Source organism: Actinoplanes sichuanensis (assembly GCF_033097365.1).
Classification (GTDB): domain Bacteria; phylum Actinomycetota; class Actinomycetes; order Mycobacteriales; family Micromonosporaceae; genus Actinoplanes; species Actinoplanes sichuanensis.
Genome location: NZ_AP028461.1, coordinates 7,633,339 through 7,748,681, shown reverse-complemented (window position 1 = coordinate 7,748,681; position 115,343 = coordinate 7,633,339). Strand labels below are relative to the sequence as shown.

91 protein-coding genes and 1 tRNA gene (1 of these 92 running past the window's edge) are annotated in these 115,343 nt (G+C 70.5%); 61 read left to right on the top strand and 31 right to left on the bottom strand.

Annotated elements, in window-relative coordinates; genetic code table 11:
• Positions 1-224, top strand: partial view of a MocR-like transcription factor YczR gene (yczR, locus tag Q0Z83_RS35470; protein ID WP_317787603.1) — the 3' end only. The gene continues 1,231 nt to the left of window position 1, outside the view; the window shows 224 of its 1,455 coding nt (coding positions 1,232-1,455); the start codon falls outside the window, past its left edge; it ends in the stop codon at positions 222-224.
• Between the two features lie 47 nt (positions 225-271).
• Here the strand turns inward: yczR and Q0Z83_RS35465 are convergent, their stop codons facing one another.
• Entirely contained in the window at positions 272-613 is a 342-nt protein-coding gene (locus tag Q0Z83_RS35465) for a VOC family protein (protein WP_317787602.1), read from the bottom strand.
• A 245-nt stretch (positions 614-858) separates the two neighbouring features.
• Positions 859-2,682 (bottom strand): AMP-dependent synthetase/ligase, encoded by a 1,824-nt coding sequence (locus Q0Z83_RS35460; RefSeq protein ID WP_317787601.1) that lies wholly within the window; start codon positions 2,680-2,682, stop codon positions 859-861.
• 136 nt (positions 2,683-2,818) lie between these two features.
• Here Q0Z83_RS35460 and Q0Z83_RS35455 point away from each other — a divergent pair, with 136 nt between their 5' ends.
• Positions 2,819-3,712: a carbohydrate kinase family protein gene (locus Q0Z83_RS35455; protein WP_317787600.1), complete on the top strand. Its 894-nt coding sequence runs from the start codon at positions 2,819-2,821 to the stop codon at positions 3,710-3,712.
• On the opposite strand, the gene Q0Z83_RS35450 is transcribed toward Q0Z83_RS35455, so the two are convergent.
• Together Q0Z83_RS35450 and Q0Z83_RS35445 are read right to left on the bottom strand one after the other, a co-directional pair.
• On the bottom strand, positions 3,651-4,874 hold the full coding sequence (locus Q0Z83_RS35450; RefSeq protein ID WP_317787599.1) for an APC family permease: 1,224 nt from the start codon (positions 4,872-4,874) through the stop codon (positions 3,651-3,653). The two genes, Q0Z83_RS35455 and Q0Z83_RS35450, sit on opposite strands and share 62 nt — an antisense overlap.
• A gap of 42 nt (positions 4,875-4,916) precedes the next feature.
• Entirely contained in the window at positions 4,917-5,543 is a 627-nt protein-coding gene (locus Q0Z83_RS35445) for a TIGR03085 family metal-binding protein (RefSeq protein WP_317787598.1), read from the bottom strand.
• 116 nt (positions 5,544-5,659) lie between these two features.
• On the opposite strand from Q0Z83_RS35445, the gene Q0Z83_RS35440 reads away from it, so the two are divergent.
• Complete coding sequence (locus Q0Z83_RS35440; RefSeq protein WP_317787597.1) at positions 5,660-7,423, top strand: ABC transporter ATP-binding protein; 1,764 nt, start codon at positions 5,660-5,662, stop codon at positions 7,421-7,423.
• Positions 7,420-9,180 carry an ABC transporter ATP-binding protein gene (locus tag Q0Z83_RS35435; protein WP_317787596.1) on the top strand — a complete coding sequence of 587 codons (1,761 nt, stop codon included), beginning with the start codon at positions 7,420-7,422 and terminating at the stop codon, positions 9,178-9,180. The genes Q0Z83_RS35440 and Q0Z83_RS35435 overlap by 4 nt, the downstream gene beginning before the upstream one ends.
• 117 nt (positions 9,181-9,297) lie before the next feature.
• Here Q0Z83_RS35435 and rpsD read toward each other — a convergent pair whose 3' ends face one another.
• The gene (gene rpsD / locus Q0Z83_RS35430; protein ID WP_317787595.1) at positions 9,298-9,906 is read right to left on the bottom strand and encodes a 30S ribosomal protein S4; all 609 of its coding nucleotides are present in this window, start codon (positions 9,904-9,906) and stop codon (positions 9,298-9,300) included.
• Between the two features lie 70 nt (positions 9,907-9,976).
• Here rpsD and Q0Z83_RS35425 point away from each other — a divergent pair, with 70 nt between their 5' ends.
• Positions 9,977-10,714 carry a DUF2470 domain-containing protein gene (locus Q0Z83_RS35425; RefSeq protein WP_317787594.1) on the top strand — a complete coding sequence of 246 codons (738 nt, stop codon included), beginning with the start codon at positions 9,977-9,979 and terminating at the stop codon, positions 10,712-10,714.
• A 191-nt stretch (positions 10,715-10,905) separates the two neighbouring features.
• Here Q0Z83_RS35425 and Q0Z83_RS35420 read toward each other — a convergent pair whose 3' ends face one another.
• A complete protein-coding gene (locus tag Q0Z83_RS35420; RefSeq protein WP_317787593.1) occupies positions 10,906-12,564 on the bottom strand; it encodes a hypothetical protein in 1,659 nt (552 codons plus the stop codon).
• Positions 12,565-12,790: 226 nt separating this feature from the next.
• On the opposite strand from Q0Z83_RS35420, the gene hisI reads away from it, so the two are divergent.
• The 3 genes from hisI (at position 12,791) to Q0Z83_RS35405 (ending at position 15,266) form a co-directional block, all read left to right on the top strand.
• The gene (hisI, locus tag Q0Z83_RS35415) at positions 12,791-13,156 is read left to right on the top strand and encodes a phosphoribosyl-AMP cyclohydrolase (protein WP_317787592.1); all 366 of its coding nucleotides are present in this window, start codon (positions 12,791-12,793) and stop codon (positions 13,154-13,156) included.
• The gene (locus Q0Z83_RS35410; protein WP_317787591.1) at positions 13,153-14,655 is read left to right on the top strand and encodes an anthranilate synthase component I; all 1,503 of its coding nucleotides are present in this window, start codon (positions 13,153-13,155) and stop codon (positions 14,653-14,655) included. Before hisI ends, Q0Z83_RS35410 begins: the two co-directional genes overlap by 4 nt.
• 86 nt (positions 14,656-14,741) lie before the next feature.
• Positions 14,742-15,266: a Trp biosynthesis-associated membrane protein gene (locus tag Q0Z83_RS35405; protein WP_317787590.1), complete on the top strand. Its 525-nt coding sequence runs from the start codon at positions 14,742-14,744 to the stop codon at positions 15,264-15,266.
• Positions 15,267-15,273: 7 nt separating this feature from the next.
• Here Q0Z83_RS35405 and Q0Z83_RS35400 read toward each other — a convergent pair whose 3' ends face one another.
• The gene (locus tag Q0Z83_RS35400; RefSeq protein ID WP_317787589.1) at positions 15,274-15,504 is read right to left on the bottom strand and encodes a hypothetical protein; all 231 of its coding nucleotides are present in this window, start codon (positions 15,502-15,504) and stop codon (positions 15,274-15,276) included.
• A gap of 439 nt (positions 15,505-15,943) precedes the next feature.
• Here Q0Z83_RS35400 and trpC point away from each other — a divergent pair, with 439 nt between their 5' ends.
• From trpC to Q0Z83_RS35375, 5 genes are all read left to right on the top strand, one after another.
• Positions 15,944-16,735, top strand: a complete 792-nt coding sequence (trpC, locus tag Q0Z83_RS35395) for an indole-3-glycerol phosphate synthase TrpC (protein WP_317797202.1) — start codon at positions 15,944-15,946, stop codon at positions 16,733-16,735.
• Positions 16,732-17,973, top strand: a complete 1,242-nt coding sequence (trpB, locus tag Q0Z83_RS35390; RefSeq protein ID WP_317787588.1) for a tryptophan synthase subunit beta — start codon at positions 16,732-16,734, stop codon at positions 17,971-17,973. The genes trpC and trpB overlap by 4 nt, the downstream gene beginning before the upstream one ends.
• On the top strand, positions 17,970-18,767 hold the full coding sequence (gene trpA / locus Q0Z83_RS35385) for a tryptophan synthase subunit alpha (protein ID WP_317787587.1): 798 nt from the start codon (positions 17,970-17,972) through the stop codon (positions 18,765-18,767). Before trpB ends, trpA begins: the two co-directional genes overlap by 4 nt.
• An 85-nt stretch (positions 18,768-18,852) precedes the next feature.
• Positions 18,853-19,941, top strand: a complete 1,089-nt coding sequence (gene lgt / locus Q0Z83_RS35380) for a prolipoprotein diacylglyceryl transferase (protein WP_317787586.1) — start codon at positions 18,853-18,855, stop codon at positions 19,939-19,941.
• 5 nt (positions 19,942-19,946) lie between these two features.
• On the top strand, positions 19,947-21,134 hold the full coding sequence (locus Q0Z83_RS35375; protein ID WP_317787585.1) for an FAD-dependent oxidoreductase: 1,188 nt from the start codon (positions 19,947-19,949) through the stop codon (positions 21,132-21,134).
• Positions 21,135-21,607: 473 nt separating this feature from the next.
• Here Q0Z83_RS35375 and Q0Z83_RS35370 read toward each other — a convergent pair whose 3' ends face one another.
• Positions 21,608-22,480 (bottom strand): GNAT family N-acetyltransferase, encoded by an 873-nt coding sequence (locus Q0Z83_RS35370; RefSeq protein ID WP_317787584.1) that lies wholly within the window; start codon positions 22,478-22,480, stop codon positions 21,608-21,610.
• A gap of 172 nt (positions 22,481-22,652) precedes the next feature.
• Here Q0Z83_RS35370 and gltB point away from each other — a divergent pair, with 172 nt between their 5' ends.
• The 4 genes from gltB (at position 22,653) to Q0Z83_RS35350 (ending at position 31,508) form a co-directional block, all read left to right on the top strand.
• On the top strand, positions 22,653-27,224 hold the full coding sequence (gene gltB / locus Q0Z83_RS35365) for a glutamate synthase large subunit (protein ID WP_317787583.1): 4,572 nt from the start codon (positions 22,653-22,655) through the stop codon (positions 27,222-27,224).
• Positions 27,217-28,686 (top strand): glutamate synthase subunit beta, encoded by a 1,470-nt coding sequence (locus Q0Z83_RS35360; RefSeq protein WP_317787582.1) that lies wholly within the window; start codon positions 27,217-27,219, stop codon positions 28,684-28,686. Before gltB ends, Q0Z83_RS35360 begins: the two co-directional genes overlap by 8 nt.
• A gap of 457 nt (positions 28,687-29,143) precedes the next feature.
• The gene (gene pyk, locus Q0Z83_RS35355) at positions 29,144-30,580 is read left to right on the top strand and encodes a pyruvate kinase (protein WP_317787581.1); all 1,437 of its coding nucleotides are present in this window, start codon (positions 29,144-29,146) and stop codon (positions 30,578-30,580) included.
• A 58-nt stretch (positions 30,581-30,638) separates the two neighbouring features.
• Positions 30,639-31,508, top strand: coding sequence for an acyl-CoA thioesterase (locus tag Q0Z83_RS35350; RefSeq protein ID WP_317797201.1), 870 nt, complete (start codon positions 30,639-30,641; stop codon positions 31,506-31,508).
• A gap of 465 nt (positions 31,509-31,973) precedes the next feature.
• Here the strand turns inward: Q0Z83_RS35350 and Q0Z83_RS35345 are convergent, their stop codons facing one another.
• Both Q0Z83_RS35345 and Q0Z83_RS35340 read right to left on the bottom strand, forming a co-directional pair.
• Complete coding sequence (locus Q0Z83_RS35345) at positions 31,974-32,858, bottom strand: hypothetical protein (protein WP_317787580.1); 885 nt, start codon at positions 32,856-32,858, stop codon at positions 31,974-31,976.
• A 271-nt stretch (positions 32,859-33,129) separates the two neighbouring features.
• A tRNA-Leu gene (locus Q0Z83_RS35340) sits at positions 33,130-33,203 on the bottom strand.
• 146 nt (positions 33,204-33,349) lie between these two features.
• Between Q0Z83_RS35340 and Q0Z83_RS35335 the strand changes: the two genes are divergently transcribed.
• From Q0Z83_RS35335 to Q0Z83_RS35315, 5 genes are all read left to right on the top strand, one after another.
• Positions 33,350-33,961 carry an ANTAR domain-containing response regulator gene (locus Q0Z83_RS35335; protein WP_317787579.1) on the top strand — a complete coding sequence of 204 codons (612 nt, stop codon included), beginning with the start codon at positions 33,350-33,352 and terminating at the stop codon, positions 33,959-33,961.
• Between the two features lie 196 nt (positions 33,962-34,157).
• Positions 34,158-35,450 (top strand): branched-chain amino acid ABC transporter permease, encoded by a 1,293-nt coding sequence (locus Q0Z83_RS35330; protein WP_317787578.1) that lies wholly within the window; start codon positions 34,158-34,160, stop codon positions 35,448-35,450.
• Positions 35,451-35,460: 10 nt separating this feature from the next.
• Positions 35,461-36,453, top strand: coding sequence for a branched-chain amino acid ABC transporter permease (locus Q0Z83_RS35325; RefSeq protein ID WP_317787577.1), 993 nt, complete (start codon positions 35,461-35,463; stop codon positions 36,451-36,453).
• On the top strand, positions 36,443-37,366 hold the full coding sequence (locus Q0Z83_RS35320) for an ABC transporter ATP-binding protein (protein ID WP_317787576.1): 924 nt from the start codon (positions 36,443-36,445) through the stop codon (positions 37,364-37,366). Before Q0Z83_RS35325 ends, Q0Z83_RS35320 begins: the two co-directional genes overlap by 11 nt.
• Positions 37,359-38,138: an ABC transporter ATP-binding protein gene (locus Q0Z83_RS35315; RefSeq protein ID WP_317787575.1), complete on the top strand. Its 780-nt coding sequence runs from the start codon at positions 37,359-37,361 to the stop codon at positions 38,136-38,138. Before Q0Z83_RS35320 ends, Q0Z83_RS35315 begins: the two co-directional genes overlap by 8 nt.
• A gap of 127 nt (positions 38,139-38,265) precedes the next feature.
• Here Q0Z83_RS35315 and Q0Z83_RS35310 read toward each other — a convergent pair whose 3' ends face one another.
• Positions 38,266-39,528, bottom strand: coding sequence for an ABC transporter substrate-binding protein (locus Q0Z83_RS35310; RefSeq protein WP_317787574.1), 1,263 nt, complete (start codon positions 39,526-39,528; stop codon positions 38,266-38,268).
• A 231-nt stretch (positions 39,529-39,759) separates the two neighbouring features.
• Here Q0Z83_RS35310 and polA point away from each other — a divergent pair, with 231 nt between their 5' ends.
• Positions 39,760-42,462 carry a DNA polymerase I gene (polA, locus tag Q0Z83_RS35305; RefSeq protein ID WP_317787573.1) on the top strand — a complete coding sequence of 901 codons (2,703 nt, stop codon included), beginning with the start codon at positions 39,760-39,762 and terminating at the stop codon, positions 42,460-42,462.
• Between the two features lie 650 nt (positions 42,463-43,112).
• On the top strand, positions 43,113-43,424 hold the full coding sequence (locus tag Q0Z83_RS35300) for an ArsR/SmtB family transcription factor (RefSeq protein WP_317797200.1): 312 nt from the start codon (positions 43,113-43,115) through the stop codon (positions 43,422-43,424).
• Between the two features lie 61 nt (positions 43,425-43,485).
• On the opposite strand, the gene Q0Z83_RS35295 is transcribed toward Q0Z83_RS35300, so the two are convergent.
• The 3 genes from Q0Z83_RS35295 to Q0Z83_RS35285 form a co-directional block, all read right to left on the bottom strand.
• On the bottom strand, positions 43,486-43,806 hold the full coding sequence (locus Q0Z83_RS35295; protein WP_317787572.1) for a DUF3140 domain-containing protein: 321 nt from the start codon (positions 43,804-43,806) through the stop codon (positions 43,486-43,488).
• On the bottom strand, positions 43,799-44,017 hold the full coding sequence (locus Q0Z83_RS35290) for a hypervirulence associated TUDOR domain-containing protein (RefSeq protein ID WP_317787571.1): 219 nt from the start codon (positions 44,015-44,017) through the stop codon (positions 43,799-43,801). Before Q0Z83_RS35290 ends, Q0Z83_RS35295 begins: the two co-directional genes overlap by 8 nt.
• A gap of 590 nt (positions 44,018-44,607) precedes the next feature.
• Positions 44,608-45,408, bottom strand: a complete 801-nt coding sequence (locus Q0Z83_RS35285) for a class I SAM-dependent methyltransferase (protein WP_317787570.1) — start codon at positions 45,406-45,408, stop codon at positions 44,608-44,610.
• 322 nt (positions 45,409-45,730) lie between these two features.
• Between Q0Z83_RS35285 and rpsA the strand changes: the two genes are divergently transcribed.
• From rpsA to Q0Z83_RS35265, 4 genes are all read left to right on the top strand, one after another.
• Positions 45,731-47,239 carry a 30S ribosomal protein S1 gene (rpsA, locus tag Q0Z83_RS35280; protein WP_317787569.1) on the top strand — a complete coding sequence of 503 codons (1,509 nt, stop codon included), beginning with the start codon at positions 45,731-45,733 and terminating at the stop codon, positions 47,237-47,239.
• 130 nt (positions 47,240-47,369) lie between these two features.
• Positions 47,370-48,470 (top strand): dephospho-CoA kinase, encoded by a 1,101-nt coding sequence (gene coaE, locus Q0Z83_RS35275; RefSeq protein ID WP_317787568.1) that lies wholly within the window; start codon positions 47,370-47,372, stop codon positions 48,468-48,470.
• Between the two features lie 361 nt (positions 48,471-48,831).
• Complete coding sequence (gene uvrB, locus Q0Z83_RS35270) at positions 48,832-50,934, top strand: excinuclease ABC subunit UvrB (protein ID WP_317787567.1); 2,103 nt, start codon at positions 48,832-48,834, stop codon at positions 50,932-50,934.
• 40 nt (positions 50,935-50,974) lie between these two features.
• Positions 50,975-52,351 carry a GNAT family N-acetyltransferase gene (locus Q0Z83_RS35265; RefSeq protein ID WP_317787566.1) on the top strand — a complete coding sequence of 459 codons (1,377 nt, stop codon included), beginning with the start codon at positions 50,975-50,977 and terminating at the stop codon, positions 52,349-52,351.
• A 306-nt stretch (positions 52,352-52,657) separates the two neighbouring features.
• Here Q0Z83_RS35265 and Q0Z83_RS35260 read toward each other — a convergent pair whose 3' ends face one another.
• Positions 52,658-52,987 (bottom strand): antibiotic biosynthesis monooxygenase family protein, encoded by a 330-nt coding sequence (locus Q0Z83_RS35260; RefSeq protein ID WP_317787565.1) that lies wholly within the window; start codon positions 52,985-52,987, stop codon positions 52,658-52,660.
• Between the two features lie 436 nt (positions 52,988-53,423).
• Here Q0Z83_RS35260 and Q0Z83_RS35255 point away from each other — a divergent pair, with 436 nt between their 5' ends.
• On the top strand, positions 53,424-54,410 hold the full coding sequence (locus Q0Z83_RS35255; RefSeq protein ID WP_317797199.1) for a TerC family protein: 987 nt from the start codon (positions 53,424-53,426) through the stop codon (positions 54,408-54,410).
• A 511-nt stretch (positions 54,411-54,921) separates the two neighbouring features.
• On the opposite strand, the gene typA is transcribed toward Q0Z83_RS35255, so the two are convergent.
• Positions 54,922-56,784: a translational GTPase TypA gene (gene typA, locus Q0Z83_RS35250; protein ID WP_317787564.1), complete on the bottom strand. Its 1,863-nt coding sequence runs from the start codon at positions 56,782-56,784 to the stop codon at positions 54,922-54,924.
• Positions 56,785-56,934: 150 nt separating this feature from the next.
• Here typA and Q0Z83_RS35245 point away from each other — a divergent pair, with 150 nt between their 5' ends.
• Together Q0Z83_RS35245 and Q0Z83_RS35240 are read left to right on the top strand one after the other, a co-directional pair.
• Positions 56,935-57,717 carry a transglycosylase SLT domain-containing protein gene (locus Q0Z83_RS35245; RefSeq protein ID WP_317787563.1) on the top strand — a complete coding sequence of 261 codons (783 nt, stop codon included), beginning with the start codon at positions 56,935-56,937 and terminating at the stop codon, positions 57,715-57,717.
• Positions 57,718-57,902: 185 nt separating this feature from the next.
• On the top strand, positions 57,903-58,328 hold the full coding sequence (locus tag Q0Z83_RS35240) for an uL11 family ribosomal protein (protein WP_317787562.1): 426 nt from the start codon (positions 57,903-57,905) through the stop codon (positions 58,326-58,328).
• Between the two features lie 33 nt (positions 58,329-58,361).
• Here Q0Z83_RS35240 and Q0Z83_RS35235 read toward each other — a convergent pair whose 3' ends face one another.
• Positions 58,362-58,982, bottom strand: a complete 621-nt coding sequence (locus tag Q0Z83_RS35235; protein ID WP_317787561.1) for an ATP-dependent Clp protease proteolytic subunit — start codon at positions 58,980-58,982, stop codon at positions 58,362-58,364.
• 213 nt (positions 58,983-59,195) lie between these two features.
• Here Q0Z83_RS35235 and Q0Z83_RS35230 point away from each other — a divergent pair, with 213 nt between their 5' ends.
• Positions 59,196-63,956 (top strand): sensor histidine kinase, encoded by a 4,761-nt coding sequence (locus tag Q0Z83_RS35230; protein WP_317787560.1) that lies wholly within the window; start codon positions 59,196-59,198, stop codon positions 63,954-63,956.
• A 35-nt stretch (positions 63,957-63,991) separates the two neighbouring features.
• Here Q0Z83_RS35230 and Q0Z83_RS35225 read toward each other — a convergent pair whose 3' ends face one another.
• The gene (locus Q0Z83_RS35225; protein WP_317787559.1) at positions 63,992-65,308 is read right to left on the bottom strand and encodes an acyltransferase family protein; all 1,317 of its coding nucleotides are present in this window, start codon (positions 65,306-65,308) and stop codon (positions 63,992-63,994) included.
• 182 nt (positions 65,309-65,490) lie between these two features.
• Between Q0Z83_RS35225 and Q0Z83_RS35220 the strand changes: the two genes are divergently transcribed.
• The 3 genes from Q0Z83_RS35220 (at position 65,491) to Q0Z83_RS35210 (ending at position 67,578) form a co-directional block, all read left to right on the top strand.
• On the top strand, positions 65,491-66,000 hold the full coding sequence (locus Q0Z83_RS35220; RefSeq protein ID WP_317787558.1) for a SigE family RNA polymerase sigma factor: 510 nt from the start codon (positions 65,491-65,493) through the stop codon (positions 65,998-66,000).
• 15 nt (positions 66,001-66,015) lie between these two features.
• Positions 66,016-66,678, top strand: coding sequence for a hypothetical protein (locus Q0Z83_RS35215; protein WP_317787557.1), 663 nt, complete (start codon positions 66,016-66,018; stop codon positions 66,676-66,678).
• 150 nt (positions 66,679-66,828) lie between these two features.
• Entirely contained in the window at positions 66,829-67,578 is a 750-nt protein-coding gene (locus tag Q0Z83_RS35210) for a MerR family transcriptional regulator (protein ID WP_317787556.1), read from the top strand.
• On the opposite strand, the gene Q0Z83_RS35205 is transcribed toward Q0Z83_RS35210, so the two are convergent.
• The 6 genes from Q0Z83_RS35205 to Q0Z83_RS35180 all read right to left on the bottom strand — a co-directional run bounded on the left by Q0Z83_RS35205 (position 67,579) and on the right by Q0Z83_RS35180 (position 78,293).
• Entirely contained in the window at positions 67,579-70,398 is a 2,820-nt protein-coding gene (locus Q0Z83_RS35205; protein ID WP_317787555.1) for an ATP-binding cassette domain-containing protein, read from the bottom strand. It abuts the gene before it with no gap.
• Positions 70,399-70,411: 13 nt separating this feature from the next.
• The gene (locus tag Q0Z83_RS35200; protein WP_317787554.1) at positions 70,412-72,589 is read right to left on the bottom strand and encodes an NHLP family bacteriocin export ABC transporter peptidase/permease/ATPase subunit; all 2,178 of its coding nucleotides are present in this window, start codon (positions 72,587-72,589) and stop codon (positions 70,412-70,414) included.
• Entirely contained in the window at positions 72,586-73,395 is an 810-nt protein-coding gene (locus tag Q0Z83_RS35195; protein ID WP_317787553.1) for an HlyD family efflux transporter periplasmic adaptor subunit, read from the bottom strand. The genes Q0Z83_RS35200 and Q0Z83_RS35195 overlap by 4 nt, the downstream gene beginning before the upstream one ends.
• Positions 73,392-74,858: a SagB family peptide dehydrogenase gene (locus Q0Z83_RS35190; RefSeq protein WP_317787552.1), complete on the bottom strand. Its 1,467-nt coding sequence runs from the start codon at positions 74,856-74,858 to the stop codon at positions 73,392-73,394. The genes Q0Z83_RS35195 and Q0Z83_RS35190 overlap by 4 nt, the downstream gene beginning before the upstream one ends.
• 16 nt (positions 74,859-74,874) lie before the next feature.
• Positions 74,875-77,205: a TOMM precursor leader peptide-binding protein gene (locus Q0Z83_RS35185; RefSeq protein ID WP_317787551.1), complete on the bottom strand. Its 2,331-nt coding sequence runs from the start codon at positions 77,203-77,205 to the stop codon at positions 74,875-74,877.
• A 101-nt stretch (positions 77,206-77,306) separates the two neighbouring features.
• Positions 77,307-78,293 carry a hypothetical protein gene (locus Q0Z83_RS35180; protein WP_317787550.1) on the bottom strand — a complete coding sequence of 329 codons (987 nt, stop codon included), beginning with the start codon at positions 78,291-78,293 and terminating at the stop codon, positions 77,307-77,309.
• A gap of 213 nt (positions 78,294-78,506) precedes the next feature.
• Between Q0Z83_RS35180 and Q0Z83_RS35175 the strand changes: the two genes are divergently transcribed.
• The 9 genes from Q0Z83_RS35175 to Q0Z83_RS35135 all read left to right on the top strand — a co-directional run bounded on the left by Q0Z83_RS35175 (position 78,507) and on the right by Q0Z83_RS35135 (position 88,018).
• Positions 78,507-78,872: a hypothetical protein gene (locus tag Q0Z83_RS35175; protein WP_317787549.1), complete on the top strand. Its 366-nt coding sequence runs from the start codon at positions 78,507-78,509 to the stop codon at positions 78,870-78,872.
• Between the two features lie 200 nt (positions 78,873-79,072).
• Positions 79,073-79,426 (top strand): hypothetical protein, encoded by a 354-nt coding sequence (locus tag Q0Z83_RS35170; RefSeq protein ID WP_317787548.1) that lies wholly within the window; start codon positions 79,073-79,075, stop codon positions 79,424-79,426.
• 60 nt (positions 79,427-79,486) lie between these two features.
• Entirely contained in the window at positions 79,487-80,671 is a 1,185-nt protein-coding gene (locus Q0Z83_RS35165) for a YcaO-like family protein (RefSeq protein WP_317787547.1), read from the top strand.
• On the top strand, positions 80,664-81,989 hold the full coding sequence (locus Q0Z83_RS35160) for a TfuA-like protein (protein WP_317787546.1): 1,326 nt from the start codon (positions 80,664-80,666) through the stop codon (positions 81,987-81,989). Before Q0Z83_RS35165 ends, Q0Z83_RS35160 begins: the two co-directional genes overlap by 8 nt.
• On the top strand, positions 81,986-84,121 hold the full coding sequence (locus Q0Z83_RS35155) for a B12-binding domain-containing radical SAM protein (RefSeq protein WP_317787545.1): 2,136 nt from the start codon (positions 81,986-81,988) through the stop codon (positions 84,119-84,121). Before Q0Z83_RS35160 ends, Q0Z83_RS35155 begins: the two co-directional genes overlap by 4 nt.
• 58 nt (positions 84,122-84,179) lie before the next feature.
• Complete coding sequence (locus Q0Z83_RS35150) at positions 84,180-84,338, top strand: hypothetical protein (RefSeq protein ID WP_317787544.1); 159 nt, start codon at positions 84,180-84,182, stop codon at positions 84,336-84,338.
• Positions 84,339-84,425: 87 nt separating this feature from the next.
• Positions 84,426-87,311 (top strand): ATP-binding protein, encoded by a 2,886-nt coding sequence (locus Q0Z83_RS35145; protein ID WP_317787543.1) that lies wholly within the window; start codon positions 84,426-84,428, stop codon positions 87,309-87,311.
• Between the two features lie 36 nt (positions 87,312-87,347).
• Entirely contained in the window at positions 87,348-87,605 is a 258-nt protein-coding gene (locus tag Q0Z83_RS35140) for a type II toxin-antitoxin system Phd/YefM family antitoxin (protein WP_317787542.1), read from the top strand.
• A 2-nt stretch (positions 87,606-87,607) separates the two neighbouring features.
• Entirely contained in the window at positions 87,608-88,018 is a 411-nt protein-coding gene (locus Q0Z83_RS35135; RefSeq protein ID WP_317787541.1) for a type II toxin-antitoxin system VapC family toxin, read from the top strand.
• Positions 88,019-88,024: 6 nt separating this feature from the next.
• On the opposite strand, the gene Q0Z83_RS35130 is transcribed toward Q0Z83_RS35135, so the two are convergent.
• The gene (locus Q0Z83_RS35130; RefSeq protein WP_317787540.1) at positions 88,025-88,669 is read right to left on the bottom strand and encodes an MBL fold metallo-hydrolase; all 645 of its coding nucleotides are present in this window, start codon (positions 88,667-88,669) and stop codon (positions 88,025-88,027) included.
• 175 nt (positions 88,670-88,844) lie between these two features.
• Between Q0Z83_RS35130 and rsgA the strand changes: the two genes are divergently transcribed.
• The 13 genes from rsgA (at position 88,845) to Q0Z83_RS35065 (ending at position 105,052) form a co-directional block, all read left to right on the top strand.
• Positions 88,845-89,894 carry a ribosome small subunit-dependent GTPase A gene (gene rsgA / locus Q0Z83_RS35125; protein WP_317787539.1) on the top strand — a complete coding sequence of 350 codons (1,050 nt, stop codon included), beginning with the start codon at positions 88,845-88,847 and terminating at the stop codon, positions 89,892-89,894.
• A gap of 182 nt (positions 89,895-90,076) precedes the next feature.
• Positions 90,077-91,882 carry a glycosyltransferase family 87 protein gene (locus Q0Z83_RS35120; protein ID WP_317787538.1) on the top strand — a complete coding sequence of 602 codons (1,806 nt, stop codon included), beginning with the start codon at positions 90,077-90,079 and terminating at the stop codon, positions 91,880-91,882.
• 103 nt (positions 91,883-91,985) lie between these two features.
• Entirely contained in the window at positions 91,986-94,922 is a 2,937-nt protein-coding gene (gene uvrA / locus Q0Z83_RS35115; protein ID WP_317787537.1) for an excinuclease ABC subunit UvrA, read from the top strand.
• A 227-nt stretch (positions 94,923-95,149) separates the two neighbouring features.
• Positions 95,150-95,674 carry a Rieske (2Fe-2S) protein gene (locus tag Q0Z83_RS35110; RefSeq protein ID WP_317787536.1) on the top strand — a complete coding sequence of 175 codons (525 nt, stop codon included), beginning with the start codon at positions 95,150-95,152 and terminating at the stop codon, positions 95,672-95,674.
• Between the two features lie 84 nt (positions 95,675-95,758).
• Entirely contained in the window at positions 95,759-97,738 is a 1,980-nt protein-coding gene (uvrC, locus tag Q0Z83_RS35105; protein ID WP_317787535.1) for an excinuclease ABC subunit UvrC, read from the top strand.
• Positions 97,739-97,814: 76 nt separating this feature from the next.
• On the top strand, positions 97,815-98,717 hold the full coding sequence (gene rapZ / locus Q0Z83_RS35100; RefSeq protein ID WP_317797198.1) for an RNase adapter RapZ: 903 nt from the start codon (positions 97,815-97,817) through the stop codon (positions 98,715-98,717).
• The gene (locus Q0Z83_RS35095) at positions 98,714-99,733 is read left to right on the top strand and encodes a gluconeogenesis factor YvcK family protein (RefSeq protein WP_317787534.1); all 1,020 of its coding nucleotides are present in this window, start codon (positions 98,714-98,716) and stop codon (positions 99,731-99,733) included. The genes rapZ and Q0Z83_RS35095 overlap by 4 nt, the downstream gene beginning before the upstream one ends.
• A 93-nt stretch (positions 99,734-99,826) precedes the next feature.
• Complete coding sequence (gene whiA / locus Q0Z83_RS35090) at positions 99,827-100,807, top strand: DNA-binding protein WhiA (RefSeq protein ID WP_093610439.1); 981 nt, start codon at positions 99,827-99,829, stop codon at positions 100,805-100,807.
• Between the two features lie 319 nt (positions 100,808-101,126).
• Positions 101,127-102,128, top strand: coding sequence for a type I glyceraldehyde-3-phosphate dehydrogenase (gap, locus tag Q0Z83_RS35085; protein ID WP_093610437.1), 1,002 nt, complete (start codon positions 101,127-101,129; stop codon positions 102,126-102,128).
• An 8-nt stretch (positions 102,129-102,136) separates the two neighbouring features.
• Positions 102,137-103,333 carry a phosphoglycerate kinase gene (locus Q0Z83_RS35080; RefSeq protein ID WP_317787533.1) on the top strand — a complete coding sequence of 399 codons (1,197 nt, stop codon included), beginning with the start codon at positions 102,137-102,139 and terminating at the stop codon, positions 103,331-103,333.
• Positions 103,333-104,124, top strand: a complete 792-nt coding sequence (gene tpiA, locus Q0Z83_RS35075; protein WP_317787532.1) for a triose-phosphate isomerase — start codon at positions 103,333-103,335, stop codon at positions 104,122-104,124. The genes Q0Z83_RS35080 and tpiA overlap by 1 nt, the downstream gene beginning before the upstream one ends.
• Positions 104,125-104,304: 180 nt before the next feature.
• Positions 104,305-104,559, top strand: coding sequence for a preprotein translocase subunit SecG (gene secG, locus Q0Z83_RS35070; RefSeq protein WP_317787531.1), 255 nt, complete (start codon positions 104,305-104,307; stop codon positions 104,557-104,559).
• Between the two features lie 151 nt (positions 104,560-104,710).
• On the top strand, positions 104,711-105,052 hold the full coding sequence (locus Q0Z83_RS35065) for an RNA polymerase-binding protein RbpA (RefSeq protein ID WP_317787530.1): 342 nt from the start codon (positions 104,711-104,713) through the stop codon (positions 105,050-105,052).
• A 48-nt stretch (positions 105,053-105,100) separates the two neighbouring features.
• Here the strand turns inward: Q0Z83_RS35065 and Q0Z83_RS35060 are convergent, their stop codons facing one another.
• Positions 105,101-105,706 carry a GNAT family N-acetyltransferase gene (locus tag Q0Z83_RS35060; RefSeq protein ID WP_317787529.1) on the bottom strand — a complete coding sequence of 202 codons (606 nt, stop codon included), beginning with the start codon at positions 105,704-105,706 and terminating at the stop codon, positions 105,101-105,103.
• A 104-nt stretch (positions 105,707-105,810) separates the two neighbouring features.
• On the opposite strand from Q0Z83_RS35060, the gene Q0Z83_RS35055 reads away from it, so the two are divergent.
• From Q0Z83_RS35055 to Q0Z83_RS35045, 3 genes are read left to right on the top strand one after another with little or no spacing between them, the layout of a single operon-like run.
• The gene (locus Q0Z83_RS35055) at positions 105,811-106,233 is read left to right on the top strand and encodes a hypothetical protein (RefSeq protein WP_317787528.1); all 423 of its coding nucleotides are present in this window, start codon (positions 105,811-105,813) and stop codon (positions 106,231-106,233) included.
• Positions 106,234-106,278: 45 nt separating this feature from the next.
• On the top strand, positions 106,279-106,854 hold the full coding sequence (locus Q0Z83_RS35050; RefSeq protein ID WP_317787527.1) for an RNA polymerase sigma factor: 576 nt from the start codon (positions 106,279-106,281) through the stop codon (positions 106,852-106,854).
• The gene (locus Q0Z83_RS35045) at positions 106,851-107,297 is read left to right on the top strand and encodes a hypothetical protein (protein ID WP_317787526.1); all 447 of its coding nucleotides are present in this window, start codon (positions 106,851-106,853) and stop codon (positions 107,295-107,297) included. Before Q0Z83_RS35050 ends, Q0Z83_RS35045 begins: the two co-directional genes overlap by 4 nt.
• A 73-nt stretch (positions 107,298-107,370) precedes the next feature.
• On the opposite strand, the gene pgl is transcribed toward Q0Z83_RS35045, so the two are convergent.
• The 5 genes from pgl to tkt all read right to left on the bottom strand — a co-directional run bounded on the left by pgl (position 107,371) and on the right by tkt (position 114,011).
• A complete protein-coding gene (pgl, locus tag Q0Z83_RS35040; RefSeq protein WP_317787525.1) occupies positions 107,371-108,117 on the bottom strand; it encodes a 6-phosphogluconolactonase in 747 nt (248 codons plus the stop codon).
• Between the two features lie 67 nt (positions 108,118-108,184).
• Entirely contained in the window at positions 108,185-109,168 is a 984-nt protein-coding gene (locus Q0Z83_RS35035; protein WP_317787524.1) for a glucose-6-phosphate dehydrogenase assembly protein OpcA, read from the bottom strand.
• Positions 109,165-110,682 carry a glucose-6-phosphate dehydrogenase gene (gene zwf, locus Q0Z83_RS35030; protein ID WP_317797197.1) on the bottom strand — a complete coding sequence of 506 codons (1,518 nt, stop codon included), beginning with the start codon at positions 110,680-110,682 and terminating at the stop codon, positions 109,165-109,167. Before zwf ends, Q0Z83_RS35035 begins: the two co-directional genes overlap by 4 nt.
• 72 nt (positions 110,683-110,754) lie before the next feature.
• A complete protein-coding gene (gene tal / locus Q0Z83_RS35025; RefSeq protein ID WP_317787523.1) occupies positions 110,755-111,858 on the bottom strand; it encodes a transaldolase in 1,104 nt (367 codons plus the stop codon).
• 38 nt (positions 111,859-111,896) lie between these two features.
• Positions 111,897-114,011: a transketolase gene (gene tkt, locus Q0Z83_RS35020; RefSeq protein ID WP_317787522.1), complete on the bottom strand. Its 2,115-nt coding sequence runs from the start codon at positions 114,009-114,011 to the stop codon at positions 111,897-111,899.
• Positions 114,012-114,276: 265 nt separating this feature from the next.
• On the opposite strand from tkt, the gene Q0Z83_RS35015 reads away from it, so the two are divergent.
• On the top strand, positions 114,277-115,230 hold the full coding sequence (locus Q0Z83_RS35015; protein ID WP_317797196.1) for a heme o synthase: 954 nt from the start codon (positions 114,277-114,279) through the stop codon (positions 115,228-115,230).
• The last annotated feature ends 113 nt before the right edge of the window (positions 115,231-115,343 follow it).

The window sequence follows — 115,343 nt, the reverse complement described above, 5'->3', positions numbered from 1 at the left end:
GCCCGATCTCCAGCGCTCTGTCCCGTGCCGCCGAGGACGTCGGGGTGCGGCTGGCGCCGGGCCCGCGCTTCGGCCTCGACGGCACCCTGGAACGTTTTCTCCGCCTGCCGTTCACCCTCCCGGCCGACGACCTGGCCGAGGCCGTCCGCCGTATCGCCTCGGTCCGCCACGACCTCGATCACGCCGCCCGCCCGGCCTGGCGAACCCCGGTGGTGATCACCTGACGGGTGAGTGGTCAGTCCGGGTGCGGCGCGTCGGTCATGGGCGCGGCCTAGACGGGTGGGCCCTCGAAGAGGCCGATCAGGTGGCCGTCGGTGTCGCGGACCGTGGCCCGGCGGGCGCCGTCGCCGACCTCGTGCGGGGAACGCTCCTCGGTGGCGCCGGCCGTGATCAGGGCGGCGAGGGTGGCGTCCAGGTCGTCGGTGTGCCAGTAGGTGACCGGGCCGGCCGCCACGTCGCCGTGCGGGTCCAGGCCCACCTCGGGAGCATCCGGCGGGCGGAACCCGGCGTAGTAGGGCTGATCCACGTACGGATCTATGCCGAGCAGCGTCGAGTACAGGCTCTTGGCGGCCTCCAGGTCCGTGACCGGGACCGTGATCGTGCGGATGGCCATGGCGTCTCCTCCCGGGATCAGCCTCCCGGAGTCAACGGTAGGCCCGGACCGGGCCCGGCCGAGCCCGATCTCTCCAGCCGGGCGGATGAGGGGCCGCCACGCCCGTGAGGCGCCTTGCGGCCGGGAGGGGAGGCCTGCGTCGCGGTGTGGGTGGGGAGGTGTGGTTCGGCGAGGGAGGGCGCACGGCGTACCAGAGGAAAAGCCGGCGGACCATGAGCGGTCCGCCGGCCTGGAGCCGATCGGGGTCAGATCTGGGCGAGGCTGCCCGCGTACATCGTGTCGATCTGCTCGGCGAAGTTCGTCTCGACGCTGCGGCGCTTGATCTTCATGGACGGGGTGACCTCGCCCGCCTCGATGCTCAGGTCACGCGGGAGGATCGCGAACTTCTTGATCGTCTCCCAGCGGTTCAGCTTGGCGTTGAGCTCGGCGATGTAGCCCTCGACCAGGGCGTGCGTCTCGGGCGCGGCGACGATCTCGGCGTAGCTCTTGCCGGCCAGCGGGCCCGACGCCGCCCACGTCTTGATCGCGTCCTCGTCGAGGGCGATCAGCATGGTGACGAAGTTGCGGTTCTGGCCGATGACCACCGCCTGCGAGGTGTACGGGCAGACCGCCTTGAACGAGCCCTCGATCGCCGACGGGGCGATGAACTTGCCGCCGGACGTCTTGACCAGGTCCTTCTTGCGGTCGGTGATCTTCAGGTAGCCGTCGGCGTCGAGCTCGCCGATGTCGCCGGTGCGCAGGAAGCCGTCCTCGGTGAACGCCTCGGCGGTGGCCTCCGGCAGGTTGTGGTAGCCGCGCATCACTGGGGCGCCGCGCATCAGCACCTCGCCGTCGGTGTCGATGCGGACCTCGAGGTCGCCGAGCGGCTGGCCGACCGTGCCGATCCGCAGCTTGCCGTTGCGGTTGACGAAGTTGGCCGCGCAGGCCTCGGTCATGCCGTAGCCCTCGAGGATCGGCAGGTTCGCCGCGGCGAAGAACTCGGAGATGTCCCGGCTGAGGGCCGCCGAGCCGCTGACCAGCACCTTGATGTTGCCGCCCAGGCGGGCCTGGAGCTTGGAGAAGACCAGTTTCTCGGCCAGCGAGTACTGGAACGCGAGGCCGGCCGGGACCGGCTTGCCGGCCTGCTGGAACGCGACCCGCTTCTTGCCCGTCGCGACCGCCCAGCTGAAGATCTTCGGCTTCAGGCCGGAACCGGAGAGGCCGCTGGTCACGGTCTTGTTGTAGACCTTCTCGTAGATGCGCGGCGGGGCGCACATCAGGGTCGGCCGGATCACCGCGAGCAGGTCGATCAGCTTGTCCACCCGGCCGTCGACATAGGTCGGCACGCCCACGTGCAGGATGCCGCAGAGCAGCGTCTTGCCGAACGCGTGCGACATCGGCAGCCACAGGTAGTGCAGGTCGGTCGGCGAGAACAGGCCGAGGTCCTCCTGCGCGACACCCTCCCAGGTCCAGCCGCGGTGCAGCAGCTCGACGCCCTTGGGGCGGCCGGTGGTGCCGGAGGTGTAGATCAGGGTGGCGACGTTGTCCGGGCCGAGCTGGGCCACCACGTCGTCGATCAGGCCCGGCTCGCGGGTGAGTGCCTGGTTGCCGAGCTGCTCCAGCTCGGCCAGGGTGATCTGCGGCGGCGTGGCGCCCGCGTCGGCCGGGCCGTCGATCAGCACCACCTTCGTCACCGCGGTGGCGGCGCCGGAGATCTTCAGGGCCTGCTTCGCGTTCTCCGCGACCAGGATCTTCGACCCGGAGTCGGACACGATGAACGAGGTGTCCTCCGGCTCGGTCGTCGGGTAGACGGTGGTGGCGGCCGCGCCGGCCACGTTGATGCCCAGGTCGACCAGGATCCACTCGAGGCGGGTGTTGGACAGGATCGCGACCCGGTCCTCCAGGCCGATGCCCAGCTCACGAAGCCCGGCGCCGATCGCCCGGGTGCGCTCGCCGACCTGCCGCCAGGTCAGCCAGGCCGGGCCGCTGTCGTCGGCGTTGGGGCCGGCCAGGGCTTTTGCATCCGGAGTCTTGGCCACGCGCTGGAAGAGCATGTCCGGGATGGACCGGTAGGGAACCTCGAGAGCCATTCGAGCGCCGCCTTCAACCATTCACGGGGGGTGTGTACGTAACGTCAGTGTTACCGCAGAGTAATGCGCGGGCGGCACCACGGCTAGAGTCGGATCAAGCCTCTATCCTAGTCAGCCCGGTACTACGTTGTCCGGCATGACTTTTCTGGTGGTCGGCGGTACCGGCGTCGACACGATTGTGCCGGTGGCAGACCTGCCGGTGCTCGGCGCCGACTCGGCCCGCCCACGCGGCCCGATCGAGGATCACGTCTCGCACACCGGCACCTGCGTGGCGCTCGCGTTGCATTCGCTCGGTGAGCGGGTCTCCGTGATCGACACGGTCGGTGACGACGAGCTCGGCGGTCGGGTGAAGGCGGCGTTCGACCGATGGGGGATCGGCCTGCGGGCCGCCCTCGCCCCGGCCGGCACCCGGCGGGCGGTCAACCTGATGAGCCCGGACGGACGTCGGCTCTCCCTGTACGACGGACGTGACGTGCCCGGATACCGGCTGCCCGAGGAGTTCTACCGCCCGCTGCCGGAGGGTGTCCGGCACGTCCACGTGACGATCATGGACTGGGCCCGGCACCTGATCCCGGAGCTGCGGGCGGCCGGCGTGACCATCTCCACCGACCTGCACGACTGGGACGGTGAGAACCCGTACCACCTGGACTTCGCCCGCGGCGCCGACCTGGTCTTCGTCAGCGGGGTCCAGCTCGCCGACGGGGCCGCCACGCGACTGCTGGCGGCGGGGACCACCACGAAGGTCCTCGTGACGCACGGCGGTCAGGGCGCCGACCTGTACACCCGAGACGGCGTCACCCACCGGGACGCGGTCGACCCGGGCGCGCCGATCGTCGACACCAACGGCGCCGGGGACGCGTTCGCCGCGGCGTTCCTCAGCGCATGGCGGACCGGCGCCGACGACGATTCGTGCCTGGATCAGGCGGTGATCGCCGGGGCGTTCGCGTGCACCGGCCCGATCGGCACCTTCATAGACGCGACGACACTGGCCGCCGAAGCGTCTGGTAGATCAGCGAACCGCCCGCGATGACCAGGCTCAACAGGGCGGGCAGCCCGTTGAGCCACAGCAGCACCACCACGGCCACGAAGGCGGTACCGGCGACCAGTCGCGCCCGGAGGCCGGTCAGCAGCCGCATCGCCGCGGCCGTGCCGATCACGTAGACCAGGGTGAAACAGCCGGTGGTCAGCAGGGCCGCGGTGTGCAGGTCCAGCGGCAGCAGCACGCAGGCGACCGCGGCCAGGAAGATGAAGGTCAGCGACCGCCGCTGGGTGCCGAACACCCGGGCCGGGAGTGCGCCCTCGTTCGCGAGGGCCGCCCCGAGCCGGCTGGACCCGGCGAAGTAGGCGTTCACCGCGCCGAGCGTCAGCACCACGGCGATCACCGCGGTCAGCGCCCGCACCGGGCCACCCAGTCCGATCGCGAGCAGATCGGCGAGCGGCGCCCGGCTGCCGGCCAGCGCCGGGCCCAGCGCGAGCACACTCACCGCGGCCACCGCCAGGTAGAGGACACCGACGACGGCGACCGCGATCAGGGTGGCCCGGGGCACGTCGCGGCGCGGGTTCCGGTACTCGCCGGACAGCGACGACAGCGCCTCCCACCCGGCGAAACCCCAGACCAGCAGGGCGGCCGCGGCGCCGATCCCGGACCAGCCGTGCGGCGCGAACGGGGTCAGATTGGCCCGGTCCAGGTGCGGCAGCGCGGCCAGCACGGTCACCACCAGCATGGTCGCCAGCGAGATCGAGAGCACCACCTGGACCCGGCCGGAGATGCGCAGACCGAACCAGTTCATGACGTACGCCGTACCGACGATCACCAGGAACGTGGCGAATTCGGTGAGCCGCCCGCCGCCGAGCACGTCGGACACGTACCCGCCGGTGAACGCCACCGCCACCGGGGCGCCGAGCGGGACCGCGAAGTAGAACGTCCAGCCGACCGCCGCCGCGACCCGCGGCCCGAACGCCATGCCGGCATAGGTGGCCACCCCGCCGGCGTCCGGATAGCGCGCCCCGAGGGCGGCGAACGTCCAGGCCAGCGGCGCGGACAGGACGATCAGGGCGAGCCAGGCGATCAGGGAGGCCGGGCCGGCCGCGTCGGCCGCCAGGGCGGGCAGGGAGATCAGCCCGGTGCCGAGGACGGCGCCGACGGAGAGCGCGGCGCCCTGCGTGACGGACAGATCGGTGCGAGCGCTCATGATCTGCGAACCTAGGGCCCGCCCATCTCCGGTTCCAGTCGTTTACACGCCCAGCCGGGCCGTCCGGAGCCGCTCGGCGAGGGTCGGGTCGCCGTCGACCAGCGCCCGGGAGGCGCGCTGCCGCCCGAAGAAGAAGACTGCGATCTCGCCCACATCACCGGTGATCCGCACCTGCGGCTCGTCACCGACCCGGATCGGGTCGAAGCCGTTGGCGGCGATCTCGGCACTGATCCCGAGCCGGCGCAGCGACCCGCGGACGATCAGCTTGAGGTTGCGGTAGAGGGTGGTCTCGAACTCCCGGTCGAGGGCCCGGGGCTCCCAGCCGCCGGTGCCGCGGCGCACGTCCTCGTGGTGGATGAACATCTCCATGGTGTTCGCCAGCGGGTCGACGACCGGATTGCTGACCGGGCTCCACACCGGTGGGGTGCGCAGCTGGGCGATCAGCTCCTGGTACGGCAGCGCCGCCCGGGCCAGCCGGACACTCTCCCCGTGCCCGGCCAGCGGCTTGATCAGCAGCCCGACCGCCGAGTCGGGCCGCCGCTCGCGGACCACGATGTGTGCCGCCAGGTCGCGTGTCGTCCACCCCTCGCAGAGCGTCGGAGCATCCGGTCCCGTGCTGGTCAGCAGGTCGGCGAGCCGCTCCCGCTCGATGCGGGCGTAGTTGGTCATGGATCGATCGTAGGCCCCGGTGTAATCGTGGCCACAATGTAAACGGGTGCGCAGTGGGCAAGGATGGACCGGTAAGGTCGGATGTGCCGACTAATACTTACCAGTCAGGTAGGAATGTGACCAGCGGGACCGGCAACGACGTGCTGGTACGGGGACTGCGGGTGCTCGGCCAGGCGATCCGGACAGAACCACGTCTCTTCACCATCAGCGCCCTGGGCAGTAGTTTCTTCGGCTTTCTGATCATTGCGAACTCGTACATCGTCGGCGCCGTCATCGGCCGGATCGTGGTGCCCGCCTTCACCGAGCGCCGGGTCGGCCCCGGCAGTCTCGCGCTGGCCGTCGCGGTCCTGCTGGGGATCAGCGGGCTGCGGGTGGCGAGCATCTGGGCCCGCCGGATCGGCGCCGGGTTCATGCAGTTCCGGCTGCAGGCGCGGTACCGGCGCGCGGTGACCCGCCGCTACCTGTCGCTGCCGCCCGAGTGGCACCAGCGGCACGCCACCGGCACCCTGCTCTCCAACGCCAGTTCGGACGTGGAGGCCGCGTTCGCGCCGATCGCGCCGCTGCCGTTCGCGGTCGGCACGATCGTGATGATCGCCGGGGCGCTGGGCGCGCTGTTCCTCACCGACTGGGTGCTGGCCCTGGTCGGGGTGGCGCTGTTCCCGGCGCTGTTCGCGCTGAACTTCTTCTACTCGCGGCGGATGGCCCCGCGCCAGATCCACGCCCAGCGGATGCGGGCCAAGGTGGCCGCGGTCGCTCACGAGAGCTTCGACGGCGCGCTGGTGGTCAAGACGATGGGCCGGGAGGCCGACGAGTCCCGCCGGTTCGGGGTGTTCGTCACCGAGTTGCGGGACGCGCTGGTCGCGGTGGGCCGGCTGCGCGGCGTCTTCGACCCGCTGATGGAGAGTCTGCCCAGCGTCGGCACCCTGGCCGTGCTGCTGATCGGCACCTGGCGGCTGCAGTCCGGCGCGATCACCGTCACCGAGGTGATCAGTGTCGCGTTCCTGTTCACCGTGCTGGCGTTCCCGGTGCGGGCGATCGGCTGGGTGGTCGGCGAGCTGCCGCGCAGCGTCGCCGGCTGGGAGCGGGTGCAGGCGGTGCTGTCGGCCGAGGGCGACCTGACGTACGGCGAGGGCGATCTGCCCGGCGCCGGTCCCGCCGAGCTGCGCTTCGACCGGGTCGACTACCGCTACGCCGACGGTCCGCCGGTGCTCACCGACGTCACCTTCAGCGTCCCGGCCGGGACCACCGTCGCCCTTGTCGGCGCGACCGGCTCGGGCAAGTCGACGATCGCCGCGCTGGCCATGCGCCTGGTCGACCCGGCATCCGGCACGGTGTCCCTCGACGGGGTGAAACTTCCCGATCTGTCGGCGCCCGCGCTGGCCGCCGCGACCGGACTGGTCCCGCAGATCCCCTTCGTCTTCGACGACACCATCCGCGGCAACGTCGCCCTGGACCGGCCGGAGATCGACGACGAGGCGGTACGGGCGGCGCTGCGCCTGGCTCAGGCCGACGGCTTCGTCACCGCGCTGCCGGAGGGTCTGGACACCGAGGTCGGCGAGCGGGGTACGTCGCTCTCCGGCGGGCAGCGGCAGCGGCTCACCCTGGCCCGCGCGCTGGCCGGCCGGCCGCGGCTGCTCGTGCTGGACGACGCGACCAGCGCGGTCGACCCCCGGGTGGAGGCCGCGATCCTCGGCGCGTTGCGCGAGTCGGGCACGTCGCTGCTGGTGGTGGCGTATCGGCGGGCCAGCATCGCGCTCGCCGACCAGGTCGTCTACCTGCATCAGGGGCGGGTGGTGGCGACCGGTTCGCACCTGGAGCTGATGGAGTCCCAGCCGGGTTACCGGGAGCTGGTCACGGCGTACGAGAAGGCTGATCAATGAGCGAGTTGGGAACCTTCGCCACCGTTCGGCGCGGGCTGTCGCTATCGCCGGAACTGCGGATCGGGCTGGCCGGCACGGTCGGCCTGGCGGTCCTGCAGATGTCCGGCCGGGTGGCCGTGCCGATCGCCGTGCAACAGGGCATCGACCACGGCATCAACGGCCCGTCCGGCCCGGACCCGGGTTTCGTCGTCACGGTGGTGGCGCTGACCCTGGCCGCGCTGATGGTCTCGACACTGTGCGGCTATCTGATGACCCGCCGCCTCTTCACGGTCAGCGAGACCGCGCTCGGTGGCCTGCGGTCCCGGACCTTCCGGCACATCCACGATCTGTCGATGCTGCACCAGCAGTCCGAGCGGCGCGGGTCGATGGTGTCCCGGGTGACCGGCGACGTCGACCAGATCTCCCAGTTCCTGCAGACCGGCGGTGTGCAGCTGCTGCTCGCCGCCGGCCAGCTGGTGGTGTCCACGGTGGTGATGTTCGCCTACTCGTGGCAGCTCAGTGTGGTGGTGCTGCTGGCCTTCGGCCCGGCCATCGGAGTGATCCGGCTCTTCCAGAAGCGGCTGGCGGGTGCCTACCGTACGGTCCGCGAGCGCACTGGTGTGATGCTCGGCACAGTCGCCGAATCGGTGGTCGGCGCCACCGTGATCCGAGCGTTCGGGGTCTCCGGCCGGACCGCCCGCCGCCTGGACACCGCGGTCGACGAATTGAAGACCGCCCAGCAGCGGGCCATGCGCACCAGCGTGACCAGTTTCTCCAGTGGTGAGATCAGTGCCGGCCTGGCCCTGTCCGGTGTGGTGGTGGTGGGTGTCCTGCTCGGGGTGGACGGCGAGCTCACGGTGGGCCGGCTGACCGCGTTCCTGTTCCTGGTGACGCTCTTCATCCAGCCCGTGCAGATCGCCACCGAGCAGCTCAACGAGGCGCAGAACGCGGTCGCCGGCTGGCGCCGGATCCTGGACGTGCTGGACGTCGACCCGGACGTGGCCGACCCTGACGACCAGGGTGTGGAGCTGCCGGCCGGGCCGCTGTCGGTGCGCTTCGACGACGTGTCGTTCCGCTACCCGGGCGGGCCGATCGTGCTGTCCGACGTGGACCTGACCCTCGACGCACGCCGCAAGTACGCGGTGGTGGGCGAGACCGGCAGCGGCAAGACGACGTTCGCGAAGCTGCTGACCCGCCTGATGGACCCGGCCGAGGGCACCGTGCTGCTGTCCGGGACGCCGCTGACATCGGTGCGGTTCTCGTCACTGCGGTCCCGGGTGGTGATGGTGCCGCAGGACGGGTTCCTCTTCGACGCGACGATCGCCGAGAACATCCGGTTCGCCGAGCCGTCGCTCACCGACGAGCAGCTGCGGACGGCCTTCGCCGAGCTGGGGCTGGCCGACTGGCTCGCCGGTCTGCCGGCCGGGCTGGAGACCGCGGTGGGCGAGCGGGGCGAGTCGCTCAGTGTGGGGGAGCGACAGCTGGTGGCGCTGGTCCGGGCGTACGTGGCCGACCCGGACCTGCTGGTGCTGGACGAGGCGACCAGCGCGGTCGACCCGGCCACCGAGGTGCGCCTGCAGTACGCGCTCGACCTGGTGACCCGCGGCCGGACCACGGTGGCGATCGCGCACCGGCTGTCCACCGCGGAGTCGGCGGACGAGGTGATCGTGGTGGATGCGGGCCGCGTCGTGCAACGCGGCCCGCACGCCCGCCTCGTCACCGAGGCGGGATCGATCTACGCCAAGCTCTACGCCAGCTGGTTGGAGCAGACACGCTGACCAGCTTCTGACCGGCCGAGGCCGGTGAGATGAGCGCGTCGCCCGCAGCGGCCGCGGGGAGCCGCGACCGCTGCGAGAGGCCCGCCATTTCAGCGATTCAAGAGCCTGTACTGCTGTTTAGCGTGCGTAGTACTCGACGACGAGCTGCTCGTCGCAGAGCACCGGGACCTCGGAGCGGGCCGGAACCCGGATCACCGTGGTCCGCAGCTCCTCGAGAACCGTCGACAGGTACGGCGCGGTCGGCCCGTCGATGTGGGTGCCGGTCGCCGCGATCTGGAACGGCGGCTTCTGCCGGGACGTCTCCTTGACCTCGATGACCTGACCCGGCTTCAGCTTGTAGCCGGGCCGGTCCACCTTCTTGCCGTCCACCGTGAAGTGACCGTGCACGACGAGCTGGCGGGCCTGGTAGATGGTCCGGGTGAAACCGGCCCGGAACACGGTGGCGTCGAGGCGGCGCTCGAGCAGCGTGACCATGGTCTCGCCGGTCTTGCCCTCAGCCTTGTGGGCGGCGTCGTAAGCCGCCCGCATCTGGACCTCGCTGATGTTGTACTGGTGCCGCAGCCGCTGCTTCTCCAGCAGTCGGACCTGGTAGTCCGAGGCCTTGCGACGGCCACGGCCGTGCACGCCCGGCGGGAACGGACGCCGCTCGAAGTACTTGACGCACTTACGGGTGAGAGGGATGCCGAGGGCGCGCGACAGCTTCGCCTTGGGTCGAGAGTTGTTCAACTGCGATCTCCTGTTACGGTTAGCCTTGCCTAACTTAGGTAAGCCTAACCGGTGCCCGGAGGTGCTCGTCATGCAACCCAGTCCCGCCGAGATCGCGCGCACTCTCGCGGCCGGTCACCTGCCCGCTGTCGCCCACATCGCCTGCCGTCCCGGACCCACCCCGGTCCGGCACGTCACCGACGCGCAGGGTCGCGTGCTGCTTCTCGTGCCCAGCGAGGGTACTCTCGCCGGCGCCCTGCGCCCACAGGACGGCAACGACGACACCGCGCTCGTGCTGGACATCCGGGACGTGCCGCCGATGGCGTCCTCACCGTCGCTCGGGCGGATCTGGGTCTCCGGCTGGGCCGCGAAACTCGACGGCGACGACGCCCGGGCCGCCGCGCTCGACTACGCCGACACCGACGCGTGCGGTGACCTGCTGGACATCGGGGAGAGCCAGGCCCTCTACCGGATGGAGGTCGCCGAGGTCCGCTGGGAGCGCAACGAGAAACTGGTCGAGATCGACCCGGACGACTACGCCGAGGCCACCCCGGACCCGCTGCGCGCCGTCGAGTTCGACCTGATCGCCGACCTCGCCGACCACCACATGAGCGAGATGAGCGACTACGTGCGCCGCCAGCTGGGCAAGGAGGCCCGGCCGGGCGACGAGCCCAAGGTGGTGCGGATGGACCGCTACGGCTTCCTGGTGCGGATGGGCGGTCGCAGCGCCCGCCTCGCCTTCCCCCGTCCGGTCACCGACCGGCACGATCTGGCGCACCTGCTGCACCCGATCCTCTGCCGGCGCTGCTGCGACAGCGGCGCCGCCTGAGACGAGGCGGGATCGGCGCGGCGACCTTCTGCCGCCGTCATGCCGCGCCGATCCCGTCTTCGAGCCCTGCCACCCGGTGCCGCGGGTGGCAGGGCTCACATCTTTCCCGGCCGGTTGACGTGGTGGAAGGCCGGACGACGAACGGCCGGTCCCGCGTGCGGAACCGGCCGTTCGTCGTCCGCGGCGAAGTCCTACAGCGACAGGATCCGGTCCAGGAACTCCCGGTAGCCGCGCATCGCCATCCGCATGCTCTCGGTGTCCGGGGTGTCGGTGCCGCGCAGCGGGTCCAACTCGTCCCGCTCGGCCAGCAGCACCTCGGTCAGCTCGTTGACCGCGTCGGTGAGCAGGTCGTGGGCCCGGGTCAGGGCGGTGACCGGGTCGTCGACGAACTCCGCCTTCACCTCGTGCCACGCCGCCCGGAAGTGCCGGGCCGCGTCCTCGTCCCAGATGGTGCGGCCGATCAGCGGCTCCTCGCCGTGCTGGTCGGCGGCCGTCTCGTCGGCCTGCGCCGCGCGACGGCCCGGCCGACGGATCGGCTCGGCGTCCTCCAGGCTGGCCGACCGACGGGCCACCGGAGTCGGCGCCTCCTCGGAGACCTCCTCACGGGCCCGGCGGGCGGGCGGCGCGGGCGGGAAGGTGAGGAAGTCCGACGGCGGGGTCACCGTGCCGGCCGGCGGGGCGGCCGGGGTGACCGACGCCACACCGAAGGCCTCGGCCGGGCGGCCCAGGCTGTAACCGGTCGGTGCGAAGCCGTACCCGCCGTCGGTGGCCGGCGGCAGACCGGTGTCGCCGAGGTCGATGGTCAGGTCCGGGGGCGTCCGCGTGGCCGGGATCTGCACCGAGGCCGAGGCGGTCGTCGGCGCCGGGGCGTCCGGCGCCGGGGAGACCGGCGCGGGCACACCCGGGTCGGCCGGCTCCGGCGCCGCGGCCGGCAGGCCGGACACCGGCTGAAGCGTCCCGGCCGGGTGATCCGGGGTGAAATCCGCGACCGTGTACGGGTTCGGTGCGTACGCCGGCGACACCGGAGCACCGGGCACCGGACCGCCGGAGACCGGGGTGCCCGGGATCGCCGGGATCGGCTGGGTCAGGCCGGGCACCGAGGCCCAGCCGGCGGCCGCGCGCGGCGGGTCGGCCGGAGCCTGTCCCGGCGACTCCTCGGCGGGCTCGCCCGAGGGGTCCGGGCCGGCCTCGCCGGTCTGCGCGTAACCGGGCGCGCCTGCCCGTCCGTTCATGTCCTCACGTCCGTTCTCGTCGCTGGGTCCCGCCACCTCGGCGGCCTCCTGGCCGGCGTCCGGTGGAGTCTGGTCCGCGGGCTCGTCCACAGGTGTGGCCTCGGCCGGCTCCTCGTCGGTCGGCTCGTCACCGACCTGAGGCTCACCCTCGGCGGTCTCGCCGGCGGGCTCCGGGTCGTCACCGTCCCGGTCGCCGTAGAGGAACCGCCCGGCACGCCTGCCGAGGCCGAAGCCACTCTCCGGCGCACCGGACTTTACGTCCTGTGCGGCCTCCGCCTCGTCCTCCGGAGGTACTGAGTGATCAGGATCGCCGTGCCGTTCCGACCCCGGCGGACCGGTCTCCGGGCGGTGGCCGACGGGGTGCCGCGGTGTGTTGCGACCAGCTCGGTTCAGCCCGAACGGGTCGGCCGCCCCGCTCGGATGGCGGGCCGCCGAGGCGATCGGCGCCAGCGGCGGGATCGGCCGGCTGCGGAACGTGCCGAGCGGTGAGCCGTTCAGCAGATCCGCCGGGGTCTCCAGCGGCTCGTCGGCCACCGGCTCCGGCTCGGGACGGACCTGCCAGAAGCGGGCCAGGCCGGGCGACGGCCGTGCGTTGTCGGGGCTGGACGTCGGCTCCATCTCGGTTCACCACTCCCGGTTGCGAGTCCGCGCCCGCCGGGATGCCTGGATACGCAGTTTCTCAGCCGTGCGGCACACCGGGCGGCGGGCGCCGGGCAGTAAGGCACGTACCGCGCTTCCCGGCGACGGTACCGCTCCGGATCGCCGAGCACACCCCCGGTTACCGGATCGTGGGCCCCCTGCGGGTCGTTACAGCTGTGGCGGGTGATGGGGGAGAATCGCTCCCGTGCCCGTACCCGATGTAGAGACCGCCCTGGACCCGGCCATCGCCGCCCGCCTCAAGCGCACCCCCGACGGCCTCGTCGCGGCGATCGTGCAGGAGCACGGCACCGGCGACGTGCTGATGCTCGGCTGGATGGACGACGAGGCCCTGCACCGCACCCTGACCACCGGCCGGGCCACCTACTGGTCCCGTAGCCGCCGGGAGTACTGGGTGAAGGGCGCCACCTCCGGCCACCACCAGCACGTGCGCAGCGTCTCCCTCGACTGCGACGGCGACGCGCTGCTGGTCACCGTGGTGCAGACCGGCGCCGCCTGCCACAACGGCACACACACCTGCTTCACCGACGACCTGCTTGCGGAGGACCAGTGACCAGCGGAGCCACGTTCCCGGACGAGGCCGGATTCGTCGCGGCCCGCAAGCGGGTCGTCCCGGTCACCCGCAAGCTGCTGGCCGACGGCGAGACCCCGATCGGGGTTTACACGAAACTCGCCGGCGGCCCGGGCACCTTCCTGCTCGAGTCGGCCGAGCAGGGCCTGGCCTGGTCGCGGTATTCGTTCGTCGGCGTCCGCAGTGTCGCCACCCTGACCGAGCGGGACGGACAGGCCGAGTGGCTGGGTGCCCCGCCCTCCGGGGTCCCGCTCGGCGGCGACCCGGTGGTGGCCCTGCGTGAGACGGTGGCCGCGCTGACCGGCGCCCTCGACGAGAGTCTGCCCCCGCTCACCGGCGGTCTGGTCGGCTATCTGAGCTACGACCTGGTCCGGCGCTTCGAGAAGCTGCCCGCCACCGCCGCCGACGACCTGCGTCTGCCCGAGCTCGGCATGCTGCTCGCCACCGACCTGGTGGTGCTCGACCACCACGAGGGCTCGGCGCTGCTGGTCGCCAACGCGGTGCTGGACGCGGACGCCGACGACGCGGCCCGCCGGGCGGCGTACCACCAGGCGGTCGGTCGGCTCGACGGGATGACCACCGCGCTGTCCCGGCCCACCCCGCCGATGGTCTCCACGGTCGACCGCCGCCCGGCCGGTGAGCCGGTCAGCCGTACTCTTCCGGGGGAGTATCAGAAGTCGGTCGAGGAGGCCAAGGAGGCGATCCGGGCCGGGGAGTGCTTCCAGATCGTGATGGCGCAGCGGTTCGAGCGGCCCACCGACGCCAACGCGCTGGACGTCTACCGGGTGCTGCGGGCCACCAACCCGAGCCCGTACATGTACCTGCTCCGCTTCGACGGCTTCGACATCGTCGGCTCGTCGCCGGAGGCGCATCTCAAGGTGAGCGCCAACCGGACCGCGCTGCTGCACCCGATCGCCGGCACCCGCTGGCGGGGCGCCACTCCGGAGCAGGACGCCGCGCTCGCCGCCGAGCTGCTGGCCGACCCGAAGGAGCGGTCCGAGCACGTGATGCTGGTCGACCTGGGCCGCAACGACCTGGGCCGGGTCTGTGAGCCGGGCAGTGTCGAGGTGCCGGAGTTCGCCCGGATCGAGCGGTACAGCCATGTCATGCACATCGTGTCGACCGTGGTCGGCCGGCTCCGTGCGGACCGTTCCGCGTTCGACGCGCTGGCCGCGACGTTCCCGGCCGGCACACTCTCCGGCGCGCCCAAGGTCCGGGCCATGGAGATCATCGAGCAGCTGGAACCGACCCGGCGCGGCCTCTACGGCGGCACGGTCGGCTACTTCGGCTTCGCCGGCGACATGGACATGGCGATCGCGATCCGGACCGCGCTGCTGAAGGACGGTGTGGCGTACGTCGGGGCGGGCGCCGGCATCGTCGCCGACTCCGACCCGGCCGCCGAGGAGCTGGAGACCCGCAACAAGGCCGCCGCGGTGCTCGCCGCCATCGCCTCGGCGGAGACCCTGCGCGCCGCCCGATGACGCCGAGCCCGAAGACGCCGAACCCCATGACACCGAGCCCGATGACGCCCGGCCCGGCGACGTCGGGCCCGCCGAAGCGCCGCCCGATGAGGACGTATCCCGCCGCCGTCGCGGCCGGTCTGGCCGGGGCCGGGCTCGCGCTTTTCGCGGCGACCAGGGTCTGGGCGGTCGATATCGAGCAAAGGCCCGGATTGTCAGATCTGCGGACTGTGCAGACCGGGGCGGAGACACAGCCGTGGCTGATCGGGCTGGCGGTGGTCGGTCTCGCCGGGACCGGAGCGCTGCTCGCCACCCGCGGTGTGGCCCGCCGGGTACTGGGAGTGCTGCTGGTCCTGACCGGTGCGGGCGTCGCGGCCGGCGCGATCCTGGCCCGGGCCGGTCTCGACCCGGGCTCGGCGAGCCCGGTCTGGCCGATCGCCTGCGTCTGCGGCGGCGCGGCGCTGGCGGCGGGTGGCGTCCTCGTCGCGCGTCACGGGCACCTGTGGTCGGCGATGTCGGCGCGGTACGAACGACGCCCGGCCACCCCGGCGGCGGTGGAACCGGACAGCCCCACCACGGGCCGGGACCTGTGGGACGCCCTGGACCGTGGTGAGGATCCGACCGCGCGCTGAGCGGCTCTTACCGGTTTGCGCCGGTCAGCGGCTTGACGCGACGGCGCCCGGCCGGGGCGCTGGCGATCATCGCGGCGACTGCCCGGGCGGTCTCCACCCGGGCGGCGGCCCGTGCCCGGTCGGCCTGGATGGCGTCCCACGCGTTCTCCCGCGCGGTCCGCACATTGTCCGAACCGACGACGGCCCGCTGGACGCCCGTGGCGACCTCGGCCGCCACCGAGACGAGCACTCGGGACATACCGGCAAAGTTCATCGGCTGGGGTGACTCAGTGGCCATGGGGTCGACTCCCGCATCATCGTCCGGCTGGCTGACGGCGTACTGGACGCCGGGACAAGTCTGCCCGAGTCACATGATGGTGGAGTCGTATTTCCGCTCGGTGACACTCGTGTCAACGCGGAGTGGTATCGGCCGAACGGAGGAGGAGTCCCAGCACAACGGCTTGCGCACTATTCGCAGGGTGTGAGCGATGAGACATCCCCGACGGGCAGCCAGGCATTATGCCGCAGTCCATTCCGTGAGGCGCGCCATACCCCCGGCACCCCGTCACCCGCCGTCACCTCCTAGCATCGGGCCGAAGACACCCGGAGAGGGGAGTCATTACGTGACATCCGATCAGGCGGAAGCGGGCAGTGGCGGAACCGCTCGCGGAGCGGCAAAGCAGAACGTTCTCGAGGAGATCCTCGCCGGCGTCCGGGAGGACGTCGCGGCGCGGCAGGCACAGGTGCCTCTCGAGCGGGTGCGGGAGCTCGCAGCGGCGGCCCCGCCCGCGATCGACGCGTACGCGGCGTTGCGCAAGCCCGGCGTGGCGGTGATCGCCGAAGTGAAGCGGGCGTCCCCGTCCAAGGGCGCCATCGCCGACATTCCCGACCCGGCCGAGCTGGCGGGGGAGTATGCGCAGGGCGGCGCCCGATGCATCAGCGTCCTCACCGAGGGCCGCTGGTTCGGTGGCTCGCTGGACGATCTCGCCGCGGTTCGCGCCGCCGTGAAGATCCCGGTGCTGCGCAAGGACTTCGTGGTCTCCAGCTATCAGGTGCACGAGGCGCGCGCCCACGGCGCCGACCTGGTGCTGCTGATCGTCGCGGCCCTGGAGCAGAACGTTCTGGTCGGCCTCCTGGAGCGCATCGAGTCGCTGGGCATGACCGCCCTCGTCGAGGTGCACAACGAGGAGGAGGCGGATCGGGCGCTCGAGGCGAACGCGAAGGTCATCGGGGTGAACGCCCGTGACCTGCGGACCCTCGAGGTGGACCGGTCGGTCTTCGAGCGGATCGCGCCCGGCCTCCCGCAGAACGTGGTGAAGATCGCCGAGTCGGGTGTGCGCGGGCCGCACGACCTGATCCGCTACGCGTCCGCAGGCGCCGACGCGGTGCTGGTCGGCGAGGGCCTGGTGACCCAGAAGTCGCCGCGTGACGCGGTGGCCGAGCTGGTCAACGCCGGAAACCACCCGGCGACGCCGAGGCCGGTGCGGTGAGCGCCCCGACGCTGCCGGACCTCGCCGGACACTTCGGGAGGTACGGCGGACGGTTCGTGCCCGAGGCGCTGATCAAGGCACTCGACGAGCTGGACGCCGCGTACCGGTCGGCCAAGCAGGACCCGGAGTTCCAGAAGACCTTCGAGGGCCTTCTGCTGAACTACGCGGGCGTGCCGTCGCTGCTCTACCGGGCGAACCGGCTCTCCGAGGCTCTGGGCGCGGAGATCCTGCTGAAGCGGGAGGACCTGAACCACACCGGCGCCCACAAGGTGCGCAACGTGCTGGGGCAGGCGCTGCTCGCCAAGCGGATGGGCAAGCCCCGGGTGATCGCCGAGACCGGCGCCGGGCAGCACGGCGTGGCCAGCGCGACCGCGGCCGCCCTGCTCGACCTGGAGTGCGTCGTCTACATGGGCGAGACCGACACCCAGCGGCAGGCGCTCAACGTGGCCCGGATGCGGATGCTCGGCGCGACCGTGATCCCGGTGACGAACGGGTCCCGTACCCTCAAGGACGCTCTGAACGAGGCGCTGCGGGACTGGGTCTCCACCGTCGAGACCACCCACTACCTCCTGGGGACCGCGGCCGGCCCGCACCCGTTCCCGGAGCTGGTGCGCGACTTCGTCGGAGGGATCGGCGTCGAGGCCCGGGCCCAGTGCCTGGAGCAGCTCGGCCGCTTGCCCGATGCGGTGGCCGCGTGCGTGGGCGGCGGGTCCAACGCGATCGGCATCTTCCACGCGTTCGTGCCCGACGAGGGCGTCCGGCTGTACGGCTTCGAGGCCGGCGGCGACGGTGTGGAGACCGGCCGGCACGCGGCGTCGATCACCGGCGGCTCGGTCGGTGTGCTGCACGGCAACCGCACCTACCTGCTCCAGGACGACGACGGTCAGACCATCGAGTCGCACTCGATCTCGGCCGGCCTGGACTATCCGGGTGTCGGCCCGGAGCACGCCTGGCTGCACGACACCGGCCGAGCGGTCTACGAGCCGGTGACCGACGCCGAGGCGATGGCCGCGTTCCAGCTGCTCTGCCGGACCGAGGGGATCATCCCGGCGATCGAGAGCTCGCACGCTCTCGCGGGCGTCGCGAAGATCGCCCCGCGCCTGCGCGAGGAGCTGGGCCGGACGCCGACGATCGTGGTCAACCTGTCCGGTCGCGGCGACAAGGACGTGCACACCGCCGGCGCCTACTTCGGCATCCTCGACCAGAACGAGACGGTCGTCCCGGGGGAGAACACGTGAGTATCGCCGAGACGTTCGCCAAGGCGAAGGCGGAGAACCGTTCGGTGCTGGTCGGCTGCATGCCGGCCGGGTTCCCGACGGTCGACCACAGCATCGAGCAGATGATCGCGATGCACGAGGCCGGCTGCGACGTGATCGAGGTCGAGCTGCCGTACTCGGACCCGGTGATGGACGGCCCGGTGATCCAGAAGGCGAGCGACATCGCGCTGGCCAACGGGGTCCGCACCCGGGACACCCTGAAGATCATCGACGCGGTCTCCTCGGCGGGCGCCACGGTCGTGCTGATGACCTACTGGAACCCGATCGAGAAGTACGGTGTCGACGCGTTCGCCCGTGACCTGGCCTCGGCCGGGGCGACCGGGCTGATCACACCGGACCTGATCCCGGACGAGGCGGCCGAGTGGATCGCCGCGTCGGACGCGCACCGGATCGACCGGACGTTCCTGGTGGCGCCGAGCTCCACCGACGAGCGGATCGCGATGACCCTGGCGAACTGCCGCGGCTTCGTCTACGCGACCGCGCTGATGGGTGTCACCGGCGCCCGCAAGACCGTGTCGTCGCAGGCCCCCGAGCTGGTCCAGCGGATCCGGTCGATCGACCCGGAGATGCCGGTGGGCGTGGGCCTGGGCGTCGGCAACGGCCGGCAGGCGGCCGAGGTGGCCGCGTTCGCCGACGGGGTGATCGTCGGCAGCGCGCTGATCCGGTGCGTGTTGGAGGCCGGCGACCGGGCCACCGGCCTGAGCAACCTGCGTGCTCTGAGCACCGAGCTGGCCGAGGGTGTGCGCACGCGCTGACTGTGATGACGCTGAGGGCGCCGGCTGAATTCTGCCGGTGCCCTGGGCATCACAGATCGACCGCGCGACGGTAGCGTGTGCACCCGTGATTATCGCCGCCATCCCCAGCCCCACCGAGTCGGTGTGGCATGTGCTCGGATTTCCGATCCGCGCCTACGCCCTCTGCATCATCGCCGGCATGGTTGTCGCGACGCTCCTGCTGGAGCAGCGGTTGCGTCACCGCGGGGCGGCGCCGTGGGTCTCGCTGGACATCGTGGTCTGGGCCGTGCCGTTCGGCATCATCGGCGCCCGGATCTACCACGTCATCACCTCGCCGGGTGACTACTTCGGTGCCGACGGTGACCCGGTCAAGGCGTTCTTCATCTGGGAGGGCGGCCTCGGCATCTGGGGTGCGGTCGCCGGTGGTGCGGTCGGCGCGTGGATCGCGGCCCGCCAAATCGGCATCCCGCTGAGCGTGATCGCCGACTCGCTGGCCCCGGCGCTGCCTGTCGCGCAGGCGATCGGCCGGCTCGGCAACTGGTTCAACAACGAGCTGTACGGCAGCGTCACCACCCTGCCGTGGGGTCTCGAGGTGCACGAGATGGACTCGTCGAACCCCGGTCACGCCGTGATGATCGACGGTGAGCCGGTGACCCGTCCCGATCTCTACCACCCCACGTTCCTCTACGAGCTGGTCTGGAACCTGGGTGTCGCCGCGCTGGTCTGGCTGCTGGACCGGAAGTTCAAGTTCGGCAAGGGCCGTGCCTTCGCGCTGTACGTGATGGCCTACACGGTCGGCCGTTTCTGGATCGAGATCCTGCGTGAGGACACCGCGACCCACTTCTTCGGGATCCGGCTCAACGTCTACACCTCGGCCATCGTCTTCCTCGGTGCGGCGATCTACTTCGTCGTGATGAAGGGTCCGCGCGGTTACGTGGTGCCGATCGAGGGCCCGGACAGCACGCCCGCCGGGGACGCCGCCGACAGCGACGTCTCGCAGGTCGACGTGACCGCCACCGCCAAGAGCACCGAGCGCAAGATGCCGATCGGCTATCGGGTGGTCTCCGAGGAGCAGTTCCTGGAGTACCAGAAGACCGGGGTCGCGCCCACCGAGGACGACGACGCGGAGGAGCCGGTCGCCGCCACTGTCGGCGAATCCGACAAACCGGCCGACAAACCTTCAGACGAGAACTGATTCCCATGCGTACGGCCGTGGTGGTGGGCGGGGGAATGGCCGGCCTGGCCGCCGCGGGCACGCTGTCCCGTTCCGGCTGGCGGGTGACCGTCCTGGAACGGGCCGAACGGGTCGCCGCACCACCGACCGCGGTGGTGCTGTGGCCCAACGGCCTACGTGCGTTGCAGTCCCTCGACCCGGACGGCGGTTGGACGGCGATCGCGTCGCCGCTGCCGGACGGCGGGGTCCGCCGACCGGACGGGCAGTGGCTGGTCTCGCCACGCGCCCGGTCCAATGCCGGCGCGTCCCCGGCGGTCGCCCATCTGGAGGACGTCTACGACGCCCTGGTCGCGGGTCTCGGCGACGTGGAACTGCGGACCGGTTTCGAGGCGACCACGATCCGGACCGGTCTGCGCACCCGCCCGATGGTCAGCGACGGCCGGACCACGATCGAGGCGGACCTGCTGGTCGGCGCGGACGGCATCGACAGCCGGGTGCGGGCCGCGGTCGCGCCCGAGTCGGTGGCGGTCGGTTCCGGTTTCGCCGCCTGGCAGGCGGTCATCCCCGGGTTCCGGGTGCCCCGGCTGGACGGCGACCGCTGTGTCGGCGGCGAGACGCTCGGCGCCGGTTACCGGTTCGTGGCGATGCCGCTCGGCGATCACGCGGCCGGGCGCGGCGGTGTCTACTGGGTGGCCACGGCAGCCGGCGCGGCCCGGCCGGAGGCCCCCGCGACCCAGCTCGCCCTGCTGCGCCGCTGGTTCGCCGGCTGGCACGAGCCGGTCGGTGCGCTGTTGGCGGCCACCCATCCGGAGGATCTGGTGCCGCAGGGTGTCCGGGAGCTGCGCCCGCTGCCGCGCGCTTACGGTTTCCCGGCCGGTCCGGGTGGTGTCGTCCTGGTCGGCGACGCCGCCCACGCCATGCCGCACCACCTGGGGCAGGGTGCCTGCCTGGCCTTCGAGGACGTGGCGACCTTGCGTTCGCTGGTCGCCGACGTCGAACCGGGCGACGCCCTGACTGCGGCGGTCGAGACCTACAGCCGTCTGCGCCGCCCACGCACCACCACCGTGGTCCGGCAGAACCGCCGGATGTCCGCGGTGGTCCAGGCTCGCGGCCGGCTCGCGCTGCGCGCCCGCGATGCCGCGCTGAACCATATGCGCCCACGGATGTTGGCCCGTTCCCTGGACCCGTCCGCCGACTGGACGCCGCCGGAATAAACGCCCGACGGAATGGCGTCCGCGTTCAACTCCCGGCAAAACCCAAAATGCAACGCTGCAATTCATCTGGTACGCACGTAACCGCACACAACCGCACCATTCCCGCTCCGCCGGTTCCCGCGACGCCCGCGAATCCCCGACCGAAGCGCGCCCGCCGGGCTGATCCGCCGCCCATGGCCACCCCCCACCGCGAGCCGAGTGACAGCAGGCTGGTCCTGGGAGCCGTCCGGAGCCCCGCGCGACAGCCGTGACGGCCGGCGGCGTCGTTTGACAGCTCCCGAGCCGGCCGGGGGTGGGTGTTCAGAGTGCGAGATCGGTGCGGATGGAAGATCTCACAGTTCTGTTCACCCGTTCGAAAAGATCATCTGGCGTGGGGAGAGTGCTGCTCGGAGGCTGAAACGGTAAGCAGTCAAACAGCGAGAGGTGCTTACGGCGTACCATCATGTGGGAAGTGTGAGGAATCGCGGACGCCGCTAGAGGGGCGCCGCGGCCGGCTCGGCGATGCAGGCCGTGCCCACCCGTCGGAAGCCGACGCGGGTGTAGAGCCGGGCGACGTCGTCGTCGCCGGCCGAGAGGAACACCAGGTCGACGCCCTCGTTGAGCAGCCGCCCGGCGATCGTGGCGGTGAGCTGTGAGGCGTACCCGCGACGGCGCGCCGACGGCAGCGTGGCCACCCCGACGACCTCGGCGACGTCCCCGGAGCGCTGGCTGGTCGCGGTGGCGAGGATCCCCTCGACAGGTGACTCGGCGACCGCCGTGAGGTAGTCACCACCTGCGAACATCTCCCGGGCCTGCTGTACCGCATCCGCGGTCAGGGTCGACCCGGCATCCCGCTCGGCAGGCCCGGCACCATCGATGACCAGCGTTTTCTCGACTGCTTCGAGCGGGGCCTGATGGGCCGGCGCGGCGAATCCGAGCCGCGCCACGGTCCGGGAGTGGCGCAGATCGTCGGCGAACGTCCGGGACGCCGGATCCAGGTAACGGATGGTCCCGTCGCGCAGCGGCAGGTCCGGGACGAGTGCCGCCGGATCGAGCACGAGCAGCGGCGCGAGTAGTACGTCGAGGCCCGCCGATCGGGCGACGGCGAGTAGATCGGGCGTGGTCTCGTGCACCCATTCGAAGGTCTCCGGCAGGCCGAGTTCGCGCTGGCGGGCCCGGGTGTCGGTGATGTCGGCGGCGGAGGGGGTGTGCGAACCCAGCCTCGGCCGGGCATAGTAGGGCCAGCCCTCTCCCTCGCGGATGAAGAGAACGAGAGACCCGATCTCTTCGACTCGTGTCCAGGGTCGGGGCAAAGCGTCGTAGAACCGCTCGAGCCGGTCGAAGAGGTCGGAATCCACTGGCGCCATCGCGCGAGACTACCGGTCCCCGTACCGGCTGTGCTATTCAGTTCGTCCGCAGATCGGTGCGTGGTCGCACGAGGTGTGATCAATCCGCATCTGGCGGAGATCAGAGGCTCTTAACGTAGACTCAAGAGACTTTGCAGGGCCGACGTCGTCCCGACCTCAGAATGAAACACCAGTGACGACAGGAGGCCCGGTGGCATATCCGCACCCCCAGGGGCTTTATGACCCTCAGACGGAGCGCGACGCCTGCGGTGTGGCATTCATTGCCGACATTCACGGTCGTCGCTCCCATGATGTGGTGGCCAAGGGTCTGACCGCGCTGATCCGGCTGGATCACCGGGGCGCGCGCGGCGCCGAGCAGAACACCGGTGACGGCGCCGGCATCATGATCCAGATCCCGGATGCGTACTACCGCGCTGAGGCCGGCTTCGAGCTGCCGCCCGCCGGTTCGTATGCGACCGGCCTCGTCTTCCTGCCCACGGACCTCGACGATGCGGCCCGGGCGACCAAGGTGTTCGAGAAGTACGTGCTCGTCGAGGGCGGCGAGGTGCTCGGCTGGCGGGACGTCCCGGTCGACCCGTCCGACCTGGGCGCGACCGCGGAGGACGCCCGTCCCACGATCCGCCAGGTGTTCCTCTCCGCGCATCGGCTCGTCGACTCGCCCGCCGGCCCGGCCGGTGCGGTGCTGTCCGGCCTGGAGCTGGACCGGGTGGCGTTCTGCATCCGCAAGCAGGCCGAGCGGGAGACCTCGCAGCGCGGTGTCGCGGCCTACTTCTCGTCGCTGTCCTCGCGGACCATCACCTACAAGGGCATGCTGACGCCCGAGCAGCTGCCGGCGTTCTTCCCGGAGCTGTCCGACGAGCGCGTGACCAGCGCGATCGCCCTGGTGCACTCACGGTTCTCGACGAACACGTTCCCGTCGTGGCCGCTCGCCCACCCGTACCGTCTGATCGCCCACAACGGTGAGATCAACACGATCCGCGGTAACAAGAACTGGATGGCCGCCCGCGAGGCGCTGCTGTCCACGCCGAACCTGCCGGGCAACATCAAGCGTCTCTTCCCGATCAACTCGCCGGAGGCGTCCGACTCGGCCAGCTTCGACGAGGTCCTCGAGCTGCTGCATCTCGGTGGGCGCAGCCTGCCGCACGCGGTGCTGATGATGATCCCCGAGGCGTGGGAGAACGACCCGGAGATGGAGCCCTCGCGGCGTGCCTTCTACCGGTTCCACGCGAGCCTGATGGAGCCGTGGGACGGCCCGGCCGCCGTGGCGTTCACCGACGGCACGGTCATCGGCGCGGTGCTGGACCGTAACGGCCTGCGCCCGGGCCGCTGGTGGCACACCAGGGACGGCCTGGTCGCGCTCGGTTCCGAGGCGGGCATCATCGATGTCGACCCGGCCGACGTGGTGGCCAAGGGCCGTCTCCAGCCGGGCAAGATGTTCCTGGTCGACACCGCGGCCGGCCGGATCGTGCACGACGGCGAGATCAAGGCCGAGCTGGCCGCCGCCGAGCCGTACGCGGACTGGCTGCACGCCGGGCTGATCGAGCTCAACGACCTGCCCGCCCGTGAGCACGTGATCTACACCCATGACTCGGTGATCCGCCGCCAGCAGGTGTTCGGCTACTCCGAGGAGGAGCTGAAGATCATGGTGGCGCCGATGGCGCGCACCGGCGCCGAGCCGCTCGGCTCGATGGGCACGGACACCCCGATCTCGCCGCTGTCCACCCGGCCGCGGCTGATGTTCGACTACTTCCACCAGCTGTTCGCGCAGGTCACCAACCCGCCGCTGGACGCCATCCGGGAGGAGCTGGTGACCAGCCTCTCGATGACGATCGGGCCGGAGGGCAACCTGCTCAAGCCGGGTCCGGCCAGCTGCCGGCAGATCGTGCTGCCGTATCCGATCATCGACAACGACGAGCTCGCCAAGATCCTCTCCATCGACGAGGACGGTGACCTGCCCGGCTTCAAGGCGGTCCGGGTGTCCGGGCTGTACCCGTTGCGGGACGGCGCGGCCGGCATCAAGGCCCGGCTCACCCAGATCTGCCGGCACGTGTCGGAGGCGATCGAGGACGGCGTACGCATCCTGGTGCTCTCCGACCGCGACTCCAACGCGGACCTGGCGCCGATCCCGTCGCTGCTGCTCACCGCGGCCGTGCACCAGCACCTGGTGCGCGAGCAGACCCGTACCCAGGTGGCCCTGGTCGTCGAGTCGGGTGACTGCCGTGAGGTGCACCACGCGGCGGTGCTGATCGGCTACGGCGCGGCGGCGGTCAACCCGTACCTGGCGTTCGAGACGGTCGACGACCTGATCGCGACGGGCGCGCTGGCCGGGGTGGAGCCACGCAAGGCGGTTCGCAACTACGTGAAGGCGCTCGGCAAGGGCGTTCTGAAGATCATGTCCAAGATGGGCATCTCGACCGTGTCGTCGTACTGCGGCGCGCAGGTGTTCGAGGCCGTCGGTCTGGACAACAAGCTGCTCCAGCGCTACTTCGCGGGCACCTCGGGCCGGATCGGCGGCGTCGGTCTGGCCGAGATCCACGACGAGATCAAGGCACGGCACGCGAAGGCGTACCCGGCGAACAAGGCCGAGCGGGCGCACCGGCGTCTCGAGGTCGGCGGTGAGTACCAGTGGCGCCGCGAGGGTGAGCTGCACCTGTTCAACCCGGAGACGGTCTTCCTGCTGCAGCACGCCACCCGCAGCAAGCAGTACGACGTGTTCCGCCGCTACACCGACAAGGTCAACGAGCTGTCGGCGCAGGCCGGTCATCTGCGTGGGCTGTTCCGGTTCGACTCGGACCGTACGCCCATCTCGATCGACGAGGTGGAGCCGGTCAGCGAGATCGTCAAGCGGTTCTCCACCGGCGCGATGAGCTACGGCTCGATCTCCGCCGAGTCGCACGAGACCCTGGCCATCGCCATGAACCGGCTCGGCGCCAAGTCGAACACCGGCGAGGGCGGCGAGGACGTCGAGCGGCTGTACGACCCGGAGCGCCGTTCCGCGATCAAGCAGATCGCCTCCGGCCGGTTCGGTGTCACCAGCGAATACCTGGTCAACGCGGACGACCTGCAGATCAAGATGGCGCAGGGCGCGAAGCCCGGCGAGGGCGGCCAGCTGCCCGGCAACAAGGTGTGGCCGTGGATCGCCAAGACCCGGCACGCCACTCCGGGTGTCGGCCTGATCTCGCCGCCGCCGCACCACGACATCTACTCCATCGAGGACCTGGCCCAGCTGGTCCACGACCTCAAGATGGTCAACCCGCAGTCGCGGGTGCACGTCAAGCTGGTCAGTGAGATCGGCGTGGGCACGGTCGCGGCGGGTGTCGCCAAGCTCAAGGCCGACGTCATCCTGATCTCCGGCCATGACGGCGGCACCGGCGCGTCCCCGCTGAACTCGCTCAAGCACGCCGGCACCCCGTGGGAGCTGGGCCTGGCCGAGGCACAGCAGACGCTGCTGCTGAACAAGCTGCGCGACCGGGTCACCGTGCAGGTCGACGGCCAGCTCAAGACCGGCCGGGACGTGGTCGTCGCCGCTCTGCTGGGCGCCGAGGAGTTCGGTTTCGCCACCGCTCCGCTGATCGTCTCCGGCTGCATCATGATGCGGGTCTGTCACCTGGACACCTGTCCGGTCGGCATCGCCACGCAGAACCCGGTCCTGCGCGAGCGGTTCACCGGCAAGCCGGAGTTCGTCGAGAACTTCTTCCTCTTCCTCGCCGAGGAGGTTCGCGAGATCCTCGCCGAGCTGGGTTTCCGCAGCATCGACGAGGCGATCGGGCACGCCGAGATCCTGAACGTGGTCGAGGCCGTCGACCACTGGAAGGCGAAGGGTCTCGACCTGTCGCCGGTGCTCTACGTGCCGGAGCTGCCGGAGGGCGCCGCCCGCCGGGGTGTCGTCGCCCAGGACCACGGTCTGGACAAGGCGCTGGACAACCAGCTGATCGAGATGGCCCAGCCGGCCCTGACCGACGGCCTGCCGGTCCGCGCCGAGCTCCGCGCCAGCAACGACCAGCGCAGTGTCGGCGCGATGCTCGGCGGTGAGGTGAGCCGGCGCTACGGCGGCAACGGTCTGCCCGACGACACCATCGCGTTCACGCTGCGCGGCACCGGTGGCAACTCGTTCGGCGCGTTCCTGCCGCGTGGGGTCACCCTGCGGCTGATCGGCGACAGCAACGACTACGTCGGCAAAGGGCTGTCCGGTGGTCGGCTGATCGTGCGCCCGGCCGAGGACGTGCCGTTCACGGCCGAGGACAACACCATCGCCGGCAACACCATCCTGTACGGCGCGACCGGCGGCGAGATCTTCCTGCGTGGCAAGGTCGGCGAGCGGTTCGCGGTGCGTAACTCGGGCGGTGTCGCCGTCGTCGAGGGCGTGGGCGACCACGGCTGCGAGTACATGACCGGTGGCACCGTGGTGGTGCTCGGTCCGACCGGCCGGAACTTCGCGGCCGGCATGAGCGGCGGCAAGGCGTTCCTGCTGGACCTGAACCAGTCGCTGGTCAACCCGGAGCTGGTCGACCTGGGCCCGCTCACCGACGACGAGCGCGACCAGCTGCGTTCGCTGGTCGAGAAGCACCACGCGGAGACCGACTCGGCGGTGGCCGGCAAGCTGCTCAAGGACTGGGCGAACGCGGTGGAGCGATTCACCGCCGTGGTGCCGCGCGACTACAAGCGCGTGATGGAACTGATCAGGACCGCCGAAGCCGCCGGTCGCAATGTGGACGAGGCGGTCATGGGAGTCACCAGTGCCTGACCCTAACGGTTTCCTCCGCTACGAGCGGCAGCTCCCGAAGCGCCGGCCGGTGCCGGTCCGGATCCTGGACTGGAAAGAGGTCTACCCGCCCGCGGGTGAGGCGCTGATCCGTGACCAGGCGACCCGCTGCATGGACTGTGGCATCCCGTTCTGTCACGACGGCTGCCCGCTCGGCAACCGCATCCCGGATTGGAACGACCTGGTCCGGACCGGTGGTTGGGCGGCCGCGTCGGACTCGCTGCACGCCACCAACAACTTCCCGGAGTTCACCGGCCGGCTCTGCCCGGCGCCGTGTGAGGCGGCGTGTGTGCTCGGCATCGGCGATGACCCGGTGACGATCAAGCAGGTCGAGGTGGAGATCGCCACCTACGCGTTCGGTGCCGGCCTCAAGCCGCAGCCGGCGCCGTCGGCCTCCGGCAAGTCGGTCGCGATCGTCGGCTCCGGCCCGGCCGGTCTGGCCGCCGCCCAGCAGCTCGCCCGGGCCGGGCACGCCGTCACCGTCTACGAGCGGGATGACCGGATCGGTGGCCTGCTGCGCTACGGCATCCCCGACTTCAAGATCGAGAAGCACGTCATCGACGCGCGGCTCGCACAGATGTCGGCCGAGGGTGTGGAGTTCCAGACCGGCGTCGACGTCGGCACCGACATCACCGCCGACGACCTGCGCGACAGGTACGACGCGGTGCTGCTCGCGGCGGGCGCGCTGGCCGGCCGGGACACCCCGGAGACCCCGGGCCGCCACCTCAACGGCGTGCACCTGGCGATGGACCACCTGGTCCCGGCCAACCGGATCGTCGCCGGCCTGCAGGACACCACCCCGATCGACGCCAAGGGCAAGCACGTCATCATCATCGGTGGCGGCGACACCGGCGCCGACTGCCTGGGTGTCGCCCACCGGCAGGGCGCGGCGTCGATCACCCAGCTCGACCAGTACCCTCTGCCGCCCGAGCTGCGCGCCGGCGTCAAGGACCCGTGGCCGACGTGGCCGCTGATCCTGCGTAACTACGCCGCGCACGAGGAGGGTGGCGACCGGGTCTTCGGCGTGGCCGTCCAGGAGTTCGTCGGCGACGAGAACGGCAACCTGGTCGCGATCCGCATCGCCGAGGTCTCGGTGCAGCGCATCGACGGCGTGCGCACGGTCGCCGTCACTCCCGGCACCGAGCGCGAGTTGCGCGCCGATCTGGTCCTTCTCGCGATCGGGTTCGAGGGTACGGAGGACCAGCCCCTGCTCCAGCAGTTCGGCCTGACCCGGAACCGGCGCAACGTGCTGGACGCCGACCAGGGGTGGCAGACCGATGCCGAGGGTGTCTTCGTCGCGGGCGACATGCACAAGGGCGCGTCCCTGATCGTCTGGGCGATCGCCGAGGGGCGGGCCGCCGCGGCCGCGATCCACAGCTACCTGGGTGCGGCCGGCGAACTGCCCGCCCCGGTCCGTTCGGACTCGCAGCCGCTGTCCGTCTGAACCCCATTCACGGTCCGGGCCCGTCACCTTTTCGGTGGCGGGCCCGGTGCTTTTCCGATGGTCGTCAGCAAAACGGGCGTTAATGGGCGAGCGGGCCGCGAAGACAATGGCGCCTGTCGATCGGTTGTGGATGCTCGGTGGTGCGGTGCCGGGCGCCTCGGGGTGGCCGGCGCGGTCAGCGGGGTCCTGAGGGCGGCTCATCCATCGCTTCACATCGATCTTGTGGATGCCTTTTGCGCTGGCAGTGGCAGGTGTGACCCGTACCGAAAGATGGGGTTGGGGCATGTGCCGTCGGTCGCCGTGAGCGGCCCGCTAGTCTGAACCGGCGGTCGCTGAAGCCCGCGGACGACGCAGCGCACCCGCCACACCTCGCGGGTTGACCTCGCCGTCGACACCCGCAGTTCATGCCGATGACCGGGGTCGGCCGCCGCGCCGCCCCAGGAGAAGGACTAGCCTGATGGCCGTGACACGCCGCGTAAAGATCGTCTGCACGATGGGGCCCGCCACCAAGTCACCCGAGCGCATGCTCGGACTGGTGGAGGCGGGCATGAACGTGGCCCGGATGAACTTCAGCCACGACACCCGGGAGAACCACCGGGAGATGTACGAGCTGGTCCGCGCGGCCGCCGAGCAGGCCGACCGCCCGGTCGCCATCCTGGCCGACCTCCAGGGTCCGAAGATCCGTCTCGGCAAGTTCGCCGACGGCCCGCACCGCTGGGAGACCGGCGACCGCGTCATCATCACCAGCGACGAGATCCTCGGCACCAAGGACCGGGTCTCCTGCACCTACAAGAAGCTCCCGCACGAGGTCAAGGTCGGTGACCGCCTCCTGATCGACGACGGCAAGGTCGCGATCGAGGTGACCGAGGTCGAGGGTGAGGACATCCACTGCCTGGTCACCGAGGGTGGCCCGGTCAGCAACAACAAGGGCGTCTCGCTGCCCAACGTCGCGGTGAGCGTCCCGGCGCTGAGCGACAAGGACGAGGAGGACCTGCGGTTCGCGCTGAACCTCGGTGTCGACCTGGTCGCTCTGTCGTTCGTCCGCGCCCCGGAGGACATCAACCTCGTCCACAAGATCATGGACGAGGAGGGTCGCCGGGTCCCGGTCATCGCCAAGGTGGAGAAGCCGGAGGCGGTCGACCACCTCGAGGCGATCGTGCTGGCCTTCGACGGCGTCATGGTGGCCCGTGGTGACCTCGGTGTCGAGCTGCCGCTCGACCAGGTTCCGCTGGTACAGAAGCGTGCCGTGCAGCTGTGCCGGGAGAACGCGAAGCCGGTCATCGTCGCCACCCAGATGCTCGACTCGATGATCGAGAATTCGCGTCCGACCCGCGCCGAGGCCTCCGACGTCGCCAACGCGGTGCTCGACGGCACCGACGCGGTGATGCTGTCCGGCGAGACCTCGGTCGGTAAGTACCCGGTGCTCACCGTCAGCACCATGGCCAAGATCGTCTCGACGACCGAGGCCGGCGGCATGGGCGTCCCGCGCCTGCAGCACGACCCGCGCACCCACGGCGGCGCGCTGACCGTCGCGGCCTCGCAGATCGCCCGCAACATCGGCGCCAAGGCGCTCGTCGCGTTCTCGCAGACCGGTGACACCGTCCGGCGCCTCGCCCGGCTGCACTGCGACCTGCCGCTCTACGCGTTCACCCCGGTCGCCGAGGTGCGCAACACCCTCGCCCTGAGCTGGGGTGTGGAGACCTTCCTGACCGACTTCGTCGAGCACACCGACGACATGTTCCGGCAGGTCGACGCGAAGATGCTGGGCCTCGGCCTGGCCAAGCCCGGCGACTACGTGGTCGTCGTGGCCGGTTCCCCGCCGAACGCGCCCGGCTCCACCAACACCCTGCGGGTGCACCAGCTGGGCTCGCTCGTCGACCCGGCGACGGTGTGACCTCCTGCACGTGATCGGCAGCGCGTCACGCCGTCGGCCGTAAGGTGACAGCGTGACGTTGCTCCAGGGACAGGCCGCCGTCGACCAGCTTCTCGAGTTGCTCGATCTGAAGCAGGTCGACGCGGCCACCTTCCAGGGCGAGAGCCCACAGACCGGCGCGCAGCGCGTGTTCGGCGGCCAGGTCGCCGGGCAGGCGCTGGTCGCCGCCGGGCGGACGGTCGATCCGTCCCGGCACGTGCACTCGCTGCACGGTTACTTCGTGCGCCCCGGCGATCCGAGCGTGCCGATCACGTTCCACGTCGAGGAGATCCGCGACGGGCGCTCGTTCTCGGTCCGCCGGTCGACCGCCAAGCAGCACGGCAAGACCATCTTCTTCATGTCGGCGTCGTTCCAGATCCCCGAGGAGGGGCTGGACCATCACACGCCCGCGCCGGTCGACGTGCCCGCGCCGGAGGACGTGCCGACGATCCTCGACTGGGCGGAGAGATATCCGGAGCGGATGGCCATGTTCAAGGCCTCACCCCGCTCCGTCGACGTCCGCTACGTGGGTGTGCCCGGTTGGGTCCCACCCGGCGACCGTGACGCCGAGCCGCTCCAGCGCGTGTGGATGCGGCTGGACGGCCGGTTGCCCGACGACCCGCTGATCCACGCCTGCGCGCTCACCTACGCCTCCGACATGTCTCTGCTCGACGCGGTGCTCTCCACACACGGCGAGGTCTGGGGGCCGGGCGGCGTCATCGGGGCGAGCCTCGACCACGCGCTCTGGTTCCACCGGCCGTTCCGCGCCGACGAGTGGTTCCTCTACGACAGCGCCAGCCCGTCCGCCAGCGGGGCACGCGGCCTGGCCAACGGCCGGATGTTCACCAGGGACGGCCGGCACGTCGCGAGCGCCGTCCAGGAGGGTCTGCTCCGCCGGATCGGCGGCTGACCCCTTACCTGAGGCTCGCCGCGATTTCGGGTCGGCGGCTTTCACCGCGCCCCTCTCGCCCCGCGTCCGCGCCGCGCGCCTGCGCCCCCTCGCGCCCCGCGCCCGCGCCCCGCGCCCGCGTCCGCGCCCCGCGCCCCGCGCCCGCGTCCGCGCCCCGCGCCCGCGCCCCGCGCCCGCGCCCCGCGCCCGCGTCCGCGCCCCTCGCGCCTGGCGGCCTTGCGGGGGCGGCGTGCGTCTTGCGTCCTTCGGGGCGGCATGGGGAGCGGGTTTTGCGGCTTACGTCTAGCGGTGACCCCGCCGATGGGGGACCTCGGCCTGGCGACCGGCCGACATCAGATCCACCACCGGCGGGACCGGGGAACAAGCCTTGCTCCACTCGGCGATCTGCCTTGACCACGTGGCGCGGCGCCTGCCTCAACCGCCTGGCGCGGCGCCTGCCTAACCCGCGTGGCGCGGCGCCCTGCCTCAACCGGGCCGGCCGGGTCGCTCGACCTCGCCCTCCACGCCCTCCGGGGTGTCCGGCACCGCCGGGATGTCCCTCGGTGACTCGACCACCGCGCCGGCCCGTGGCCCGGTGATTCCGGCCTGGGCGAGCATCGCGTCTAGGTCGGCGGTGGTCCGTACCACCCGGTCGTGGAAGGTCTCGGCGCCCGGCGCCGCCGTGGTCGGCACCGATCCGGTCGTCGGACGGGCCCGGTGCCGTGCCCGGGACCGGGACGGCGCCCCCTCGTAGTCGGTGAGCCCGGCCGCGTAGCCGGACACCCCGGCGGCCCGCTCCGGCGGTAGCTCCAGCACGTCCCGGCGGGGTCCGGCGACCTCCCGTAGGCGCAGCGCGGTCACCAGGTCGGCGACCGCGCGCAACGTTCCGAGCGCGCCGAGAATCACGATCACCATCGATCCGGTACGCGCGAACGGGCTCGACGAGAAGAAACCCAGCCCGGTCTCGATGACTCCGATCGTGACGAGCAGGCTCCAGGTGCGGTCGGCCCCGCGGGTGAGGATCCCGACCGCCACGTCGACGGCCCCACGGACCATCAGGTACCACCCGATCAGCGCGGCCGGAGTGGTGTACGTCGAATCCTGGCCGTCCCACATCAGCAGGCCACCGGTGGCGCCGAAGAGCACGAGGAGACACGCGTTCAGCCACCACGTCCGGGTCCCGGCGAAGGCGCGCAGCATCTCACCGGCCGCACCGAACAGCACGATCGGCCCGGCCACCATGGCGATGTCCATGGGTTCCAGGCGCAGCACCGACCAGGAGATCACCAGCCACGCCGCCCCGGTGAACATCAGGAAGCCCCACATGCTCCCGTGTTTGACGGTCGAGGGCGAAGATCCGGACCACAACATGAGGCCTCCTGATGATGCTGTCCCTGCCATGACAGCATCCGGGGCGGCCCGGGGCCCGGGGTTCGCGCAGATTGCTCGCTTTACCGTCGCCTTTTCGGCCCGTAACGCAACGGTCATCGGTGTGTGATTGATTGTCCGGTAATTGTCATGCCGGACACCCGGGGAAATGATTTTCCAGACCGGAGGATCAATGGCGCCCGGGGCGTCACCGTGTTACATCGGACGACGTCAGAGGGGGTGAGTGTGGTCCTCAGCCGCATGACGGTATTTGTGCCCCCGGTGGGATTCGAACCCACACTGTATGGTGTTTGAGACCATCTTCTCTGCCGGTTGGAATACAGGGGCGGCGCTGCACCAAAGCAGCATGCCTCAGCAAGGCGTGAGTTGGTCACGCCAGGATGAGACTCCGACAGCCTACCTACTAGGCTTAGGGCGGCGACACCCACATACCGGGGTGTCGCGACATCGACGTTCTGGGGGTAGGGGTTTCCGTGGCCGACACGCAGGGTGGTGCGGAGCGCAAGCGGGTGCTCATCGCCGAGGACGAGGCCCTGATCCGGCTGGACCTGGCCGAGATGCTCGTGGAGGAGGGCTACGACGTCGTCGGTGAGGCCGGTGACGGCGAGACCGCCGTGCGGCTGGCCGAGGACCTCAAGCCCGACCTGGTGATCCTGGACATCAAGATGCCGATCATGGATGGTCTGGCGGCGGCCGAGCGGATCGCCGGCGGCCGGATCGCGCCGGTCGTCATCCTCACCGCGTTCAGCCAGCGTGATCTGGTCGAGCGCGCTCGGGCGGCGGGCGCCATGGCGTACCTGGTGAAGCCCTTCCAGAAATCCGACCTGGTGCCGGCGATCGAGATCGCCCTCTCCCGGTATTCGGAGATCTCCGTGCTGGAGTCCGAGGTCGCGGGCCTGACCGAGCGTCTGGAGACGCGCAAGTCGGTGGAGCGCGCCAAGGGCGAGCTGATGACGAAGTATTCGATGACCGAGCCGCAGGCCTTCAAGTGGATCCAGCGTGCCGCCATGGACAACCGGATGACCATGCGTGAGGTTGCGGATCGCATCCTGCAGGAGTCGACCGGGGGTACTCCTGCCGGTTAGTCCGGTTGGTCCCGCTGTAACGAGCCGGTGGTACACGTCACGTGCCACCGGTTTCGTATTGGCTCTTGACGAAAGGTTGAGCCTCCGTAACGGCTTTGTTACGACCGGCTGCTCAGCTGCTTGGCAGGCTATGATCCGCCAGTCCTTCCGCGATACATCTGGCGGGGATTTCTGCTGCTAAACACAAGGAGCATCGTTGCGTAGAGCCGTGATCATCTTCACGGCCGTTCTCGGTTTCCTGTTCACTTCCCTGGGTTTCGGCGCCACGAGCGCTTTAGCCGAGGGTGAGGCGTTGCAGGGCACTTTGATCAACGCGGGCCAGCCAGTGGCGAACGTGGTGATCAAGGTGTCGGACCAGGGCGGCACATCGGCCGGTGAGGCGAAGTCGGGTGCGGACGGCAAGTGGGTGGTCGCGCTGAAGGCGGCCGGCACCTACAAGGTCGATCTGGACACCGCGACGCTGCCGCAGGGCGTGGTCGTCACCACGGGCCGATCGAGTCTGACGTTGACGGTGTTCGAGGGCGCGGCGCGGAACGTGCTGTTCCCGCTCGGCGCGGCGGCCGGCACCGGCACCGGAGGCGCGGAACCCGAGGAGTCGAGCAACACGTCGCTCGCCCGGGTCCTCGATCTCATCTATACGGGTATCCATTTCGGTCTGATCATCGCCCTGGCCGCGCTCGGCCTGTCGCTGATCTTCGGGACCATGGGCCTCACGAACTTCGCCCATGGTGAGCTGATCACCTTCGGCGCCGTGATCTGTTTCTTCCTCAACGTCACCGCCGGCCTTCCGCTGGAGCTCGCGGCGGTCGCCGCCGTGGTGCTCGGCGGTGCCTTCGGTTACTTCCAGGACCGCCTGTTCTGGGGCTGGCTGCGCAACCGCCGTACCGGCCTGATCGGCATGATGATCATCTCGATCGGCCTCGCGCTGGTGCTCCGCTACTTCTACCTCTACTTCTTCGGCGGTTCCACCCAGCAGTACGCGCAGTACGTGGCCCAGCCCGGCATCAGCGTCGGCCCGATCTCGATCGCGCCGAAGAACCTGATCATGGACGGCATCGCGATAGTGGTCCTGATCGCCGTGTCGCTCGCGCTGGTCATGACCCGGCTCGGCAAGGCGACCCGGGCGGTGTCGACGAACCCGGCTCTCGCCGCGGCGTCCGGCATCAGCGTCGACTCGATCATCCGCCTGGTGTGGACCATCGGTGGCGCCCTCGCCGCGCTCAGCGGTGTGATGCTCGGTGTCTTCCAGGGTGTCGGCTACCAGATGGGCTTCCAGATCCTGCTGCTGGTCTTCGCCGCGGTCACCCTCGGTGGTCTCGGCACGGCCTTCGGCGCGCTGCTGGGCAGCCTCGTCGTCGGTCTCGCCACCCAGCTGTCGACCCTGTGGATCCCGACCGAGCTGAAGAATGTCGGCGCCCTCGCGGTGCTGATCGTGATCATCCTCGTCCGGCCGCAGGGCATCCTGGGCCGCCGCGAGCGGATCGGCTGAGGGAGGTCCGATGAACTTCGAAATCATTGCCGGCGTCTCTCTCGAGTCGCTGATCAACGCTCAGATGATCGCGTACGCGCTGGCCGCGATCGGCCTGAACGTGCACTTCGGGTACACCGGCCTGCTGAACTTCGGCCAGTCGGCGTTCCTCGGTGTCGCCGCCTACGGCCTGGCCATGAGCGTCGCCACGTTCGGCCTGCCGTTCTGGATCGGCCTCGGCGTCGGTCTGCTCGGCGCGGTCGTGCTGGCGCTGCTGCTCGGCATCCCGACGCTGCGGCTGCGGGCCGACTATCTGGCGATCGTGACGATCGCGGCGGCGGAGATCGTCCGGCTGCTGTTCCGCTCGGTGTCGCTCAACAAGTGGACCGGTGGCTCCGACGGCCTGCAGGCGTTCTCCGACGACTTCTACGCGATGAACCCGTACAGCTCGCCGCTGGAGATCGGGAACCTGATCAGTTTCAGCGCACGTGAGCTGTGGATCATGACGGTCGGCTGGGTGCTGATCGCGATCTCGGTGCTCATCGTGTTCCTGGCGATGCGCAGCCCCTGGGGCCGGGTCATCAAGGCGATCCGCGAGGACGAGGACGCCGTCCGCAGCCTCGGTAAGAACGTCGTGTCGTACAAGATGCAGGCTCTCGTCCTCGGTGGCATCCTGGGCTCGCTCGGTGGCTACGTCATCGCGCTGGGCAACGCCGCCGTGCAGCCGGACACCTTCGGCACCGAGTTCACCTTCTACGCGTACGCGATCGTCATCCTCGGTGGCGCGGCCCGGGTCTTCGGACCGGTCGTCGGGTCGATGATCTTCTGGTTCCTGCTGGCCTTCATCAACGCCCTGCTGCCGTCGGCCATCGACGCCGGGTACATCCCGGACTGGCTGATGACCAAGACGCAGGCGGGCGCGGTCCAGTACATCCTGGTGGGCCTGGGCCTCATGCTCTTGCTGATCTTCCGTCCGCAGGGCATCTTCGGTGACAAGAAGGAGGTCATGCTCGATGGCCGCTGACACCAATGTCCCGCCCGGCGTGGTCAAGGCGCGGGAGGCCCTCAAGGACGTCCCGCACGAGCCGGGCGCCAAGAAGAAGGACCCGATCCTGGTCGCCGACAAGGTGGTGCGGCGCTTCGGCGGTCTCACCGCGGTCCAGGTCGACCACATCGAGATCCAGCGTGGCGCGATCACCGCGCTGATCGGACCCAACGGCGCCGGCAAGACGACGTTCTTCAACCTGCTCACCGGCTTCGACAAGCCGAACGAGGGGAACTGGAACTTCAACGGCAGCCCGCTCGCCGGGGTGCCGCCGCACAAGGTGGCCCGCAAGGGCATGGTCCGGACCTTCCAGCTCACCAAGGCGCTGTCCCGCCTGTCGGTCATCGACAACATGCGGCTCGGCGCCACCGGTCAGAAGGGCGAATCCTTCTGGCAGGGGCTCATCCCGGCCCTCTGGCAGGGCCAGGAGAAGGAGATCACCGAACGGGCCGACGAGCTGCTCGTACGGTTCAAGCTCGACGCCAAGCGCGAGGACTTCGCCGGCAGCCTCTCCGGCGGTCAGCGCAAGCTCCTCGAGATGGCCCGGGCCCTGATGGTCCAGCCCGACATGGTGATGCTCGACGAGCCGATGGCCGGTGTGAACCCGGCCCTGACGCAGTCGCTGCTCGGCCATGTGAAGAGCCTGCGTGAGGACGGCATGACCGTTCTCTTCGTCGAGCACGACATGGACATGGTCCGTGACATCAGCGACTGGGTGATCGTGATGGGTCAGGGCCAGGTGATCGCCGAGGGCACGCCCGACACGGTGATGGCCGACCCGCGGGTCATCGACGCCTACCTGGGCGCGCACCACGACGGCACCGCGCACGACTCCGCCGAGGTGGCCGCTGAGGTGGCCGCCGAGGCCGAGGGAGGTAAGTCAGATGAGTAGCCGCTCCGACAACGAGATCCAGGACCGCTCCGCCCACGTGGCCGCGGCCGAGGGTGCGCTGGTCCGTGCCGACGACCTGATCGCCGGTTACCTCCCGGGCGTCAACATCCTCAACAACTGCGATCTGTACGCCAAAGAGGGCGAACTGGTCGGCATCATCGGCCCCAACGGTGCCGGTAAGTCGACGCTGCTCAAGTCCCTCTTCGGTCTGGTGACGATCCGGTCCGGCGCGGTCACGCTCCGAGGCGAGGACATCACCAACCTCAAGGCCAACAAGCTCGTGGCCAAGGGGATCGGGTTCGTCCCGCAGACCAACAACGTGTTCGGCACCCTCACCATCGAGGAAAACCTCGAGATGGGTACGTTTCTGCGGCCGAAGCGCTTCAAGGAGCGCTTCGACTTCGTGGTCGGCCTGTTCCCCACCCTCGGCACCCGGCGCAAGCAGCGGGCCGGTGCGCTCTCCGGTGGTGAGCGGCAGATGGTCGCGATGGGCCGGGCCCTGATGATGGAACCGAGCGTCCTCCTCCTCGACGAGCCGTCGGCGGGTCTGTCGCCGGCCATGCAGGACGAGGTGTTCTTCCGGACCAAGCAGATCAACGACACCGGCGTCACCGTGATCATGGTGGAGCAGAACGCGCGGCGGTGCCTCCAGATCTGCGACCGGGGCTACGTGCTGGACCAGGGCCGCAACGCGTACACCGCGTCCGGCCGTGACCTGATGCACGACCCCAAGGTGATCGAGCTCTACCTCGGGACCCTGGGCAAGGCCTGATCGGTTTCGCGAAAGGCCCCCGGCAGCGACTGCCGGGGGCCTTTCCGTGCGCGGTGTCCGGGCCGGGCACAACGGGCGAGGGCCCGGCCGAAACGGCCGGGCCCTCGCTGCTTACCAGTGGCTCAGATCAGATCTTGCCGGGCTGGTAGGAGATGTTCTTGTAGGTGTTGTCGTTGCCGTACTGGTAGATGCCGATGGTGGCCTCGGAGGGGTCACCGGCGTCGTTGAACTCGACCGGGCCGCTGACACCGTCGTAGTCGATGTCCTTGCCGGCCGTCACCAGGTCCTTGCAGGCCTGGTAGCTGGTGCACTTCTCGCCACCCTTGCTGACCGCGGCGAGCTGCTTGCTGTAGTCGCCGGGAGCGTCGCTCTTGGCGGCCTCGGCGGCCAGCGCGGCGAGGATGGTCGCGTCGTAGGACTCGGCCGAGTACGAGAAGTCCTTCAGGGCCGGGTCGACCTCGAGCAGCTTCTTCTGGAAGTCCTCAGAGGTCTTCGCGCCCGGCAGGGTGCCCTTGGCGCCCTCGAACGTCCCGTTCGGGAACTCCTTGCCGTAGTTCGACAGGTTGCCGTCGACGAAGTACCACTTCTTGGCCTTCGCGGTCAGGCCGACCTCGACCAGCTTGGGGACGATCTTCTTGGTCTCGTCGAAGCCGATCAGCACGATGGCGGCCGGGTTGGCCTCCTTGATCTTGCCGATTTCAGCCGAGAAGTCGGCCGCCTTCGGGTCGTAGACCTCTTCGGCGACGACCTGGCCGCCACCGCTCTCGACCGCGGCGCGGACGCTCTTGGCGAGGCCGGTGCCGTACGCGTCCTGGAGGACCAGGAGACCCACGGTCGCGTTGCCGTCGGCGACCACCAGGTCACCGAGCACGCGGCCCTGCAGGGTGTCCGGCGGCGCGGTCCGGAAGTAGAGGCCCTTGTCGTTGTACGTGGTGAACTTGTCGGACGTGTTCGCCGGCGAGATCTGCACCACGCCCGCGCCGGTGATCTTGTCGATCACGGAGAGGGACACCGACGAGGACGCCGCGCCGATGATGACGTCGACCTTCTCGGCGAGCAGCTTGTTCACGGACTGGCTGGCGATGTCGGTGGAGGTGTCACCGGAGTCGGTGTCGCTGACCACGGCGTCCTTGCCCAGGACGCCACCGGCGGCGTTGATCTCCTTGACCGCGAGGTCGACACCGGCGAACTCCGGCGGGCCGAGGAACGCGAGCGAACCGGTCTGCGGCAGCAGGGTGCCGACCTTGAACACGCCGTCGCCACCCGCGGCCGCGGGTGCCGAGGAGGAACCGGTCTCCGGCGTTTCACCGTCGTTCGAGCACGCGCCCAGAGCAAGGCAAGCGGCACCCAGCACGGCGACACCGCGCCATGCGAAGTTGCGGCGGATCATCAAATCTCCTTTGTCCCAGCGCGGTGGGTGCATGGGTGGCCCCCACTGCCATGACGCTGATGGTGGCAACCTAATGAGCTGTGGACCTCGGGGCTAGCTCAAAGCTCCGGTTGCAACAGGACAGTTGCCTATCCGTAACTTTCCGCTAGCGGTCTGACGTTTGAGCGGGTGAACCGGCGGCCCGGACGGCGTACCGGGGATTGTCAGACCCGGCGACTAGAGTGCCGGGATGTGAGCGACGAAGCCGAGACCCCCCGCCTGCTGCTGCTCGACGGCCATTCGCTGGCCTATCGGGCCTATTTCGCGCTGCCGGTGGAAAACTTCAGCACCGCCACCGGGCAGCCGACCAACGCCGTCTTCGGTTTCACGTCGATGCTCATCAACATGCTGCGCGACGAGAAGCCGACCCACATCGCGGTCGCGTTCGACGTCTCCCGCCACTCCTTCCGTACTGAGAAGTATGCGGAGTACAAGGCCGGCCGGTCGGAGACTCCGCAGCCCTTCCAGGGTCAGGTCAGCCTGATCAAGGAGGTGCTGGAGGCGCTGCGCATCCCGGTGCTGGAGAAACCCGGCTACGAGGCCGACGACATCATCGCCACCCTGGCGACACAGGCCCGCGCCGCCGACATGGAGGTGCTGATCTCCACCGGCGACCGGGACGCGTTCCAGCTGGCCGGCGAGCACACCACGATCATCTATCCGGTGCGCGGCGTCTCCGAGGTCTGGCGGATGACCCCGGAGGCGATCGAGACCAAATATTTCGTACGGCCTGAGCTCTACCGTGCGAAGGCGGCGCTGGTCGGCGAGGCCAGTGACAACCTCACCGGCGTGCCGGGGGTGGGTGACAAGACCGCCGCCAAGTGGATCAAGGAGTATGGCGACCTCGACGGGATCATCGCCAACGTCGACAAGATCAAGGGCAAGGTCGGCGACAGCCTGCGCGCCCACCTGGCCGACGTGATCCGCAACTTCGACCTCAACGCGCTGATCCGTGACCTGGAGCTGCCGCTCGGCCCGGCCGACGTGCGCTGGCAGGGCTGGGATCGAGAGGCTGTGCACCAGGTCTTCGACGCCCTGGAGTTCCGCATCCTGCGGGAGCGGCTGTATTCGTACCTCGACGCCGTCGAGCCGGAGGCCGAGGCCGGGTTCGACCTGGCCGGGCAGGTCCTGCGTTCCGGCGGGGTCGCCGCCTGGCTGCGGGAGCACGCCGGCACCGACCCGGTCGGTGTCGCCGTCACCGGCACGTTCGGGCGCGGCACCGGCCGCCTGACCGGCGTCGGCGTGGCCACCGCGGGTGGCCCGGCCGCCTGGTTCGACCCGACCGGCCTCGACGAGGACGACGAGCGGGCGGTGGCGGCCTGGCTGGCCGAGCCGTCCCGGCCCAAGGTGGTCCACGACGCGAAACCGGCCCTGCTCGCCTTCCACGCGCACGGCTGGCAGCTCGCCGGTGTCCTCACCGACACCGCCCTGGCCGCCTACCTGGCCAAGCCCGACCAGCGGGCCTACGACCTCAACGATCTGGCGCTGCGCTACCTCAAGCGCGAGCTGAAGGTCGAGGAGCCGCAGGAGGCCCAGCTCGCCTTCACCTTCGACGGCGACGACAGCGGGCCGGACGACGCGGCCGAGCAGGGCGTGATGCTCCGGGCCCGGGCCACCCTCGACCTGGCCGAGGTGCTCACCGCCGAGCTGTCCCGGGACGGCGGCGAGTCGGTGCGCCTGCTCGCCGACGTGGAGCAGCCGCTGTCGGTGGTCCTCGCCGAGATGGAGCAGCGCGGCATCGCCGCCGACACCGACTACCTCTCCGAGTTGGAGTCGCACTTCGCCGCCGAGGTGAAATCCGCCCAGCAGGCCGCGCACGAGGTGGTCGGCCGGGAGTTCAACCTCGGCTCGCCCAAGCAGCTCCAGGAGATCCTCTTCGTCGAGCGCAACCTGCCGAAGACGAAGAAGATCAAGTCCGGCTACACCACCGACGCCGACGCCCTGACCAACCTGTTCGAGCAGACCGCCGACCCGCTGCTGGCCCACCTGCTGCGCCACCGTGACGTCGCCAAGCTCAAATCGACAGTCGACGGCCTGCTCAAGTCGGTCTCCGACGACGGGCGGATCCACACCACCTTCAACCAGACGGTCGCCGCCACCGGCCGGCTCTCGTCGACCGACCCCAACCTGCAGAACATCCCGATCCGCACCGAGGAGGGCCGCCGCATCCGCCGTGCCTTCGTGGTCGGTTCCGGCTTCGGCACGCTGATGACGGCCGACTACAGCCAGATCGAGATGCGGATCATGGCGCACCTGTCCGGTGACGACGCGCTGATCGCCGCGTTCAACTCGGGCGCCGACTTCCACGCGGCCACCGCGTCGTCGGTCTTCCACGTCGGCCTGGAGGAGGTCACCGCCGACCAGCGCCGCAAGATCAAAGCCATGAACTACGGCTTGGCGTACGGGTTGAGCGCCTTCGGCCTGTCCAACCAGCTGAGCATCTCCACCGAGGAGGCGCGCACGCTGATGACGGAGTATTTCGAGCGCTTCGGCGGAGTCCGCGACTACCTGCAGGCGGTGGTGCAGCGGGCCGGCAAGGACGGCTACACCGCCACCATCCTCGGCCGTCGTCGCTACCTGCCCGACCTGAGCAGCGACAACCGTCAGCGCCGTGAGATGGCCGAGCGGATGGCCCTGAACGCGCCGATCCAGGGTTCCGCCGCCGACATCATCAAGATCGCGATGCTGCACGTCGACGAGGCCCTCAAGGACTCCGGCCTGTCCTCCCGCATGCTTCTCCAGGTGCACGACGAACTCGTCTTCGAGGTCGCCCCCGACGAGCAGGAGCCCTTGGAGGAACTGGTCCGCCGGGAGATGGGCGGCGCCTACCCGCTGTCGGTCCCGCTGGAGGTCTCGATCGGCGCCGGCCGCGACTGGAACGGAGCCGACCACTAGCCGCCGCGGCGCTGGTTCGGTCCTTACCGCCGCGCTGCCTCGGTCCCTGCCGCCGAGCTGATCGGGTCCTACCGCCGCGTTGTTCGGTCCCTTGCCCGCCGCGCTGTCTTGGTCCCTGCTGTCTCGCTGTCTTGGTCCCTGCCGCCTCCGGTAGGGACCAAAGCCTCTGTCTCCGCGCCATCGGTTCCGGCTATGCCGTGGGCGGCCGGGCCTGATCCGGTCCGGTTTTCGCGTTGCTTCCAGCGGGTCGAAGTGTGCCGGGTGGGCGTGCTTCGGTCCGGTTCTCGCGGTGCTTCCAGCGGGTTGAGGCGTGTCGCGGGTGGGCGTCTTTCGGTCCGGTTCTCGCGTTGCTTCCAGTGGGTCGAGGTGTGCCGGGCGGTGATTTCCGAAGGGGTGGTGGCGGCGCCCGGTCGGGTGACGGCGGGCGCGTCGGCGTACCCGGACGGGTGGCATTCGCGCCGCTGGTTGCGCTCTTCTGCAACCCTGGGCCGATGCCGAGCCGATCGACGTCGATTGAGGTTCGCCCCGGTGCCGCGCCCGACGCGCCATCCGGGGCCCTGACCGGGCACTCCGCCGTGGCCCTCGCGCCGGGGCTCCGCTCCGGCCCGCACGTCCATGGGCCGCACACCGCGGTGGTGTCCGGGCACGACCTGGTCGCCATCGGGCACGGGCCGCTCGACTCCGACCAGGCGGGCGACCTCGCCGGAACCTTCAAGGCGCTGGGCGATCCGGTCCGCCTGCGCCTCCTGTCGATGATCGCCTCCGCGAACGACGGCGAGATCTGCGTCTGCGACCTCAGCGAGGCGTTCCCGCTCACCGGCCCGACCATCTCGCACCACCTGCGTATCCTCCGCGAGGCCGGCCTGGTGCACAGCGCCCGCCGCGGCACCTGGGTCTACTACCGGGCCGTCCCCGGCGAGCTCACCCGCCTGGCCGGAGTCCTCGACGCCGGACGCCCGTAGGCGTCTTCACACAAGCAGTCGTCGGGCCGTGCACGGTTTGATGCCGACCGGGGCTTCGGGCTCATTTGAGGGGGTCGTGACCCCAGTTCATCAGTGAGTGGCGCCATCGGCTGTCGGTGACGTCGCCGCCCGGTCGCTGGGCCATGTGCCGATGCACGTAACCGACCACCTTGCGCATGTGCTGTTCGTCGGCGTCGGTGAGGTCGGCCTTCTTCGTGCCGAGGATCCGGACGATCTTCCGGCCCGAATCGTGACCGACCGACTCGGCGCCCGCGGACCGTTTCTGTCCGACCTCCCGGGATTCGTCGCTCTCGAGCCATTTGCGCAGCTCGGTGGCGGTCATGTTGACCGCCTCGCGGAATTCGGTGTGCAGGTCACCCATGGCGCAGCGCCTCCGGCTTGTGCACCGCGTCGCGCCCGGTCTTGTCACTGCGCACCCGGTACTGCGGTTCCTCGGCCGACGCGGCGACGGTTCGTCCGGCTGTCGCGGTGCGCTTGGTGATCTTCTCCTGGACAGTGCCCCGGACGGTCTCCCCATGGCTTCGCCAACTCACCTTTTCGCCCTTTTTCAAGCTTTTCTTCGCTTTGGTCATATCTGCCGGATACCCGGCCTGCCGCCCCGGAAACGGCCGCGGCGAGGAGGGAAGGCACAGGAGGTCCTGGCGGCGAGGCGTGGAGCGGGAGCGAGGAGAGGAGGCGGCGGCAGTAGGGAGGCGGCGAGGCATGGGGCGCACGGATTCGGCGTGAATGGGGCCGGAGGCACAGAGGGCTGGCGGCGGGAGGCGGCCGGGGCGCGGAGAGGGCCGGGGGCGCGAAGGAGGCCGGGGCGCGGAGAGGGCCAGCGGCGGGAGGCGGCCGGGGCGCGGAGAGGGCCGGGGGCGCGAAGGAGGCCGGGGCGCGGAGAGGGCCAGCGGCGGGAGGCGGCCAGGGCGCGGAGAGGGCCGGGGGCGCGAAGGAGGCCGGGGCGCGGAGAGGGCCAGCGGCGGGAGGCGGCCAGGGCGCAGAGGGGGCCAGCGGCGGGAGGCGGCCAGGTTGCAGAGAGGGGCGGAGGTGCGGAGGGGCCCGGGGGCGCGAAGGAGGTCGGAGGCGTGTAAGGCAACGGAAGGGTAGGGGCGCGGGAGGCGGCTGCGAAAACGGGTCGCCGAGGTGTGTCGGCGGGAGCGTGGGGCGAGACGGCGGAGGGTCAGGGTTTGGGGAGGTCGCAGACGAAGATGGCGGTGCCCGGGAAGAGGCGGCCGCGCAGCGGGCTCCACTGGCCCCAGATCTGGTCGTGGTCGGCCGGCCACTCCGGTTCGACCAGGTCGCGCACGACGAAACCGGCCGTCACCAGCTCGCGGATCCGGTCGCCGAGAGTGCGGTGCTGCTCCAGGTAGCTGACCACCCCGTCCTCGTCGCGCTCGACGTAGGGGGACCTGTCGAAATACGAGTTTCGGGCGAGCAGGCCGGTCTCGTCCGGCTCGTCCCAGAAGACCCACCGCATCGGGTGCGTGATGGAGAACACCCAACTGCCGCCGGGCCGCAGCACCCGAGCCACCTCGCGCATCGCCGCGCCCGAGTCGGCCACGAACGGGATCGCGCCGAACGCCGTGCAGACGATGTCGAACGAGTCGTCGGCGAACGGGAGGGCCATCGCGTCGGCCTGGACGAGCGGAACCCGTACCCCACTGCGCCCTTCGGCCTCGCGGGCATGCCGCAACATGCCCGCGGACAGGTCGATGGCGACCGGATGGGCGCCCTCGCGGCGCAGCCACCGGCTGGCCGATGCGGCGCCGGCGCCCAGTTCCAGGATCTTTTTTCCCGGTACGGGTCCGAGTAGGCGCGCGTCGGCCTCCCGTAGCCGTTCCGGGCACCAGACGAAGTCGACGTCACCCAGGAAGGCGCCGTGTTCGTCCTGGTAGTCGTCGGCGTCGAGGTCCCACCAGGAGCGGTTGGCGCGGCGCGCCTCGGTCTCGGTGGGTGTCTCGAACGAGTGGGACGAAGTCACCCGGCCACGGTACGGCAGGCGTGTCGACCGTCCCGATTCGGCCCATAAGGGGCATGCTGACGGGTTCTCGACCGACAATGTGCCGCGGTCCTCAGGAGGGCTTGCAACCTGTGGTAATGCGCACGGTAAGCTAGTCGATGCGCTCGCGGATCGTGTGCCTCGGCAGGGAGCAGGTTCCGTGGTCGTCGGTCTCGGCATGATCGACTGCGTTGATGTGACTGCTCTCGGGTTGGTCGTCTCGTTCGCTCGTGCCGCTTCCGACGGCAGTTCCGTGGAGCGCGGGAGACACCACGAATCCATTCCGTTCGGAGCAACTGTCCACATGACGAGCAGCATCGAGGCCACCTCGAGCGCCAACAAGGTCACCGTCGACGATCTCGGATCCGAGGAAGCATTCCTCGCCGCCATCGACGAGACCATCAAGTACTTCAACGACGGCGACATTGTCGAAGGCACCGTCGTCAAGGTCGATCGGGACGAGGTCCTGCTCGACATCGGCTACAAGACCGAGGGCGTCATCCCCTCGCGCGAGTTGTCGATCAAGCATGACGTGGACCCCGCGGAAGTGGTGTCGGTCGGTGACCACATCGAAGCCCTCGTCCTCACCAAGGAGGACAAGGAAGGTCGCCTGATCCTCTCGAAGAAGCGTGCGCAGTACGAGCGCGCGTGGGGCACCATCGAGAAGATCAAGGAAGACGACGGTGTCGTTCGCGGCTCCGTCATCGAGGTTGTCAAGGGTGGCCTCATCCTCGACATCGGCCTCCGTGGCTTCCTCCCGGCTTCGCTCGTCGAGATGCGTCGTGTCCGCGACCTGCAGCCGTACGTCGGCCGTGAGCTCGAGGCGAAGATCATCGAGCTGGACAAGAACCGCAACAACGTGGTCCTGTCCCGCCGCGCCTGGCTCGAGCAGACGCAGTCCGAGGTTCGTACCGAGTTCCTCAACAAGCTGCAGAAGGGCCAGGTCCGCAAGGGCGTCGTGTCCTCCATCGTCAACTTCGGTGCCTTCGTTGACCTGGGTGGCGTTGACGGCCTCGTGCACGTCTCCGAGCTCTCCTGGAAGCACATCGACCACCCCTCCGAGGTCGTCGAGGTCGGCCAGGAGGTCGAGGTCGAGGTGCTCGACGTCGACCTGGACCGCGAGCGCGTCTCGCTGTCGCTGAAGGCGACCCAGGAAGACCCGTGGCGTCAGTTCGCCCGGACCCACGCGATCAACCAGATCGTGCCGGGTAAGGTCACGAAGCTCGTTCCGTTCGGTGCGTTCGTCCGCGTCGACGACGGCATCGAGGGCCTGGTGCACATCTCCGAGCTGGCCGAGCGTCACGTCGAGCTGCCCGAGCAGGTCGTCCAGGTGGGTTCGGACGTTCTGGTCAAGGTCATCGACATCGACCTGGAGCGCCGCCGGATCTCGCTGTCGCTCAAGCAGGCCAACGAGGGCTTCGTCGAGGGCGAGGAGCACTTCGACCCGACCCTCTACGGCATGGCCGCGACGTACGACGCCGAGGGCAACTACATCTACCCGGAGGGCTTCGACCCGGAGACGGGCGAGTGGCTCGAGGGCTTCGAGAAGCAGCGCGAGACGTGGGAGAAGCAGTACGCCGACGCCCGCGAGCGCTGGGAGGCCCACACCAAGCAGGTGCAGGCGTCCCGCGACGCCGACGCCGAGGCCGCGCTCAACCCGGCTCCGGCCGGTGGCGTGACCACCTCGTCGTCGACCACCTCCTCCTCGAGCTCGTCGGCTCCGGCGCGCTCCGCTGAGGAGCCCGCGGGCACCCTGGCCACCGACGAGGCTCTCGCCGCTCTGCGCGAGAAGCTGGCCGGCGGCAAGAGCTGATCCAGCGGTAGCTGTAGTCAGTACCACCGAAAGGCCGTCCCGACTCCGGTCGGGGCGGCCTTTCGCCTTTCCTGCACACCGTCGCCTCCCGGACGCGGCGGCCGGCCGGGTTCTGGCGATACTTGATCCCATGCTGAGAGTCGGGCTCACGGGTGGAATCGGTGCCGGCAAGAGCGCGGTCGCCCGGCGACTCGCCGAACACGGTGCGGTGATCATCGACGCCGATCTGCTGGCCCGCGAGGTGGTCGAACCGGGCACGGACGGCCTGGCCGAGATCGTCGAGGTGTTCGGGGCGGGCGTGCTCACCGCCGAGGGCACTCTGGATCGTCCGGCTCTCGGGGCCCGGGTCTTCGGCGACGAGTCGGCCCGGCGGCGTCTTGAGAAGATCATTCATCCCCGGGTACGGGAGAGGGCCGCTGAGCTGACCCGCTCGGCCGCGCCCGGCTCGATCGTGGTGAACGACGTTCCCCTCCTGGTCGAGGCGGGGCTGGCTTCGTCGTACCACCTGGTGATCGTGGTGCTGGCCGACCGTGAGGTGCGGCTGGAGCGTCTCACCCGCCTGCGTGGCATGACCCCGGCGGAGGCCGCCGCGCGGATCGACGCGCAGACCGACGACGCCGGCCGACGGGCCGCCGCCGACGTGCTCCTGATCAATGACGACGATCTGGACAGTCTGCGCAGCGGGGTGGACGGGGTGTGGTATGCCCGGCTCGTGGAGTTCGAACGTAATCTCCGATCCGGGCGATCCGCGGTGAGAAGCCTGGATTCGCGCATCGTGGAGTCCGATCCGGAGTGGCCACTCGCGGCCGCTCGACTGATCGCCCGGCTCCGGCACGGCCTTGGTGACCGGTTCGACATTCAGCACGTCGGGCCGACCGCGGTGCCCGGCCCACCGGCCCGCGACGTGATCGACCTGATGATCGGGGTGCGCACCCTGGACGAGGCCGACGGTCTCGCCGGCCGCCTCGGTGAGCTGGGCTTTCCGGTGCGGCTGGGTGAGTGGTCGGACCGCGCCGGGCAGCACGGCGGCGCTTGGCCGAAACGGCTGCACGGCTGTGCCGATCCGGGGTATCGCGTCGATCTGCACCTGCGGGTGGCGGGCTCGCCGGGCTGGCGACTCGCGCTGTTGCTGCGTGACTACCTGCGGGCGGTCCCGGCGGCGGTGGGGCGGGCGGACGTGGCGCAGGCGGCCGACGACTGGGCGGCGTCGACCGGCTGGCAGCCGTCCTGAGTCGGGGTTGATCTCGTGCCGATCGGGCCGCCGGGTTTTGGGCGAAGGGCCGCCGGGTTTGGGTGAAGGGCCGCCGGATTCTGGGCGAAGGGCCGCCGGATTTTGGGTGAAGGGCCCTCGCGGCGGCCGGGTCGGGTGACCCGCCGTGGGTGCGCTCGCCAGGGCGTCCGGGGCGCATCGAACCACGGTGCGGCACCGAGCCGTGTGGGGACCCGGGCTGCCGGCGGCCGCCGCGAGCGGCCTACCCGCCCAGCCTAGGCCGGGCCGTGACGACCGGACAATGCCGTGGCCACGGGCCGAATGTGCATCCTGAGCACGCCGCCGCGGAAACTTGTCATACCCCCGACGTACGGTGGTGGGCATGGCGCTCGACATCCCACGACTCGACGGCCGGTTCGAGGTCGTCAGCGACTACCAGCCCGCGGGTGACCAGCCCGCCGCGATCGACGACCTCGAGCGGCGGGTCCGCAGCGGCGATCGGCACACCGTCCTGCTCGGCGCCACCGGCACCGGCAAGAGCGCCACCACGGCCTGGCTCATCGAGCGGCTCCAACGGCCCGCTCTGGTGCTCGCGCCCAACAAGACGCTCTGCGCCCAGCTGGCCAAGGAGTTCCGCGAGCTCCTGCCCAACAACGCCGTCGAATATTTCGTCAGTTACTACGACTACTACCAGCCAGAGGCATATATCGCCCAGACCGACACCTACATCGAGAAGGACTCGTCGGTCAACGAGGAGGTGGAGCGGCTGCGCCACTCCGCCACCAGGTCGCTGCTCACCAGGCGCGACACGATCGTGGTCGCGACGGTCAGCGCCATCTACGGCCTCGGCACCCCGCAGGAATACGTCGCGATGGCCGCCCGGGTGAAGGTCGGTGAGGAGGTCGACCGCGACAAACTGCTACGCAAGCTGGTCGACATTCAGTACACCCGCAACGACATGGCCTTCCAGCGTGGCACCTTCCGGGTCCGGGGCGACACCCTGGAGATCATCCCGGCGTATGAGGAGCTCGCCATCCGGATCGAGATGTTCGGCGACGAGGTGGAGAAGCTCTACTACCTGCACCCGCTCACCGGCGACGTGATCCGTGAGGTCGAGGAGCTGATCATCTTCCCGGCCACGCACTACGGCGCCGGCCCGGAGCGGATGGAGCGGGCGATCCGCGACATCGAGGTCGAGTTGGAGGAGCGGCTCGCCGAGTTCGAGCGGCAGGGCAAGCTGCTGGAGGCGCAGCGGCTGCGGATGCGCACCACCTACGACCTGGAGATGATGCGGCAGGTCGGCTTCTGCAACGGCATCGAGAACTATTCGATGCACATGGACGGGCGCACCTTCGGCGAGCCGGCCTATACGTTGCTCGACTACTTCCCCGACGACTTCGTCACCGTCATCGACGAGTCGCACGTCACCATTCCGCAGATCGGCGGCATGTACGAGGGGGACGCGTCCCGCAAACGGATCCTGATCGAGCACGGCTTCCGACTGCCCAGCGCCGCCGACAACCGGCCACTGCGGTTCGACGAGTTCCTCGAGCGGGTCGGGCAGATGGTGTTCCTCTCCGCCACTCCGGGCAACTGGGAGATGGAGCAGGCCCAGGGCGAGTTCGTCGAGCAGGTCATCCGTCCGACTGGCCTGGTCGACCCGCAGGTCGTGGTCAAACCCACCAAGGGCCAGATCGACGACCTCATGCACGAGATCAAACTGCGTACCGAGAAGGACGAGCGCGTCCTGGTCACCACGCTCACCAAGAAGATGGCCGAGGACCTCACCGACTACCTTCTGGAGAACGGGATCCGGGTTCGCTACCTGCATTCCGAGGTCGACACGCTGCGCCGGGTCGAGTTGCTCAAGGAGCTGCGTAAGGGCGACTACGACGTCCTGGTCGGCATCAACCTGCTGCGGGAGGGTCTCGACCTGCCCGAGGTGTCGCTGGTGGCCATCCTCGACGCCGACAAGGAGGGCTTCCTGCGCAGCGGGCGGTCGCTCATCCAGACCATCGGCCGGGCCGCCCGTAACGTGTCCGGCGAGGTCCACATGTATGCCGACAAGATCACGCCGTCGATGCGGGACGCCATCGAGGAGACCGATCGCCGCCGGGCCAAGCAGATCGCCCACAACGAGGCCAACGGCATCAAACCGCAGGCTCTCCGCAAGAAGATCCACGACATCCTCGACGACATCTACAAGGAGGCCGAGGACACCGAGGAGGTCGTCGGTGGGTCCGGCCGGCAGATGTCCCGGGGCAAGGCACCCGTCCCGGAGACCCGGTCCCGGGGGAAGGCGGCGGCCACCCCGGCGCGCGCCGGGATGGCCCGGGCCGAGCTGGCCCAGCTCATCCAGGACCTCAGCGACCAGATGCTCGGCGCGGCCCGGGAGTTGCAGTTCGAGCTGGCCGCGCGGATCCGCGACGAGATCCACGAGCTGAAGAAGGAGCTGCGCGGCATGGACATGGCGGGGGTGAAATAACCGGTCGTCCGCGGGCGGGCACGTCACTAGCCTGGCGGCCATGACCGCTGAAGTGCGCCGGGTGGCGGATGCCCTGCCCGAGGACGATCTGCTGGCTCTCGTGCGGCGGTGCCGGGCGGCCGACGGTGGCATGCCACTGGTGACCGAGCCGTGGTTCCTGCGCGGTCGCTGGCTCGCCGCCGGCACGGTGGCTTTCGAAGCCCGAGTCGGCGGAGAGCTGATCGCCGCGGCCGCGGTCCGGCCCTCCCCGGCCGGCCCCATGATCAGCGGCCTGGTGGACCCGGCGTTTCGCGGCCGGGGCCTCGGCTCGCGCCTGCTCGACGCCGCTTTGGCCGCCGCGACCGAACTTTCGGCCGCCACCGCCCCTGCCGCGGCCGATCTTTCGGCCGCCACCGCCCCTGCCGCGGCCGATCTTTCGGCCGCCACCGCCACCGCCCCTGCCTCGGCCGCCGCACGGTCCGACGCCTCTGTCGCCCCGTCCGACTCCCTCGACTCAGCTTCCGGTTCGGTTGGTTCCGCTGGTTCGGTTGGTTCCGCTGGCTCGGTCGGTTCCGTTGATTTGGCTGGTTCTGCCGGTTTAGCACCTTCGGTCCCTTCTGCCTCCGAACCTTCCGCTTTCGCTTCCTTTTCTGCTTCCGCTTCGCCCGCGTCCTCCGCGCCCGCTTCCGACTCCGTCTCGTCCGCTTCCGCCGCTCCCGCCGCCTCCGCCCGCACCGCCTCCGCCCGCACCGCCTCCGCCCCCACCGCCTCCGCCCCGCCTGCCTCTGTTTCCCCGGCTGCCTCCGCTGATGATCTTTGGGTGGCTGATTCTTCGGGCGGGGAGCAGGGGGATGAGTCGGCGGGCGGCACTTACGGGGGCGCGGCTGCGGTGACGGTGACCGTCGAATGTGAAGGGTTCACGGCTGGGGCTGCGGAGCTTTTCGCTTCGCGGGGGCTCTCGCAGGTCTTCGGCGAGGATGTGATGCGGATCAAGGTGACCGACTCGGTGGCGGAGTGGCCGGACGGGGCTGAAGTCGTCGAATGGTCGGCTGAGACCGCTCAACGTTTTCATGCGGTTTATGCCGCTTCGTTCCGGGATCGGCCGGGCTTTCCTGATCCGAGCGCCCAGGAGTGGATCGAGGAGAACACCGAGGACGACGATTTCCGCCCGGAGTGGTCGATCATGGTGGCCCTGCCGGGACGCGGCGACGTCGGGTTCGTGACCGCCGCCGAGGGATGGATCGTCCAGGTCGGCGTGGTTCCGGCCGCTCGTGGGATCGGTCTCGGCGGCGCGTTGATCCGGGAATCGCTACGGCGGATGGCGGCGGCCGGTGCCACCGAGGCGTGGTTGACCGTCAACGTCAACAACCCGTCGGCGGCAGGTCTCTACCGGCGACTCGGCTTCGACGACATGGGGCAGCGAGCCCGCTACCGCTGACCGGGCCGCATCGGACGGCGATGGCCGGTCCTCCATCGAGTCGTCGGGCCATGCCGGCCATCTCCCTCGACGCCGTCATGACCGGCGTTCGCGAAATTCGGGCGCGGATGCCGGGCTCGAGTGGTGGAGGCGCGGATTCGGGTTCAGGTGGTGGGGGCGCGGATTCGGGTTCAGGTGGTGGGGGCGCGGATTGCGGCTCGGGTGGTGAGGGCCCTGGGCCCCGGCTCGGGTGGTGAGGGCTCGGATTGCGGCTCAGGTGGTGGAGGCGCGGATTCGGGCTCGGGTGGTGAGGGCTCGGATTGCGGCTCAGGTGGTGAAGAAGTCTTGGCCCGGGTTGTGGTTAGGGCTCTGGATGTCGGTGAAGTACTCGGCGAGCGGGGGCTGGGCCAGCGAACCGCCGATCAAGGCGCGCCACTGTGCGAAACGGTCCGAGCGGCGGAAGTTCTGCTCGTGGGCCTCGACGCTGTCCCATTCGGCCAGGAGGACGAATCGCCTCGGGGACTCGACGGCGCGCCGCAACCGGACCGAGCGGCAACCGGGTGTCGTCGCCACCAGCGGCCGGGCCAGTTCGTAGGCATCGACGAAGTCGCCCTCCCGGCCTGGCAGTACGTCGATCAGCGTCACTTCGAGAACCATGCCCACAAGCGTCCCATACGCACCAGATGGGCAGCGTACTAGGATGCCCGAGCGGCGGTGCGGGATCCCGAAGCGGGGGAATCGGCGCTGCTCACGGCGTAGGGTAGGGAAGCGGCGGCAACCTTGAGGCCGTTGATGTGCGGCGCTTGTCGTTTCTGCCCGGATGGGGCGTTTCGATGGCGAGCCGTACCACTCTCTGGTCTCCCGGTGTGCCGTTCGCGCCGAGGATGCGTAACAATGGCTCCTGTGGGAGGGGAGTATTCCCCCGCTCCGGTCTCGTCAACACGGAACGTCCTTCGGGGCGGGCCCGGGGCCGGTGGTCACGGATCCGGGATCCGTGGCGGAAGAGACCTCCGACAGTCGCACGTCGCTGTTCTCATCTCTTCCAGGGTGGGCGCAGCGACGACCCGTGTCTGCCGGAGGTCCTTAGTTGAACATTTCTGCATGGGTGTGGGTCGCCACCCTGGTCGCGCTGGTCGCGGTTCTCGCCGTCGATCTGCTCATCATCGGGCGACGACCGCACGAGCCCAGCATGAAGGAAGCCGGCGGGTGGGTCGCGTTCTACGTGGGCCTCGCCGTGGTCTTCGGTATCGGGGTCTGGCTCACCGCCGGTGGCCAGGCGGCGGGTGAGTTCTACACCGGCTGGCTCACCGAGTATTCGCTGAGTGTCGACAATCTCTTCGTCTTCGTGATCATCATGGCCCGGTTCGCCGTGCCCCGGCACCTTCAGCAGAAGGTGCTGCTGATCGGCATCGTGCTGGCCCTCGTCATGCGTGGCATCTTCATCGCCGCCGGCGCCGCGCTGATCACACAGTTCTCCTGGGTGTTCTACATCTTCGGCGCGTTCCTGGTCTACACGGCGATCACGCTGGTGAAGGGCGAGGACGAGGACGAGGAGTTCAAGGAGAACATCCTGATCCGCTGGGCCAAGCGGGCCCTGCCGCTCTCCTCCGAGTTCGGCGACGGCCGGTTCAGCGTCGTCACGGAAGCGGGTAAGCGCCTCTTCACTCCGATGCTCATCGTGATGATCGCGATCGGCACCACGGACCTGATCTTCGCGCTCGACTCGATCCCGGCGATCTTCGGTATCACCAAGGAGCCGTACCTGGTCTTCACCGCGAACGTTTTCGCGCTGATGGGCCTGCGTCAGCTGTTCTTCCTGCTCGGCGGTCTCCTGGAGCGCCTCGTCTACCTCAACATCGGCTTGGCCGTGGTGCTGGCCTTCATCGGCGTGAAGCTGGTCCTGGAGGCCCTGCACACCAACAGCCTGTCGTTCATCAACGGCGGCGAGGGCTTCCACTGGGCGCCCGAGATCCCGATCTGGCTCTCTCTGCTGGTGATCCTCGGAACCCTGGCCGTGGCCACGGTGGCCAGCCTGATGAAGACGTCTCGTGACAAGAAGAAGGAGCTGGCCAGCCAGTAATCCCGAACCAACCCGAACGGGCCCGGCGACCACGGTCGCCGGGCCCGTTTTCGCAAGATCGACTTTCGCCGGGCGGGGGCCGGCGGCGGGCGGCGGCCGTGTGGTGGGGGCAGGAGCCTCGACGAGAAAAGGTGAGGACGGCGCGGTGCTCCGGCCGTAGGCGAGGAAGGGGCGAGGAAGGGGCGAGGAAGGGGCGAGGAAGGGGCGAGGAAGGGGCGAGGGAGAGGTGAGGAAGGGGCGAGGGAGAGGTGAGGAAGGGGCGAGGGAGAGGTGAGGAAGGGGCGAGGGAGAGGTGAGGAAGGGGCGAGGGAGAGGCGAGGAAGGGGCGAGGGAGAGGCGAGGAAGGGGCGAGGGAGAGGCGAGGGAGAGGTGAGGTTGGTGCGGTGCTCCGGCCGTACCGCCAGAGGGTCTTGATCTGACCGGACAGCGACCATCGAACCGCGCCCACCGCCAGACGAAAAGTCCGGCCCGCCCAAAGAACATGGACGGGCCGGACTGAGAAACAAACGACTTACTGGTGCTTGCGGCGAGCGGCGGCACGACCGCGGGTGGTGGCGTCCAGAACCACCTTGCGGATCCGCACGGCGGACGGGGTGACCTCGACGCACTCGTCCTCGCGGCAGAACTCGAGGGACTGCTCCAGGGACAGCTTGCGCGGCGGGATCACCTTCTCGGTGTTGTCCGCGCTGGCCGCACGCATGTTGGTGAGCTTCTTCTCCTTGGTGATGTTGACGTCCATGTCGTCGTCGCGGGAGTTCTCGCCGACGATCATGCCTTCGTAGACCTCGGTGGCGGGCTCGACGAAGAGCTGCCCGCGCTCCTGGATGTTGATCATCGCGAAGGCGGTGACGGCGCCGGCCCGGTCGGCGACGAGCGAACCGTTCTGGCGGGTGCGCAGCTCGCCGAACCACGGCTCGTAGGCCTCGAACAGGTGGTGCATGATGCCGGTGCCGCGGGTCTCGGTGAGGAACTCGGTCCGGAAGCCGATCAGGCCGCGGGCGGGGACGAGCCACTCCATGCGGAGCCACCCGGTGCCGTGGTTGATCAGCTCTTCCATCCGGCCCTTGCGGGTGGAGAGCAGCTGGGTGATGGCGCCCATGTACTCGTCGGGCGCGTCGATGGTGAGACGCTCGACCGGCTCGTGCACCTTGCCGTTGATGGTCTTGGTGACGACCTGCGGCTTGCCGACGGTGAGCTCGTAATTCTCCCGGCGCATCTGCTCGACCAGGATGGCGAGAGCCAGCTCACCACGGCCCTGGACCTCCCAGGCGTCGGGGCGGTCGGTGTTGAGGACGCGCAGCGACACGTTGCCGATGAGCTCCTTGTCGAGGCGGTCCTTGACCATCCGGGCGGTGACCTTGGCGCCCTTGACCTTGCCGACCAGCGGCGAGGTGTTGGTGCCGATGACCATGGAGATGGCCGGCTCGTCGACGGTGATCAGCGGGAGCGGAATCGGGTTCTCCGCGTCGGCGAGGGTCTCGCCGATCATGATCTCCGGGATGCCGGCGAGGGCGATGATGTCGCCGGGGCCGGCGCTCTCGGCGGGCTTGCGCTCCAGGCCCTCGGTGACCAGCAGCTCGGAGATGCGCACGTTGCTGATGGTGCCGTCGGTCTTGCACCAGGCGACGGTCTGGCCCTTGCGGATGGTGCCCTCGTGGACGCGGCAGAGCGCGAGACGGCCGAGGAACGGCGAGGCGTCGAGGTTCACGACGTGCGCCTGCAGCGGGGCGTCCTCGTGGAACTTCGGCGCCGGAATGGTCTCCAGGATGGTGCTGAACAGCACATCGAGGGAGTCGCTGTCCTCCGGGACGGTGCCGTCCTTGGGCTGGGTCAGCGAGGCGATGCCGTCGCGGGCGCAGGCGTAGACGATCGGGAAGTCGATCTGCGACTCGTTGGCGTCGAGGTCGAGGAACAGCTCGTAGGTCTCGTCGACGACCTCTTTGATGCGCGCGTCCGGCCGGTCGACCTTGTTGATGATCAGGATGATCGGCAGCTTGGCGGCGAGCGCCTTGCGCAGCACGAAGCGGGTCTGCGGGAGCGGGCCCTCGGAGGCGTCGACGAGGAGGGCGACACCGTCGACCATGGTGAGGCCGCGCTCGACCTCACCGCCGAAGTCGGCGTGGCCGGGGGTGTCGATGATGTTGATGGTGACGGCTTCGCCCTCGGCGGGCTGGTAGCTGATCGCCGTGTTCTTGGCGAGAATGGTGATGCCCTTTTCCCGCTCCAGGTCCATGGAGTCCATGACGCGGTCGGCCATCTCGCCACGCGCGTGGGACTGGCTGCCCTGGCGCAGCATGGCGTCGACCAGGGTGGTTTTGCCATGGTCGACGTGAGCGATGATGGCGACGTTGCGTAGGTCGGTGCGGGTCTGCATGACGTCCATTGTTCCCGGCTCAGGTTGCCGATCGTGACACGGGGTCAAAGCCCGAATCTTGTGCTGATCTGTCCGTTTTACGGGTCAGCGGTGATGAGTCGGCCACTGTTAGCGTTCCTCGTCGATGTCCAACGGGGGAGGTTCGCGTCGATGCGCAAGATCAACATTGTGGCCGCGGTGACGGTTCTGGTGGTGGCCGCGGGATGTGGTCTGGCCGGGGCGGACGAGGAGAAGCAGGCAGCCGCGCCGGTGGCGGTGACGACCAGCGAGCCGACGGTCGAGCCGACTGTGGAAGAGGAGCCGACGCCGGAGCCGGTGAAGCCGTCGCCCTCGAAGACGAAGGCGTCCAAGAAGCCGGCCGTGAAGCCGACCGAGGACCCGTTCAACATGCAGCTCCCGCCGTGCGCGGACTACGTGGGTAAAGCGGTGACCCGGGCGAAGGCGAAGGTGGCCCTGAACGCGGCGGCGACGAAGGTGTACTGGCCGGGTTCGGCGCCGACGCTGCGGGTGCCGGCCGATCTGATCCGGTCGGTGGCGTGGCACGAGAGCGGCTGGGTGTCGAACATCCGCAACTGTGACGGTGGCTACGGTCTGATGCAGGTGATGCCGGACACCGAGGATTTCGTCAACCAGCGGTTCGAGAAGAACTACGACTCCGATGACTACAAGCAGAACGCGATCATCGGCGCCAACTACCTGGCCTGGCTGACCAAGTACTTCGGTGAGAAGTATTTCGCCGAGAAGTACGACCTGAGCACCGCCAAGTGCAAGACCGACGCGTCGCCGTGCCTGCTGAACCTGGTGATCAACGGGTACAACATGGGTCCGGGGTCGACCGAGGAGACGTACCTGGCGAGTAAGAAGCTGTCGAACCCGGATTACGTGCACCTGATCCGGGCGAACATGCGCGAGTGCGACTGCGACCGGTTCTGACGCCGGGCCGGTCCCGGGTGCTCCGGAGTCGGGGGCTACACTGGGTGGCGGACCCGAGACCCCGTACACCCACCGTTTTGACCCTCTCGTCGACACGGTAGTAAGGTCTCGGGGTTGTCGTGTGTCGTTGATGCTGGCGAGCTGCGTTGTCTCGGCCCGCAGCTCACCCTAAGGAGCCTTACCCAATGCCTCCCAAGAAGAAGACCCATGAGGTAACCCTCGCGCTTGAGGCGGGTAACGCCGCGATGGTCGACCTCGGTAAGATGCTCGGCCCGACCGGTGCCAACATGCGCGCCGTCAAGGTCGAGTACGACGAGGCCACCGCGAAGAACCGGGGCGAGATCATCCCGGTCATCGTGTCGGTCTACGAGGACCGCAGCCACACGCTGGCCTACAAGACGCCGCCGACCAGCTTCCTCATCCGGAAGAGCCTGGGCATCCAGTCCGGCGCCGCCAACCCGCTCACCACGACCGTCGGCACCCTCAGTGCCCAGCAGGTCAAGGAGATCGCGGAGCGCAAGCTGGTGGACCTCAACGCGAACGACCTCGAGGCCGCGATCAAGATCGTGTCCGGCACCGCCCGTTCCATGGGTGTCAAGGTCGCTTCCTGAAGTTCCTGATTTTCTGAGAACGGGCCCCGGTCTTCACCGGGGCCCGTTCTTCTTCGGGGCCACCACCTCGTGGATCAGGCCGTACTCCAAGGCCTCGGCCGCGCTCAGGGTGCGGCCCGCGGACAGATCGTTCTCGACCCGGCTGCGCGGCTGACCGGTGATCTCGGCCAGCCGAACCAGCACCTCCTCAAGCTCGCGCAGATGCTGCCCGGCGGCGGCCGCGACCTCGTCGGCGGTCCCGGTCACCCCCGCGGCGCGCGGTTCGACGAGTTTGAAACGCGCGTGACGGTACGCCGCCCGCTGATCCGCCGCGGCCAGCACGGCCAGCGCCGCCCCGCCCGCCTCCGCGGTGACCAGCGCGTGCACCGGAGCGGCCAGCGCGTCGAGCACGTCGACCACCGACAACGCGGCGCTGAGATCACCGCCCGGACTCGACACGTGCAGGTGAACCACCTCCGGCCCGGCCGAGTCGAGGGTGAGCAGCGCCGCCGCGATCCCGGTCGCGGTCTCCGCGCTGAGATGCCCGCGCATCATCACGATCCGCTGGTCGAAGAGCCGCTCCTCCAGCCAGCCGGGCAGGCCGGGGCCGGCCGGTGGCAGCTGCGGCGGCGGCCACTCGGGTCGGTGATGCGGCTGGTGTGGATACAGGGGCATCGTCACCTCCGGTGTGCACGGCCTCACGCCAGCCTAACCACGGCGCCGCGAAACGTGCCGACAACCGGCGGTGGCCGGGGCCGGCCATGCCGGTCGGTGCCGGGGCCCGTCATCACCACCGGTTGCAGGGATCCATCGCAGCATTGCCCCAGCACACTGGGCTGTTTGCGGAAGAAGCACCACCCAGGCCCCAGAAGTGAGAAAAATCGGTCTGTGGGCGAGGTCATGCTCTATCGCAGCGAACGGACGCAGGTCCTTCGCCGGAGCTCCGCCGACCGCCACGAGACCCTGATCTGCAAACGTGCCACCGGGCCCGGTGCGGTCCGGCGGATCCGGCACGAGCAGGAGGTCCTGGGCCACCTCGCCGGTATCCCGGGAGTGCCCCGGCTGGCCGCCACCCAGTCGCGCCAGACGCTGATCCTGAAGGACGACGGAGGCACACCGCTGGATCGGGGGCGCCTGGCCGTACCCCTGCTGTTGAAAATCGCCGCGGACCTGGCGGTGACGCTGGCCGCCGTGCACCGTGCGGGCGTCGTCCATCGTGATGTCACCCCGGCCAATGTGGTGCTCGCCGGACGTTCGGTGCTGATCGATTTCGATCTGGCGCTGCTCGGGCGGCCGGAGGCCGACGAGCCGGACGGGCCGGTCGGCACGCTCGGCTATCTCGCGCCGGAGCAGACCGGGCGGATCGGGCCGGCCGTCGACTCGCGGGCGGATCTGTACGGGCTCGGCGCCACCCTGTACACGCTGGCCGTCGGCGAACCGCCGTTCACCGGCGACGATCCCCTGGAGTTGGTCCGGGACACCCTGGTCCGGCCGCCGGTGCCGGTGGCGCAGCGGCGATCCGGGCTGCCGCCCCGGTTCAGCGAGATCATCATGCGGCTGCTGGAGAAGGATCCGGGGCGCCGCTACCAGAGCGCCGACGGGCTCGCCCACGACCTGACGCGCTGCCGGACCGGCCCGGACACCGGCTGGGAGCTCGGCGAACGGGACTTCCCGGCCTTCCTCGAACCGCCGTCCGAACTGATCGGTCGGGAACCGGAGATCGGCGCGCTGACCGCGGCGCTCGACGGGGCGATGCGTGACGGAGCGCCGGCCGTGCTGATCAGCGGGCCGCCCGGGATCGGCAAGACCGCACTGGCCCGCTGCCTGCGGCCGGTGATCACGGCACGCGGCGGATGGTTCGCCGACGGGCGGTTCGATCAGTTCCGGACCGGTACCGACACCGCCGGGATCACCCGAGCGCTGCGGGCCCTGACCCGGTTGCTGCTCGCCGCGCCGGAACCGGAGGTGGCCGACGCCCGGCAGCGGATCCTGGCCGCGCTCGGCGCGAACGTCTCGATAGCCCGCGCCGCCATCCCGGAGATGACCGACCTGCTCGGCACCGGCGACCGGCCACCACCGGGCGACCCGGTGACCGCCCGGGCCCGGACCAGCGCGACCGCGGTCACCCTGCTGCGGGCGTTCGCCGAACGGCACCGGATCGTCTTCGTCCTCGACGACCTGCAATGGGCGAGCAGCGGGTCGCTGCACGTCCTGGACGCGATCCTGGCCGACGGGCCGATTCCCGGGCTGCTGATGGTCCTCGCCTACCGGGACGGCCTACCGGTCGACCGCTGGCTGCGGGCGGGCACCGCCGCGCCGCCGATCCGGGTCGGCGGTCTCGGCCCCCGCGACACGGCGGCGCTCGTGGCGACGGTGCTGCGGATGCCACCGGAGTCGGCGGCCGGCCTCAGCGCCCTGGTCCGGGCGGGTAGCGACGGCAGTCCCTACGCGACAGTCGAACTGCTCAACGCCCTGCGGGCGGACGGCCTGCTGCGACCGTCCGACGAGGGCTGGCGGTGGGACGACACGGAGGTACGGGCCTTCGTCTCCCGTCACCAGCTGGCCCAGCTACCCGGCCGCCGTCTGGCGCAGCAGGCCCCCGGAGGCCGCCGCCGGTACGCCGCGCTGGCCTGTCTCGGCGGCGAGGTCACCGTCGGGCTGCTGGCCGTCGCCACCGGCACACCCGAGGCCGACCTGGAGCGGCACGTGGACCGGGCGGTCTCCGACGGTTTCGTGCTGCGGGCCGGGGACAGTGTCCGGTTCCGGTACGACCTGGTGCTCCAGGCGGCCCGGGAATGTCTGCCGGACACCGAGCGGGAGCACCTGCAACTGTCCATGGCCCGCCGGCTGGCCGCCGACTTCCCACAGGCGGCGGCCGAGCAGTATCTGGCCGCCGCCGCCCTGGTGGAGAGCCCCGCCGAGCGCCGGGCCGCGGCCGCCCTGTTGCACGACGCCGCCCGCCGGACCATCCGGCTGACCAACTATCCGATCGCCGTCGACCTGCTCGACGCGGCCGAACGGCTGCTGGCCGGCGCCGGCGACGACCGGGCCCGCGACGCCGTCGCCCTGGACCGGCACCTCACCTACTACTGTCTCGGCCGGCTCGACGACGCCGACCTCGTCTACCGGGAGCTGGCCGGACGGTCCCCGGACCTGGTCACCCTGACCGAGGCCACCGCGATCCAGATCAACGTGATGAGCCAGCGCAATCAGATCCCGGCCGCGTACGCCCTGGGCCTGGACGTGCTGAGCCGGTTCGGCATCGAGCCCCCGGACGACCCGGAACCCGTCCTGCGGCGCGAGGTCGGGATCCTGCGGGACGGGCTCGGTGACCTGGAACACGCGGCCGAGACCACCGTCCCGTGGGTGCTGGCGGCCGGGCGGCTGATCAACCGGCTGCTCGTGCCCGCCTACCTGCTCGGACCGATCGAACACTCGTGGATGCTGCTGCAGGCGTACCGGCTGTGGCGGACCGAAGGGGTGTGCCCGCCGGTGATCGGTGCCGCCGGTTCGGTGATCTGCGCGACCATCTCGCTGTTCGACGACTACCGCACCGGCTACCGGCTGAGCCGGCACGTCGTCACGGTCGGTCGGGAACACGGGTGGCCGGCCGAGACGGCGATCGCCCGGTACATGTACGTGTGCCTGGCCGCGCACTGGTTCGAACCGCTGGAGGACCTCGTCGAACCGGCTCAGGCGAACCGCGACGCCCTACTCGCCGCCGGTGACGTCCAGGTCGCCGGGCTGCTCAGTGCCCGGCTGGCGGCCATCGTGCTGGACACCGCCGACGCGCTGGAGACGGTCGCCGAGGAGATCGCCACCGGGCTCGGCGTGGCCGAGCGGACCGGCAACCGCATCGCGGTCTTCAGCCTCACCTCATACCGCGATCTGGTACGGGCGGCGCGCGGCCAGGAACCGGTCGACGAGGAGCCGATCCTCACCTATCCACCGGCGACCGCCGCCCACCACGTCAATCGCGCGCTCGGTGCGCTGTTCCGGCAGGACGACACGGCCCTGGCCGAACACGCCGCCGCGGCCATGCAACTCAGCGAGGCGATCCGTGGCTTCTACGCGTCCGCGCTGGCCCGGGTGCTGCACTGCCTGAGCCTGGCCACCCGGCTGCGCGACGGCGACACCGGGGTGACGGACGAGCTCACCGACACCCGGGACTGGCTGGCCCGCCGGTCCGCCGACGCGCCCCGCAACTTCCGGCCCCTGCTGCATCTGGTCGACGCCGAACGGGCCTGGGCGCGCGGCGACCCGGACAGCGCCGCCCGGCACTTCGACGCCGGCCTGCACGAGGTGGCCGGCCGACCCTGGCACCGGGCCGTCCTCGCCGAACGGGCCGCCCGCTTCCACCTCGAACGAGGACTCACCCACACCGCGCACCGGCTGCTCGCCGAGGCCCGGGACACCTATCGGGCGTGGGGCGCCGCCGCGCCGGCCGACCGGTTGGAGTCCTGGTACCCGTTCCTGCGAGCCACCGAGATCACCGCGTCCGGCAGCGCCTCCGGGGCCGACCGGATCGACCTGATGGCCATCCTGCGGGCCTCCCGGGCGCTGAACTCGGCGACCTCGCTGGCCGGGTTGGAGGAACAGGTCGGTGACGTGCTCAGCGCGATGACCGGCGCCACCCACGTGCGTCTGGCCGGGCCGTCCGGAGCCGGGTTCGACTCGGCTCTGCGCTATGTCCGGCGCACCCGTCGACCGCTGCTGGTCGCCGACGCCTGTGTGGACGATCGGTTCGCGCGGGACCCGCACCTGGCCGGGCTGGAAGCCTGCGCGCTGCTCGCGGTGCCGGTCCCGAGCCGGGACGCCGACGGTGCCGTGCTCGTCCTGGAGAACCATCGGCAGGGCGGCGTCTTCTCCACCGACCGGCTGGAGGCGGTCCGGCTGATCGCCGGGCAGCTCGCCGTGGCACTGGACAACGCGCTGCTCTACGACTCGCTGGAGGACACCGTACGGGCCCGGACCGCCGACCTGGAAGCCGCCAACCAGCTCAAGGCCGACCTGATCGGCATGCTCGGGCACGAGATCAACAACCCGCTCGCGATGATCCTCGGCAACCTCGACCTGACCCTGTCCGAGGAGGAGCTGCCGGACGAGGTCCGCGACGTCATCACCCGGGTGCACCGCACCACCGAGCGGCTCGCCACCATCGTCCAGGAGGTGCTCGACCTGGTCAGCGTGGACGCCGGACGACTCACCGCGACACCCGCCCCGGTACCGGTGGCCGACCACATCGAGGCCGCGCTGACCGCGACCGCCACCGGCCCGGTGCCGGTGACCTGCCCGCGCGATCTGATCGCCATGGTGCAGCCGAGCCACCTCGACCAGATCCTCACCAACCTGATCAGCAACGCGGCCAAGTACGGCGGAGGCGCCAGCGAGGTGGTCGCCCGGGGCGGCGGGTCGACGGTCACCATCGAGATCCACGACCAGGGGCCGGGCGTGCCACCGGAGTTCCGGGGACGGCTCTTCGACAGGTTCGCCCGGGCCTCGGCCACCGCGGCGAAGGTGGCCGGCACCGGGCTGGGCCTCTACATCGTGCGCGAGCTGGCCCGAGCCAACAACGGCGACGTCGAGTACCACCCGGGCGCCCACGGCGGCTCCACGTTCACCGTCCGGCTGCGACCCCTTCCGCACTAGGCGGACGCTCTTCAGCGCCCGCCGCCGGCCGAACGCTACGCCGGGGCGCTCGGCGGTTTCGGGGCGCCCGCGTCGAGCCGCTTGGACAGTTTGCGGCCCATCGACTGGAACGGCAGTTCGACCGCCCGGTAGCAGAGCCAGCTGACCAGCAGCACCGCCGAAAGGTAACCCACGGTCAGCGCCAGCTTCAGCGGCAGCGGCTCCTCGACGCTGCCGCGCAGCAGGTCACCGGCGAGCGCTAGCACCAGGTAGTGCAGCAGGTAGACCGAGTAGCTGATCGCGCCGATCCAGGACAGCCAGCCCGGCACCGGCTTGTGGCGCAGCGCCATGCCGAGGGCGAAGAACACGAAGGCGAGCAGCAGGCCGCCGGTCCACGAACGGTCGGCCGGGAACTTGCCGACCATGTTCCACATGTTGCCGTAGCCGTACGTGCCGATGACCGTCGCCGTGAGCACCGCGACCACCGCCGGGACCGCCCGCCACTTGGCGATCTGGCCCTGCTCGGCGCGGTACAGCGCGGTGCCGGTGAACATCACGGCGAGGATGACGAAACCCTCCCAGCCGCCCTTGGCCTGGTTGCCGCCGAGCAGCGCGACCACGCCCGAACCGAGCAGCACCGCGCCCGCCACCACGATCGCCCGCCGCTTGCTGCTGACCGCGGTCACCCCGATCAGCAGGACCAGGCCGGTGATCAGGACCAGGTTGCGCAGCGCGAGGGGGTCACCGGCGAACGCCCGGACCGGCAGCACCGAACCCAGCGCGATCGCGGCCGCCGACAGCAGCAGCGCGATCTCGGCGCTGAACCGATGCACGCCGAAGACGAACACCACCGTGACGATCAGGTAGAACAGCATCTCGTAGGTGAGGGTCCAGAACTGGTACTGGACGTTCGCCACCCCGAGGATGTCCTGCAGCATGGTCAGATGCCCCAGGACGGTGGTCGTCGTCTTGTCGAACAGGTCGTCCGGGACGCCCGGCCGGGACGCCACCTGGGCCACGCCCGCAGCGCCGACGATGGTGATCAGGAACGCCGGGTAGAGCCGGAACAGCCGGCCGATCCAGAAGTGCCGGAGACTGCCCCGCCGCTCGATCGAGGCGGGCACGATGTAGCCGCTGACCAGGAAGAAGAGCGTCACACCGAAGGTGCCGGCGTGCACCCACTGGACAGTGGCCTGTTTCACACCCGGGAACAGGTACGCGGCGAAGTGCTCGTAGACCACGGCGAGCACCGCGATGCCCCGCAGAGCGTCCAGCCAACGCAGGCGGGCGGCCGGCGGACTCACGGCCTGAGCAGCGGGGGAGGGGGCCGGAGTGGGGGCAGCGGCGTCCCGGTCGCGGGTTTCGGTCGACACCCGGGCGAGACTACTGATATTCACGGGTCTATCAAAGCCGGGACACAGTCCGTTCAGATCCAGCTGAACGGGTGTGTGACGCCTGGTCGAGGTGCTGTCACGCTGGGTCGATTTTTCTCCGCCGTGCAACCTGGTCGAGGAGGGAGTCGTCAGGGGGGCGTGAGAGCGAAGGAGGGGCTCGTGTGAAGACCGAGCGTGATGAGCAATTCCATCAGTTCGTGGTCAGCCGGAGGGCCGCGCTGGTGCGTACCGCGACTCTGCTCACGGCGGGCGACGCCCACCTGGCCGAGGACCTGGTCCAGTCCACCCTGACGAAGCTGTACGTCGCGTGGCCGTCCTTCCAGCGGGCCGACAACCCGGACGGTTACGTCCGGCGGACGCTGGTGAACGCGCTGACCGACGAGCGGCGGCGGTGGTGGCGACGGAGCGAACGGCCGATGGCCGAGGTCCCCGAACGGGCGGCGGCCGACCACATCGACGGTGACGTCTCGGACGGCCTGCGCGCGGCCTTGCGGGAGCTGCCACCGCGGATGCGGGCGGCCCTGGTGTTCCGCTACTTCTACGACCTCGATGTCGCCGACACCGCCGACGCCCTCGGGTGCTCCGAGGGAACGGTGAAGAGCCAGACCGCCCGGGCGCTCGACCGGCTCCGTACGGTCCTCGGCTCCAAGTCCTCCCTTGCACTGCTGTGACCAGGAGAAAATGACATGAACAACCTTCAGGACGGGTTGGCGCGGATCGCCGGCCCGGTGGCTGAACCCACTCGGGAGCAGGTCGCGGCCGACCTGGCCCGCGGACAGAAGGCGCTGCGCCGGCGCCGTACCACCCAGGTTGTCGGAAGTTGCGCCTTCGCCGTGGCCGCGCTGGCCGCGGTGATCGTCGGCACCACCGGGACCGGCGCCGCGCCGACGTCGCCGGAAGCCGCCGTCGACCGGCCGACGGCCGGCGCGCCGCAGACCGCCGTCACCAAGCTCGTCGCCTACCAGGGCGAACAGCCCAAGGGCTTCACCCTCGACAAGGTCCCGGACGGCTGGGAGCTACAGGGCGCCGACGACTACGGCATCGTCATCGCTCCGAAGGGGTTCAAGGACAAGGACCCGAACAGCTTCGTCGGCAAGATCGTCGCGCAGCTCCAGGAGTTCGCCCCGACCGAGGAGCTGAAGGGCAAGGAGGTCACGGTCAACGGGTCGACGGGCCTGCTGACCAAGATGATCGACCAGACCGACGGCAGCGCGCTCTTCGTCAAGCTGGGCGAGGGCCGCTGGATGGTCATCCAGGTCTGGGACGGCCTGGGCTGGGGTGAGAAGGAGGTGTTGGAGTTCGCCTCCGGCATCCACGTCGACGAGAACGCCAAGATCACCCACGGCTGACCCCCGCCGTGGTGCGCGGGGCGACCGGGACGGGGAAAGCGCCCCGGTCGCCCCGCTGAGAAAAGTACGTGCCGCGCCCCGATGTGGGTAGGCGAACCCGCGCGTGACGATGGTCCCGTGCCCAGACGGGGCAGGAGCGGGGGTAGCGGGATGACCGTCCAGCGTGTGGAAGGACCGGCGGCGACCCAGCCGGAGTTCACCATCGGGGAGTTGAGCCGCCAGGTCGGGATGTCGCCTCGCAACATCCGGGCGCATCAGGCCCGCCGCATCCTCGCCCCGCCGGTCCGGCGCGGCCGTACCGTGGTCTACCAGGAACATCACCTGCGCCGGCTGGAGGCGATCCTGTCGCTGCAACGGCAGGGCTTCAACCTCACCGCGATCGAGGCGATGTTCGGGGTACGTGCCGGACAGCCTCGCGGCGACGGCCTCGCCCCCCTGATGCAGCGGCTCGCCACCGAGTCCCCGGCGCTGGTCGACGCGCTCACCAGACACGGGGTGGTCGCGTGGCGGGAGAACGGGGCGGTCCAGCTGGTCCGGCCGCGGGCGCTGCGCGCGGCTCTGGAACTGCACCGGTCCGGTCTGCCCGCCCGGCAGACCGTGCAGGTGCTGGTCGAGGTACTGGACCGGATCGGCCGCCCGGTCGACGAGCTGCTGCGGGCGACCGGCGACCGGATCCTGTCGCTGCCGGGCGACCCGGCCCGGCCGCGTGCGAACACCTGGGACGAGTGGAGCGACTCGGCCGAGCTGCTCGCGCAGGGGCTGATCGACCTGCTCAGCGAGGCGTTCCGGGTGGTCGCCGAGAACCGCGGCCCGACGTCCGTGGTGGACATCGTGGGCCGTCGCTCCGGTCAGGGCACCGTCATGCTGGTGGAGACCGCCGCCGTGATGGACCTGGGCTGATCAGTCCTCGGTGACCAGTTGGCGGCGGGCCAGCCGGTGGAACAGACCGTCCCGCTCGGCCATCAGGTCGGCGAACGTGCCCTGCTGCACGATCCGCCCCCGCTCCATCACCACGATCAGGTCGGCGTGCCGCACCGTGGACAACCGGTGCGCGATCACCAGGCGGGTGGCGCTGAGCTGCCGGGTGCTCTCGGTGACCCGCTCCTGGGTGCGGTTGTCGAGCGCGCTGGTCGCCTCGTCGAAGAAGATCATCCGGGGTCGGTGGATCAGCGCCCGGGCGATCAGGACGCGCTGCCGCTGCCCGACCGAGAGTGTGCCGCCACCGTGCGGAACCATCGTCGCCACACCCATCGGCAGGTGCGCGATGTCGTCGTCGAGTCCGGCCAGCCGGGCCGCCTCCAGGACCCGTTCCAGGCTGTACGAGGCGGCGCCGCACACGTTGTCGCGCAGCGAACCGGCGAACAGTTGCCCGTCCTGCAGCACCACCCCGCACTGTCGGCGGACCGCCTGCAGGTCCAGTTCGGCGAGATCCTGGTTGTCGTAGTAGACCGAACCCTGCGCCGGCGACTCGAAGCCCAGCAGCAGCCGGAGCAGGGTGGACTTGCCGCATCCGCTCGGGCCGACGATCGCCGTGAAGCTACCGGCCGGCACCCGCAGCGTCACGTCGTCGATCACCGGCGGGGCGTCCGGGCCGTACCCGAAGCTCACGTCCTGGAGGGTGATCTCGCCGCGCAGGTCGCCCGGGTCGGCCCGGTCCGGTGTCCGCTCCGGCACGCCGGCGAGCAGCAGCTTCAGCTCGGCGAGGCGGGGTAGCGCGGCCAGCAGCTCGACACTTCCGGAGACGATCACCAGCAGCGCGCCGACCAGCATCAGGAAGGCCACGTTGAGGGCGAAGAAGTCGTCCGGGGCCAGTTCGCCGGCGAGCGGGCCGGCCAGGATCGTGAACAGCAGCAGCTGACCGGCGATCGGCAGCACGGTGGCCACCGCCCGCAGCACGGCCTGCACGCCGCGGACCCGGTTGAGGGTGCCCCGGGCGTACGCCGTCTGCTCGAACCATCGGGCGAACGCCCGCTGCTCCGCCCCGGCGAGTTTGATCTTGGAGATTCCGCTGATCAGCTGGTGCGCGGTGGACACCGCCCGGTGCTCGGCCGGCAGCGCCCGCCGCTGCCGCGCGATCACCACCCGGCCCAGCACGCCGACCAGCACCAGCGCGGCCAGCGCCAAGCCGGTGGCGGCCAGCCCCAGCGGTGGACTCAGCACCCACACCAGCGTCAGCATGGTGATCGCGGTCAGCGACGAGGTGAGCAGCAGCAGGATCACCCCGGACAGCGCCTCCCGGACGAACGTGACCCCGAGCAGCGTGTTGGCCAGCTCGCCGCTGCTGGTGTCCCGGAAGAACCGGACCGGCAGCCGCAGCAGGCGATCCCAGAGGACCAGCTGTACGCCGTACTCGACCCGGCCCTCACCGCGCAACATACGTAGATTCGTCGCCACGCCGACCAGGGCGGCCACCCCGCCGCAGGCCACCAGCAGCAGTGCCGACCAGGTCAGGCCGGACACCGACACCCGTTCGGCCAGCGCGCCCAGCACCCGGCCGGTCACGATCGGCGCGGCCAGGGCCAGCGCGGCGACGATCAGCCCGCACCCGGCCAGGACGGCCAGATCCGGGCCCGCGCCGGTGCTGCCCAGCCGGAACACCTTCGGCACCGATGTCTCGACCGGTAGCGGCACCTGCACCTGGGTGGCGGTCCGGGACACCCCGTCGGCGGCGGCCCGGCCGGTGGCCAGGACCGCCCCGGTCTCCGGGTCCACCTCCCGGTACCGGCCGCGTCGATGCACCAGACACACCACGGCGGTCCCGGTCTCCTCGGCCCGCCAGCCCAGCAGCGGGCCCAGGTCGTGCCGCCACCAGTCCTCCGGTAGCTGCACGTCCCGCAGGTGCAGCGACGAGCTGCGGGCCACCGCACGGACCGCCTCGGCCAGATCGGCCGGTTCGTCGCGCCGCCCGGCCGGCTCCACCACCGGCAGCCCGCCCGCACCGGCGACCAGGCGCAACGCGGCGGCGGCCCGCCGGAACCGCTCGCCCCGCCCGGTGTGACCGGCGGACGGCCGGGCGCCGACCAGACCGGACGCGATCCGGGTCGCGCGGGCCACCGCCGCCCGGTTCCCCTCCTCGCGGGCGGTCAGCGAGGTCAGCAGCGCCGCGTCGGCCGCCGCACCCTGCCGTTCGACCAGGCGCAGCAGCCGGGCGGTCCGGTCGCGGACCACGTCCCACAGCTCGCCCGAGCGCAGCAGATCGTCGCTGGAGCACGCCTCCACCGCGCCGCCTCGTTCCGGGCGCACCCAGTCGCGCCCGGCCAGCAGCACCGGCACACCCTCCTCGAACGTCTCGTCCGGCCCACCGTCGTTGCGGGTCAGGCGGCCGCCGGTGCCGCGCACCCAGCACACCGCCGGGGTGCCGGTGAAGGTGGTGCCCGCGGTGGCCGCCTCGACCTGCCCCGCGTAGAGCGTCCGGGCGTCCCGCGGCGGCTCCCGGTCGCCACGGACCGCGCCGGCCAGCGCGGCCAGCGACAGATCGATCGCCTCGGCGCCGTCGGGCGGTCCGGGCAGGCGGTCGAGACGTCCACCCGGCAGCGGTACGGCCAGCAGCCGCCACACCCCGGACCGGGCGACGTCGGGTACCAGCCCACCGGCCGGGATCCGGGCCACGAAGTGCCGCCGGGACCGCGCGCCACCGACCCTGGTGCGCACCAGGAACAGGTCGCTCGGCGCGTCCACCACGAGCAGCGCGCCGTCCCCGGTGACCGTCTCGATCGTCATCGACCCCGACCTCTCACTCGTCCCGGACCAGTCGTGCGTAGTGACCGTCCCGAGCCACCAGCTCGTCGTGGGTGCCGCGTTCGACCTCGCGCCCGCCGTCCAGCACCACGATCAGGTCGCAGTCGCGGATCGTGGACAGCCGGTGCGCCACGATCAGGCAGGTGGCTCCGCGACGGCGCAGGTGGTGGTCGATGGTCTGCTCGGTCTGGGCGTCCAACGCGCTGGTCGCCTCGTCGAGGACCAGCAGGCGCGGACGGCGTACCAGCGCGCGGGCGATCTCCAGCCGTTGACGTTGACCGCCGGAGAAGTTGCGGCCGCCCTCGTCGACCCGGGCGCCCAGGCCACCCGGCCGGGACAGCACCACGTCCAGCACCGCGGCGTCGGACAGCGCGGCGACCACGTCCTCGTCCGAGACCGACGAGTCCCAGAGTGTGACGTTCTCCCGGATCGTGCCCTCGAACAGGATCTGCTCCTGGTCGACCATCGCCACGGTGGCCGCCCACAGCCCCGGGTCGATGCTCGCCCGTTCCCGGCCGTCCACGGTGATCCGCCCGGACCACGGCCGGTACAGGCCGGACACCAGCCGCCCGACCGTCGACTTGCCGCTGCCCGAGCGGCCCACCAGCGCCACCCGGGCGCCCGGCGGCAGATCCAGGTCGAACTCGCTCAGCAGCGGTGCCGCGAGCGGGTTGTAGCCGAAGGTCAGGCCCTCGATCCGCAGGTGCCCGTCCAGTGGTTCCGGCGGCTCGGGCCGGGGCGGATCCGGGGCCGGATAGTTCTCCACGTCGCGCAGTCGGCTCAGATCGGCCGACATCTCCTGGACCTGCGCGCCGACCGCGGTGAGCGCGGCGACCGGCCGGTTCATCGCCACCACCAGGGTCTGCATGCCGAGCACGACGCCGATGCTGAGGCTGCCGGCCAGGATCCGTGGGCCGCCCAGCCCGAGCAGGACCGCGGTGTTCAGGGTGGCCAGCAGCGCGGGCACGACCGAGAGGATCGCGGTGGGCCGGCCGAGCCGCTGCTGGTCGTTGGTGACCGCTGCGGCCCGCGAGCTGAACTGCTGGAAACTGTGCTGCTCGGCGCCGCCCGCCTTGACCGTCTCGATCATCTGGATGGTGGTGTGCACGGTGCTGAACAGCTTGCTGCGTTCGGCCTGCAGACTCGCCACCGCCGTGGTGCGCAGCGCCGAAACGTACCGCAGGGCCAGCACGTTCAGGCCGCACAGCAGCACCGACACGGCGCCCAGCAGCGGATCGTAAAGGCAGAGCAGGCCGCCGTACGCGACCACCAGCGTCACGTCGACCAGGGTCAGTGTCAGCCGCCTGGTGACCACGTCGGCCACCACGTCGGTGCTGCGGATCCGGCGGGTCAGGTCGGCCGCCTGCCGCTGGTCGAAGAACGCCGCGGGCAGCCGCATCAGCCGCCGGAACAGTCGGGCCGCCGTGCTCAGCGCCATCGCGGTCTCGGCCCGGACCATCAGGCGTTCCTGGGCCAGTGCCGCGAGCAGCGTGACCACCGCGGCCCCGGCCATCGCGGTGAGCAGCCCGGAAAGCGCCCCACCGCCACCGAGCAGCACCTGGTCGACGAAGATCCGGACCACCGCGGGCATGGTCAGGCCGACCACGGCCATCACCAGGCCGAGCAGGACGGCCTGGGCGGCGACCGCGCGCAGCCCCCGCCAGCGGGCGGCCAGCGCGGCCCAGGCCCGGAACCGGTCGCCGCCGGGTCGGAACCTCTCCGGATCCGGGGTCAGCGTCAGCACGATGCCGGTGTAGCCCTCGTCGAACTCGGCCCAGCCGATCGGGCGCGGGCCGGTCGCCGGGTCGTTCACCCAGACCTTCTTGGCGCCCATCCCCTCCAACACCAGGAAGTGTTGGAACTTCCAGAACAGGATGGCCGGCAGCGGCACCGAGGCGAGCTTGTCGACCTCCATCTGGAAGCCCTTGGCGGTCATCCCGTAGTGCCGGGCGCCCTTGAGCACGGTGGAGGCGTTCGAGCCGTCCCGGCTGACCCCGCAGCGTTCCCGCAGCTCCTCCAGGGGTACGTGTCGGCCGTGGTGGGCCAGCACGATGCCGAGCGAGGCCGCGCCGCACTCGACCGCCTCCATCTGGATCAGCGTCGGTGTGCGCACCCGGCGGCGGCGCGGCGGCTCCGGGGCGGCCCGGTCCAGGTCGATCACGGTGTCGGTCATCGGCCCAGCACCCAGTCCAGCGGCCGATCCTGGCCGACCACGATCCGGCCGTCGACCTCGCTGATCGAGGTGAGCCGAAACGGCGGGGACGCCTTCGACCACTGCAACCCGGTCGGCGACTCCGGGTCGGCGTGCAGCAGCACCACCACCCGGACCACGCTGCCGTCGGCCAGGAACGGCCGCACGTCCCGGCCCGAACCGAGGAACGCCCGCAGCGAGTCCTCGGTCTCCGGGAACGCGCCGACCGTACCGACCTCGCCCTGCAGGGTGCCGAAGACCGTGGTGGAGACCGCGGCCACGTCGACGTGCACGGGCTGGCCGGCGGAGAGCATCGGCGCGCTCGCGGCCGGTACGAACAGCACCGCCTGCAGGGCGTCACCCGGCGCGTCCAGCCGTTCCAGTTCGGCCACCCGGGAACCGCGCTCGACCACCCGGCCCTCGGCGATCAGCAGGTTCACCACGTACGCGTCCCACGGCGCGGGCACCGTGACGATCCCACCGGAGTCACCCTGCACGCTGTAGATCGGGCTGCCCTTGGCGACCGGCTGATTCCGGTCCACCCAGACCTTGACCACCCGACCGGTCTCTGCGGCGTCGAAGTCGGAGACCCCGTGCGGGTGGATCAGCACACCACCGGCGGTGACCTCCCGATCCAGCGTCGCCGTGGTGGTCCAGGCGCCGGTGGCCAACACGGTCACCACCAGCGCGGCGGTGAGCAGCCAGCTCGGCACCGTGGTCAGCCGGGCCACCTGGTCCAGGCTCTCCGGCTGCTCCAGGTGCCGCAGCGCCTGCCTACGGAACCTCATCGGGGCTCCTTGGGGTAGGGCGAGCCGAGCGCGAAGTCGGCCACCGCGGGTTCGGCCAGCGGATCGATCCCGGACAGCTCGGCGAACGCGGCCGAGTCGCCCGAGCCCAGCGCGCACGGCGCCAGCCCCATCGCCGTGGCGACCAGGTACATCAGCTCGGTGAGTACACCCGAGTGCTTGAGGATCATCGGGTAGCCGATCCCCTCGTACTTCCACATCAGCCGGCCGACCCGGGCAGTGATCACCAGCAGCACCTGGGGTGGCCCGGCCATCGCGGCGGCGGCTCGGGCGTACCCGGCCATCCGTTCGGTCAACGGCCCCGGCGGGGCCAGCAGGCGCAGCTGGTGCGCCGTCCCGTCGTAGTGGTACAGCCCCGGCGACAGGCCCGCACAGCTCAGCACCAGCGGATAGATCTCCAGCTCGTAGAGCCCACCGCCACCCGGGTACGGCCGGTGCCCGACCTCGATGCCGTCGTGGGCACCGGCCGGGCGGGTGGCCTGCACCCGATACAGGAACTCGGCCAGCCGATCCACGGTGATCGGATGCGCGTCGTCGTGGGCGCGGATCGACCGCCGGGCCCGGATCACGTCGGTCAGGGCCGGCTCGGTCGCGGCGATCGCGTCCAGGTCCGGTTCCGGCAGGTCGGTGGCCGGGGCGTCGGGGAAGGTACGCCGTAGCGGCTCGGCCGGCAGCCGGTCCCGGAACCGGTAGGTGCCGCCGACCGGAAGCGCGTGCCGCCCGACCCGGGACCTGTGGTGTACCTCCAGCTCCGCCGGTGACCAGAACACCGCGGGTGTGGCCGTACCGCCCGGTTCCGTCACGATCCCGGCGCTGAGCAACTCGTCCAGGACCCGGCCCGCCACCGGCGCCGACACCCCCAGCACGGCGGCCGCCCGGTCCAGGTCACAGCCCTGGGCGGCGGCCACCGCGAGCAGGCCGGCCACCCGTGGGTCGGGACAGCCGACGACCACCGCATGCGCCGGGCTGAGCGCGGACAGCACCTCGCCGTCGGCGTCGATCCGGGCCAGACGCGACATCCGGTATCTGACTCCGGGCCGGTGCCGGGCCGGTGGCGGCAGCACCGACGCGCCGAGCCCCTGCGGGTCGATCTCCAGCAGCGGCCGGTTGCCGGCGGACAGCCGGCGGCGCAGCCAGGCGTGCGTGACCAGCCGTCGGAGCAGCACCTGGGCCCGCAGGATGCTGTTCTCGCCCTCGACCGTGGCCACCAGATGCTGGACGGCGTCGTCGTCGAGCCATTCGTCGGCCAGCCGCAGCAGCATCGCCCGGCGGCCCAGCCCGAGCCGTTCCATGTGCAGTTGGAACCGCCCGTACTGGACGGTGATCGAGTCGCCGGTGCCGTTGGCCAGGGTGGTCCGGTCCCGGAAGCGGTACTCCTCCCGGACCGGAACCCGGCGGACCGAGCCGGTATCCGGTTCGGTGGGCACTGCGGTGGTCGATGACACGGGCCCCTCCGGACGATCAGAAGAAGACACTCAACGGGTTGATCTCGTCTTCGGCGGTGGCCCGCGGCGCCCGTCCGAGGGCGGCCGGCACCGCCCACAGCCGCCCCGGACCGAGCCGCCGCCAGAAGTGCCGCAGCCCCGGCACGACCACCCGGGCCACGGCCAGCTCCAGCTCCGGGCGGGACTGGTCGACCACGATCAGCTCCAGGCCGGCGTTCCGGGCGGCACCGACGGCGGCGGCCACCGCAGCCGAGGTGCCGGTCGCGGCCGGGACCGGATGAGCCGCCGGAGTCGTCGGCGGCTGATCCGGATCGGGCCGCAGCCACGGCTGGTCGGCGGTGGTCACGGTGCCCAGCCAGCGGGCGGTCTCCGGCTCGGCGCCGTGGTAGCCGCCGTTCGCACCGGCCACGGCCGCGGCCAGGGGCAGGAACTGGTTGAGTTCGCTCACCGCCCGGGTCAGCGCGACCGCGGCGCTCGGATGCGCACCGAAGCCGACCAGCACCTGCCCGCCACCGTCGCGTTCGCTGACCGCCGCGTACACCGGGATCCGCAGGTCGGCGGTGAGGTCGAGGACCCAGAGTTCCCGGCCGAGGACGGTGCGGTAGTGCCGCCGCACGGCGGCCGGCCACGGGTCGTCGGAGGCGGCCAGGTCGACTCCGGGCAGCCGGGAGCGGTGGTACCACCAGAGGGCGACGGCATCCCGTTCGACCAGCTCGTAGAAGCCCTGCAGGATCGCCTCGCCGAGCGTGCCGCCCGCCGCGCAGCCGTTGGAGTCGGCCGGGCCGAGCCGGGTCGACTCCGGATGGCCGTACCAGACGTAGGCGGCGGGCAGGTCGCACGGCCGGTCGTGGGTCAGCGACCAGCCGGTGGTCCAGTCGAGTTCGGTGTCGTCGGCGACGGCGGCCGGTACGTGGTGGAACATCCCGGCCCGCGGGTTCGTCAGGTCCCGTTCGGCGTACTGGCGGGCCGAGAAGTGCCGCAGCTCGGACATCGGCACGGCCCGGTCCCGACCCAGGTCCCGGAAGGTGGCCCGATGGGTGGGTCGATCACCCCGCCACACCCCGCAGTACCGCTCGATCGCCTCGCCGATCGCGCTGACCCGGGCCTGCGTCTCGGTGCGGCCCTTGCCGCCGCTGAGCCCGCGCAGGTTGCCGCGCAGCCGTTCCGGGCCGCGGGCCAGCGCGAAGTTGTGCCCGGCGGTGAAACCGAACATCATCCCGCCGCCGCTGTCACCACCCGTCGGTGTCAGCCTGGTCACCACCCCGAGGTACGGGCTGACCTGGTGCTCCAGCAGTCGGAGGGTCTCCGCGGCGGGTCGGGCGCGACTGCCGGTCCCGTCGTCGGCGGCGAGCGGACCGTCGGCCACCGTCACCCGTGGTCCGTCCCCGTCCAGCCGGGCCGGGTCGCCGCAGGCCGGGCACTGCGGCAGCCGGACCAGCGTGTGCGTGCCGGTGCTCAGGTCACGGGTGTCGAGTGAGACCATCCGCCCGGTGACCCGGGGCGAGTCGCCGGCCACTGCCAGCACCGGCAGTTCGGCGGCGAGCAGCCCGGCCAGGGCCGTGGTGGTGGCGGCCAGCGCCGCCCAGGCCGGGCTGGGCCGGTCCCGGTCCCGGCGCTGCTCGACGACGAAGTTGATGACCTCCTCGTTGTCGGTCCAGCGCCGCCGCAGGCACTCCCAGCAGCCGGTCGTGCCGGGCCGGAAGTGCGGGCCGAGCAGCAGTACGTGCCCGTGCGGCCGGACCATCAGCCATGGCCGTCCAGCGGCCAGGAGCGCTTCGTTGAGCGCGCCCAGCCGGGGATCGATCATCGACCCGGCCGCGACGACGATCAGCCCGTCCCGCTCCAGAAGCCGGCCCCGGTCCGGCAGGGAGCCCTCGTTGATTTGTCCCTTTCGTCGCGGGAGCCCGAGTTCGTCGATCGGCAGTACGGTCACCGGTGGGCCGAGGTCGCCGAGCCGGGTGGCGAGGTCGGCGGCGGTCGGGGAGCCGGCGTCGACCAGCAGCACCCGCCCGTCGCGCCGCCACTGTTCGGCCCGGTCCGGGGCCACGGCGCGGGCGTCCCAGGCCGCCGCGGCCGGTCGCGGGGTCGCGCACGGCCCGCCGGCCAGCAGGTCCAGGCCGTCGAGCCGGCGCAGCGCGCGGGCCAGGGCCCCGGCCGAGTGCCGGCCGACCAGTTCACCGACCACCTGACCGAGGGCGCGGGTGCCGTCCAGGAGCGTGGCCAGTTCCACCGCGACCGGGTCGTCGATCAGCACGTTGCGGGTCTCGCCGACCACGACGAGGTGGTCCCGGTACGGCTCGGCGAGACGGATCGGCAGGTAGTCGTGGCGGAAGCGGGGGTTCTGCATCGGTCTCACCTCACAGCCGGTTACCGGCGATTCTTGGTCGGCATCCCGGTCGGCTCCAGCAATGGCACCGATCCCGGCCGTAGTGGCGGGCCGCGAACGGGCTAGTCGGTGGCGACGATCTCGGTGGCGGCGTCGGTCAGGCCGAGCACCGCGGCCGGGCCGCCGTCCGGCGGCATCTTGAGCAGGAACGTCTCGACGCGGGAGACGGTGATCGTGTGTGCCTTCACCGCGGTGGTCCGGCCGGTGGCCAGCAGATCCGGGGCGGGCGGGGCGAGGACCGCGTCGGCGCCGTCCGTCGTGGAGACGATCGTGTCGACCACGTTGAGGGTCAGGAAGCCCACGATGCCGTCGTCGGCCTTCGCCGCGCACGGAGCCCATTCCGAGGCGGTCAGCCTGCGGTCCACCGTCATCGACGCGGCCTCCATCTGCGACGTGTAGATGGACCATCCGGCGGCCAGCTGGTCGTCGAGGACGGCGCTGCGCGCCAGGAGCGTGGTGTCGGCCGGTCCGGCGATGCTGCGGTTGAAGACCTCACCGGTCAGCGCGGTCCGGCGGGCCGCCGCCAGCACCTCGTCGGTCGGGTGCGCGGTCGCCCGCTGGAACGCCCCGGTCGCCGCCACCCGCTCGTCGGAGATCATCACGTGGTGGCTGAGCTGCCATCTGCCGTCGGCCGTCCTGGCGAAGTGGGCGGCGTCGGCGCGGGGCCGGTCCTCGCCGTCCACGGCCATCTCGGCGGAGACCACGAAGCAGGATTCGGACACCGCGAACACCGGCTCCCGGTGTTTGAAACCGGGTAGGACCCGCTTGCTGAGCCGGGCCCGTTTCACCCCGGCCAGGCTGTTCTGCAGGGCCGGTCCGGTCTCCCAGACGGCCAGTCTCTCGCCGTCGCCGCTCTTCGACGCCGCCGAGTCGGCCGCGTCGAACTCGGCCAGCACCGCGGCCGGGTCGAAGCCCGCGGCGCTCGGCCCGACGGCCTCCGGCGGTGCCGCCGCCGGCTCGGTCCCCGGGTCGCCGCACCCGGCGACGGCCAGCAGGAAGACCGTCGGGATCACCATCCGCCCGAGCCCGTCACGCGTCCGGGATGCCATGTCGACCACCTGATCCTCGTCACTACCGCAACCGGCGTCCGCCGCCGTGATCCGAGTATTCGGCGAGGTTCCGGCGCCGGGCCGGGCACGGCACCGAACCGTGTCCGGGCGGGCGGCACCGTGACACCGATCGATGCCGTGCCCGGTCGCCACCGGAGTCCGCGCCGACGATGGGCGAATCCTGCAGGCCCCGTGAGAGCGGAGACAGAAACGATGGACCCGTCAGAACGCACACTCTTCATCACCGCGTACGGCCGACTGGTCGCCGGTGTCTGGTCGGAACCGGAGCAGGAACGCCTGCTCGGCACCGATCCGCACCGGCTGCTCGCCGAGCACGACCTGCTGCTGCCGCCGGAGGTACCGGTCGTGGTGGTGCGCGACGCCCAGCACATGGATCCGGACATCGACGTGCAGGTCCGGGCCTGGGCGGACGCCGCCGCCGGCCGCGGGCCGCTGCTGCTCTACGTGCCCGCCCTGGACGAGCTCGACGAGCAGGAACTGTCCGAGCACGAGCTGGACAGTGTGGTGGCCGGGGTGGACCCGACGGGCGCCTGCTGCTGCCCCTGCTGCTGCACCTGACCGCGATGACATCGATCGGTTCCGTGCTCGGAGCGTCACGGCACCGTCCCGTGCCGTCACCGCCGCTTCCCTTGCCCGGGCCCTCCGGCCGTTCCTAGCGTCGTGGTCACGCCACCGCCGCTTCCCGGCCCGGCATCACGGCCCCACCGGCATCACCGGGCCGTCACCCCATTCGCAGTAGCACCGGAAGGACGTGTGTCATGAGCGCCGAAGAGACCGACTTCACCGAGTTCGACCGGGCCTACCAGGGCCTGCTGGCCAAGGTCTGGAGCGACGACGCCGCGCTGTCGGCGCTGCTCGCCGACCCGAAGCAGTACGCGATCGAGGCCGGCCTGCCGGTCGACCCCGCGGCGACCGTGACGGTCGACCGGAGCCAGCCGGAGGAGCTGCTCACCCGGACCGAGATCCTGCAGGCCTTCCACGGCACCCCCGGGACGCACGTGCTGCGTGTTCCCGAGCACGCCCCGATCGACCTGAGCGAGCTCACCGACGAGGACCTCGAGCTGATCGCGGCCGGCAACAACGTCAACAACAACCTCTACCAGTCCAAGTGACGGCCGGGCCGGCGCGACCCCCGTTCGCGCCGGCCCCGCACTTCCCGGGGAGGACGAACCGTGCCGACGACCGTCAACGATCACCCGACCCGGACCGCGTCGTACCGGGCGGCGACCGCCGAGCAGACCTGGGAACGGATCCGGCCGATGCTGCCGCGGTTCGGGATCACCCGGGTCGCCGACATCACCGGGCTGGACGAGGTCGGGCTGCCGGTGCACGTGGCCTACCGCCCCACCGGGCGGTGCCTGGCCGTGACCGTCGGCACCGGGCTCACCGCGGCCCAGTCCCGGGTGGCCGCGACGATGGAGAGCATCGAGGGCTGGCACGCCGAGAATCCGCGGCGCGCGGTGGCCGTACGAGCGCCGGCCCTTGATCTTGATCTCGGGTTTGACCCTCGCTCCCTGCATCTGGCGCCGCGGTCGCCACTGACCGGCCGGACCGTGCTCGACTGGATCGCCGGTCGTGGCCTGCTGACCGGGCGCACCTACCTGGCCCCCTACGACCTGGTCTATCTCGACTTCACGGTCACCCCCGGGGGCATCCCGAACGACGTCCTCTTCACCCCGACCAGCAGCGGGCTGGCCACCGGGAACACCGCGGCCGAGGCGACCCTGCACGCGCTGCTGGAACTCGTCGAGCGGGACGGGATGACGCCGTACGCGATCTCCGCTCTCGCCGACCGCCGCTACGTGGACCCGGACAGTTGCACCGATCCCTCGACCATGGCCGTGCTCGCCGCGGTCCGTGGCTCCTCCAGTTGGGTCGAGGTGGTCGACCTGACCGGCCCGACCGGGCTGCCCTGCTACGGCGCGTCGATGTGGGACAACTCGATCCCGATGGTCTTCGGCGGCTTCGGATGTCACGTCGACCCGGGTCGGGCGGTCGGCCGGGCGCTGGCCGAGGCGGCCCAGTCCCGGCTGGTCACCGTCGGCGGGGCCCGCGACGACATCGCCGGTGAGGTCTACATGGCCGCCGACCCGTACGCCGAGCCGCCGCCCGCCCTCGACCTGCCCTGCGAGCCGATCCGCCCGCCGGATCCCGCGGTGACCGCCCTCGGCCAGGACCTGGAGGCCCTCGTGCAGCACGTAGCCGCCCGGATCATGGAGTACACCGGCCACGAGCCGTTCGTGGTGGACCTGACCCACGACGAGGTCGGCATCCCGGTGAGCCGGGTGATCGCGCCGGGCCTGCGCCTGGTCGACGACGCCGCGCTCTCCCTGCGCCCCGGAGCCGGCGATGTCTGACCTGGTCTTCCTCGGCCCGAGCCTGCCCGCCGCGGAGGCCGCCGCACTGCTGCCCGGCGCGCGGATCCTGCCGCCGGTCGGGCACGGCGACCTGCTCCGGCTCGCCCCCGGCCCGGACGACCGGGTGCTGATCATCGACGGCTTCTTCATGCACCGGCCGCCGGTCCGGCATCGGGAGATCCTGTTCCTGCTGGAACGCGGCGTCACGGTGGCCGGTGGCAGCAGCATGGGCGCGCTGCGGGCCGCCGAGCTGTGGCCGTACGGCATGCGCGGCTTCGGTGACGTCTTCGAGCTCTACCGGGACGGCACCGTCACCGGTGACCACGAGGTAGCCGTGGTGCACGGGCTCGATGAGGACGAGTACCGGCAGCTGAGCGAGCCGCTGGTGAACATCCGGATCGCGGTCCGCGAGGCGATCACGGCCGGCGCGATCGGCCCGGACGAGGGCGAGCTGCTGCTGAAGACCGCCGCCGACATCCCGTTCCGGCTGCTGACCTGGCGTTCGCTGGCGCTGCGGGCCGGCTCCGCGATGGACGGGCTGGGGTCGTGGCTGCGGGAGCATCCGGTCGACGCGAAGGCCGCCGACGCCCGGCTGCTGCTGCGCGCCGCCGCGGCCGATGACCCCCGGCTGTGCCCGGCCGGACCCGGCGACGAGCCGATCGAACACGTGCACACCACCTACTTGGAGGGCTGGCGCTCCCGCTACGAGCAGACCGGCGGGGTCAGCGAACAGGAGTTGCTGGTCGCGCTGCGCGTGCTGCACCCCGGCTTCGCGGCCGCGCATCGGGCCCGGGTGCTGGCCGACTTCAGCGGTGCCGCGCCGGACGACCCCGCCCTGGAGGAGTCGGCCCTGCGCACGGCCGAGCGTCTCGGCCGCGGTGGGCCGGTCCCGGACGGCTCGTGGCTCACCCCGGACGAGGTGGGCCTGCCCGCCGCCGAGGCCACCCTGCGACTGCTGGTCCGCAGTCTCGGCGCGGCCGAGACCAGGCAGATCTCACCGGCGATGATCCCGCCCGAGCTACACCGGGCCGACGTGCTCGACATCGCCCGGCAGGCGGTCGTCACCGCCAAGGGCATCCAGGCCGGACTCACCCGGCGACAGGGGCGCCCGGCCCGGTTCCGGGCCGGGATCACCGACGCGGTGCTCGCCGCCCAGTGGGGCTGCGAGCCGGCCGGCCTGACCGCGGCCGCCTGGGACCGCGGCTTCCGCGACCTCGACCAGCTCCGTGAACTGGCCGGTTTCCTCATCGGCTACCTGCGCGTGCTCCGGGCGCCGTGGTTCCCCCCGACTCGACCTCGCGAGGTGGTGCACCAGTGACCAGCAGCCCGAACGCCGCGCTCATCTACCCTCCGCTGACCGACCCGACGTCCGGCTACCACTCACTGAACTATCTCGACTCGTACGCCCGCTCGGTGGGTCATCGCCCGGCGACCGTGATCGACGCCAACATCGAGGCGTTCCACCACTCCTACACGCCGTCCGCGCTGGCCTGGCTCGACCAGGCGTTGAGCGCCGCCCGGACCACCACCGACCTGACCGAACGGGCCCACCTGCTGCAGACCGGCACCCCCGATCCGGAGGCGATCCGGGACGCGGTGGCCACCTTCCAGGACCCGGAACGGTTCTTCGACCTGGACGCCTACCACCGTGCGGTGGACGGGGTGTCGGCCTGGATGAGCTGCCTCGGCGGCGCCGGCTTCCCCGGCCAGTTCCAGAACGGCTTCCAACTCAACGCGCCCCGGGAGATCGAGATCGGGTCGCTGCGGGCGCTGACCGACCCGGCCGTGCTGTCCCGGCTGAGCCGGCCGTTCACGCCGTACTACCAGGAGTCGCTGCTGCCCCGACTGCGGGCCGGGAACTTCGACCTGGTCGGGATCAGCATCACCTACCAGTGGCAGCTGCCGTTCGCGCTGTGGCTGGCCCGGCTGATCCGCCAGACCCTGCCGGACGTCTTCCTGATCGCCGGTGGCACCGAGGTCTCCGACTGCTTCAAGAACCTGCGGGACAAGAAACGGCTGTTCGAGCTGTTCGCCGACTTCGACGGGCTGGTGGTGGGGGAGGGCGAGAGCGCGTACACCGAGATCCTCGACGCGCTCGGCGCCGGCACGCTGCCCACCAAGCACCCCAACGTGCGGCTGCACCCGAAGCACGGCGCGGTCCGGGCGCTGCCGATGCTGCACTATGAGAAGCTCGGCGAGCTGCCCACCCCGGACTTCAGCAACCTGCCCTGGGACATGTACCTGAGCCCGACCCGGTTCGTGTACTACTCGCCGACCCGGGGCTGCTACTGGAACAAGTGCACGTTCTGCGACTACGGGCTGAACACCGACGGGCCGACCAGCCCGTGGCGGCAGGACACCGTGGACCGGATGATCCGCGACGTCGAGGAACTGTCGAAGTTCGCGCAGTTCGTCTACTTCTCGGTGGACGTGCTCGCGCCGGCGGCCATCCTGCGGTTCGCCGAGAAGGTCGTCGAGCGGGGCATCGACGTGCGCTGGGGCGCCGAGATCAGGCTCGAGAAGTACTGGTCCGACGAGCGGTGCGAGCTGCTGAAACAGGCCGGGTGCACGGCAATCTCGGTGGGTTTCGAGTCGGGCAACCAGCGGATCCTCGACCTGATCGACAAGGGCACCAGACCGGCGCAGGTACGGCAGACGATGTCCTCGATGCACAAGGCCGGGATCGGCGTACAGATCATGGGCTTCACCGGTTTTCCCACCGAGACCCTGGACGAGGCCCGCGAGTCGGTGAGTTTCCTGCGGGACAACCGGGAACTGTGGACCTTCGGTGGCCTCGGCGAGTTCGTCCTCACCCCGGGCGCCATCGTGGCCAAACAGCCTGATCGGTTCGGGATCAGCGGCATCCGCTCCTTCGAGGGCGCCGACATCGACCGTACGCTGCTCTTCGACGAGCCGATCACGCAGACCGTCCGCGACGAGGTGATGGCCGACAAACTCAGCCTCTACATGGGTGAGTACCCGCGGCCCTGGGTGAGCAGCACCGACACCCCGCACACGTTCTTCTACCACGACCGGTACGGCACCGCGGTCAGTGATCTGCTGGAACGCAGCGTGCGGCGCGGGCCGGACGACGAGGACCGGGAGTTCGTGCTCGACGGCGAACTGCTGCCCGACCAGGACCCGGATGTGCTGCGGCGGCTCGCCGAGATCCAGCGGGCGAACTCCGACGAACCGGGCGACCGGGTGGCCTTCCGGCGGGCCGACGGGCGGGTCATGCTGCTGCCCCGCCGTACCGTCCCGTTCCTGAAGATCTTCACCACGGCGTCGACGATCGCCGATGCCCGTCGCCGGGCCTGGATGTTGCCCGCCGAATCCGCCGACCGGATCTGGGACTTCCTCATCGCGCGCCGGGCGATCCGGCGGGTGCCGGTGACCGGCGACCGTAAACATACGTGCAACGCACCCATGCCCGGACGTGCCGCCGCGTGACAGGGTCTTCCCATCAGCCAAGACACGGCGGGGCCATCGGCCCGGGGGAGGCACCACGATGAACGAGAAGAAGCTCGCACGCGGCCCGAAGAACCGGCTGCGCCTGGCCGTGGTGGTCATGGCCGCCGTCGGATTCGTGGCCGGAGCGGTGGCGATCGGCTCGCCGGCGCAGGCGTGGCCGGGCGGCACCGGCTGCTGTATCGGTCAGCCGAACTGACCCGTCGCGATGCCCGTCGCTGCCGCCTGCCGTCCGACGGCGGCAGTGATGGACATCTACGTCCGGTGAGCAATAAGCTACCGCCTGATGCCGACCTTCTGCGGACGCGCCAGCCTTCTCTCGCAGCTCGGCGACGCCCTGTCCCGCACGCGTGCGGGCGAGGGCGGCAGCCTCTTCCTGCGCGGGGAGAGCGGCTCCGGTCGATCCCGGCTGCTCGCCGAGGTGGGGCGCCTCGCCCGGACCGACATGGTCGTGCTGCGCGGTCGGGCCGGCGGGATCACCCCGACCACCCCGTTCCGGCCGCTCGCCGAGGCGCTGCTGCAGTTCACCCGCACGGCCGGCGCACACACCGCGGACGCGCTCGGGCCGTACCGCCTGGTTCTGGGCCGGCTCATCCCGGAGTGGCGCGATCCGGCCGTCGGCCCCGAGGAGCAGTCGCTGATCGTCCTCGCCGAAGGGGTGCTGCGGCTGCTCGCCCTGGCCGGCCGGGAACGCGGCTGCCTGCTGCTGCTCGACGACCTGCACGACGCCGACGCCGAGACTCTGACCATCGTCGACTACCTGGCCGACAACCTGGCCGATCAGCCGGTCACCATGGTCGCCGCGCTGCTCGACCAGGAGTGCACGGCGCTGGACGTGGTCCGGTCGGCCGCCCAGCGGGGGGTGGCCGACCTGCTCCGGCTGCCCCGCCTCGACCGCGACGAGCTGCGCGAATTCGTCGGCACCCGGCTCGACTGCCCGGCCGCCCGGGTCGGTGACGACCTGTTCGAGCTGGTCTGGCAGCCCAGCGCCGGCAACCCGGCCCTCGCCGGTGAACTGCTGGACGGTCTGGTCGACGCCGGTCACCTGGTCACCGGGCCGGACGGCTGGCAGCTCAACGGCCGCCCGCAGGCGGCGGTTCCCGGATCGCTGTCCCGGCGCCTGGCCCGCCGCCTGGAGGGCAGTCGTCCCGAGTTGCGGCGGCTGCTGCCCGCGGCGGCCGTCTTCGGCGAGCGGTTCCCGCTCGCCGCACTGCCGGCCATGACCGGCCTCAGCGAACCCGACCTGACCTTCCTGCTGCACCACGGCCTGGCCGCCGAGCTGATCAAACCCATGACCGACACCCCCGGGTGGTACGGGTTCCGCCACCCGGTCACCGCCGAGGCCCTGCTCGAGTCCCACCCGGCGGGCCAGACCGCCGACCTGGCCCGGCAGGCCGCCGACACGGTCGAGAAACTGCACCCCGAACTGCCCGGCCCGCTCTGCCAGTTGGCCGCCCGGTTACGCCGGCAGGCCGGTGACCACGACGCCGCCGGCCGCCACCTGATCGAGGCCGCGTCCCGGGCGCTCGCCGACGGCGCCGCCGCCTCCGCCGTCGACCTGCTCGAACAGGCCACCGCCCGGACCGACGACCCGGCCCTGCGCGCCGACGCCGGCGAACGGCTGGTCCAGGCGCTGGTCGAGGCCGGGCGGATCGACCGGGCCCTGCAGATGATGCCGGAACTCGACGGGCTCGGCGGCGGCCTGAGCCGGCAGCGGCTCGCGGTCCTGCACACCCGACTGGCCTGGGCCGCGGTCTTCGCCGCCCGCACCACCGACGGGCTGGCCCAGGTCGCCGAGGCGCGCCGGCAGCTCGGCGCCGACGCCACCCCGGCCGAGACCGCGGCCATCGACGTGGTGGCCGCGCACCTGATCATCGAACTGCCCGGCCCGGAACAGGTCGGCAAGGCCGAGGACCTGGCCCGGCGGGCGGCCGCGATCGCCGAGCGCCACGACCTGCCGGTGGTGGCCTGCCAGGCGTGGCAGCTGCTCGGCATGCTGGTCCGCCAACGCAACACCGACGAGGCGACCGCCTGCCTGGAACACTCCCGGGAGCTGGCGGTACGGCACGGGCTGCGGCTGTGGGAGGTGCACGCGCTGGTCCGGCTCGGCAACGACGACGCGGCCCGCGACGGCAGCCTGCGCCGGCTGCGTCAGGTCCGCCGGGACGCCTGGTCGATCGGCGCGGTGACCGCCGCCCACCAGGCCGAGGCGAGCATCGCGCTTCAGGTGGCACTTCAGGGCGGATACGCCGAGGCCGAGGAGATCGTCGCGCAGACCCTGTCGGCCACCACCCGGCTGGAGATGGTCGAGACCGCCGGGCACCTGCGGCAGACCAGCGCCATCGTCGCCGCCCACCAGGGCCAGCGCCGGGAGATGGAGAACCGGCTGGCCGAGTTGCGCCGCTACCGGGCCGACGCACCCGTCGACGCCAAGGTGTTCGGCCTGGCCCGGGTGTTCTGCTCACTGCTGGAGGAGGACCGCCCACGGGCCACCGCCGAGATGGCCGACGCGCTGCGGGCCGACGGCGGCAACCCGGCACTGTCCCCGATCAACGGGCGGGCCGGGCTGGACCTGCTGCTCAAGGCGGTCGCCGGTGACCTCGGCGACCCGGCCGCCCTGGACGACGACTCGGACGGGGTGCGGCGGCTGCGCTGGAACCGGCAGTTCGCCGAGATGGCCCGGGCCGTGCTGCTCGGCCGGACCGGTGACCCCGGCGGGGCCGCGGCCGCCGCCGAGAACGCCATCCGGGCCGCCGAGCCGTACCCGCTGGCCGGGCATCTCACGCTGCGGCTCGCGTCGGAGGCGGCGCTCACCGACGGCTGGGGCGATCCGGTGAACTGGCTGCGCCGCGCCGAGGAGCACTTCCACGAGGCGGAGCACGCGGTGGTGGCCCGGGCCTGCCGGTCGCTGCTGCGTCAGGCCGGTGTCGCGGTCGGCCAGCGGCGCGACGGGGTGGACAACATCCCGGCGGCGTTGCGGGCCCGGGGTGTGACCGTCCGCGAATACGAGGTCCTCGACCTGATCGCGGCCCGCCTGGGCAATCAGGAGATCGCCAGCCGGTTGCACCTGTCCCCACGAACGGTCGAGAAACACGTGGCCCGCCTGATGGCGAAGACCGAACGCCCGGACCGGGCCGCTTTACGAGACCTGGCCCGCTCCCTCCGCGGGTAGTATCCAGTCTGTCTAGACAGAGGCTGGAGAGGCGTCATGCACTGGCAGGTTCAGGAAGCCAAGCAGCGATTCAGCGAGGTGCTGCGCGCGGCCGAGGCGGGCGAGGCGCAGATCGTCACCAAGCACGGTGAAGAGGTCGCGGTCCTCATCGACATCGCGGAGTACCGGCGGCTTCGCGGCGAGCAGGTCGGCCTGATGGCGTACCTGCGCGCCGATCCCCTCGACGACTTCGACCTCGACGCCGAGATCGACCGGCGGCGGGAGCAGCCCCGCGACATCGACCTGGCCGGCTGACCTTGGCCTTCCTGCTCGACACGAACGTCGTCTCCGAGCTCCGCAAGAAGACCCCGCACTCACGGGTCGCGGAGTGGCACGCCGGCCATCCCCGTGCCGTCGTCTACCTCAGCACCCTGGTGGTCGGTGAGGTACGGCGCGGCATCGACCGGCTCCGCCCGCGAGATCCCGGCCAGGCGGACATTCTGGAGAATTGGCTGACCGGCCTGACCGTCGCCCACCGTGACCGGCTGTTGCCGGTGACGGCGCCGATCGCCGAGGAGTGGGGCCGGATGAGTGCCATGACCCCGGCCCCGCCGATCATCGACGGGCTGATGGCCGCCACGGCACGCGTCCACGGACTGACGCTGGTCACCCGCAACATCGCCGATGTCGCCCACACGGGTGTCCCGCTGATCAACCCGTTCGACTGACCGGGATCACCAGCCGCGGGCTCGCCACTCCGGGAGGGCCGGGCGTTCGGCGCCGAGTGTCGAGTCCTTGCCGTGGCCCGGGTAGAACCAGGTGCCGTCGCCGAAGCGACCGAACAGCTTCGCCTCGACGTCGTTGATCAGGGACTCGAAGTTCTCCTTGACGCCACGCGTGTTGCCGACCCCGCCGGGGAACAGGCTGTCGCCGGTGAACAGGTGCTCGCCCCGGTAGGACAGCACGATCGATCCGGGTGTGTGCCCCACGATGTGGATCACGTCGAGCACGTGTCCGCCGACCTCGACCGTGTCCCCGTCGCGGAGGGTGCCGGTCACCACCGGGATCTCGCCGGCGTCGTCGGTGTGCGCCAGCGACGACGCCCCGGTGACCTTCACCACCTCGGCCAGCGCCTGCCAGTGGTCGCCGTGCCGGTGGGTGGTCACCACCGTGCGCAGCCCGGCCGGGCCGATCAGGTCGAGCAGGGTGCCGGCGTCGTTGGCGGCGTCGACGAGAAGCTGCTCGCCACCGGCGCTGAGCAGGTAGGCGTTGTTGTCCATCGGGCCGACCGACACCTTCGTCAAGGTCAGGCCGCCGCCCAGGTCACGAACCGCCGGCTCGCCGCCACGGACGACGTCACCTGTGTAGTCAGTGCTCACCCGCCGACCCTATCCGGGCCCGGCGGAAATCGCTTTCGCCCGCGGTGACCACGGTCGTACCGTCGGTGCCAGACGCGACGATCAACCCGCGGAGGAGGTGAGGACCGTGCCGTTCACTGCTTGCCGCGTCCCTTCACCCGGGGGCTCCGCCCTCTCGAGACCGTAAAGGGTTCCCATGTCGTACCACCTGTCCCAGCTCGGCTGGGACGAACACTTCGCATCCCGATACCGCCGATTCGACCGGGCCGACGCGACGCCGGGGCGGGTGCTGCGCACCGACCGGGGCGTCTGCACCGTGCTCACCACCGACGGCGTGACCCGGGCCACCCTGGGTGGTTCGGTCCTGATCGACATCGCCCGTGATCCCGCTCTGACCCCCTGTTCCGGTGACTGGGTGGTGTTGCGGCACTGGCCGGACAGACGTACCACCCTCGAACTGGTCCTGCCCCGGCGGACCACACTGATCCGTCGCACCGCCGACAAGGACGCGTCGGGCCAGGTCCTGGCGGCCAACATGAACACGGTCGCCGTCGTCGAGCCGATTCATCCGGAGCCGGACGACGCCCGGGTCGAGCGCCTGCTCGCCCTGGCCTGGGAGTCCGGCGCCGACCCGCTGCTCGTCCTCACCAAGACCGACACCAGTCGGGACCCGTCCGCGATCGCCCGGCAGGTGGCCGAGCTCGCCCCCGGGGTGCCGGTGCTGCCGGTCAGCGTCCAGCACGGCACCGGCCTCGCCGAGCTGCGCGAACACATCGGTCCCGGCCGCACGCTGGCCCTGCTGGGCCGCTCCGGCGCCGGCAAGTCGACCCTGGCCAACGCGCTGGCCGGGGCCACGGTCATGCCGGTACAGGCGATCCGGGACGCCGACGGTAAGGGCCGGCACACCACGGCGTACCGAAATCTGGTGGTCCTGCCGGACGGTGGCGCGGTGATCGACACGCCGGGCATCCGGGGGGTCGGTCTGCTGGACACCGAAGGTGGCCTGGAACGGGCCTTCGCCGACGTGCTCGACCTGGCCGGGCACTGCCGTTTCGACGACTGCCGGCACGAGACCGAACCGGGTTGCGCGGTCCAGGCCGCCCTGGCCGACGGTTCGCTGCCGCCGCGCCGCCTGGCCAGTTGGCGCAAACTCCGCCGCGAGGTCGAGGTGGAGAGCGGCAGGCGATCCGCGAGGCTGGCCCGCTCTCGCCGGATCCCCGCGCCGCCGAGTTCCCGTCTTCTATAAATCCTGATCTGGTACGGCTACGCGCGCCGTGGTCGGCCGGGACGCGGGTGGCTGCCCGCTCCCGGCGGCCAGGCGGCCGCCGGGCGGTTGCGTGGTCACCGGCCCCACCGGCGGCCCCACCCGGCTTCCCGTCCCCCCGTCATCTCGGCGGCGATGTGAGTGGCGTGCGTCGTTCTGGCAGAATGCGGCCGGTGCGTGCGGCGGATGAGATGACCGATAAGCAGGCGACCGAGGTCGCGGAGGACGTCGAGGAGACGACTCCGCAGACACCCAGGAAGCGTTGGCTGTGGGCCGAGACCGGCCTCTTGCTGGGGTTCCTCGCGCTCGGCGTGCTCGTGATGATCAAGCTGTGGATGGATCCGAACGGTCGAGTGCTCCAGGGCAACGACTCCGACCACGGCATCTTCCTGTTCATGCTGGCGCACGCCGAGCGGGTGGTCTTCGACGGCGGGTCGCTGTTCTTCGAGGACCGGTTCAACGTCCCGTACGGCGTGAACATGATGGCGAACACGTCCATCCTCGCGTTGGCGCTGCCGCTGGCGCCGATCACGCACTTCTTCGGCGGCGGCGTGACGGTCGTGCTGCTGATGACGCTCGGCCTGGCCGGCACCGCCGCGGCCTGGTATTGGGTGTTGTCCCGCCCGCTGGGTCGCAGCCGGGGCGCCGCCGCGATCGGTGCCGCGTTCGCCGGTCTCGGGCCGGCCATGGTGTCGCACGCGAACGGCCATGTGAACTTCGTCAACAACTACCTGCTGCCGTTCATCGTGTGGCAGGTGCTGCGGCTGCGTGAGCCCGGTCGGGCCTGGCGCAGCGGGGTCATCCTCGGCCTGCTGATCGTGGTGCAGATCTTCATCAACGAGGAGGCGCTGCTCTTCGTGGCGCTGACGCTCGGCATCTTCGCGGTCAGCTACGCGTTCATGGAGCGGGCCGAGGCGAAGCGGGTGTGGAAGCGGTTCGTCGGCGGGCTCGGGGTGGCCGCGCTCACCTCGGGTGTGCTGGTCGCGTACCCGCTGTGGCGCCAGTTCTTCGGCAAGGGCACCTACCACGGGCAGCCGTTCGACCCGTCCAAGTACGTCATGGACCTGGTGTCGCCCGGCGCCTTCGCGCGGAACTCGCTGTTCGGCATCGGCGCGATCACCCGCCGGTTGAGCGTGAGCGCGACCGAGGACAACACCTTCTGGGGCCCGTTCGGCCTCGTGATGATCATCGTGTCGATCGTGATCCTGTGGCGTAACTCGGCGATGCGGGCCACCGCGATCGCCGGGATGGTGCTGCTGGTCATGTCGTTCGGCCCCAAGCTGCAGGTGGCCGGGTTCCGGACCGACGTACCGCTGCCGTTCGCTCTGATCAAGCACCTCCCGGTGATCGACCTGGTGAGCGTCAGCCGGTTCGCGATGGTGCCGTCGATGGTCGCCGGTGTGCTGCTGGCCTTCGCCGTGGACCGGATCAAGGAGTACCCGGAGCGTCGCCGCCGACTGTTCAAGGTCGGCATGGTGCTGGCCCTGGTGCCGTTGATCCCGCGGCCGCTGCCGGTGTTCGAGGGCACGCCGATGCCGGAGTTCATCACCGCCGGCCTCTACAAGCAGTATGTGCCGGAGGGCCGCACCCTGATCACCGTCCCGATGCCGGAGGTCACCACCGGCCGGACCGGGCAGCGCTGGGCCACCCTCAACAACCTGGACTACGCCACGCCGCGTGGGTACTTCATGGGCCCGGCCGAGCCGCCGCACGACAACACCGGTTCGTGGTCGGCGCCGTCGCGCTACACCTCCTGGATGTTCAAGAACGTCGGCCGTACCGGCGAGGTTCCGGAGATCACACCGTGGCGCCGGGAGCAGGTCGAAGCGGACATGAAGTACTGGCGGGCCGCGGTTCTGCTGCTGGTGCCGGACGAGAAGCACACCCCGGCGCTGCGAACACTGCTGGTCGAGCTGTACGGCCAGCCGGAGCTGGTGGGCGGCGCCGAGATCTGGAGAGTTAACTCGTAGGAGTGAGCGGGCCGGTGCGGGAAATTGTCATACCCCGTAGCTAGAGTGTCTGCTCGACTCATACACCTGTACGGGTGTGATCCTGAAAGCGGAAAGGCTGGCCGTGGCCGACCGACTGACAATCCGTGGCGCTCGCGAGCACAACCTGCGTGACGTCAACCTCGACCTGCCCCGCGACGCCATGATCGTCTTCACCGGGCTCTCCGGTTCGGGCAAGTCCAGCCTCGCCTTCGACACGATCTTCGCCGAGGGGCAGCGGCGCTACGTGGAGTCGCTCTCCTCGTATGCGCGGCAGTTCCTCGGCCAGATGGACAAGCCCGACGTCGACTTCATCGAGGGCCTGTCCCCGGCGGTGTCGATCGACCAGAAATCGACGAACCGCAACCCGCGCTCCACCGTCGGCACGATCACCGAGGTGTACGACTACCTGCGTCTCCTCTTCGCCCGGACCGGCATCCCGCACTGCCCGGTCTGCAAGGAGCGGATCAGCAAGCAGACCCCGCAGCAGATCGTCGACCGGGTGCTCGCCATGGAGGAGGGCACCCGGTTCATGGTGCTCGCCCCGGTGATCCGCGGCCGCAAGGGGGAGTATGTCGACCTCTTCGCCGAGCTGCAGGCCAAGGGCTACGCGCGGGCCCGGGTCAACGGCGTGGTGCACCCGCTGACCGAGCCGCCGAAGCTGAAGAAGCAGGAGAAGCACACCATCGAGGTGGTGATCGACCGGCTCAGCGTGAAGGCGTCCAGCAAGCAGCGCCTCACCGACTCGGTCGAGGCCGCGCTCGGACTGGCCGGCGGCATCGTCCTGCTCGACTTCGTCGACCTGCCGGAGGGCGACCCGGAGCGGGAGCGCCGCTTCTCCGAGCACCTGGCCTGCCCCAACGACCATCCCCTGGCGATCGAGGACCTGGAGCCCCGGGTCTTCTCCTTCAACGCGCCGTACGGTGCGTGTCCCGAGTGCTCCGGCCTCGGCACGAAGAAGGAGGTCGACCCGGAGCTGCTCATCCCCGACGAGGAGAAGAGCCTGCGGGAGGGCGCGATCCAGCCGTGGGCCGGCGGCACCACCCAGGAGTATTTCCTGCGTCTGCTCGAGGCCCTTGCCGGTGCCGAGGGCTTCACCCTGGACCAGCCCTGGCGGGCGCTGCCGACCCGGGCCCAGAAACTGATCATGTATGGCGCCGAGGACCAGGTCCACGTGCGGTACCGGAACAAGTACGGGCGGGAGCGCTCCTACTACACCGGTTTCGAGGGCGTGGTGCAGTGGATCGAGCGGCGGCACAACGACACCGAGAGCGACTGGTCGCGCGAGAAGTACGAGGGGTACATGCGCGACGTGCCCTGCTCGGTCTGCGGCGGCGCCCGGCTCAAGCCCGAGGTGCTGGCCGTGACGGTGGCCGGCCGGAGCATCGCCGAGGTCTGCAACCTGTCCGTCGGTGAGTGCGCCGAGTTGCTGTCCGGCATCGAGCTCGACGACCGGCAGAAGATGATCGCCGAGCGGGTGCTCAAGGAGATCAACGCCCGGCTGCGGTTCCTGGTCGACGTCGGCCTGGACTACCTGTCGCTGGACCGGGGCGCCGGCACCCTCTCCGGCGGTGAGGCGCAGCGCATCCGGCTCGCCACCCAGATCGGCTCCGGCCTGGTCGGCGTGCTGTATGTGCTGGACGAGCCGTCGATCGGCCTGCACCAGCGGGACAACCATCGGCTGATCGAGACCCTGGTGCGGCTGCGCAACCTGGGCAACACGTTGATCGTGGTGGAACACGACGAGGACACCATCCGTACCGCCGACTGGATCGTCGACATCGGCCCCGGCGCCGGTGAGCACGGTGGCCACATCGTGCACAGCGGCACCGTCGAGGGGTTGCTGGCCAACGAGCAGTCGCCGACCGGGGCGTACCTGTCCGGCCGGAAGTCGATCCCGGTGCCGGCCACCCGCCGCCCGCAGACCGCCGGCCGTGAGGTCGTGGTGCACGGGGCGCGTGAGCACAACCTGCGCAACCTGACCGTGCCGTTCCCGCTGGGCCAGTTCATCGCGGTCACCGGGGTCAGCGGCTCGGGTAAGTCGACGCTGGTCAACGACATCCTGCACACCGTGATGGCCAACCAGATCAACGGCGCCCGGCAGGTGCCCGGCCGGCACACCCGGGTGACCGGGCTGGAACACGTGGACAAGGTCGTCGGGGTGGACCAGTCGCCGATCGGGCGGACCCCACGGTCGAACCCGGCCACCTACACGGGTGTCTTCGATCACATCCGCAAGCTGTTCGCCGAGACGACCGAGGCCAAGGTCCGGGGGTATGGTCCGGGCCGATTCTCGTTCAACGTCAAGGGCGGTCGCTGCGAGAACTGCTCGGGCGACGGCACCATCAAGATCGAGATGAACTTCCTGCCGGACGTCTACGTCCCGTGCGAGGTGTGCAAGGGGGCCCGGTACAACCGGGAGACCCTGGAGGTGCACTACAAGGGCAAGACCATCTCGGAGATCCTGAACATGCCGATCGAGGAGGCCGCCGAGTTCTTCTCGGCCCTGCCGTCGATCCACCGGCACCTGCGCACCCTGGTCGAGGTCGGCCTCGGCTACGTGCGGCTGGGCCAGCCCGCGACGACCCTGTCCGGTGGTGAGGCGCAGCGCGTCAAGCTCGCTTCCGAGCTGCAGAAACGCTCCACCGGGCGGACCGTCTACGTGCTCGACGAGCCGACCACCGGCCTGCACTTCGAAGACATCCGCAAGCTCCTGCTGGTGCTGAACGGCCTGGTCGACAAGGGCAACACGGTGATCACCATCGAGCACAACCTCGACGTGATCAAGTCGGCCGACTGGCTGATCGACATGGGCCCGGAGGGCGGCAGCAAGGGCGGCCTGGTGCTGGCGGCCGGCCGGCCCGAGGAGTTGGCCGAGGTGCCGGAGAGTCACACCGGCCAGTTCCTGCGGCACATGCTGGGCCTGTCCGGCGAGGGCGGTGGGTCGAAGGACGCGGTCGCCCGGGCCGCGAAGGCCAACGGGACCCGGGTCACCAGGTCGCGGGCCAAGACCGCGGTCTGATTTAGAAGATTCTTAGACGACTCTCAGCAACGGCACCCGGTTGGTCTCTTAAGGTCAGCCGGGTGTCCCGCTGTTCGGCGTACCCCGGCAAATGGGTCGGCCGAAGGCGGAGGAAGCGGGAGAAACCTCGCTCGACACGTTTGAACTGATCGTGGGCCCTGATCCGTATTCCGGGGCGACTCCGCGTGACATTGGCGGCAGAAGACAGGTAGTGGAGGGCGACAAAGATGACTGACGTGCAGCCGAGGACCGACGCCGAGATCCAGCAGGACCGCACGGGCTCCACCTCGACACGACGCGTCGTCCTGATGGGCGCCGGCGGTATCGGCGTGGCCGCGGCGCTGGCCGCCTGCGGCACGGACTCCAGCGGCACCAACCCCAACGGCACCGACTTCAACAAGAACCCGGTCCCGGCCGGCAGCAAGGGCACCGAGGGCGGGAGCACCGGCGGCGGCGACGCCGCGGCCGGCGGCACGGTCCTGGTCGCCGCGTCCAAGGTGGAGGTGGGCGGCGGCGTGATCCTCGACGATCTGGTCGTCACCCAGCCCGAGGAGGGCACCTTCAAGGCGTTCAGCAAGATCTGCACGCACCAGGGCTGCCCGGTCAGCAAGATCGAGGGCGGCCAGATCAAGTGCCTGTGCCACGCCAGTGACTTCGACATCGCGACCGGCGCGGTGACCAAGGGCCCGGCCAAGGCCGCGCTCGCCGAGACCGCTGTGACGCTGGACGGCGACAACATCGTCACCGCCTGATCGGACCGCAGGCCCGGGCCGTGGCGGCGGCACCGGGCCTGCGGCCGGGCAATTCTGTCAGTCCCACGCACTAGTGTTGGGGTTGTGCCAGACCCGTCCACCTATCGTCCGGCTCCCGGTACCATCCCCGATGCCCCGGGCGTCTACCGCTTCCGTGACCCGGCCGGCCGGGTGATCTATGTCGGCAAGGCGAAAAGCCTGCGTAACCGGCTGAATTCCTACTTCGCCGACGTCTGGTCGCTGCACGCGCGCACCCAGCAGATGGTCACCACCGCCGGCAGTGTGGACTGGGTCACAGTCGGCACCGAGGTCGAGGCGCTGCAGCTGGAGTTCTCCTGGATCAAGGAGTTCGACCCCCGCTTCAACGTGAAATATCGCGACGACAAGTCGTATCCGTTTCTCGCCGTCACTCTCGACGAGGAGTTCCCGCGGCTCCAGGTGATGCGCGGCGCCAAGCGCAAGGGCGTCCGCTACTTCGGTCCCTACTCGCATGCCTGGGCCATCCGCGAGACCCTCGACCTGCTGCTGCGGGTGTTCCCAGCGCGGACCTGCTCGGCCGGCGTCTTCAAACGGGCCCACCAGATCGGCCGGCCCTGCCTGCTCGGTGACATCGGCAAGTGCTCGGCCCCGTGTGTCGGCCGGGTCAGCCAGGCCGAGCACCGCGAGATCGTCGACGACTTCTGCGACTTCATGGCCGGCCGCACCGACCAGTTCCTCAAGCGGGTCGAGCGGGAGATGCTGCAGGCCTCCGAGGAGTTGGAGTTCGAGCTCGCCGCCCGGCTCCGTGACGACCTGGTGGCCCTGCGCCGCGCCCTGGAGAAACAGACGGTCGTGCTCGGCGACGGCACCGACGCCGACATCGTGGCCTTCGCCGAGGACCCGCTCGAGGCGGCCGTCCAGGTGTTCCACGTGCGCGGCGGCCGGGTCCGCGGCCAGCGCGGCTGGGTGGTGGAGAAGGTGGAGGAGCTGACCACCGGCGACCTGGTCCACCACTTCTGCAGCCAGATGTATGGCGATGAGAAGGGCGAGGGCGACGTCCCCAAGGAGCTCCTGGTCCCCGACCTGCCGGAGGACGCCGACGCGCTGGCCGACTGGCTCAGCCAGCACCGGGGCAGCCGGGTCGCCCTGCGGGTGCCCCAGCGCGGCGACAAGAAATCGCTGATGGAGACGGTCGCGCGCAACGCCGCCGAGGTGCTCCAGCGGCACAAGCTGCGTCGGGCCGGTGACCTGACCACCCGCAGCAAGGCCCTCGAGGAGATCGCCGAGTCGCTCGGCATGGAGGGTGTGCCGCTGCGCATCGAGTGTTTCGACGTCTCGCAGATCCAGGGCACCGACGTGGTCGCCTCGATGGTGGTCTTCGAGGACGGGCTGGAGCGTAAGAGTGAGTACCGTCGCTTCATCGTCCGCGGCAACCCGGACGGCAGCGGCATGGACGATCTGTCCGCGATGAGCGAGGTGATGCGCCGGCGGTTCGCCCGCTACAAGGCGTCGGTCCAGCCCGAGGCGTCGGTCCAGCCCGAGGCGTCGGCTCGGCCCGAGACTCCGGCCGCCGAGGGGGAGCTGCCGGGCATCGATCCGCTGACCGGCAAGGCGCGCCGATTCGCGTACCCTCCGCAGCTGATCGTCGTCGACGGTGGCCAGCCGCAGGTCAACGCGGTCGCCGCGGTCCTGGCCGAGATGGGTGTCACCGACGTGGCGTTGTGTGGGCTGGCCAAGCGGCTGGAGGAGGTGTGGCTGCCCGCCGACGACTTCCCGGTCATCCTTCCGCGTACCTCGGAGGCGCTCTACCTGCTGCAGCGGGTGCGCGACGAGGCACACCGGTTCGCCATCACGTTCCACCGGCAGCGCCGTTCCAAGCGGATGACCGAGTCCGCGCTGGACGAGGTGGCCGGTCTGGGCGAGGTGCGCCGCAAGGCTCTGCTGCGTCACTTCGGGTCGCTGAAGCGGCTCGCCGACGCCACTCCGGAGGAGATCGCCGAGGTTCCCGGCATCGGTCTGAAGACGGCGGAATCGGTGCTGGCCGCGCTGCGTTCACCCGAGACGGGGAAGACCGCGGGGCGGTGAGCCGTGTCGGCCTACCATGTTGTGTCCGCCGAATCAGCGCGGGCGTGATGACGCAGGAGGCGTGGTGACCGAAGCGATGCCGGATCTCGGGCCCGACGAGGTGGTGGAGCCCGACGAGGCGGGGACCGACCTGGTGGTGGTGACCGGTCTGTCCGGCGGTGGCCGCAGCACGGTGGCGCGTGCGCTGGAGAATGTCGGCTTCTACGTGGTCGACAACCTGCCGCAGGCCCTGATGCTGGAGATGGCGGAACTGGCCTTCGCCGCCGGGGGTGCCGCACGGCGTACCGCCATGGTGCTCGACGTGCGCAGCCGGGCCTTCTCCACCGACCTGGCCGGTGCGGTGCGCGCTCTGAAGGAGCGCGGGTTCTCGCCGCGCGTGGTGTTCGTGGACGCCGACGACGAGGTGCTGATCAGGCGTTTCGAGTCGGTGCGGCGCTCGCACCCGCTCCAGGGTGACGGCCGGCTGGCCGACGGCATCGCCGCCGAGCGCAAGCTGCTGGCCGAGGCCCGCGAGCAGTCCGACGTGATCATCGACACCAGTCACCTGAATGTGAATCAGCTGCGCCGCCGGGTCGAGGAGCTGTTCGGCGGGGAGGACTCGCGTCGGCTGCGGATCACCGTGCTCTCCTTCGGTTTCAAGTACGGCCTGCCGCCGGACGCCGACTACGTGTTGGACGCCCGCTTCCTGCCCAACCCGTTCTGGGTGCCGGAGCTGCGTGAGCACACCGGCCTGGAGGAGGGGGTGAGCAGCTACGTCCTGGGTCAGGAGGGCGCGACCGACTTCGTCGCCACCTACGCCGGCCTGATCGCCGCCACCGCCCCCGGTTTCGAGCGGGAGGGCAAGCGCTACCTGACGGTGGCGATCGGCTGCACCGGGGGCAAGCACCGCAGTGTCGCGATCGCCGAGGAGCTCACCTCCCGGCTGTCCGACATGCGCCTGTCCGCTCACACCTCGCACCGCGACCTGGGGCGCGAGTGACGGCGATCCGGGTGGTCGCCTTCGGCGGCGGACACGGGCTGGGCGCGTCCCTGCGGGCCCTGCGGCACAGCGCGCGCGACCTCGACCTGGAGATCACCGCGATCGTCACGGTCGGTGACGACGGCGGGTCCAGCGGTCGGCTGCGGGTCGAGCGGGACGCGCTGCTACCCCCGGGCGACCTGCGGCAGGCGCTGGCCGCGCTGGCCGACGACCATCCCACCCACCGGCTCACCGCGAGCCTCATGCAGCACCGGTTCGCCGCGATGTCGATGGCGATCCCGGAGCACGCCGCCGTGGGCCGCGGGCCGCGGATCGAGCGGCGCGCCGACCGCAGCCAGGACACTCTGGCCGGGCACGCGGTCGGCAATCTGCTGCTGCTCGGCCTGATCGAGATGCTCGGCGACCCGGTGGCCGCCCTGGACCACGCGGCCGAGATGGTCGGCGCGCGGGGCCGGGTGCTGCCGATGGCCCGGCACGCGGTCGGGATAGAGGCCGACGTGGTGGCCGCCGACGGCAGCCGGGTGACGCTCTCCGGCCAGCACTCGGTGGCGGTCGCCGACGGGCGGGTGGCCTCGCTGCGGCTGGTCCCGGCCGACCCGCCGGCCTGCCCGGAGGCGATCGAGGCGGTCCGGTCCGCCGACTGGCTGATCTTCGGGCCGGGTAGTTGGTACACGAGTGTGCTGCCGCACCTGCTGGTCCCGGAGTTGGCCGCGGCGATCGTGGCGAGCCCGGCCCGCCGGCTGGTCACCCTCAATCTGAGCCCCGACCGGGAGACGGCCGGGCTGTCCACCGCCGATCATCTGGCGGCCCTGCACTGGTACCTTCCACAGCTCCGGGTCGACACGGTGCTGGCCGACGCGAAGTGGGTCGGCGAGCCGGAACCGGTCCGGGCGGCGGCTCGCGATCTGGGCGCGGAACTGGTTCTGGTGCCCGTGGCCGTTGCGGACGGAAGCCCACGGCATGATCCTGAGTCATTGGGCGCCGCCCTGGTGCCAGTATTGGGCGCCACTCGTTGATTACTGACGTAGAGCGGCACACACCGACGACGGTCTCCACCGTCGTGAATAAGGCTCAGTTGTTCAAGATCCGGCGCATGAGGTGACAACACGATGGCGATGACGGCAGCGGTCAAGGACGAGCTGAGCCGGGTCGACGTGCCCAAGCCCTGTTGCCGCCGGGCGGAGATGGCGGCGTTGCTGCGTTTCGCCGGTGGGCTGCACATCGTCTCCGGTCGGGTGGTCGTCGAGGCGGAGCTGGACACCGGAGCGGTGGCCCGGCGGCTGCGGCGGGAGATCGCCGACGTCTACGGCTACCCCAGCGAGGTGCACGTCCTGGCTTCGGGCGGGCTGCGCAAGGGCAGTCACTACATCGTCCGGATCGTCAAGGACGGCGAGGTCCTGGCCCGTCAGACCGGGCTGCTCGACGTACGCGGCCGTCCGGTCCGGGGCCTGCCGCAGCACGTGGTGAGCGGCAACGTGTGCTGCTCGGTGGCGGCGTGGCGGGGCGCGTTCATGGCGCACGGCTCGCTGACCGAGCCGGGCCGTTCGAGCGCTCTGGAGATCACCTGCCCGGGTCCGGAGGCGGCGCTGGCGCTGCGCGGCGCTGCGCGGCGCATCGGCATCACCGCCAAGGACCGCGAGGTGCGCGGCGTCGACCGGGTGGTGATCAAGGACGGCGACGCGATCGCCGCGCTGCTCACCCGGGTCGGCGCGCATTCCAGCGTGCTGGCCTGGGAGGAGCGGAGGGTACGCCGTGAGGTGCGCGCCACCGCGAACCGGCTGGCCAACTTCGACGACGCCAACCTGCGGCGCTCGGCCCGTGCGGCGGTCGCGGCCGCGGCCCGGGTCACCCGCGCGCTGGAGATCCTCTCCGAGGACGCGCCGAACCATCTGACTTCGGCCGGCCGCCTGCGCCTGGAGCACCGGCAGGCGTCGCTGGAGGAGTTGGGCGCCCTGGCCGACCCGCCGCTGACCAAGGACGCGATCGCCGGCCGGATCCGGCGGCTGCTGGCCCTGGCCGACAAGCGGGCCCGTGACCTCGGGATCCCGGACACCGAGGCGGCCGTGACGCCGGAGATGATGGCCTGCTGAGGGGTGATCCCGATCACCTCGATCGGGGGACCTTCGGACCTTATCGGGTGCGGCCACCTGGGCCAGGCTGATGACGTCGTCGGTAACGTCGCTGTGATCCGTTTAGGTAACGTTCAGGTCGCGCCCCGCCGCTCCGCGGGTGTTCGGGCTCGGATAGTGTCACGGGTGACGGCGACGGTGCCGGCAGTCCGGTCGAGCCGCCCGTCATCGCGATTCTGGGTGCGGCGGCCGGACGCCTTGTGTCGGCCGTCCCTACGGTCGGCATGCAGACCCCTCCGCCGGTCGCAGAATCCGGCGGACCGAAACGAGGAGACCACCTGTGACCATCCGGGTTGGCATCAACGGCTTCGGCCGTATCGGTCGTAACTTCTTCCGGGCGGTTCTCGCCTCCGGCGCTGACATCGAGATCGTCGGTGTGAACGACCTGACCGACAACGCCACGCTGGCTCACCTGCTGAAGTACGACAGCATCCTGGGCCGTCTGGGCCACGAGGTGAAGGCGTCCGCCGACGAGATCAGCGTCGGTGGCAAGTCGTTCAAGGCGTTCGCCGAGCGCGACCCGAACAACCTGCCCTGGGGCGACCTGGGTGCGGACGTCGTCATCGAGTCGACCGGCTTCTTCACCGACGCCACCAAGGCCAAGGCCCACGTCGACAAGGGCGCCAAGAAGGTCATCATCTCGGCTCCGGCCAAGAACGAGGACATCACGATCGTGATGGGTGTGAACGACGGCCTGTACGACGCCGCCAAGCACACCGTCATCTCGAACGCGTCCTGCACCACCAACTGCCTCGCCCCGATGGCGAAGGTCCTGAACGACACGATCGGGATCGAAAAGGGTCTGATGACCACGATCCACGCGTACACCCAGGACCAGAACCTCCAGGACGGCCCGCACAGCGACCTGCGTCGTGCCCGCGCCGCCGCGCTGAACATCGTGCCCACCTCGACCGGTGCCGCCAAGGCCGTCAGCCTGGTGCTGCCGGAGCTCAAGGGCAAGCTGGACGGCTTCGCGCTCCGGGTGCCGATCCCCACCGGCTCGGCCACCGACCTGACCTTCACCGCCGCCCGTGACACCACGGTCGAGGAGGTCAACGCCGCGATCAAGGCCGCCGCCGAGGGCCCGCTCAAGGGCATCCTGGTCTACACCGAGGACGCGATCGTGTCGGCCGACATCGTCACCGACCCGGCCTCCTGCATCTTCGACGCCGGCCTGACCAAGGTCATCGGCGGCAACCAGGTCAAGGTCGTCGGCTGGTACGACAACGAGTGGGGCTACTCGAACCGCCTCGTCGACCTGGTCAAGCTCGTCGGAGCCTGATCTTCACGATGAGGACTCTCGACGACCTGCTCGGCGAGGGTGTCTCGGGTCGGCGCGTGTTCGTGCGCGCCGACCTGAACGTGCCCTTCGACAAGAGCAACCCGGGTGTCATCAGTGACGACGGCCGCGCCCGCGCGGTCCTGCCGACGCTGATCGCCCTGCGTGACGCGGGCGCCAAGGTGATCGTGGCGTCCCACCTGGGCCGCCCGAAGGGCGCGCCGGACCCCAAGTTCACCCTCGCGCCGGTCGCCACCCGTCTGGGTGAGCTGCTCGGCTCCGCGGTGGTCTTCGCCGCCGACACCGTCGGCGCCGACGCTCAGGCCAAGGTCGAGGCGCTCGCCGACGGCGAGGTGCTCCTGCTGGAGAACCTGCGCTTCAACGCGGGCGAGACCTCGAAGGACGACGCCGAGCGGGGCGCCTTCGCGGACCAGTTGGCCGCGTTCGCCGACTTCTACGTCGACGACGCGTTCGGCGCCGTGCACCGCAAGCACGCTTCGGTGTTCGACGTGCCGGCCCGCCTGCCGCACTTCGCCGGTGGTCTCGTCCTCAAGGAGGTCGAGGTCCTCAAGAAGGTGTCGGAGAGTCCGGAGCAGCCCTACGTCGTCGTGCTCGGCGGCTCGAAGGTCTCCGACAAGCTCGCCGTCATCCAGGCGCTGCTGCCCAAGGTGGACAAGCTGCTCGTCGGTGGTGGCATGTGCTTCACCTTCCTCAAGGCTCAGGGCCACGAGGTCGGTAAGTCGCTGCTCGAGGACGAGATGGTCTCGGTATGCGCCGATCTGCTGGAGCAGGCGCAGGGCCGGATCGTGCTGCCCGTCGACGTCGTCGCGGCCTCGGAGTTCTCCGCGGACGCGCAGCACGACGTGGTCGACGCGTCCGGGATCCCGGCCGACCGGCTGGGTCTCGACATCGGCCCCAAGTCCACGGAGCTCTTCGCGTCGGCGATCGCCGGTGCCAAGACCGTGTTCTGGAACGGTCCGATGGGCGTGTTCGAGCTGGCGCCGTTCGCCGCGGGTACCCGGGGCGTGGCCGAGGCGATCACCAAGATCGACGGCTTCTCGGTCGTCGGTGGCGGTGACTCCGCGGCCGCCGTGCGCACGCTCGGGCTCGACGAGTCCGCGTTCGGTCACATCTCCACCGGTGGGGGCGCGTCCCTGGAGTACCTCGAAGGCAAGACGCTGCCGGGCGTCGCCGCTCTGGAGAAGTGATGGGTGACGTGACCCGCAAGCCGATCATCGCCGGCAACTGGAAGATGAACCTCAACCATTTCGAGGCGATCCTCCTGGTCCGGAAGCTGGCCGCGAGCCTGAACGCCGCGCAGCTGGAGGCCGTCGAGACGGTCGTCCTGCCGCCGTTCACCGATCTGCGCAGCGTCGAGGGCGCGATCAAGGACGACAAGCTCAATATCGGGTACGGGGCGCAGGACGTCTCGAAGTTCGCGTCCGGCGCGTACACCGGTGAGATCTCCGGCGGCATGCTCGCCAAACTGGGCTGCACCTACGTCGTGGTCGGCCACTCCGAGCGCCGTGAGTACCACGGCGAGGACGACGCAACCGTCAACGCGAAGAACAAGGCCGCCTTCGAGGCCGGTCTGGTGCCGATCTTCTGCGTCGGCGAGGGCCTGGAGATCCGCGAGGCCGGCAACCAGGTCGAGCACGTGCTCGCCCAGGTCGACGCCGGTCTTGAGGGGCTCAAGACCGAGCAGCTCAAGCAGATCGTGATCGCCTACGAGCCGGTCTGGGCGATCGGCACCGGCAAGACCGCGACGCCTGAGGACGCTCAGGAGGTCTGCGGCGCGATCCGTGGCCGCCTCGCCGAGAAGTTCGGCGCCGAGGTGGCCGACGTGGTCCGCATCCAGTACGGCGGCTCGGTCAAGGCGAACAACATCGCCCAGATCATGGCCAAGCCGGACGTGGACGGTGCCCTGGTCGGTGGCGCCGCTCTGGACGCCGAGGGCTTCGCCGCCATCGTGCGTTTTCCGGAGCACGTCGGACGCTGATGAACTTTTTTCAACGTGGCGAGGCCGGGCCACCGCGAGAGATCGACAATCTTGCGTCTCCGGCTCGATGCCAGGTTGAAAAAGGTTCACCGTAGTTAGCGCGTGCCCGGTCGTATCATGCGGCCGGGCACCCGCTATTGTGGGACCGCTGCTTGCCCTTCGAGAGGAATGAACCCGACGATGCCGATCGCGTTCGCTTACACGTTGATCGTGTTGCTGATCATCACCAGCATTCTGCTGACCCTGCTGATCCTCCTGCACCGCGGCAAGGGCGGCGGCATGTCGAGCATGTTCGGCGGCGGCGTCACCTCCAGCCTGGCCGGTTCGTCGGTGGCGGAGAAAAACCTCGACCGCTACACCGTTCTGGTGGCCATCATCTGGTTCGCGTGCATTGTCGGGCTGGGCTTCTGGCTGAAGGTTCAGCTGGCTTCCTGACAGCGCGCTGTAGTCGTACAATCTGCCGCGCGGCCGGTTTTTCCGGCCGTGCGGTTTTTTGTTCCTGCTGTCCGGTTCGTGCGCCCCTCACGAGTCCCCCGGAGCCGGACGGCGACCCTCTGAGAGGCCCCTCGAGACAGGAGTGACGTCCGTGTCCAGTGGCAGCGCTATTCGCGGCAGCCGGATCGGGTCCAGCCCGATGCGACCCGACGAGCGCAGCGAACCCGCACCGCGCAGGCAGGTGACCTACTTCTGCGCGGCCGGTCACGACAGCATCATCTGGTTCGCGGCGGAGGCGGCGAACCCCGACACCTGGGACTGTCCGCGGTGCGGGCAGCCGGCCGGTCTCGACCCGTCCAGCCCGCCTGGCCGGGCGCGGACCGAGCCGTACAAGTCGCATCTGGCGTATGTGAAGGAGCGTCGCTCCGACGAGGACGCCGCGGCGATCCTCGTCGAGGCGCTCGCCAAGGTCCGTCAGCGACGCGGCGAATGATCGACGGGCGTGCCGGCTGGACAGGGGCAGCCGGCACGCCCGGCCGGGTCAGATCAGCGGCTCCGTGTCGCGGCCCACGAAGCGGGCGCCCGGGTTCGGCACCGCGATGTCGTGGAAGCCCAGCTTGCGATAGAACGCGTAGGCGCCGGTGTTCTCCACGGCCATGCCGAGGTGCACCCTCGCCACACCGGCGGCGCGCAGTCCGTCCAGGAACGCCGCCATCAGCGCGCGCCCCCGCCCCCGTCCCTGCCACTCCGGCAGCAGGTCGATGTGCAGGTGGGCCGGATAGTCGGCGAACTCGGGCCGGATCATCTTCTCCGGCGAGTTGAACACCGCGGCCAGTTCCCGGTCCTTCGGGTCGTCGGCGGCGAAAGTCGGGGCCTTCGCCGGGATCCACTCCTCGCGGAACCACTTCACGAACGCCTCGGTGTCGGCGGTGCCCAGGATGTAGCCGACGGCCGTGCCGGTCCCGTCGTCGAGCACGTGCGCGTGCTCGGGTTCGCGGGTCACATACGGCACCGCCCAGACATCGCCGAGCATGCGGTCGGTGGTGTGCTTGCCGCGTGCGTCCTGGCCCGCGGCGGCGGTGCGTACGCAGATGTCATAGATCGCGTCGAGGTCGGTGGGCCGGTAGGCGCGAATGGTCGGCTGCATGCTTCGAAGCCTAGATCTGTGGCGCGCGTCACTCCCGAACCGCCAACCTTCTGACCGGCCGCGCGTCTACTCCTGCGACAGCAACCAAACGAGCAGGAGTACCGATGCGAATCTCGACCCGTGGCCTGGCTCTCACCGTCGGCGCCGTGACCGTGCTCGGCATCGCCGGCCTGTCGGCCACCGCGTTCGCCGACGAGGCCACCCCGGCCCCGGTGCCCCCGACCCCGGCGGCGACCAGCCACCAGCCGACCGCCGAGCCGGCCACCCCCGCACCGTCGAAGCCGGCCGCGGTGACCTCGCCGATCGCGGAGACCCCGGCCCCGGTTCCGCCGGTGTCGAAGCCCGCCCAGACCGGCCACAAGCCGACCGCCGAGCCCGCCACCACCCCGGCCGGTAAGCCCGCCGTCACCCCGGGCAAGGGCCCCGCCGCGACCCCGGCGCCCGGTAAGCCGGCCGTCACCCCGGCCACCGGACCGGCCGCGACCAAGGCGCCGAAGCCGGCCGCCACGCCGTCGCGCTCGAACTGACCCGGAAGGTACCGTTCCTTCCCTCCACACCACCCCGGGGCGCCCGTGATCTCTGTTCTGCCGTTCCCTTCGCTGCTCGCCTGGCTGCGCGGAGTCTCCGCCGGTGTGCGAGCGGCCGGTCGGGGCACCCCGGAGTCGCCGCCGGCGATCAACGAGCTCTACCACAGCCGGCGGCTCAGCATGGTGCGGCTGGCGGTGCTGATGGTCGACGACCTGGCCACCGCGGAGGACATCGTGCAGGACGTGTTCACCGCGCTCTACCGGCGGCACGGGCCCGACCTGCGCGGGGTGACGGATCCGAACGCGTACCTGATCACCGGGGTGACCAACGCGGCTCGGTCCGCGCTGCGCCGCCGCCGGACCGCCCGGGCCTATCTTCCTCCGCCGCCGGAGAACGTTCCGGCGGCGGAGGACGAGGCGCTGCTCGGGGTCGGTGACCGGGAGATGTTGCGGGCGCTGCGCGGCCTGACCGCCCGGCAGCGCCAGGTCCTGGTCCTGCGTTACTGGTCGGAGCTCTCCGAGGGGGAGATCGCCGACACACTGCGGGTCTCCCGCGGCACGGTCAAGTCGACGGCGCACCGTGCGCTGTCCATCCTGCGAGCACGAATGGGGGACCGGTGACCGACGATCTGGAACTGCGGCTGCGGAGCGCGCTGGTCGCCCGGGCCGGTCAGATCACGCAGGAGCGGCTGCGGTTCGGGGTGCCGCCGACGGTGGCGGTGCCGCGCAAACGGCTGCGCCTGTGGCGCTGGCTGCCGTTACCGGTCGGGGTGGCGATCGCCGCGGTGGCGCTGACCGTGACGCTGGGGCCGGGCGCACCCGATCCCGCGCCGGTCCAGCCCGCCGATCCGGTCGTCACCGCGCCACCGGTGCCGTCCACCCCGGTCCCGCCGTCCCTCTCGACGACCAGGCCCGCGCCGGAGGCGTCGCTTCCGCCGTCCGCGCCGCTCACTCCGTCCCGGTCGGCGGCGACGAAACCGGTCACCGGCGTGCCCGAGGCCACCCCCGGTGGGAAGACCGCGGACCTGCCGCCGGCGGCGACCCCGGCCGCCGGTCCGTCCTGACGCCGCACCGCACGCCGCGCTCGCGGTAGGTGTGGTGACCGGCGTTTCGAGTCGCAGGTCACCACACCGGTGGTCACCGCTGGGCGGGCAGGTTCGCCGCGGCGGCCTGGTCCAGCAGCCAGAGCGTCTTCTGTACGCCGGTCGCGCTCGCCGCGGGCAGGTCCCCGCCGGACAGCACCGTGCCGATCGGGGCGGCCTTGTCCGGCCCCGCGGCGATCAGCCACACCTCGTCGGCGCTCCGGATCGTCGGCACGGTGAGCGTGACCCGGGTGGGCGGCGGCTTCGGGCTGTCGAAGGTGGCGGCCGTGGTACCGGTCTCGGCCAGCACCGGGTGCCCCGGGAAGAGCGACGCCACGTGCCCGTCCTCACCGACGCCGAGCATCAGCACGTCGAAGCGGGGCACCGACGCACCGGGCCCGGCCGCGGCGGCGAGTTCGGCGGCGTACCGGGCGGCGGCCTTGACCGCGTCCTCGCCGTCCGGGCCGTCGGAGGCCGGCATCGCGTGCACTCGCGCCGGGTCGAGAGGCAGCTTGTCCAGCAGCGCCTCGCGGGCCTGGGTCTCGTTGCGGTCCGGGTCGCCGGACGGCAGGAACCGCTCGTCACCCCACCACAGGTCCACCCGGGACCAGTCGATCGCCGCGGCGGCGGGCAGCTCCCGGACCGAGCGCAGCACCTTCGCGGCGACCCGGCCGCCGGTCAGCACCACACTCGCCGTACCGTGCACCGCCTGCGCGTCGATGATTTTGACGGCGAGCCGTGCCGCCACCGTGGACGCCAGGATGTCGGCGTCCGGAACCACCACGACCACGGTCTCACTCAATGGGGTCTCTCCCTCAATGTGCGAGGCCGCCCGCCGCAGTGCGACGGACGGCCCCGATGTGTAGGTGTCAGGCAGCGGAACTGGCGATCGCGGCCAGAGCCGGATCCTTCCAGACGTGCACCCGCGCCGGGTTGCGGTGGTCCAGACCGGACAGACCGGCCATGGCGCCGAGCGCGTCCGCGTAGATCTGGTCGGCGTCGAGCCGGCGCAGCTCCTCGGCCAGCTCGTCCCCGACCGGCCGCTTCGGCAGCGGCATGTAACGGTCCTCCTGGCCGGTCCGGCTGAACAGCGCCGTGCCCTCCTCGCGGGTGACCCGGACGCAGTCGCCGTTCTCGCACTGCAGCTCCACCGAGTGCAGGCGCGGTGCCCGGTCGGTGTGCTCCATCGTCGGCTCGATGCCGAGGCGGGACTTGAGCCAGCCCATCATCAGCCAGGCGGTGGGGTCCCGGTCCGGCGCCACGATGCGCGCGCCGACGACCCGGGCCTCGGTGCTGTCGAAAGCGCCGGCCACCAGGGTCCGCCACAGCGTGATCCGGGTCCAGGTGAGGTCGGTGTCACCCGGCGCGTAGTCGACGGCCCGCTGCTTGAGCGCGGCCACCGGGTCGGCTGCCTGCGCGCTGTCGGTGATCCGGCGTTCCGCGACGACGCCCAGGAAGTCGTTGGCGATCATGTTCGGCGGGTCCTCGTGCCACCAGGTGACCACCGGGACGTCCGGGGCGAGCAGCGGCATCACGACCGACTCGGCGTGCAGCGCGAGACGGCCGTACATCCGCATGACGACCGCCTCGGCCGGGCCGAGACGCCCGCCCACGACGATCTCCGCGTCCAGCCGGCTGCGGCCCTCCATGTCGGAGCGGACCACGATCAGCAGCCGGCAGGGGTGCGCCGCGGCGGCGATGGTGGCCGCCGCCTCGGCCTCCCGGACCTTCTTCTCCTCGACCACCGCGATCAGCGTCAGCGCCAGACCGGAGGCCACGCCACCGGCGCTGCGCCGCTCCGCGGCCAGAGCCTTGACGACCTCGTTGCCGGTGGTGTCCCACAGACCGATCATGCCCGCCTCCAGGTACGGCCTTCGCGCGCCAGCATCTCGTCGGAGGCCCGCGGGCCCCACTCGCCGGCCCGGTACGGCTCCGGTTTCTGTCCCGCCCAGGCGGCTTCGAGCGGGTCGATGACCCGCCAGGACTGCTCGATCTCGGCGGCGTCCGGGAACAGCGTCCGGTCGCCGATCAGAACATCCAGGACCAGCCGCTCGTACGCCTCCGGGCTGGACTCGGTGAACGCCTCGCCGTACTGGAAGTCCATCGCGATGTCCCGGACCTCCATCGAGGTGCCGGGCACCTTGGAGCCGAACTTCAGGACCACGCCCTCGTCCGGCTGGACCCGCACGACCAGCTGGTTGTGGCCCAGCATCTCCACGTCGGCCGGGTCGAACGGCAGGTGTGGCGCCCGCTTGAACAGGATCGCGATCTCGGTGACCCGCCGGGGCATCCGCTTGCCGACCCGCACGTAGAACGGGACGCCGGCCCAGCGCCGGTTCTGGATGCCGAGGCGGACCGCGGCGTACGTCTCGGTGGTGGAGGTGGCCGGGATGTTCGGCTCCTCCAGATACCCGACGGCACGTTCGCCGGCCACCCAGCCGGGAAGGTACTGCCCGCGGACGGAGCCGGTGCTGATGTCGGGCGGCAGGCTGATCGCCTTGAGGACCTTGAGCTTCTCCGCCCGTACCTCCTGGGGGTCGAAGCTCGTCGGCTCTTCCATGGCGATCATCGCGAGCAGCTGCAGCAGATGGTTCTGCAGGACGTCGCGGGCCGCGCCGGAGGCGTCGTAGAACGCCGCGCGGGTGCCGATGCCGACGTCCTCGGCCATGGTGATCTGCACACTGTCGACGTACTTCGAGTTCCACACCGGCTCGAACAGGCTGTTCGCGAAGCGCAGCGCCATGATGTTCTGCACGGTCTCTTTGCCGAGGTAGTGGTCGATCCGGAAGACGTCCTCCGGGATGAACACGTCGTCGACGAGCTGGTTGAGCTGCACGGCGCTCTGGAAGTCGTGGCCGAACGGCTTCTCCACCACGACCCGGCGCCAGCCGCCGGTCTTCGACGGGTCGGCCATGCCGGTGCGGTTGAGCTGGTTGAGGACCAGCGGGAACGCGGCCGGCGGGATGGAGAAGTAGAAGGCCGCGTTGCCGGCGATGCCGTTGCGCTCCTTCAACTCGTCCAGCGTGGCCGCGAGCTTGTCGAAGGCGTCGTCGTCGTCGAACGAGCCGGGAATGAAGTGGAATCGCTCGGAGAGGCGCTGCCAGACGTCGTCACGCCAGGGCGTCCGGGCGCCCTTCTTGGCTGCCGCGTAGGCCAGGGACTCGAAGCTGCCGTCGCCCCAGTCGGCGCGGGCGAAGCCCACCACCACGAAACCGGGAGGAAGCAGACCGCGGTTGGCCAGGTCGTACACGGCCGGGATGAGCTTCTTACGGGACAGGTCACCGGTGACCCCGAAGATGACCAGAGCACAGGGCTCCGGGATCCGCGGAAGCCGACGGTCCTGTGCGGTGCGCAGCGGATTACCCACGTTCCCATCCTGCCAGTTCTGGAGGGTGCGGAGCGGCCTGTCCACCGGACAGGCCGCTCCGTCATTCAGCGCTTACGCGGCCTTGAGTGTCTTCGCGACGTTCTCGAGCAGCTCGTTCCAGGCCTGCTCGAACTTCTCCACGCCCTCGTCCTCGAGGACCTTGAACACGTCGGCGAAGTCGATGCCGACCGCCGTGAGGTCGGTGAAGACCTGGTGGGCGTCCGCGAAGTTGCCGGTGACGGTGTCGCCGCGGGTGGTGCCGTGGTCCTCGTACGCGAAGATGACCGACTCCGGCATGGTGTTCACCGTGCCGGGCGCGATCAGCTCCTCGACGTAGATCGTGTCCAGGAACTCCGGGTTCTTCGTGCCGGTGGACGCCCAGAGCGGGCGCTGCGGGTGGGCGCCGGCCGAGGCCAGGGCCTTCCAGCGGTCGGTGCCGAAGACCTCGGTGTACGCCTCGTAGGCGAGCCGGGCGTTGGCGATGGCCGCCTTGCCCTTGAGAGCCTTGGCCTCGTCCGAACCGATCTTGTCGAGGCGCTTGTCCACCTCGCTGTCCACGCGCGAGACGAAGAACGACGCGACCGAGCCGATCTTGGAAAGGTCGTGGCCGTTCACCTTCGCCAGCTCGAGACCGGCCAGGAACGCCTCCATCACGGCCTGGTACCGCTCGACCGAGAAGATCAGCGTGACGTTGACGCTGATGCCCGCCCCCAGCACCTGGGTGATGGCGGGCAGGCCGGCCAGCGTCGCCGGGATCTTGATGTACAGGTTCGGCCGGTCGACGAGCCACCACAGGGTCTTCGCCTCGGCGACGGTGGACTCGGTCTCGTGCGCCTTGCGCGGGTCCACCTCGATCGAGATGCGACCGTCGATGCCGTTGGAGGCGTCGTACGCCGGGCGGAACACGTCGGCGGCCCAGCGGACGTCCTTGGCGGTCATCAGCCGGATCGCCTCCTCCACCGTCACGCCCTGGACGGCCAGGTCACGGACCTGCTCGTCGTAGGCGTCGGCGTCGGACAGCGCCTTCTGGAAGATGCTCGGGTTCGTGGTCACGCCGACCACGTGCTGCTCGGTACGCAGTTTGTCCAGCGAGCCGCTGGTCAGCCGCACCCGGGAGAGGTCGTCGAGCCACACCGCGACGCCCTGGGCGGAGAGCTCAGCCAGTCTGTCGGTCATTTCCCTCAACTCCTGAATGAGTGACGCAGTAGTAGAAGTCAGTTACCGGTCTTGTGGCCGGTGATCTCGCCGACCTTGGCCAGGGACGCGTGGGCCTTCGCGACGACGTTGTCAGCGGTGAACCCGAACTGCTCGAACAGAACCGCGGCCGGGGCGCTGGCGCCGTAGTGCTCGATGCTGACCGCCTCGCCCGCGTCGCCGAGGATCCGGTCCCAGCTCATCCGGATACCCGCTTCCACGGTGACACGCGCCTTCACACCGTGCGGCAGAACCTGCTGCTGGTATGCCACGTCCTGCTGGAAGAACCACTCCTGGCAGGGCATCGACACCACTCGGGTGGGGGTGCCGGCGGCCTCCAGGCGCTCCTGCGCGGTCAGCGCGATCGACACCTCGGAGCCGCTGGCGATCAGGATCACCTGCGGCGTGCCGCCGGTCGCCTCGGAGAGGATGTAGCCGCCCTTGAGGGTGCCCTCGGCCGACGCGTACTTGGAGCGGTCGATCGTCGGCAGGTTCTGCCGGGACAGCGCGAGCGCGGTCGGACGGTCGGTGTGCTCCAGGGCGCCACGCCAGGCGTACGCCGTCTCGTTGGCGTCGGCCGGGCGGACCACGTCGAGGCCGACGATGGCGCGCAGCGCGGTCAGCGTCTCGATCGGCTGGTGCGTCGGGCCGTCCTCGCCGAGACCGATCGAGTCGTGCGTCCACACGAACACGACCGGCAGCTTCATCAGCGCGGAGAGCCGGACCGAGCCACGCATGTAGTCACTGAAGACCAGGAACGTGCCACCGTACGGCCGGGTGCCGCCGTGCACCGCGATGCCGTTGAGGATCGAGCCCATGCCGTGCTCGCGGATGCCGAAGTGCAGCGTGCGGCCGTACTCGTGACCGGGGAACTCCTTGGTCGCGTACTCCGCCGGGATGAAGGACGGCTCGCCCTTCATCGTGGTGTTGTTGGACTCCGCCAGGTCGGCGGAACCGCCCCACAGCTCGGGCAGGACCGGGGCGAGCGCCTCCAGGATCTTGCCGGACGCGGCGCGGGTGGCCAGGCCCTTGGCGTCCGCCGGGAACTCGGGCAGCGCCTTGTGCCAGCCGTCCGGCAGGGAGCGGGTGGCGAGACGGTCGAAGAGCGCCTTGCCCTCGGCGTTGCCGGCCGCCCAGGCGTCGAACTTCTCCTGCCAGGCGGCGCGGGCCTCGCGGCCACGCTCGACGACCTGCTGCGCGTGCTTGACGACCTCGTCGTCGATCGCGAACGGCTCGTCGGCGAAACCGAGCAGCTCCTTGGTGGCGGTGATCTCGGCGGCGCCCAGCGCGGAACCGTGGATCTTGCCGGTGTTCCGCTTCTTCGGCGCCGGGTAGCCGATGATCGTCTTCAGCACGATGAACGACGGCTTGTCGGTCACCGCCTTGGCGGCCTGGATCGCCGCGTACAGCTCCTCGACGTCCTCGACGTACGGGTCCGAGCCGCGCCAGTTCACCGTCTGGACGTGCCAGCCGTACGCCTCGTAGCGCTTGCCGACGTCCTCGTTCTTGGCGATCCGGGTGTCGTCCTCGATGGAGATCTCGTTGTCGTCGTAGATCACGACGAGGTTGCCGAGCTTCTGCACCGAGGCGATGGCCGACGACTCGTGGCTCACGCCCTCCTCGATGTCGCCGTCCGAGGCGATCGAGTAGACGTAGTGGTCGAACGGCGACTCGCCGGCCGGGGCGTCCGGGTCGAACAGGCCGCGCTCACGGCGGGCCGACATGGCCATGCCGATCGCGTTGCCGATGCCCTGGCCCAGCGGGCCGGTGGTGATCTCGACGCCGGGGGTGTGCCCGTACTCCGGGTGGCCCGGGGTCAGCGAGTCCCACTGGCGCAGCGCCTTCAGGTCATCCAGCGACAGGCTGTAACCATTGAGGAACAACTGTACGTAAAGGGTGAGGCTGGAGTGACCACACGAGAGCACGAAGCGGTCGCGTCCCGCCCACTCCGGGTCCGTGGGGTCGTGCCGCATGACACGGTTGAACAGCAGGTAGGCGGCCGGGGCCAGGCTCATGGCGGTACCGGGGTGGCCGTTGCCGGCCTTCTCCACGGCGTCCATGGCCAAGACCCGGGTGGTGTCCACCGCCTTGCGGTCGAGGTCGGACCAGTTGAGAGCGGGATCTGTGGCAGCCACGTCGGTTCTGCTCCTCGGGCAAAATAATGGAACCCTTTTCGGCTTGACCCTATCCAGTCGGGCTAAACGTCTGCGCAGCGAACGCACTAGGCACATACGCTGTGAGCGGACACGCCGGTTCAACGGGTGTGACCGCATGCACCCGTGCCGGGTGCCCCGAGCAGCATCAACGGCTACGCGTAGGCTGTCCGGGTTGGCGGCCGGGTCATCACCCGATTAACGGCCGCGAAATAAAGGCGATGCCGGAAGGTGGCTGTCCGTGAGCATGATCACCGAGCGTCCCGTCCAACGGCGGACGCCCGGCGGTGCCGATCGCCCCGGTCGCGCTGAGCGCGTCGAGGCCCGGCGGAGCTGGGTCGCGGTGTTCCGGGCGTATCTCGCCCTGACCAAACCGCAGATCGTGGAACTGCTCCTGGTCACCACCGTGCCGACCATGATGCTGGCCGCCCAGGGGTGGCCTGACCCGGTCACATTCACGGCCGTGCTGGTCGGTGGCGGTCTGGCGGGCGGCGCCGCGAGCGCGCTCAACTGCTACATCGACCGCGACATCGACGAGCTGATGCGGCGCACCAAACGACGCCCGCTGCCGGCGAACCAGATGACGCCGCGTGCCGTGCTGATCTTCGGCCTCACACTGGCTGTGATCTCCGTCGCCCTGATGGCGCTTCTCACCAACTGGTTGGCCACCGCGCTGACCGCGTTCTCCATCTTCTACTACGACGTCATCTACACCATGTGGCTGAAGCGTCGTACGCCCGCGAACACGTTCTGGGGTGGAGTGTGTGGCGCCGCTCCGGTGGTGATCGGCTGGGCCGCCGTCACGAACACCATCCCGCCGATGGCATGGGCGCTTTTTGCGATTGTCTTCTTTTGGCAGATGCCGCACTTCTACGCGCTCGCGGTGAAGTACAAGGAGGACTACGCCCGGGCCGGCATCCCGATGCTGCCCGTGGTCCGCTCGATGAAGCGGGTCAATTTCGAGATCATCCTCTACACCGTCCTCACGGTGGCCGCTTCGCTCGCCGCGTGGCCGCTCGGTCTCGGGCCGATCTACGGGGTCACCGCGATCATCATGGGCGCCGTGTTCCTCGTCGAGGCGATCCGGCTGGCGCGGGGAGCGGGCGGTGGCACGGCGGTCAAGCCGATGCGCCTGTTCCACCTGTCGATCACGTACCTCACGGTGGTCTTCATGGCCGTCGCGGTTGACGCTCTGATTTGACCAGTCGCACAGGATGCCCGGATTGTCAGCACTGTGAATCACTGTCCGTCACTCGAAGGGCGGATTCCGGGCGGCGGAACAATTCGTACGTTACCTGCTCATAACATCTACTC

What these genes read in the sequence shown, in the direction of transcription:
- Q0Z83_RS35145 (WP_317787543.1), top strand. Translation starts at nt 84,426, where the DNA reads ATGCCGACCTTCTGCGGACGCGCCAGCCTTCTCTCGCAGCTCGGCGAC.
- secG (WP_317787531.1), top strand. Translation starts at nt 104,305, where the DNA reads ATGCCGATCGCGTTCGCTTACACGTTGATCGTGTTGCTGATCATCACC.
- Q0Z83_RS35435 (WP_317787596.1), top strand. Translation starts at nt 7,420, where the DNA reads ATGAGCGAGTTGGGAACCTTCGCCACCGTTCGGCGCGGGCTGTCGCTA.
- Q0Z83_RS35140 (WP_317787542.1), top strand. Translation starts at nt 87,348, where the DNA reads ATGCACTGGCAGGTTCAGGAAGCCAAGCAGCGATTCAGCGAGGTGCTG.
- Q0Z83_RS35315 (WP_317787575.1), top strand. Translation starts at nt 37,359, where the DNA reads ATGAGTAGCCGCTCCGACAACGAGATCCAGGACCGCTCCGCCCACGTG.
- Q0Z83_RS35195 (WP_317787553.1), bottom strand. Translation starts at nt 73,395, where the DNA reads ATGAGGTTCCGTAGGCAGGCGCTGCGGCACCTGGAGCAGCCGGAGAGC.
- Q0Z83_RS35445 (WP_317787598.1), bottom strand. Translation starts at nt 5,543, where the DNA reads ATGACCAACTACGCCCGCATCGAGCGGGAGCGGCTCGCCGACCTGCTG.
- tpiA (WP_317787532.1), top strand. Translation starts at nt 103,333, where the DNA reads ATGGGTGACGTGACCCGCAAGCCGATCATCGCCGGCAACTGGAAGATG.
- Q0Z83_RS35400 (WP_317787589.1), bottom strand. Translation starts at nt 15,504, where the DNA reads ATGTCCCGAGTGCTCGTCTCGGTGGCGGCCGAGGTCGCCACGGGCGTC.
- Q0Z83_RS35180 (WP_317787550.1), bottom strand. Translation starts at nt 78,293, where the DNA reads ATGGCATCCCGGACGCGTGACGGGCTCGGGCGGATGGTGATCCCGACG.
- coaE (WP_317787568.1), top strand. Translation starts at nt 47,370, where the DNA reads ATGCTGAGAGTCGGGCTCACGGGTGGAATCGGTGCCGGCAAGAGCGCG.
- Q0Z83_RS35150 (WP_317787544.1), top strand. Translation starts at nt 84,180, where the DNA reads ATGAACGAGAAGAAGCTCGCACGCGGCCCGAAGAACCGGCTGCGCCTG.
- Q0Z83_RS35200 (WP_317787554.1), bottom strand. Translation starts at nt 72,589, where the DNA reads ATGACCGACACCGTGATCGACCTGGACCGGGCCGCCCCGGAGCCGCCG.
- Q0Z83_RS35060 (WP_317787529.1), bottom strand. Translation starts at nt 105,706, where the DNA reads ATGCAGCCGACCATTCGCGCCTACCGGCCCACCGACCTCGACGCGATC.
- rsgA (WP_317787539.1), top strand. Translation starts at nt 88,845, where the DNA reads ATGTCGTACCACCTGTCCCAGCTCGGCTGGGACGAACACTTCGCATCC.
- Q0Z83_RS35290 (WP_317787571.1), bottom strand. Translation starts at nt 44,017, where the DNA reads ATGACCAAAGCGAAGAAAAGCTTGAAAAAGGGCGAAAAGGTGAGTTGG.
- Q0Z83_RS35185 (WP_317787551.1), bottom strand. Translation starts at nt 77,205, where the DNA reads ATGCAGAACCCCCGCTTCCGCCACGACTACCTGCCGATCCGTCTCGCC.
- Q0Z83_RS35055 (WP_317787528.1), top strand. Translation starts at nt 105,811, where the DNA reads ATGCGAATCTCGACCCGTGGCCTGGCTCTCACCGTCGGCGCCGTGACC.
- Q0Z83_RS35320 (WP_317787576.1), top strand. Translation starts at nt 36,443, where the DNA reads ATGGCCGCTGACACCAATGTCCCGCCCGGCGTGGTCAAGGCGCGGGAG.
- Q0Z83_RS35170 (WP_317787548.1), top strand. Translation starts at nt 79,073, where the DNA reads ATGAGCGCCGAAGAGACCGACTTCACCGAGTTCGACCGGGCCTACCAG.
- Q0Z83_RS35175 (WP_317787549.1), top strand. Translation starts at nt 78,507, where the DNA reads ATGGACCCGTCAGAACGCACACTCTTCATCACCGCGTACGGCCGACTG.
- Q0Z83_RS35460 (WP_317787601.1), bottom strand. Translation starts at nt 2,682, where the DNA reads ATGGCTCTCGAGGTTCCCTACCGGTCCATCCCGGACATGCTCTTCCAG.
- Q0Z83_RS35465 (WP_317787602.1), bottom strand. Translation starts at nt 613, where the DNA reads ATGGCCATCCGCACGATCACGGTCCCGGTCACGGACCTGGAGGCCGCC.
- pyk (WP_317787581.1), top strand. Translation starts at nt 29,144, where the DNA reads ATGGCCGTGACACGCCGCGTAAAGATCGTCTGCACGATGGGGCCCGCC.
- Q0Z83_RS35245 (WP_317787563.1), top strand. Translation starts at nt 56,935, where the DNA reads ATGCGCAAGATCAACATTGTGGCCGCGGTGACGGTTCTGGTGGTGGCC.
- Q0Z83_RS35345 (WP_317787580.1), bottom strand. Translation starts at nt 32,858, where the DNA reads ATGTTGTGGTCCGGATCTTCGCCCTCGACCGTCAAACACGGGAGCATG.
- whiA (WP_093610439.1), top strand. Translation starts at nt 99,827, where the DNA reads ATGGCGATGACGGCAGCGGTCAAGGACGAGCTGAGCCGGGTCGACGTG.
- Q0Z83_RS35240 (WP_317787562.1), top strand. Translation starts at nt 57,903, where the DNA reads ATGCCTCCCAAGAAGAAGACCCATGAGGTAACCCTCGCGCTTGAGGCG.
- Q0Z83_RS35260 (WP_317787565.1), bottom strand. Translation starts at nt 52,987, where the DNA reads ATGGTTCTCGAAGTGACGCTGATCGACGTACTGCCAGGCCGGGAGGGC.
- Q0Z83_RS35455 (WP_317787600.1), top strand. Translation starts at nt 2,819, where the DNA reads ATGACTTTTCTGGTGGTCGGCGGTACCGGCGTCGACACGATTGTGCCG.
- Q0Z83_RS35405 (WP_317787590.1), top strand. Translation starts at nt 14,742, where the DNA reads ATGAGGACGTATCCCGCCGCCGTCGCGGCCGGTCTGGCCGGGGCCGGG.
- rpsA (WP_317787569.1), top strand. Translation starts at nt 45,731, where the DNA reads ATGACGAGCAGCATCGAGGCCACCTCGAGCGCCAACAAGGTCACCGTC.
- Q0Z83_RS35205 (WP_317787555.1), bottom strand. Translation starts at nt 70,398, where the DNA reads ATGACGATCGAGACGGTCACCGGGGACGGCGCGCTGCTCGTGGTGGAC.
- Q0Z83_RS35120 (WP_317787538.1), top strand. Translation starts at nt 90,077, where the DNA reads ATGCGGCCGGTGCGTGCGGCGGATGAGATGACCGATAAGCAGGCGACC.
- Q0Z83_RS35375 (WP_317787585.1), top strand. Translation starts at nt 19,947, where the DNA reads ATGCGTACGGCCGTGGTGGTGGGCGGGGGAATGGCCGGCCTGGCCGCC.
- Q0Z83_RS35235 (WP_317787561.1), bottom strand. Translation starts at nt 58,982, where the DNA reads ATGCCCCTGTATCCACACCAGCCGCATCACCGACCCGAGTGGCCGCCG.
- Q0Z83_RS35325 (WP_317787577.1), top strand. Translation starts at nt 35,461, where the DNA reads ATGAACTTCGAAATCATTGCCGGCGTCTCTCTCGAGTCGCTGATCAAC.
- typA (WP_317787564.1), bottom strand. Translation starts at nt 56,784, where the DNA reads ATGCAGACCCGCACCGACCTACGCAACGTCGCCATCATCGCTCACGTC.
- Q0Z83_RS35035 (WP_317787524.1), bottom strand. Translation starts at nt 109,168, where the DNA reads ATGATCGGTCTGTGGGACACCACCGGCAACGAGGTCGTCAAGGCTCTG.
- tal (WP_317787523.1), bottom strand. Translation starts at nt 111,858, where the DNA reads ATGACCGACAGACTGGCTGAGCTCTCCGCCCAGGGCGTCGCGGTGTGG.
- Q0Z83_RS35265 (WP_317787566.1), top strand. Translation starts at nt 50,975, where the DNA reads ATGACCGCTGAAGTGCGCCGGGTGGCGGATGCCCTGCCCGAGGACGAT.
- Q0Z83_RS35295 (WP_317787572.1), bottom strand. Translation starts at nt 43,806, where the DNA reads ATGGGTGACCTGCACACCGAATTCCGCGAGGCGGTCAACATGACCGCC.
- Q0Z83_RS35450 (WP_317787599.1), bottom strand. Translation starts at nt 4,874, where the DNA reads ATGAGCGCTCGCACCGATCTGTCCGTCACGCAGGGCGCCGCGCTCTCC.
- Q0Z83_RS35425 (WP_317787594.1), top strand. Translation starts at nt 9,977, where the DNA reads ATGCAACCCAGTCCCGCCGAGATCGCGCGCACTCTCGCGGCCGGTCAC.
- Q0Z83_RS35310 (WP_317787574.1), bottom strand. Translation starts at nt 39,528, where the DNA reads ATGATCCGCCGCAACTTCGCATGGCGCGGTGTCGCCGTGCTGGGTGCC.
- Q0Z83_RS35215 (WP_317787557.1), top strand. Translation starts at nt 66,016, where the DNA reads ATGAACAACCTTCAGGACGGGTTGGCGCGGATCGCCGGCCCGGTGGCT.
- uvrB (WP_317787567.1), top strand. Translation starts at nt 48,832, where the DNA reads ATGGCGCTCGACATCCCACGACTCGACGGCCGGTTCGAGGTCGTCAGC.
- rapZ (WP_317797198.1), top strand. Translation starts at nt 97,815, where the DNA reads ATGCCGGATCTCGGGCCCGACGAGGTGGTGGAGCCCGACGAGGCGGGG.
- Q0Z83_RS35210 (WP_317787556.1), top strand. Translation starts at nt 66,829, where the DNA reads ATGACCGTCCAGCGTGTGGAAGGACCGGCGGCGACCCAGCCGGAGTTC.
- Q0Z83_RS35370 (WP_317787584.1), bottom strand. Translation starts at nt 22,480, where the DNA reads ATGGCGCCAGTGGATTCCGACCTCTTCGACCGGCTCGAGCGGTTCTAC.
- Q0Z83_RS35110 (WP_317787536.1), top strand. Translation starts at nt 95,150, where the DNA reads ATGACTGACGTGCAGCCGAGGACCGACGCCGAGATCCAGCAGGACCGC.
- Q0Z83_RS35080 (WP_317787533.1), top strand. Translation starts at nt 102,137, where the DNA reads ATGAGGACTCTCGACGACCTGCTCGGCGAGGGTGTCTCGGGTCGGCGC.
- Q0Z83_RS35160 (WP_317787546.1), top strand. Translation starts at nt 80,664, where the DNA reads ATGTCTGACCTGGTCTTCCTCGGCCCGAGCCTGCCCGCCGCGGAGGCC.
- Q0Z83_RS35015 (WP_317797196.1), top strand. Translation starts at nt 114,277, where the DNA reads ATGATCACCGAGCGTCCCGTCCAACGGCGGACGCCCGGCGGTGCCGAT.
- Q0Z83_RS35420 (WP_317787593.1), bottom strand. Translation starts at nt 12,564, where the DNA reads ATGGAGCCGACGTCCAGCCCCGACAACGCACGGCCGTCGCCCGGCCTG.